Below are 115,343 nucleotides of genomic sequence, written 5' to 3'. Positions count from 1 at the left end.
TTACAACGTGGCCCGTTGGTCAAGCGGTTAAGACACCGCCCTTTCACGGCGGTAACACGGGTTCGAATCCCGTACGGGTCATTTTTAATACATAGCATATAGACTGAGGTCCCGTGGTGTAGCGGTTAACATGCCTGCCTGTCACGCAGGAGATCGCGGGTTCGATTCCCGTCGGGACCGCCATTTTGGCTCGGTAGCTCAGTTGGTAGAGCAAAGGACTGAAAATCCTTGTGTCGGCGGTTCGATTCCGTCCCGAGCCATCAAAAAGCATGACTTTATTTAAAGTCATGCTTTTTTCTTTTATTTACATTTAAAAGAAAACGTTATTTGCTTTGTATCTCTTTTGTGGTAATATATTACTTTTGTATTTAGAGATGGTTGAAAATCATATATCTTCATGTATAGTAGAGGATGAACTTGTGACGTTTCAAGGGTTATCAAGTATAATAAAACTACGGTATTCAAACAGTATGAATACTATCTTTTATATTTTGCTTCAACTAATAAAGGAGAACGATGATCATGGATAAACGTATTTTAGTCGTAGATGACGAAAAGCCGATTGCAGATATTTTAAAGTTTAATTTGCAAAAAGAAGGTTACGAAGTATTTTGTGCTTATGATGGCGTAGAAGCACTTGAAAAAGTGGAAGAAGTACAGCCTGAAATGATTTTATTAGATATTATGCTTCCTCAGAAAGATGGAATGGAAGTTTGCCGAGAAGTGCGCAAAAAATATGATATGCCAATTATCATGTTAACAGCAAAAGACTCTGAAATTGACAAAGTTTTAGGTCTAGAATTAGGTGCAGATGATTATGTAACTAAGCCGTTTAGTACGCGTGAATTATTAGCACGTGTAAAAGCTAATTTACGTAGACATCAGCAGGTAGCTGTTCCAACGGAAGAAAGCGAAACGAATGAAATTACGATTGGAGCACTTGTTATTCACCCAGATGCCTATATCGTGTCTAAGCGCGGAGAAACGATTGAACTGACTCACCGTGAATTTGAGCTGCTGCATTATTTAGCGAAGCACATTGGACAAGTCATGACGCGTGAACACTTGCTTCAAACTGTATGGGGTTATGACTATTTTGGTGATGTGCGTACGGTAGATGTAACAGTTCGAAGATTACGTGAAAAAATTGAAGATAATCCAAGCCATCCAATGTGGATTGTAACAAGACGTGGAGTAGGCTATTATTTACGCAGCCCAGAGCAGGAGTAATTTTAGATGAAGAAAGTAAGGCTCCTGCAATCTATTCACTTAAAGTTTGTATTGATTTATGTGCTGCTCATTTTAATTGCGATGCAAATTATTGGGGTCTATTTTGCACGACAATTAGAAAAAGAATTAGTTAACAACTTTCGAACGTCTCTTCAAGAGCGGACAGACTTGCTAACGTATAACATTGGACAAGAAATGGTGAAAAATCGTGATGATGATTCACCCACTCTTGAGGAAGACTTAAAGACTATTTTACGAGATTTTGCTTCAAGACCCAATTTAGCTTCAAATGATATGAATGACATCTCTGAAGTAAGAGTCATTGACCAAAATAGAAGAATCATTGCTACATCGAACTCAAATCCTCAACAGATCATAGGTAAAAAGACTAATGATTTAGCGATTACAAATGCGTTGTTAGCAGGAACTAACTCTGATAATGTATTTGTTGATCAAAGCGGACAGCGAATCAGAGTTATGATACAGCCTATTCGTTTACAGGATAAAGTAGGTGCCAGTCAATCAAATTCAACCAATAAAAATGGAAAAATTCAGTCTAGCGAAGAAATCTTAGGTGCTATTTACTTAACAGCTTCCATGGAGCCTGTTTACGATCAAATGAGTAATATCAATCAGATCTTTAAGGCAGGTACGGTGATTGCTCTTTTTATTACAGCTATTTTAGGCGTGTTTTTAGCTCAGACGATTACTCGTCCAATGTCTGAAATGAGAAAACAAGCACTTGAGATGGCCAAAGGGAATTTTACGAGAAAAGCTAAGGTATACGGGTATGATGAAATTGGTCAGCTAGCTCTCACATTCAACAACTTAACAAGAAAGCTTCAAGAAGCACAGGCAACTACAGAAGGGGAGCGCCGTAAGCTTAGTTCAGTATTAGCTCATATGACGGACGGCGTTATTGCGACGGATCGAAAGGGAAGAGTAATTTTAATTAATGATCCAGCTGCAGCTATGCTAAATGTTTCACGTGAAACGGTTTTGTCTGATCCAGTTGTTTCCCTATTAGATCTTGAAGAAACGCATACGTTTGAGAGCTTGCTCGCTAATCAAGAGTCATTAATTTTGGACTTTAGTACAAAATCGGATCCCTTTATTTTAAGAGCTACCATTTCCGCTATTCAAAAAGAGACCGGTTTTATTAACGGGATTATCATTGTCTTGCATGATATTACAGAGCAGGAGAAAATTGATCAAGATCGCCGAGAATTTGTAGCGAATGTTTCACATGAATTGCGTACGCCGTTAACAACGATGCGCAGTTATTTAGATGCGCTTGCAGAAGGAGCATGGCAAGATAAGGACTTAGCTCCAACGTTTTTAAATGTAACGCAAACGGAAACAGAACGAATGATTCGTCTCGTTAACGACTTGCTTCAATTATCTAAGTTAGATAGTCAAGACTACCGATTTAGTCGTGACCCAATCAATTTTGTGAAGTTCTATCATTACATCATTGATCGCTTTGAAATGACAATTGAACAAGGTATTTCATTCGTGCGCGACTTGCCAAATGAAGCAATCTATGTTGCTATCGATCAAGATAAAATTACACAAGTATTAGATAACATTATTTCCAATGCAATAAAATATTCACCTGAAGGCGGAATCATTACATTTTCAATTGCTCAGCATACGCATGAAATTGTTGTGAGCATTAAAGACCAAGGTATGGGAATTCCAAAATCAAATTTAGCTAAAATTTTCGAACGCTTCTATCGTGTAGATAAAGCACGAACGCGTAAATTAGGCGGAACAGGATTAGGGCTTGCTATTGCCAAGGAAATTATTGAAGCACATGATGGACGTATTTGGGCAGATAGTCAGGAAGGAAAAGGAACAACGATTTACTTTACTCTTCCAATTGAAAGTGAGAATGATGACGAATGGGAATGAGATATGAACATATCAAAACGGCCATCTTAGTTGTTCTCGTCGCTTCCAGTTTAATTATGACGTATCATATATGGACGTATCAGCCTTCTTATAAGGTCATTTCAAAGAATCAACATTTGCAGGAAGTTGAAGTGAGTTCAAAAAGTAAAATAGAAGATCATATTCTTCCAACAGAAGTTCTCTATCATCGAAACGATAATCACTACATGTCTCACGACGAAGATGATGTAAACAAATGGGTAAATGAAATGAAAAAGTGGAAATTTTCGAATGTGACGGACGTTTCGGATGCTATTTCTCCTGATGGATTTTTAAATTATGTCCATGGAAGTAATTCTATTGAAGTGCTGTATCCAGACGCGCTACCGTTAAAAACATTTCAACAGCTTTTTTCATTTTCTCAAACGTCTTTGCCTAATCAAACATTTGACCGTGTACTCATTAAAATTAAGCGTACACCTTCCTTTTTCGTGAGCGTGTATCTTGTGAATTATGAGCAAAAAAAGATTTATTCAGTTACAGTCAAGAATTTGGCCAAAGATGATATCAAAGAATTAGAAGACAAAATGAAACGTACGTATGCCCCGAGCTTTGTATATAAAGAAAACAAAAATCGGTATATCTTCCTTCCGGAAAACAATATCACGATGAATAGTGAAGTCTACTATACGAGCATGAGGCATTTAGATATTGAAAAATATAAGGAAGCGCTTTTTAACAACCCAGACTACGCGCGGAAAGAAACGTCTACAAACCGAGATGTCTACACCGAAGGTACAAAAGTGATTAATGTTAATACGAAGACAGATGTGATGGAATATGTGAATCTTGTAAATTCCACGACCGAAGTAATGGAAGATTATAATTTAATAAACCGTAGCTTTAGCTTCGTTAATGACCACGGAGGCTGGACGGAATCTAATTACAGGTTCAACAGCTGGAATCGTATTACAAAAGAAATTAGCTATCGTTATTATAAAGATAACTATCCAGTTTACAGCAATCAGGGCATGACTGAAATATATCAGAGATGGGGAAATGCGGAGATTTTAAATTACCGTCGTCCTCTTTATCGTTTTGTAAGAGTACAGGATTCCAGTGTAGAAAAGCTGCAGTCATCTCAAAAGGTGATTCAATTAATTGAAAAACACCAAAACTTTGACCCGAATCTGTTAAAAGATATTTCAATAGGCTATCAGCTAGAAGAAGTTTCACAGCAGCCGAAAACCGGTGAAAAGACGGTTGAGTTTAATTCTAATTCTGTCAAACTCGTTCCTTCTTGGTTCTATTATTATAATAGCAAGTGGTATCGAATTGCACCGCCGACCGAAGGAGGCGATAACGATGGATTGGAATAGAACAAAAACCATCTTTATTTTCACTTTCTTGATTCTTAATATTTACTTAGGCTATCAGATTTTTAAAACTCATCAAGAAGATCAGTATTCTCTATTTGTAGAGTCGAGCGTTGAAGAACAATTAACGAGTGAAGGCATTGAATATAAACATTTGCCTACAGATGTGAAAGAAGCTTCGTCGTTAAATGCCAAAAGCAAACTGTTTAAAGATGAAGATTTAAAAAAGCTTAAAGAACAAAAAGCAGCGCTGCTTGAGGAAAAAACAATTCGAAGCGTATTAGACAAACCTTTTTCAGTACCTGAAAAAAGTCCCGAAGCAAAGCTAAGTCAATTTCTAAAACGGTATGTGATCTCAGGTAAGGAATATGAGCTATGGAATGTTAACAAAGAGAAAAAAACAGTTACATTCTTTCAACAATATAAGAAGCATAAAATCTTTGACAATGAAAATGGTATGATCGTTGCTCACTTAAATGACAAAGATGAAATTATTTCGTATGAACAAACGATGCTAGGTTCTGTAAAAACGTTAGATGATGAGCAGGATGTTTTAACGCCTTTAAAAGCATTAGAAAATTTGTTTTTGAAGGATGAATTGAAAAAGAAAGATTCTGTAACAAAAGTAGAGTTTGGGTACTATACGTTTGATCTGCCGTTACTAAATTCTCAAGTTTTAGCACCAACTTGGCACATCGTTGTAAATGGAGATACGAGTTATTTTGTAAATGCCTTTGAAGGACAGATCATTAAAAAAGGAAATAAATAAGTATTTGGAGTGAGATAAATGAGCCTGCATTTCAGCGTGCTAGCGAGTGGGAGCACAGGAAATGCGATTTTAGTAAGTGATGGAGAACATTCCTTACTAGTTGATGCAGGGCTGAGCGGAAAGCAAATGGAAGCTCTCTTTCAACAAGTAAATCGCAATATCCCGGATTTATCAGGAATTTTAGTGACTCACGAACATAGTGACCATATTAAAGGACTAGGTGTTCTGGCACGTAAATATAAGCTCCCTATTTTCGCAAATGAAAAAACGTGGAACGCAATGGATGGCTTGATCGGCAACATTAATACGGAACAGAAGTTTCACTTTGAAATTGGCCAAACGAAATCGTTTGGTCAATTGGAAGTGGAGTCTTTTGGCGTTTCGCATGATGCCGCAGAGCCTATGTTTTATGTCTTTCATCAAGGGTCTAAAAAATTAACCCTTATTACGGATACCGGCTATGTAAGTGACCGCATGAAAGGTACGATTAAAAATAGCGATATGTACGTATTTGAAAGCAATCATGATGTTGAAATGCTGAGAATGGGGCGCTACCCTTGGAGCATTAAAAGACGAATTCTAAGCGACGTGGGACATGTATCAAATGAAGATGCGGCGCTTGCAATGGCAGATGTGATTGGAGATCAAACCAAACGCATTTATTTGGCGCATTTAAGTCAAGACAATAACATGAAGGAAATTGCCCGCATGTCGGTTGCACAAGTGTTACAACAAAAAGACATCAATGTAGAGGACAATATTCTCCTATGTGATACTGATCCAAAAAGACCAACTGATATTGTTTATGTATAGTCTCTAGAAAGGAAGCGAAAAATAACTTCATTTAATACGTGAATGCAGACATTCACGATGATAAATGAAGGGTTCGGTGATAGTGTGGAACATTATGATGAAGGCCAAGAGCCAAATAGTCGGCCGCCTAAACGCCGCAGAGGATATTTCGCTTCTGCTCTGGTTGGAGCAATTATAGGTGCACTTATTGTACTGCTTCTTATGCCAGCCTTGGTGAGGAATGGGATTTTGCCATACGGATGGATGACGGATGAAAATAGAGATGAACAAACAGGTTCTACCATTCAAAAGTCAGTATCTCTTGACGTCACTACGGCCGTCACAAAAGCTGTTTCTGAAGTCAATGCAGCAGTTGTAGGAGTTGTAAACATTCAGAACTCTGAAAGCTTTTGGAATGACGAACGAACTGATGCCGGGACAGGCTCAGGTGTTATTTACAAAAAGCAAGGCAACAAAGCTTATATTGTGACAAACTATCATGTCATTAAAGGCGCTAACGAAATTGAAGTGAGCTTCAGTAACGGTACAAGGGTATCGGCTAAAATTCTTGGCAGCGATGATTTAATGGACTTAGCAGTTCTTGAAATTGACGCAGGCCACGTGACAAAAGTGGCTACCTTCGGAAATTCTGATAAGCTGAAAGCTGGTGAACCAGTGATTGCTATCGGAAACCCGCTAGGCCTTCAATTTTCTGGCTCCGTTACACAAGGAGTTGTCTCAGGGATTAATCGTGTCATTCCTCAAGATTTGAATGGCGATGGAAATCCCGATTGGCAATCAGAAGTTATTCAAACAGATGCCGCCATTAACCCTGGTAATAGCGGGGGTGCTCTTGTTAATATTGATGGTGAATTGATCGGTATTAATTCCATGAAAATTGCTCAAGAAGCAGTAGAAGGCATTGGTCTTGCGATTCCAATTAACATGGCTAGGCCCATTATTAATGACTTAGAACGATATGGTGAAGTCAGACGTCCATATCTTGGAGTTAGTACACTATCATTAAGTGAGGTATCAGGGTATCATTTAAAAGAAACCCTTAAGTTACCGCATGATGTAGTAAACGGAGTCGCTGTTCTAAAAGTCGAGCCCGGTTCGCCAGCCGCTAAAGCCGGATTAAAGGAATATGATGTGATTGTTGAGTTAGATCACAGCAAAGTAAGGGACATTGCGACACTTCGCAAACACCTCTACATTGAAAAAGAAATTGGCGATAAAATGAACGTAACGTTCTATCGCGATGGCAAAAAGAAATCTACAGAAGTAAAATTAACGCGTCAAATGAAGTGAAAGAAAAGTTATCCACAGGGGATAAACTCCTGTGGTTTTTTAATGAAAAGAATAGAGAAAGGAAGATAAATACATGAAGATATATTGCTGTTTAGAACATACAGAACTAGCGCTGGATGTAATGGTAGATGAGATTGAGCTAGCGCCGGTTTTTGAAAAAATAGAAAATTTCACTGACAAAAAAAGCTGTGAATATTGTGACAATGAAGCTGTATATGTAGTAGGGAACTAATATTCTTATACAAAATGTGGATATAACATGTGGATATGTGGATAATATCTGTGGATAAGAGATAAAGGAGAGGAGAATAGCCTGTGAATATCTCTATTATAACCATTGGAAAGCTAAAAGAAAAATACTTAAAACAAGGTATTCAAGAATATTTAAAGCGCTTATCAAGCTATGCAAAAGTAGAAATTATTGAGCTTGCAGATGAAAAAGCGCCAGAAAACTTAAGTGAATCTGAAATGGAACAGGTAAAACAAAAAGAAGGAGAGCGCATCTTAGCGAAAATCTCAGACGATACTCATGTGATCGCATTAGCTATTAACGGAAAACAAAAATCTTCCGAGGAACTCGCAAAAGAAATTGATTCATTAGCTACCTACGGAAAAAGCAAAATAGCATTTGTCATTGGCGGGTCGCTTGGTTTAAGCAGCGAAGTAATGAAACGCTCAAACGCAGCCCTTTCTTTTTCAAAGATGACGTTTCCTCATCAGCTTATGCGCCTAGTATTAGTAGAACAGATTTACCGAGCTTTTCGTATTATTCGAAATGAACCTTATCATAAATAGAACGTGTGGATATTTTTTCATCAAAAGCTGAGGCAGAAGGAAATGTAGAACCTTCTGCCTCAGCTTTTATCATATGTGGATAAATAGCAAACGTCTATAAAAAGGAACCAGAGGTTCTTCTCTCCGATAAAATGTTAGAACAATCGAGTTTAAGCAAACAAGATTTTATTTAAGAAACAGAAAAACCTTCGTCTTCTTTCACTCCAGCTCTGTCTTTAAACTCATCAAGCAACGCACGCACTTCATCAGTCGTTTCCGTGCTCATGAGCAGATTTCTTAATTCACTTGCACCGCGGAATCCGCGAACGTAAATTTTGAAAAAGCGTCGAAGCGGTTTGAAAGGACGCGGCTCTAATTCTTCAGAATACTTATCGTGAAGGTCTAGCTGCAGGCGAAGAAGTTCTAAGAGCTCTTCGCTTGTGTGCTCTTTCTTTTCTTTTTCAAACGCAAACGGATTATGGAAAATTCCGCGTCCAATCATGATTCCATCAACGCCGTACTTCTCTGCAAGTTCCAGACCTTTCTGGCGGTCAGGAATATCACCGTTAATTGTTAGTAGCGTATGAGGCGCAATTTCGTCACGAAGTTTCTTAATCTCCGGAATTAACTCCCAGTGCGCGTCAACATCGCTCATTTCTTTTTTCGTACGAAGGTGAATAGAAAGGTTCACGATATCCTGTTCTAAAATGTGCTTCAGCCAGTCGTACCACTCATCAACTTGCGTATAGCCAAGACGAGTCTTTACGCTTACTGGAAGCCCTCCAGCTTTGGCTGCCTGGATAATCTCAGCCGCAGTATCTGGACGGCGAATCAGACCAGAACCTTTTCCGTTTCCTGCAACGTTCTGCACAGGACAGCCCATATTAATATCAATGCCGCGAAAGCCCATTTCGGCCATGCCGATACTCATTTGACGGAAGTACTCAGGCTTGTCTCCCCAAATGTGCGCAACGATTGGCTGTTCATCATCTGTAAACGTCAAACGTCCTTTTACGCTATCTTTTCCTTTCGGATGGCAGTAGCTTTCCGTATTCGTAAACTCTGTAAAAAATACGTCAGGTCGTGCTGCTTCAGTCACAACATGGCGAAAAACGACATCCGTCACAGCTTCCATCGGTGCCAAAATAAAAAACGGACGCGGCAACTCATGCCAAAAATTATCTTTCATCTTATATCTAAACCCTTTCTTTTAGAGAAAACATATTCTCAAAATTAAAAAGTGTAATTTCTTTTATCAGGCTGAATGCCAGTATAAACTTCAACCAATATATACTTTAATGGTATGGAACGAAAAGTGCAAGGGAACGAGTGGTTTTGTTTTGCTGGAAATACTTATTGAAACAACTTTTATATCTAGTATTAGTGGAGTGTAAGCAATTAAAAGCGAGCCTGAAGGCATGTAACGGATACCTGCGAATAAATATCCTAGAGCATTTGGTTCGTGTGTAGGTACTTTCTCCAAGGATATTATAAAGTATTCACTATAATTATGATTACGATAAACGATTTTATAAATAACTTCGACTATATAAAAAGCCACGTCTGTCACTGTACAACAGACGTGGCTTCATTACGTATTAATGCTTTTTGTAAGGAGCGCCGTCCTTAGAAGGCAGTCCAGAAATGTATCCGACACCACCTGTTTCTTGAATGCCAATGCTTTCTTTCATTGCATTAGCTAGCTCTTCTTTATCAACAGCGGTAATGTTTTTGTCGCTGATGTCCTCGCCCGGGTGCTGATAGTTGCTTAGTACGTAGCGAGAGTTTTTAATGTTTTCTACTGCACGAAGTCCTGTTGCTTCTGCTCCCACTGGAACTGAAAGAATGCGTGATAGTTTTTTTGTTTTTGCATTATAAGCCCATATGAAGTTGTTTGTGTGAAGTGAGCTGTATTCTCCGATAAAGAGTGTATTTAAGTCATTTGAATATGTAAGGTTATCAGGGTTGGCAACTTTATTTGGATCCGCTTTATTACCGTATGCATCTGCTTTTTCTAGGTCTTGTCCAATCAGTAGCCCTTCCATGCTTGCAGGAACGTAGCAACTGTTAATCTTGCCTTTTGTTTGGTCTTTTTGATGCGATCCTAAGTTCAGCTGGTAGGTCACACCAGACTCTAGTTTTGGAAGCTGAATATCATCTTGTACAGCACCAGATTCTTTTAGCATGGCACTATTTTGGTAAGAAATAGCCATATACGCTTTTTTGTCTTTTTTGTTAACCGTTAGTCCTTCCATCTTGTTGAATTCAGATGTTGCACCTAAAATTGCACCGTATCGGCGTGATTCTAAAAAGGCAGCTGCTTTTTCCATGCCAGGCTTTACTTTTAAATATTCAACTTTTTTACTTGCGGCGGTTTTGACTGCTTTAAATCCTTTTGTAGGCTGGTCAGCTGTTTCAAAAATATCACTAAATTTTGTGCCTTTGTCGATTATTGTTTTCACTTCATTGTCTGTTGCATGGCCAAGCTTCATCCACTGAAGGTCGCCTTTACCTCCATTTTTTGTGCTCGTTTGTTTAAACTTTGCCGCATAAAGAGTTCCTGCTGAGAAGTCTTTTTCTTTATCTGCTACATACATAAACATCATGGTATTAGACCCATCGTCTCCAAAAAGAGCGGTTTTGTTATCTGGAAGTACCTGCATCATTTCGTGTGAAAAACGACCTGTGCTGTAATGTTTTACGACGGACGCATTGCCGCTTTCATCCACTGAAATTTCTGGAATCCAGCCGTAGTAGTAAGGGTTTGCTTTTGACATGTCGCCGAAATAAAGCTTAGCGAAGTTCGTGACGTCTTTATAAGAGCTGGATGAAGGGTCTTCAAAAGCACGTGCATCAGGCTCATATTCTTCTGAACCAAGGTGAGTACTCCAATCCGTTGTAGAGCCATTACACGGCGTCCACAAACCATTTACATTAGAAAAATCAATTTTTTTAGCATGGTTGACGGTTAGTTTTCCTGTTTTATCATCTCGGTCAACTTGTGTAAGCGTCATTGAAGCAGGAAGACCGGAAATCTCTTTTCCAGCATTATTAACAGATTCATATTCATAATGTGAAATAATATAAGACTTATCGTTGATGGTGATAAAGCTGTTTGAATCCGGTGCATCTGATACGTACGGTGATGGCTTATCAGGAACGCTTCGGTCAATAATCGGATCCCCGTTTGCATCGATCGGTGTACCTGCGGCGATTAATTCCCCTTTATTATCGACAATTTTATCTTTTGAAAGAAAGAGCTGGTTATAGTTAAGCGGCGTTTCTTCAACGCTTCCATCTTTATACGTTACTTTTACAGATGCCTCTGTATACGTTTTAATCATATTTTCAATCGTAGTAGGTGCTTTCATTGGCTGAAACTCGACGCTTTTGATTTGTTTTGGATGTTGAACTGGGTGATGTTCTGCTGCAAAAGCAGAAGCGGCGCTAGAAGCTAAAAGAGTGAGAGATAGTCCAAGAGATACTCGTTTTTTCATGGTTGATAACCTCCAAATTGTATTCATACACTTATTAAATCATTTGATTGTTGAGGAAATATAAAGAGAAGCGCTGGATTTGTTGAGCTGTTGTTAAAAATGGTGAACATTTACATGACAAGTTTAACTAGAAGTTATTCAGCTATCTTTCAGAATTTGTTCAGATAGCATTCAGCTGGGCTTCACAGTGAATTCATGTTCCGCTCTTACAATAAACACATAGCTAAAGGCGACAAGACAAAAAGCGCTTTGGCTTGTACAGCAAAAGTGAAAGGTATTTTAGCAGAAAAAACGTTGCTCCAATAGCGCTATTTTGATAAATGACCGCTGCTAAAAACTTTAGCTTGTGCTGTAAATACATTGGAAATTACGCGGAGGTATAATCATGATTGGAAAAGTATTAGCAGGAAAAGCAGTAGTAGCAAAAGCCGTGGGAGGTGCCACAATTGGAACAGCTATCGCTCTTGGTTCAATGACAAGCGCATTTGCTTCAGACGGTCAGCACATTACTTCAACAAAAGCGTCGGCTCATACCGTAGCGGCAACGTATACGCAAGCTCAAGCAAAAGCCGTTGCCTTAAAGAACTGCGGAGGAACGGTTCAAACAGTTTCTTTTGAAAATAACGCCTATACGTTTTTAATTCACGGACAAGATAATCAAGATCATCATGTGAAAGTAAATGCACACAGCGGAAAAGTGGTAAAGGTTGAAAAACTATCTTTTTCTCGAAGTGAGGCACAAGCAGTAGCGTTGAAAAATTGTGGAGGAACGGTTAAGTCGGTAAGCTTCAATGATGGAGTATATACGTTCTTGATTCACGGAAAAGATAGCCGTGATCACCACGTGAAAGTGAATGCACAAAGTGGAAAAGTGATTCAAATTCAAAGCGCTGCACTTACAAAAGCACAGATTCAAACGATTGCACTAAAAAATTGCAGCGGAACGATTCAATCAAGTTCATATGCGAATGATGTATATACATTTTTGATCCACGGAAAAGATAACAAAGATCACCATGTGAAAGTAAACGCTGAAACTGGAAAAGTAATGAAAGTCGAAGTTGTAAAGTTTACACAAGAACAAGCTAAACAAGCTGCTCTTCAACAGCACAAAGGAACAGTTCAATCTGTCTCATTCAGTGAACAAGCATACACGTTTGTCATTAAAGGAACAGACAACGTACAACATACTGTGAAAATCAGTCCTCAAACAGGAGAAGTGTGCTGATTTGACAAAAAAGACGATTGCTGTAAAGCAATCGTCTTTTTTACGTTAAGGGCAACAAAATTTCAAAAGCAGTTCCTACATTCAATTTGCTTTTTACACGTATTTTTCCCCCGTGCAATTCTATAATAGATGCGCTGATAGCCAAACCTAAACCTGCTCCTCCGTATGCCCGAGAGCGTGAAGCATCAGCTTTGTAAAATCGCTCAAATAAATGAGGAAGGTATTCTTGAGGAATACCATGACCGTTATCTTGTATTATTAACGAAAGTTCTTCCTCATTTATTTTTCCTACCACTTGAATAACTCCTGTAGTTGGATTTGTATGCTGTACGGCGTTGGAAAATAAGTTTAAAACAACTTGTTTAAATTGATCTTTGTTAACTTCGGATGGTAAACAGCTTGGGAAGTCGAATAAAACCTTTCTGTTCCCCGCCAACAGGATGAGTTGAGGTTTCATATCTAAAATCAACTCATCTATAAAACAGTACTCTTTTTGAAACGGTGGAAGTTGATCAAGCTGAGCAAGAAGCAGAAGATCCTGAATCAGTTTGCGCAGTCTTTTGGACTCCCCATACATGCTTTTTAATGCGGCGTTTAACTGCTCAGGATTACTGCTAGCCCCTCTTAGTAAAACTTCTAAAAAGCCGTGAATGGATGTAAGCGGCGTTCGCAGTTCATGAGAAGCATCCGCCACAAAGCGCCGCATTTGTTCTTTGGCTTCTGTTTCTGCTTTAAATGCTTTTTCAAGACGTTCAAGCATTTCGTTAATAGAAAGAGAAAGGCGATCCATTTCGATTTGTCCTTGATTAACAGGCAAGCGGTCATGTAAGCTTCCGGCATTAATATGCTCCACTTTTTTAGTAGTAGTAAACAAAGGGACTAACGTCTGTTTTAAAACAGACGAAAAAACAAAAAAAGCAATGGTCATTGCAGTAAGTGAAAGCATTAAAAAGATCATCATTTGTCTGATTAAGAGGTCTCTTAGTGATTCAGTGGGAGTATTGATTTGAATAACTCCCTGTATTTCTCCATCAAAAACAATGGGTTTTAAAACAATGACTTGCTCTTGATGACCATCGATTTTTTTTATGAGGCTCGTCGTGTTGTCTGGCTGTTTGATGTTGTTCATTACTTGTTTGTATGTAGATGCAGAAAGCTTAGGAAAGTAAGAATGATGTGGATCCTTAGCCAGCCGTAAAAATGTGCTTTTTTGATTGATAAAGGTAATATTAACACCTGGGAAATAAACCATCGGTCTTGATCTTTTTACATTCTGGCTTGTTTCAATATCATGCTTCCAGACATCATCGGGAATTAAGTGAATTTGGTCTTCGATGCTTCTAATTTTATTTGTGTAAATAAATTGCTTCATGAATACGTATTGAAAAACGCCTATCAGCATGAGTAAGCTCAAAATAACGAGTAAACTTCTAGATAAAAGCTGAAGGCGAAGAGAGTTCAGATGAAAGAAACGTTTGTATTTCATGAAATATCAATCCGGTATCCTACACCGCGAAGCGTTCGAATAACGGTTCGGCTATGGTCCTGTAATTTTTCTCTCAGTGATCGAATGTATACTTCTACAATGTTTTCTTCTCCTCCAAAATCATATCCCCACACTCGATCTAAAATGGTGGATTTACTTAGTACGAGACCGTGATTAATAACCAAAAACTTTAAAAGTGCGTATTCAGTCGGGGATAAATCAAGTATGTGACTAAGGTATTTAATTTCTTTGCGGCGGTCATCAATTTTAAATGGACCGATTGATACTTCGTCTAATAAGTTGGGAAATTGATTGCGGATTCTAGCTTGAATGCGTGCAAGAAGTTCTTCAAAACTGAAGGGTTTGACCATATAATCATCTGCTCCAATAGTCAGCCCCTTTACTCGGTCATCTACTTGATCTTTTGCTGTTAGCATAATTACAGCTATATTCCCTATTTTCTTCAACAAGCGGCATACTTCAAATCCATCCATTCCTGGAAGCATAACATCTACAATAGCGATGTGGGGCTTGAATTCTTTGGCTACATTAATTCCTTCAATTCCGTCTTGGGCAGCTTTAATATCAAATCCTTCATTCGTTAAACCCAAAGATAAAAACTGTAAAATAGTTGGTTCGTCATCAATAAGCAAGACTTTAATTCCTTTTAGTTGTTCCATCATGGTGAAAACTCCTTTGCTCCTCTACTTTCTATTATGCTTTTTTATCTGAAACAGCCCTGAATAATAGCTGAAAGCAAGCTGAAAATAGTAGCTATTCTTATATCTTCAGCTAACTTTAAGCTTCTATTCGTCTTATTCTCAGAAATCTTTTGCATAATGAACGGCGTACTAGATAAAACCCCATAAATTAGACGGAAAGTCTAATTGTGAAAAAGGAGGAAATTCAAGGATGATTAAATGGGCAAAAGTATTGTCTACATCTGCTTTAGGAACTGCAATCGCATGTAGCTCTATTACAACGAGTCACGCTGCAGAAATGAAGACAGCGAAAGCAGAAACAACTGAACATATGAGTATTTCTCAAGCTCAGGCAAAAGGTATTGCTCTGCAAGATTGCAAAGGGACAGTTACGTCTATGGAATTTAAGCAGGAATCAAGTGTGTATGTAATTACAATTGTAACGAACAGCCTTGAGCAAAGAATCGTAGAAGTAAATGCAAGTACCGGAAAAGTAGTAAAGAAGCAAGAGGTGAAATTATGGACACAAACTCAAGTGAAAGAATCTGTTTCTAAGCAGTATAAAGGCGTTATTCAATCTATTACATTTAACAAAGAAACGCGTGAATATACGTTAACCGTAGTAGATGGCAAAGTAGAATATACGCTAACCGTGGATGGTCTAACCGGAAAAGTCATTCATGAGAATAAAAAAGAGCTGCAGCTAATGTCAAAGCAAAAAATAAAAGAAGCAATTGCCAAACAATATAGTGGTTACTTATATAGTCTAGAGTTTAGTGAATCCGCTAGTGAGTATATTGCAGTGATTCTTAAAGATAGCATTCAATATACAGTAACGTTAGATGCTTTCACAGGAAAAGTAGTCAATATTTCTCAGCAAGCCGTGAAGCTATTAACGAGACAAGATGCAAAAGATCTTGCATTGGCTACATATGCAGGTAAGGTGAGAATGGTAGAATATGATCAAAACGCAGCGATTTTCACAGTAAAAATAATCAAAGATAATACGGAATACACAGTTACAATCGATGCGGTTTCAAGTGAAATCATACATGTAAAACAAGATAAGCTTCAGCCGTTAACGGAAAACGCTGTAAAAGATCTTGCTTTGAAACATCAAGAAGGAAAAGTAGAGCATATTGAGCTTATAACAGAAAACTCAATAACTGTATACGTATTAACCTTAGTGAGCGGAAGCAAGCAGCAGACGCTTAAGTTCAATGCTTATACGGGACAAGAGTGCTCATAATTTTTTATCTTAAAACATACATTTCATTTTTCATTCATATCAAGCAGAGGGTGCTTCAAGGCATCCTCTGCTTTTCTATTTATAACTAGAAACGGGGCTGGTTATCTATGTTAAGATAAATGTAGATTATTGTTGTAAAATGGATAGAACTAGAATGAAATAAATTAAATAGATAGGGTGTACACATGAGAAAAGAAGTACAAGTTATAGCCAAAGAAGCTTTTATTAAAAAAGTGAACAAGGGTTATCCACTCATTGAAAAAGATGCGCTTGTTGATGGTCATAAACTGCAAGAAGAAGGGGTTATTATTAACTTAGTCACTCCGAAGAATCAATTTTTAGCCAAAGGCTATTATGGAAAACAAAACAAAGGCTACGGATGGATTCTTACGAAGAAGAAAAGTGAGCAAATTGACGCGGCGTTTTTTGCTAGAAAAATTCAGCAAGCTATTGCCTCTCGTCATGACTTTTATGCATCTGAAGACACAACTGCTTTTCGCGTATTTAATAGTGAAGGTGACGGAATCGGCGGCTTGATTATTGATTATTATGACGGATATTACGTCATGAGTTGGTATAGTGAAGGAATTTATCAATTTAAAGAATACGTCATTGAAGCCTTAAAGTCTGCGCCTAACTTTAAAGGGCTGTACCAGAAAAAACGTTTTAACGTAAAAGGTCAGTATATTGAAGAAGATGATTTTGTAGCAGGGGACAAAGGTGAATTTCCTTTAATTGTAAAAGAAAATGGTGTTCGTTTTGCCGTTTACTTAAATGACGGAGCAATGGTGGGAGTCTTTTTAGATCAGCGAGACGTCCGTAAAACTATTCGAGATAAATATGCAAAAGGAAAGACCGTCTTAAATATGTTTTCGTATACAGGCGCATTTTCAGTGGCGGCCGCTCTTGGAGGAGCTGCGAAAACAACAAGTGTCGATTTAGCCAATCGCAGCTTGGCAAAAACAATTGAGCAATTTAGTGTAAATGGAATTGATCACGAAGCACAGGACATTATCGTAGAAGATGTTTTTAAGTATTTTAAATATGCGGTTAAGAAGAATATGACGTTCGATCTTGTAGTGCTAGATCCGCCAAGCTTTGCTAAGTCGAAAAAGCATACGTTTAGCGCAGCAAAAGACTACAAAGATTTATTAAAAGAAGCCATTGCGCTTACAAAGCCAAACGGTGTCATTGTAGCATCTACGAATGCAAGCAATTTTGATATGAAAAAATTCCATTCGTTTATTGAAAAAGCTTTTAATGAAAAAGGGGAACGGTACAAAATGATGGAGCAGTTCGCTCTTCCAGCTGATTTTAAAACAATAAAAGAATTTAAGTCAGGTAATTATTTAAAAGTCGTGTTTATTCAAAAAGTAAATCGCTAAATGCAAGGCTGCATGATGAACTCATGCAGTTTATTTATTTTTAATAAAATAACGCTTACAAGCTATTTTGAAGGGAATAAAATGAAGGTAAGAGATAAATATTGTCAATATATATGATAAAATAATAAAGGAATTATGCTCAACATTTCACAATTTTACAATATCATCCTTACTAAACGTATTTTTACAATTATTTTATTTTAAATGGGATAAGTATTGGGTACGAAGTGGAAAGAGCATACTATTACTATTATTTAAAAACATGAAAGGAGAAAGATTATGGCTGAAACAACAAAAAAGCCTGCCGGCGAAGTGAAATTTATTCCTTTATTAATTTGTCTGGCAATCGGACTTATTTTATGGTTTATTACACCTCCGTCTGGACTTGATGTGAAGGCTTGGCACTTATTCGCTATTTTTGTGGCTACTATCGTAGGGCTTATCATTAAACCATTGCCATTAGGCAGTGTAGCTATTTTATCTTTAACCATTATTGTATTAACTAATACATTAACACTTGAACAATCGCTCAGCGGTTTTCAAAATACGACGATTTGGTTAATCGTTATTGCATTCTTTATTTCTAGAGGTTTTATTAAGACTGGTCTAGGAACAAGGGTTGCCTACATCTTTGTTCGTTTGTTCGGTAAAAAGACGTTGGGATTATCGTATTCTCTTATCGTAAGTGACTTGCTTTTATCACCTGCAATGCCGTCTAATACAGCGCGAGCTGGAGGAATTATTCTTCCAATCATTCGTTCTTTATCCGAAACATACGGATCCAGAACTGGAGACGGTACGGAGCGCAGAGTCGGCGCTTTCTTAACAAAAGTATCGTTTCAAGGAGATATGATCACATCCGCTATGTTCGTAACGGCAATGGCGGCCAATCCTCTTGCTGTTAAAATGACGGAACAAATTACAGGCAAGACTATTTCATGGGTTGGCTGGGCAGCGGCTGCAATTGTACCTGGAATTATTAGTTTAATTGTTATTCCGCTTGTTATTTATAAGCTGTATCCGCCAGAATTAAAAGAAACGCCGGAAGCATCTGAAATTGCAGCAAAAAAACTAAATGAAATGGGTCCGTTAAAGAAAGAAGAATGGTACATGATTGGCGTATTTTTACTTCTTCTTGTGCTGTGGATTTTTGGAGCTAATTTAAATATTAATGCAACAACAACTGCTTTTATTGGTCTATGTGCGCTGCTTTTAACGCAAGTGTTAAGCTGGTCGGACATCAAAAAAGAACAGGGAGCATGGGATACATTAGTTTGGTTTGCTGTTTTGGTTATGATGGCAACCTTCTTAAATGATCTAGGCATGATTCCTTGGTTCAGTGATCTGATGAAAGGCACTGTTAGTCATATGTCTTGGATGACGGCGTTGATTGTACTAGCTGTTGCGTATTTTTATTCTCACTACTTTTTTGCGAGTAATACGGCTCACGTCAGCGCTATGTACGCAGCATTTTTATCTGTCATCGTGGCCGCTGGTGCGCCTCCGTTACTGTCAGCATTAATTTTAGCGTTCTTTAGCAATTTATTTGGCTGTTTAACTCACTACGGCAGTGGACCGGCACCGGTGTTCTTCGGTAGTGGATATGTAACGCAGCAAAAATGGTGGTCGCTCGGCTTTTTAATTTCAATTATTCATATTATCATTTGGATTGGAATTGGCGGCTTGTGGTGGAAACTGCTAGGTCTATGGTAAAAAAAAAACAGTGGCGCAAGCCACTGTTTTTTTATGCTTCAGCCCAAACGGATACAGAGCCGCCATTGACAGGGAACTGTCCGTAGCCATCTTCTTCAATCACAACTTGATCTTCTCGGTTGTTTGTGAAGTCAATCCATGTTTGTCCACTTCGGTGTTCGCCGACGAACATTCTCTTTTCGCCATCTTCGCCGTTTGACATCACTACAGCGCATCCAGACTTCTCAAATTCCTCTACACCATGCCTTACCCATCCAATGGTATTCGGGTGATCAAAATAATCGTCTTGCTGGCCGTATGCTTTGTCATAGCGTACATGCAAGAGAGCGGAAATATCTTTTTCTTTTCCCTCAATTGGGTGCTCTCCGCCTATCCCAAAATAGTCTCCGTAAAACACACAAGGATAGCCGTCTTCACGAAGTAAGATTAGAGCGTAAGCACTTTGTTTGAACCAATCTTCTACCCACGATTCTAAAGATTCATTTGGCTGAGAGTCATGGTTATCTACAAATGTGACAACATTCAAAGGGTGAGTCTTGACTAATGTATCATCAAAAATCGTGGTTAAATCAAAATCTCTTCCTTGCTGAGAGGCTTCATGTAGTTTATAGTGCAGAGATACGTCAAACAAATCGATTTGATAATCAATCACGTCTAGGAATTCCTGACAGGCTGTTAACTCTGGATTCCAAAACTCTCCCACAAAATAAAATGGCTTTTCTTGAGAAGAGGACAATTCGTGGGCAAACTCTTTAATAAAATCGTGGTTAATATGTTTAATGGCGTCTAATCGATAACCGTCGCACTGCAGGGTGTCTGCTAACCATTTTCCCCATTTGATCATTTCTTCTCGAACTTCAGGGTGATCGTAATCAATATTCGCAAACATTAAATAATCATAGTTGCCAAACTCTTGATCGACATTTTCGTTCCAGCTTTTGTTTTCTCCGGCAATACGAAAAACGCCTTCTTTTCCATTTTTATCGTCGTAATCAGTGCCGTTAAAATGATTAAAGTTCCATTTGAAAGAAGAATATTGATCGCCGCGCCCTTCAAATGTAAACTTTGTCCACCCTTCAATTTCAAAAGGTTCAGAAATTTCTTCTGTTCGGTTCATGGGGTCCACTTCAATGACGTGGAACGTTTCTTTTTCATCTGCTGCAGCTTTATGGTTCATTACAATATCCACATAGACATTAATTCCATGATTATGACAGGCATCAATCGCTTCATGCAGCTCTTGCTTGGTTCCATACTTTGTACGAACGGTTCCTTTTTGATCAAATTCGCCAAGATCGTATAAGTCGTAAACGCCGTAGCCATTATCCTCTGATGAAACACCTTTTGTAACAGGCGGAATCCACACGGAATCAATTCCTTGTTCTTTTAGTTGAGGAGCGAGCTCTTTGAGGCGTTGCCAATGCTCGCCATCAGCTGGCACATGCCATTCGAAAAATTGCATAATTGTATGATTCCGTTCCAAGTTAAATCATCCTCCTTTTAAATAAAAAGATATAATCGCTCACGGACAGTTCTTTAGAATCAAATGAGGAATTGATTATATTTTTTCTTTTAACGTTCCTGTTATCCCTATTCTTTAAACCTTTTTCAACATATGAAGCTTAAGAAAATCTTAAGATTTACCCTTCCTTTTTCTTAAGAAATGCAGTTTACAATAAAATCCATAGACGAAATGACCCATGATATACTTTTAAAAGGAGTGTGAGAAATCAATGAACGAATATGTGGTTTTAGTCGTAGACGATGAGCAAGAAATCCGTAATGGTATTGCTATTTATTTAAAAAATGAAGGTATTAAAGTCTTTACGGCCAAAGATGGAATCGAAGCCATAGAGATACTAAATAAAGAAAAAGTTCACTTAATTATTCTTGATATTATGATGCCAAGGCAAGATGGCATTTCAACGACGTTTAAAATCCGAGAACAAAAAAATATCCCGATTATTATGCTGAGTGCTAAAAGCGAAGATGCGGATAAAGTGCTCGGTCTGCAGGTAGGAGCAGATGATTATGTGACAAAGCCTTTTAATCCATTAGAACTGATAGCGAGAGTTAAATCACAGTTAAGAAGATATGTGACATTAGGTACATATGAGGAAAAAACGACGATTGATATCCGAGGTCTTGTACTTGATATTGAAGCTAAGTCCGTCACTCTTGACGGGGGATTCATTAAGCTGACTCCCATTGAGTATAAAATTGTAGAGTTATTAATGAAAAATGCAGGGAGAGTTTTTTCCATACATGATATTTATGAACGCGTATGGAATGAACCAGGCTACAACGCAGAAAACACAGTAGCGGTACACATTAGAAAAATAAGAGAAAAAATTGAGATTGAACCAAAAAATCCGAGGTATGTAAAGGTTGTGTGGGGACTTGGATACAAAATGGAAAAGTAGCGTCATTTCAGCTGTAGGGATTATCTTGTTTTTATTTGGTTTAGGATCAACTATTTCTTCAATTAGTAACGTGCATAATCTATTAAAAACAAACTATTTACAAAAAAGCAGCTATATAAAATCAGAAGACTTCAAAAAGCAAATAAGTCGTTTTACAAATGATCTCTACCTTTTAGAATTGACACAAAAAGATAAGAATACCGTTAATGCAAATAAGATAACAGAAGAAGAGATTGAGTCGTATCGATATACGGAAGGAACATTAACAGAACAAATAAAAAACGTGCACGATAAATATGAAGAAAAAATAGAAGACGCTAAGCAGGCAAAGAGCAAAAACGTTGAAGCTGCCTATGTAAAGCAGCAGGATCTAGAAGTTAAAAACATTCAAAAAAAGTTTCAAGATGATCAATTCGTTCGAGAAGAAATAGCGAAAAACAAAAAACTCGAAATAAAGAAGCTATATGATGAAGCTTTTGATCGACAAAAAACATTATCTCAATATAAAAAAGACATCATGTATTATTTAAAAGATAGGAACACAAATAAAATATACACGAACATCCAAAACGCAGGCAAAGAAGATGTTAATCAATTAGTAAAACAGAAAAATATATTGTATAAACATACTTATTCAGCTCAATCACCGCTGGTGTTTCAAGCAGATGAATATAAAAATTCATCGTTAAGCAGTGAGGCAAACTCAGAGATCCCGACCCGGTATTTAAAGCAGAAGTTTACGGGTATAATTGCTGTTCCTGAAAAAGAAACCTTCATTAGTCCTTTATTTGATGAGTATAACTATTATCATCATCAAAATGTAGCGTTTCTCGTGTATACATTGTCAGGGATACTAGCTCTGTTAATAGGTTGCTTTATTTATAAAAAAACAATAACTGGATATTTTAAAAAAATAACAAGACAAACTGCAGTACAGAGGGTTTATAAAAAAATATCTTTAGATATTTGTATAATTGTTTTTCTTTTATACTCATTTTTTACATTAAGTCTAGTTCTGAACGGCTATCCTGCTTCTTTATTAGAATCATATAAGCATGTTGCTACGTTCTTCTTTTATATGATAGCAATATCCATAGCTATTTCCCTATGGGCACTTCAAGTATTTCTACTGTTTCAGCGTATACGCACAATAGATGATATAAAAGAAGAATATAAAAGAGCGTGTGTTTATCAAGTAATTTATTTTCTTCAATCTATTTTTATTATCAGACATATTGGCATGCATATAATGGTTGTAGTGCTGCTTTTAGTGTTTGCCGTGTTTGCTGTTGCAGCTCTATTGACTAGTGGATCTATGTTTGCAGAACAAGTATCCATACTGTACTTAGCTGTTGGAAGTGTTGTAGGAGTGGTTACTTTGATACTGCTTATGCTACGAGTTAATTATTTAAATAAAATTATTATCTCAATTGATCAAATCGCCACAGCCGAGTGGAAAGAGCCGTTACCTATCAAAGGGAAATCAGCTTTGACTCAAGCAGCACTAAATATAAATCATATCCAGCAGCAGATTCAAACATCTCAGCATGTTCAAGTTAAAAGTGAACGCTTGAAAACAGAGTTAATTACCAACGTCAGTCACGATTTAAGAACACCATTGACTTCTATTATGACATATACAGCGTTGCTAAAGTCACAAGATCTTACTTCGGACGAACAACATGCTTACGTTGAAATTATTGACCGTAAATCAAAACGTTTACAGACACTTATTGATGATTTATTTGAAGTGTCAAAAATGGCAAGTGGAAATGTAGAATTGCATAAAGACAAAATTGATATTAACCAGCTTCTTCATCAGGCTTTAGCTGAATATAATGAAGCAATTGAAGATTCAACTCTGCAATTTCGTATTCAATCTCTCGAAAAGCCACTATTTGCTACTGTAGATGGTCAAAAATTATGGAGAGTATTTGACAATTTGATAGAGAATATATTGAAATATTCACTTGAACAAACGCGTGTCTATATTTCTGTTCAAGAAATAAACGAACAAGTGAAACTAACCTTTAAAAATGTAAGTAAATATGAATTAAATGAGCAGGCAGATGAGTTGTTTGAACGATTTAAAAGAGGGGATACTTCAAGACAAACCGATGGCTCCGGACTTGGGTTAGCTATTGCTAAGTCAATTATTGATTTGCACGGAGGAGAACTGAATATTGAAATTGACGGAGATTTATTTAAAGTAACGATTACTCTTTAATGTGAGTGAATATAACCAGCATATCTAGTAAAAAAGAGAAGCAACCTCATTATGCTGGTTGCTTCTCTTTTTTTAGCGTTCGTAATTTTATTCCGCAACCGCAAAGCGTACTGTGCTTTAGTACTTTTATTTCTTTATCACACTGATTACATCTTATTTCTTGTCCAATCATTTCTTCATCCCTTCCTCTTTTTACAAGAATTTAAATAAGTATCCATAAAATATGGATACTTATTTAGTGATAAAATGTTAAACTAATTGAGAATAAACGAGAATCTACAATGAGAAAAATAACCTTATTTTCTCATTTGTAAAACTGATATCTTTATTTTATTTGCTGCGGAACAGATAATTCTAAACCATCTGCAACGCGTGTTCCATACTCTGGATCCGCTTTGTAGAAGTGCTGAATTTGACGCAGTTTAATCTCTTCTTTTTCTACAGGCTTCATAGCTTCAACGATGTTTGCAACTAGTCGTGTACGCTCGTCTTTGCTTAGAAGGCGGTATAAGTCACCTGCTTGCGTGTAATGGTCGTTATGATCATATGCAACACTATCGGCAACGCCTGAAACAGGGTATGCTGCTTGTTTGTTTTCCTGTGATTCTGTTGGGCCGCCAAAGCTGTTTGGCTCATAATAAACAGAACGGCCGCCGTTATCGTCAAAGCGCATTTGGCCGTCACGCTGATAGTTATTTACTTCGCTGCGCGGACGGTTAATCGGTAGCGCTTGATGGTTAGCACCCACGCGGTAGCGATGTGCATCGCTGTATGCGAATAGTCGACCTTGCAGCATTTTATCAGGTGATACGTCAATTCCCGGCACAAGCGTTCCAGGTGAGAATGTAGCTTGCTCCACTTCGGCAAAATAATTTTCTGGATTGCGGTCCAAGACCATGCGACCTACTTCAATTAGAGGGTAGTCTTTTTGTGACCAAACCTTTGTTACATCAAACGGATCAAAGCGATACGTATCAGCGTCTTCTAATGGCATAATCTGAACGTACAGTTTCCATGAAGGGAAATCGCCTTTTTCAATGGCATTAAATAAATCTTCAGTATGATAATCTGGATTTTCACCAGCTAGCTTTGCAGCTACGTCTGGAGACAGATTTTTTACACCTTGCTCTGTTTTAAAGTGATATTTTACCCAAACGCCATCTCCTTCGGCATTAACCCATTTAAATGTGTGGCTGCCAAATCCATGCATATGGCGTAAAGTTGCGGGAATACCGCGGTCAGACATTAAAATAGAAACTTGATGCAAAGATTCAGGAGATAAAGACCAGAAATCCCAAACGGCCGTCGGGTTTTTTAAATGTGTGCGTGGATCGCGTTTTTGTGTATGAATAAAGTCAGGAAATTTAATCGCATCTCGGATGAAAAATACAGGTGTATTATTTCCGACTAAGTCGTAGTTTCCTTCTTCTGTATAAAATTTAACAGCAAATCCGCGAGGGTCGCGAACGGTATCTGCTGAGCCATTTTCACCAGCTACTGTTGAAAAGCGAGCAAATAGAGATGTTCGTTTTCCTACTTTAGAAAGGAAAGCTGCTTTTGTATAGGATGAAACATCATTTGTCACTTCAAAATAGCCGTGGGCACCGGCGCCTTTTGCGTGTACGACACGTTCAGGAACTCGCTCTCGGTTAAAATGGGCTAATTTCTCTAAAAGGTGAACATCTTGAATTAAAGTAGGTCCGCGTGAACCAGCGGTCATTGAATTTTGATTATCTCCAACCGGAGCTCCCCAACTAGTCGTTAGGTTATTCTTGTTTGTTGTCATCTTAGAACCACCTCTTATTTGAATTTTATTATGTTAGAAACAATAATAACATTTTTAAATAAAAAATCAATACTAAATTATAATTATTATAATTTAAAGTGTTAATTTTGAGATGTAGTCAATGGGGTATATAACATGTGAAGTGTACGAACTATTTAAAAAATTTTCTGTATAGTATATTTAGTTTAATAATAAAAATGCCTGGTGTGCAATTATTTTGACCGGCTATTACCATATCAAAAACACGCTTGCTTATATAAGCAAGCGTGTTTGTATTATATATTTTGTGATAAGTTTGCTTTCGCTGCCAGTTCAGCCTGAGGCGTGCGCCAAAGCTGCGTCCATTTTTGAATCGCAGCAATCATAATAATGAGACCGAGTATAAGCATGATGATTGAAAGAGTCGCATTTAATATGCTGTAACCTGCCGCAGCTTCATTTAAATAGACATTCTTAACCATCCAATAACCTGCGTAGTTAACCGTTACGTAAAGGTAGGCTAGTGGAATAAGGCAAGTAAGCATATAGGAGCGTTTATCTGCAATTCTAAGAATAACGGTTGCTCCAATAATTAAACCAATAGAGGCCATTAACTGATTCGATACGCCGAACAGCGCCCAAACTGAGCCAATATCTCCTGAGAACAATAAGTACCCCCACATAAAACAGGCTAGGGCGCTTGCAAAAATGGACCCCGGAAGCCAGTCTACTCGCTTCAATGGCTTATAAAATTCACCGAAAAAGTCTTGAATTAAATAGCGGGAAACGCGTGTACCCGCGTCGATAGCAGTTAAAATAAACACTGCTTCAAACATAATGACGAATTGGAAAAAGTAAGAAGACAGGTGGCTGAACCAAGGAATTTCCGTGAAGATATATGTCATTCCTACGGCCAGTGTAACAGCGCCGCCTGTACGGCCTTCTAAGTTTAGACCAATCTCTTGGCTAAGCTGAGGAAGAGCTGTCACGTTCATGCCGAGCGTTTTGAACACTTCAGGTGTAGAATTGATTGCAAAATAGTCTCCAGGATGTAAAGCTGTTGCGGCAATTAATGCCATAATTCCTACCAAGCATTCGACTAACATCGCCCCGAAGCCTACAACTTTAATGTCACTCCAACGGTCGAGCATCTTAGGGGTTGTCCCTGAACCAACAAATGCATGGAAGCCGGAAATAGCACCGCAGGCGATCGTAATGGAAATGAACGGCCACACAGGTCCTGCTAAAATAGGGCCGCCTCCGTGAATAAATTCAGTAACTGCAGGAAATGGAATTGCTGGATTTACGAAAAACACGCCTACAATCAGCGCGATAAAGACACCAATTTTCATAAAGCTGCTTAAATAATCTCGAGGTGCTAAAAGCAGCCAAACGGGTAAGGCCGCTGCGAAAAATGCATAAACGGGAAGAATAATTGAAAGTGTTTTAATATCTAGCGTTAAAAAATCTCCTAAAGCTGTTCCTTGAATATAAGGACCGCTAAATACGGCGATTAAAATTAAAATGAAGCCGACAGTAGAAGCCGCTTTTAAATTACCGGTTTTTTTGTGGTAAATACCTACCCCCATTGCGATCGGAATCGTAATTCCAACAGCGAATGTACCCCAAGGATTTTTCTCAAGTGCGTGTAGCACGACCATAGATAAACCGGCCATTGTGATGGTAATGATAAAAAGCATAGCTAAACCTGTACAAAAACCAGCGACAGGTCCTAGCTCTTTTTTAGCCACTTCGGAAAGCGACTGGCCTTTTTGGCGCATAGATGCAAATAACACAACCGCATCGTGAACGGCTCCTCCGATTACAGCTCCTATTAAAAGCCAGAGCAGTCCGGGCAAATAGCCAAACTGAGCTGCTAAAATAGGTCCAACAAGCGGACCTGCAGCTGCAATAGCTGCAAAGTGATGACCAAATGTTACCCATCGGTTGGTTGGCACATAATCTTTCCCATCTTCAAGTTCATGTGCTGGCGTTTTTTGCGAATCGTTTAGTTTCAAGACCTTAACAGCCATGAATGTTCCGTATAGCCGATACGCAATCATTAAAATACAGATAGATCCAATAACAATCGTAACCGCATTCATTAAAAATCCCCCTATCCCTTAGTTGTCTGATGTTTGTACTACTACACAACGTTATGTAATTGTGTGTTCCCCTTACAACTTTCATTATAAAAGAAGAAAGCGCTTTTATCACCAGTTTTTCCCTTAATTATTTAAAAAATTAGAAAGTTCAAATTCCCTTTAAAAAACTATAAGACTTTTCGCATAATCTCTGCTATAATTTTTAAAAAAATTAGTACGCATTTAGGTGTTTTAGTTAGGGAGATGAAAAGAGTGAACCATCGTCAAGAGTTACAAAACAGCAAGCGTGTTGTAGTCAAAGTAGGGACATCTACGTTGACCTATGATAATGGAGATATTAACTTAGCACGCATTGAAAAACTAGCGCGTGTTTTATCTGATTTAATGAATGCAGGAAAAGAAGTTGTGCTTGTTACATCAGGTGCCGTTCAAGTGGGAGTAAAAAAACTAAAGTTAAAGGAAAAGCCAACTTCTATTCGAGAAAAACAAGCAGCGGCCTCTGTCGGGCAATGTGAGCTTATGCATATCTATAGTAAATTCTTTGGTGAGTACAGCCACATCGTTGGTCAAGTACTGTTAACGAAGGATGTAATCGAAGATGAACATGTGCGCAATAACGTTGTGAACACGTTTGAAAAATTAATTGAAGACAAAGTAATTCCTATTGTGAATGAAAACGATACGGTTGCAATCGATGAAATTGAAAACATCGTGCGTTTTGGAGATAACGATAATTTATCTGCCATTGTTTCAGTTTTGATTCACGCAGATTTACTTGTTATTTTATCTGATATTGACGGTTTCTTTGATTCAGATCCCACAAAAAACCCTAACTCTAAATTAATGAAAGTAATAGATGCCATCACACCGGAGCTTGAGAATTTTGCTGGAGATAGCGGAACGGATGTTGGAACAGGCGGAATGGTCACAAAGCTTACCGCTGCTAAAACAGCTACAAGTGCAGGCGTGAGCTTAATCTTAGCAAATGGTAAAGAACCAAGTATTTTGCGAGATATTATTGAAGGCCAAGAAATTGGAACGTTATTCTTAAAACAAGCTGAAGGAGTAATGAAATGAGTGAATTGCAGCTTAAAGGAAAGCAGGCAAAAGAAGCCTCTTATTTCTTAGGAAATGTAACGAGCGAACAAAAACAGCAAGCACTTTATAAAATGGCGGCTGCTCTATTGGATCAACAAGAGGCGATTTTAAAAGCAAATAAATTAGACGTAGAAAAAGCCGTTCAAAAAGGCACGTCAAAAGCGATGTTGGATCGTCTATCTTTAAATGAAGAGCGGATTCACGGAATGGCAGACGGCCTGCGCCAAGTAGCTGCGCTTGCAGATCCGGTAGGAGAAGTGCTGTCTATGGCGAAGCGACCAAATGGCTTACAAATTGGACAGCAGCGTGTACCTATTGGTGTCATAGGAATTATTTATGAAGCGCGTCCAAACGTTACGTGTGATGCAACAGGCTTATGCTTAAAAGCAGGAAATGCAGTTATTTTGCGCGGAGGCAGCGAGGCGTTTTATTCGAATCAAGCGATTGTTTCTGTATTATCTCAAGCTGCGGCAAGTGCAGGGTTGCCTGAACATAGCGTACAGCTTATTGAAAATACGTCGAGAGAAACAGCACTGGAGTTAATGAAATTAAATGAATATATCGATGTATTAATTCCTCGAGGCGGTGCGGGTTTAATTGAAGCGGTGGTAAAAAATGCAACGGTTCCCGTTATTGAGACAGGAACTGGGAACTGCCACATTTATGTTGATGAAGAATATGACGGTGGCATGGCGGCCAATATTGTCATTAACGCAAAAACATCTCGTCCAGCGGTGTGTAACTCAGCCGAAAAGCTGATTATCCATAAACGAGCGGCTCATGAATTTTTGCCGATTATTGTTCAAGCGCTACGAGAGAAAGATGTAGAAGTACGCGGTGATGAACGTGCGGTAACAATCGTTCCAGATCTTGTTCCCGCAGGGGATGAGGATTGGAAGAAAGAATACTTGGATTTCATCATGGCGGTTAAAATCGTAGATGATATCGATGAAGCGATTTCCCATATTAATGTTCATAGTTCACATCATTCTGAAGCGATTGTCACAACAAATTATGCCCATGCTCAGCGTTTTTTACAGCGCGTTAATTCAGCCGCTGTTTATGTGAATGCTTCAACGAGGTTTACAGACGGAGAAGAGTTTGGTTTCGGGGCAGAAATCGGAATTAGTACACAAAAGCTTCATGCGCGTGGACCGATGGGATTAAAAGAATTAACAACGCTAAAATATATTATTTACGGAGATGGACAAATTCGATAAAAAAGAAGAGGCTGGGACGAAAATATTTTAGACAAAGTAAAAACGAACCATTGATCAAAATTTTTGATTAGTGGTTCGTTTTTTTGTTAGGATGAACATAGTTTTCATTTGTTTAGATTCTTCTAGTAGTTGATTGGAGAGCGAGACGAAGGATCCTGCGGGAAAAGCGGAACAGATGAGACCCCGCAGGAGCGCAAGCGACAAGGAGGCTCAGCGGCCGCCCGCGGAAAGCGAAGTCTTGCACGGAAATCAACTACGGTGTCATAAGCCGTTTAGCTCATGTATCCCATTTGTTCGTCTTTAGATTGGATTCATTTGGTTATATCCCAACCTCTTCTTTTACTTCCACATATGTTCAATTTCTTCAAGTGACTTTCCTTTTGTTTCCGGAACCCACTTCCATATAAACAAAAATGAAGCGAGACACATAACCATAAAGAATAAAAATGTAAAAGATCCTCCAGCTTTGTTCCAAAGGATAGGGAAAAACTGAGATACAAACCAATTAGCTACCCACAAGAAAAACGTAGAAATAGACATTGCATAGCCTCTCGCATGATTAGGAAAAATTTCAGAAATCACAACCCATACAACCGGTCCCATAGAAATATTAAAAAGAAATAAATAAAAAACAATAAGTAAACTAGTAGTCAACCCTTCAGTACCTTGAAAATGAAACCCAAAGGAAACGAGAAGCTGCGTAACGGCCATACCAGCTGTGCCAATAAGCAATAAAGCTTTGCGGCCAATCCGGTCGATAAGCCAAATGGAACAAAGAACGCCTAAAAAGGCAGCCACACCAATCATAGACGTAACAAGGAGCGATAAATCTCCTCTAGCTCCAGATGCTTCAAAAACTTGCGGGGCGTAATAAATAATGGCATTAATTCCGACAAGCTGTTGAAAGGCTGCAAGTAGAATACCAATAAGCAGCGCTTTTCGAAGACAGGCCTCTTTAAAAAGCGAAAGAGAAGCTGGTTGATTTTCTTTTAACGATTGCTCAATATGATACAGCTCTTGGCGTGCAATGTGTGTACCATTGATTTTAATTAAAATGTCCATAGCTTCTAAAGTGCGGTTTGCTTTTACCAGCCACCTCGGACTTTCAGGAACAGGAGAAAGAATAAGAAGAAATAAAAGAGCTGGAATACCAGAAGCACCGATAATGTAGCGCCATCCCGTGGAATTCTGCCAAGCGTCTTCCCCAATAGATAAAATGTAGTCATTTACAAAATAGACAGAAACAATCCCAACGGCAACAGCAAATTGGTATAGAGAGCCTAAGCGGCCACGCATGTGCGGAGGGGCTATTTCAGAAATATAGGTAATAGAAAGAACAGAAGCCATACCAATGCCTAGTCCTCCAATAATTCGAGAAATAATCACAAAAGAGATGGATGAAGATAGCGCTTGCATAATTGCGGATACGACAAATAAAGAAGCTGCTAAAAGTAAGATGCTTTTTCTACCGAATCGATCACTCAGTTTCCCCGAAGCAAGTACCCCAACGGCACCACCGAGCAGCAGACTAGATACAACAAAACCTACCATCGTTGGACTAAGATTAAAATGTACTTTCATCAACCCAATAGCTCCTGAAATGACGGCTGTGTCATAGCCGTAAAGCAACCCTCCAAAAGCAGCTGCACATGAAATGAAAATCACGAAAAATAGATTTCCTTTTTGCTCCTTATACTCGTCAGAAGTTACTTTTACTATCCCCATATAAATTCCTCCTTTGAATCACCGTCACTATTTCAATTAAAAAAACGTTATACGTAAAACGTTTTCATAAAAGATGTTTTTATGTTAAACTAAAAATTGTAAATAATCAAACTATTTTTCAACTTTTATATGAATTATGTACGTTTTGTTATCAACCAATAGGGAAGAAAAAATAGGGGGAAGAGAAATATGGCGTTTATGCAATGTGATTTTTTTTCAGAAGTATTGCAAATAAGTACTTCAATGAACGTTATGATACCGCAGCAAACAAAATCTCAAATTGGTTTACAAACCAATACAAGAAGTGAGAAACACCCTACGCTCTATTTATTACACGGCCTTTCTGATGATCATACGATATGGATGAGAAGAACTTCGATTGAACGCTACGCATCAGAATTAGGACTTGCAGTTGTAATGCCAAATGTAGATCGCAGCTTTTATAGAGATATGGCTTATGGAAAGAAGTATTGGACGTTTGTAACAGAAGAACTTCCTCACTTGGCTAGATCATTCTTTCCGTTATCGGAAAAAAGAGAAGATAATTTTGTGGCTGGCCTTTCTATGGGAGGGTACGGCGCCTTAAAATGGGCGTTTCGCAAACCACATCAATTTTCTGCAGCTGCCAGTTTATCAGGAGTGATGGACGTTGAAGGGCTTGGAGGGCGAGGAGAAGTTCAGTTCTTAGATTATCCTTTGATTTTTGGCATGCCCCCTGTTATTAGACCTGAGGATGATCTTTTCTGGCTGCTTGAAAATCGCCGGCGCTATGGAGAAGTGACTCCGCGTATTTATCAATGCTGTGGAACGGAAGATTTTTTATATCAGGAAAATAAACGTTTTTCCGAGCGTTGTAAGCAAGAGCCTATTTGTTTTACATATGAAGAAGGAAAAGGAAGTCACGACTGGGCATATTGGGATCAAAAAATTCAAGATGTGTTAAAGTGGCTGTTTAGCGAAAAGTAGGGAAGGTAGTTTTCAGTGGTGCCGGCTTCTAGTAGTATAATAAAGAAAAATGTTTACTTGGTCGATAGACTAAAAGGAAATGGGAGTCGGTACGAATGGGGAGAAAAAAAGTCACGATCACAGAAGTAGCAAAAGAAGCGGGTGTTTCATTAGCTACGGTATCAAGAATCTTCAATAATAAAGAAGGTAAAATTAAAATTAGTGAAACAACTAAACAAAAAGTGCTAAAAGCAGCAGCTCATTTGGGGTATCAGACGAATCCATTTGCGGCAGCTCTTCGGGCCCAAAAAACAGGGATTATCGGGATATTAATTAGAGATTTAAAAGATCCGTTTCTAATTGAACTATTAAAAAAGGTACAGCAACAAGTCCAAAGTCGAGGGATGGACGTTCTTATTGGACACACGGATTACGAAGAAACAACGGCTGAGCGTCAATTAAATGTTATGATGAACCATTGGTTTGATGGGGTCATTTTATTAGACTATGTAGCTGCTCAGCATCCGTTTGTAGATGTATTAAAACAATATCAAACGCCTTACGTTTCTCTTACAGGAGACGCCTCTTCTGCACTTTGGCCGATTGTACATGTAGATGATGCGGTGGGAATGCAATTAGCTGTTGCTCACTTAACGGACCTTGGTCATAAGAATATAGGGTTCGTTGGAAAAGCTGTAAGCGGAGTCGAGCACCGTCTGTCTCTTTTTTATCAGTATGTACCGTCAGCAAACGCAAAGTTTGTGAAAGAAGATATGAATAACTCAGATGAACTATATCAGTTTATAAATGAGCTAGCTCATCATCCAGAGCCTCCAACTGCGCTTATTTGTGCTACGGATTACATCGCTCTGAAAGTGATACACTGTGCGTGGCAAAATGGGCTTCACGTTCCATCAGATTTGTCTGTTATAGGGTTTGATGATATTACTGAAGCTAGTGAAGCGCATCCTCCACTAACAACTATCCGTCAACCGATGGAAAAAATGGCTGAAAAAGCAGTAAACCTCTTACTTCAGCAAATTCAGGATCAGCAAGAAATAGATCAGATCCAGTATAAAATGGCACCTATATTAGTAGAGCGCGAGACCACAAAACGTATGAATTGATAAGGAATGTATATACTATTCTTGAAAGTGTGAGACAAAAAGTCCACACTTTTTTACATTAACCATTGCGTCCACTTCCCTCTTTCTTATACACTGTATGCTGTAGGGGAAAAAACCAAGCTTTAATATGTTTGGAGCGATTTGATGACACAACAAAAATTAGATAAATATGAAATTATGGACGTTAGCTTACTAGCAGGTAAAATTATGTTAGAAAGCGGGGCAGAAACGTATCGAGTAGAAGACACAATGATGCGGATTGCAGCGTCTTACGGTATAAAAAAATCCCACAGCTATGTGACGCCAACAGGGATTATGTTTTCACTTGAAACGAAAGAACCGACGAAAACGAAGTTAATTCGTATTTCCGAACGAACGACAGATTTAAAAAAAGTAACCATGGTAAATAGCGTCTCAAGAACAATCAGTCAAGGAAACATCTCCTTGGAGGAAGCGTATGAAATGCTACAAGAAATTGAAGCAACAAACGTAGCTTTTCCACTATGGGTTCAACTTGCAGCTGCATCCATTTCTAGCGGATGCTTTTTAATCATGTTTCAAGGTTTATGGACGGACTTTATTCCAGCTATGTTTTCAGGAGGTCTCGGATTTTTAACCGTGGTGTATTTCCACCGTCTTATTCCGATTCGCTTTTTTGCTGAGTTTACCGCTTCGTTAGTTATTGGACTTTTATCAGCTCTTTTAGTCGCTTCAGGAGTAGGCACGCAAATTGATAAAATTATTATTGGGTCCGTTATGCCACTCGTTCCTGGCTTATCCATTACCAATGCAGTGCGAGATTTAATGGCGGGACATTTACTGTCTGGATTATCAAAAGGAGCAGAAGCGTTTCTGACGGCATTCGCTATCGGTGCAGGTATTGCCATTGTATTTACACTTCTATAGAAGGGAGGCATCATATGCATATCGTAGAGCAAATAATTACAAGTTTTATTGCTTCAGCAGCATTTGGGATCATCTTTAATGTTCCACGTGAATCATTATTAAAAAGTGGCTTTGTCGGAATGATTGGCTGGCTCATTTACTATTTGCTAACGTTCTATGGCGTAGATGAAATTCCAAGCACAGTTGCATCGGCCTTCTTTATTGCTATTATTAGTCAAATTTACGCGAAAATTTATCGAACGCCGATCATTATTTTCACCGTAGCAGGTATTATTCCGCTAGTTCCGGGAGGAACAGCATACGATGCCATGCGTAACTTTGTAGAAAATAACTATAATGAAGCGATTAGTCTTGCAGCAAAAGCCTTTATGATCTCAGGTTCAATTGCCATTGGTATTGTGTTTTCTGAAGTCATCAACCAAATCATTCGTCAGTCTAAATTAAATGCCAAAGCAAAATATCGACCATAGAGAAGCAAGCTCAAATCAGAGCGTGCTTTTTTTATGAAAAAAAATAAAGAGATCCTTCACTTTTTTGTCACAAGAAAGTCACGTTTTAGTCTAAAAACGTTCAAAAAATGCACGTGCACAGCTAAAAAAATAGACTATACTATGTAAATAGAAAGAGAGATATTACATATGTATGTGAAACATTGAGCATATCTCTCGAATTATTATGCTCAATGTTTCACAATGTAAGTAAAAGATGCTCAGAAATGAGCAAAGTATCTATGGAAATGATGAATGTTCTTATATATGAAAGGAGAAAGAAGATGGATACAGTTATACTATCACGTATTCAATTTGCATCAACGACGCTGTTTCATTTTATCTTTGTACCGCTATCTATCGGTCTTGTCTTTTTAGTAGCGATCATGGAAACGATGTACGTAGTAAAAAAAGATGAACAGTATAAAAAAATGGCAAAGTTTTGGGGGCACTTATTCCTGATTAACTTTGCTGTCGGAGTCGTAACAGGTATTTTACAAGAATTTCAGTTTGGCATGAACTGGTCAGAGTACTCAAGGTTTGTAGGAGATGTATTCGGTGCGCCGCTTGCTATTGAAGCACTGCTCGCGTTTTTTATGGAGTCCACTTTCCTTGGACTGTGGATTTTCGGGTGGGATCGTTTACCTAAATGGCTGCACTGTCTATGTATTTGGCTTGTTAGTCTAGGTACTATTTTTTCGGCGTTCTTTATTTTAACGGCTAATTCTTTTATGCAGCATCCGGTTGGAATGGAGCTGAATAATGGCCGTTTAGAAATGAATGACTTCTTTAAATTGCTAACAAACGGCCAGCTGTGGGTTGAATTCCCTCATACCATTTTAGGTTCGTTTGCAACAGGCGCCTTTTTTATCACGGGTGTCAGTGCCATTATGCTCTTGAAGAAAAAACATTTGGCTTTTGCCAAAAAATCATTTCAAGTTGCCATTATTGTAGGGTTAGTTTCAGGTGTAGGAATTGCATTATCTGGTCATGAACAGGCTGGATACTTAGTTAAAACACAGCCGATGAAAATGGCCGCAAGTGAAGGATTATGGGAAAACAGCGGAAGTCCAGGCGCTTGGACGGTGACAGCAAATATTCACCCCGATGAAAAGAAAAATACGGGGGAAATCAAAATACCTTATTTATTAAGCTTCTTATCATACGGGAAATTTTCAGGTTCCGTTCCTGGGATGAACGAGCTGCAGGAGCGGTATACGGCGAAATATGGAGCAGGAAATTATATTCCACCCGTTCGAACAACATTTTGGAGTTTCCGCATTATGGCTGGTCTAGGTGGCGTATTATGTGCATTAGGCATTTGGGGCACGTACTTGCTTTCTCGTAAAAAACTTCAAGAAAGCAAACTATTTTTACGTATTATGACGATTGCCATTGCCTTTCCGTTCCTGGGAAGCTCAGCAGGTTGGATTATGACAGAGATTGGCCGTCAGCCTTGGGTTGTATTTGGCTATATGAAAACGGAAGATGCCGTGTCTCCTGGTGTAACAGCAGGTGAATTGCTGTTTTCTATTATCTCGTTTTCGTTCTTTTATTTAATTTTAGCTGTGATTATGGTGTTCTTGTTCGTTAAAGAAATTAAAAAAGGTCCAGATCATGATCACGAAGCACATACAAAAGTAGTATCAACTGATCCATTTACAAAGGAGGGATACAATGTTTTCTCTTAATGAATTCTGGTATTTACTAGTATCCATTCTTTTTGTTGGTTTTATCTTTTTAGAAGGCTTTGATTTTGGGATTGGAATGGTGTCTCGTTTTTTAGGAAGAAACGACTTAGAGCGACGAGCTTTTATTAATACAATCGGTCCTTTTTGGGATGCAAATGAAGTTTGGCTAATTTCAGCAATCGGTGCTATGTTTGCCGCTTTTCCAAACTGGTATGCAACGCTATTAAGCGGGTCATATGTTCTTTTTGTTCTTCTTTTGCTTTCCCTTATCGGACGCGGTGTAGCATTTGAATTTCGAGGGAAAGTTGAAAAACAAGCGTGGAAAAATGCATGGGATTGGGTTATCTTCTTTGGAAGTCTTTTTCCACCGCTCATTTTTGGTATCTTATTTTCAGCGCTAATGAAAGGACTGCCTGTTGAGCGCAACATGCAAATGAATGCCGGCTTTTTGGATATTGTTAATCTATATACCATCACAGGCGGCGTTACGTTAACAATGCTTTGCTTATGGCACGGACTTATTTTTGCCACGATCCGGACGATGGACGATATTAGAGATCGTTCACGGAAGGTCGCTATGAAGCTTTTGCCTATAAATGCTTTATTACTTCTTATCTTTTCAGGCATGACGTTTTTTGAAACGGATTTATTCAGTAATCATAGCCGCTTGATGCTATATACATTTTTCATCGGTATTTTCGTGTATTTACTAGCAGGATTTTTCCTTACACGTAAAAAAGACGGATGGGCATTTGCTATGTCTGGCTTAATTTTAATTTTATCAATCTCCTCTATATTTGCAGGATTGTTTCCAACCGTTTTGGTTAGTTCAATCAATCAAAGCTATAGTTTAACGATTCATAATGCAGCATCAGGGAATTATTCCTTAAAAATTATGTCTTACGCTGCTATTGCATTACTGCCTTTTGTGTTAGGTTATCAAATTTGGAGCTACTACGTTTTCAGAAAACGTGTAGATCATAAGGAGCATATGGAGTATTAATGGGTAGAAATTTAATGGTTTACAACGGAATAAAAATGGTTCTTGCCATGTTAATAGGGCTTATTACTATTCAAAGTGTAGCCATTATTTTTCAAGCTAAGTGGCTCGCCGAAGTAGTTACCGCTCTTTTTCATGGTGAAAGTTTAACTTCGCAGACAAAAGCAATCGGATTGTTTTTGTCTGCCTTTATGATTCGTCAGATCGTAGGTTTTATAGTAAAAAAAACAGCATATCAATTTGGAGTCAAAACGACTCAGGAACTTCGTTTGATAGTCATGCAAAGCATTTTTTCATTAGGACCGCGTTTTACCAAAGATGAAGGAACAGGAAACTTGGTGACGCTCATCACCACAGGCCTACAGAAGCTTCGTGCTTATCTCGAGCTGTTTTTGCCTAAACTGGCTGCCATTAGCGTAACACCTTGGCTGGTGCTTGCTTTCGTTTGGTACCATGATCGGCTTTCAGGCATTATTTTACTTGTGACCATGCCAATTTTAATTTTATTTATGATTTTGCTCGGACTAGCTGCACAAAAAAAAATAGATAGCCAATGGGAGACATATCACGTGTTGTCCAACCACTTTGTAGATTCGCTTCGAGGGTTAGAAACTTTAACATTTCTCGGGAAAAGTAAGGAGCATGCTGAAACGATTGAAAGAGTCAGTGACCGTTATCGAAAAGCGACAATGGGAACGCTCCGAATTGCTTTTTTATCTACGTTTGCTTTAGATTTCTTTACGATGTTATCTGTAGCCATCGTGGCTGTTATGCTTGGTTTGCGGCTCGTAAACGGGTCTATGACATTAGAGCCTGCACTTATGATTTTATTGCTGGCGCCTGAATATTTCCTGCCGATACGAGAAGTCGGAAATGATTACCATGCAACATTAGACGGAAAAGAATCCGGAGATGCATTACTTAAGATTGTGAAGCAGGCTGAAAAATCGCCGGCTAAAAAAGAAGATGTTCCTAGTTGGACTGAAAACAGTGAACTTCAATTAAGGCATATCACTGTAAAATATGACGAAGAGCATCCACCTTCTCTTGAAGATGTGTCACTGCATGTTAAAGGAATGAAGAAAATTGGAATCATCGGAAAAAGCGGAGCTGGAAAATCGACGCTTATTGATATACTAAGCGGCTTTGTACAATCTACAGAAGGCTCTGCTGAAGTAAACGGCGTACCAATTGATTTACGCTCAGATGCTTGGCAAAAGCAGATTACGTATATCCCACAGCACCCATTTATTTTTAATGGAACAGTAAAAGAAAATATTGAATTTTATCAAGACAGAGGCGGCTCATATGATTATGAAGATGCTTTAACGAAAGCAGGACTTTTATCAACGGTTCAACAGATGCCTAAGAAGGAAAATGAAATGATAGGGGATGGGGGACGACAGCTTAGCGGCGGTCAAGCTCAAAGGATTGCTCTAGCAAGGGCATTTCTAAGCGACCGTCCTATTATTATGCTTGATGAACCAACGGCACAAGTTGATATTGAAACGGAATATGAATTAAAGCAAGATATTTTAACGATGTTCCAGGATAAGTTATTTATTTTAGCTACGCACCGTCTGCATTGGATGAAAGAAATGGATCTCATTGTTGTAATAGAGGACGGAAAGGTTGCAGAAATCGGTAATCATCAAGAATTAATTCAAAAAAAAGGAGCTTACTATCAATTTTTACATGAAGAGGAGGAGATATGATGAAATATAAAAGTTGGATATGGCCCTACTTTAAAACATATAAATATCGTATCTTTTCTATCTTATTACTAAGCTTGTTAACGATTGGTTCTGCTTGCGCGCTAATGTTCACGTCAGGTTATTTGATTTCAGCTTCTTCCTTACGGCCAGAAACGAATTTATTGGTTTATGTTCCAATTGTACTTGTGCGTACATTTGGTTTAAGCCGAGCCGCTTTCCGTTATGCGGAGCGTCTTGTCAGTCACGATTTTATTCTTCGCATTTTAGCTAAAATGCGTACGCGTCTTTATCATTTGATTGAACCGTTAATTGATACATCTCGCTATCAAACAGGAGATGTTTTAGGAGTTCTCGCGGAAGATATTGAAAGTTTACAAGACTTGTTCTTGCGTACCATTCTTCCAACAATTTCAGCTGTTATTTTATACGTTATTTCGATTGTAGCTTTAGGATTCTTTAGCCTGAAGTTTGCATGTTTGATTGCCCTCTATTTATTTTTATTAGTAGTAGTAATGCCGCTTTTTTCCCTTTGGCATATGAAGGCAGCCAATCAGCGATATAAATCAAGCAAAGCACAGTTATATGCCAAGGTCACAGACGGCTTTTTAGGAGTTGCTGATTGGGTGTTAAGCGGTCAGCAGCAGTCATTTTTTCATTCGTATGACAAAACAGAAAATGAGTTAGACGGCATGGATCGTAAGCTTAAACTATGGACGTATTACCGAGAATTGTTTGGACAACTTATTGTAGCAGGTTTAATTGTCACAATGATTTGGTTTGGAGCTTCTCTTTTTGCAGATAAAGAGCTTGCAGGTGTGTTTATTGCTGCTTTTATTTTAGTAGTATTTCCTTTATCTGAAGCGTTGCTGCCAGTATCCAATGCAGTAGAAAAGATTCCTCAGTTTGAAGAATCATTAAATAGAGTACAGGAAATGGAAAAGAACTGGGAATATGTGAACGGAAAGAAAAAACATACTCTTTCTTTACCTTATAAAGGTTCATGGAATTCGGTTAGATTAAAAGTTGAGCATGTAAGCTTTCGCTATAGTAATGAGGAGGAGTCAGTCATTCATGATCTTTCATTTCAAGTCGAGCAAGGGAAAAAAATTGCGATTCTTGGCAAGAGTGGAGGTGGAAAATCGACTCTATTAAAGTTGCTGCAAGGCTCCTTAGCACCTACAGAAGGCACAGTTCAACTAAACGGTCAGTCTGTTGCTGAATTTCGTGAAGATGTACCAAAACTCATCTCTGTATTAAATCAAAATCCTTATTTATTTAATACAAGCGTAGCCAACAATTTATTACTAGCTAATGAAGAGGCCACAAAAGAAGAAGTAATTGAGTCCATGAAGCAAGTGAATATGCACTCCCTTGTGGAAGGTTTGCACCAAGGATATCAAACGCCGATGCTCGAAACAGGTCAGCGCTTCTCGGGAGGAGAACGTCAGCGGATTGCGTTAGCACGTGTTCTGCTTCAGCATACGCCAATTGTTATGCTAGATGAGCCAACTGCAGGGTTGGATGCTATGACTGAAAAGCGTTTGTTATCCACTATCTTTGAAACTCTTCAAGATAAAACGTTAATTTGGGTTACGCACAATTTAGTTGGGATGGAAAAAATGGATGAAATCTTATTTTTGCAAGATGGTAAGATAGCCATTCGAGGAACGCATGATGAATTACTTGCGACGAACAGTCACTATCAAAAGCTATATGAATTGGATCATCCGGCAAAAAGCCTTTAGCAGAAGCTAAAGGTTTTTTATTATTTGATAATAAAGTGAAATTCGACAAACACGAGTAAAATATGTGTCGAACGAAAGAAAGCAGCTTGGATTCAAAGAAAAGAGTATGCGTTTAGCATTTTTGAAAAAGTGGTAAAACAAGGTAGTGTTTGTTTCTTCCTGTATAACATCGGTTTATTTTAGGGAAAATATATACACATTATGCGAACGAGAGAAGGAAGATACAATGGAACCTATGCTTATACATATCACGCTCGTAGTGGGACTAGGAGTTCTATCTCAGTGGCTGGCTTGGAGATTTAAGTTACCAGCAATTGTCGTGATGTCAATTATTGGACTATTAACAGGCCCTATTTTAGGTTTAATTGACCCTAAAGCACAATTTGCACAGCTTTTTGATCCTTTTGTATCGATTGCTGTAGCTGTTATATTATTTGAAGGCAGCTTGAACTTAGATATGAGAGAGGTAAGGGGAATCGAAAAGCCTGTGTTTCGCATTGTGACGCTCGGAGCCATGCTAGCTTGGATTTTAGGCTCTTTAGCTGCTCATTATATAGCGGATTTATCATGGGCGGTGGCAATTGTTATCGGAGGGCTTTTTATTGTGACGGGTCCAACCGTGATTTTACCTCTTTTACGACAAGCTAAATTAAAACCAAAACCAGCAGCGATTTTAAAATGGGAAGGTATTATTGTTGATCCATTTGGTGCACTGCTGGCCGTTTTTTCGTTTGAAATTGTTCAATTTTTAGTGCTGAGAGAAGTGAGTGGAAAAACAATTCTCTTTTTCTTTGCAGCCTCTATTCTTGCAGTTTTAATAGGATGGCTTCTTGGCCGCGGAATAGGATGGATGTTTCAAAAGGGGCATATTCCAGAGTATTTAAAATCTCCGGTCGTATTTATTGTGGTTATTGCCTGCTTTACGATAGCTGATGAAATTAAGCATGAAACAGGTCTTCTAGCAGTGACAGCGATGGGGATTACCCTTGCTAATATGCATATTTCATCTATTAGTGATATGCGACATTTTAAAGAGAACATTTCGGTTCTATTGACTTCTACTATTTTTATCATGTTAACGGCTGGACTGACGATGAAGACCATTACTGAAATTTTTCATTGGAATATTATTTTGTTTGTTTTACTTATGCTGTTTATTGTCAGACCTGTCTCCATCTTTTTATCAACGGTAGGGACAGATTTATCTATAAAAGAAAAAATACTGATTGGCTGGATTGCCCCGCGCGGCATTGTGGCGTTAACGGTCTCAAGTTACTTTGCGAAAGTACTAATCGATGAAGGATTTAAAGATGCTTCCATCCTAACAACACTGACATTTGCTTTAGTATTTGCTACGGTTTGTGCACACGGTTTTTCCCTTTCGTGGCTAGCTAAGAAGCTTGATTTATCAATTGGAGAAGAACCTGGTATTTTGCTTGTAGGAAGCAATGATTTTACGGTTGCCTTTGCTTCCAAGTTAAAGCAACTGGGCTATCCAGTGTTAGTTGCTGATTCTTCGTGGGAGCGGTTAAGAGTTGCGCGCAGAGCGGAAGTAGATGTGTATCACGGAGAAGTTCTAGCTGAGCAAACGGAATATCATCTAGATTTAACTCCTTATGAATACGTGATTGCTGCAACTGAGTTAGATGCATATAATGCACTTGTTTGTACTGCTTTTCTTCAAGATATGGGACGGAACAATGTTTTTCAATTGAGTATTCGTGACCAAGAAGATTCAAGAGAAGATGTCGATGAAATTATGCACACGGTAAGAGGACGCATGCTTTTTAAGAAAGGAATTACGTGGGAGTTTCTGCATCATAAAATGGAGCACGGATATACGATTTACAATACAAAAATTACGGATGAATATACGTATGAAACATATCTTGAGGAGAAAAGCGATGCTTCTCTTTTACTAGCAGTGAGCAAGCAGGGAAAGGCATTGAGTTTTTTTGCTCATGATCAAGAAATAAACGTTAATGCAGGTGATACGGTGTTAAGCCTTCAGCCATTAAAAAGATAAAAAAACAGGCCTTCAGTGGCCTGTTTTTTTATGCTTGTCTTTGTTTAAAATGAATGACGAACAGATAAGCAGCTGCTGCTGCAAAATAGATAGTAACGGCTGGTGCGGTGAAGACATGCCCAGCTACAAAAGCAATTCCAAGAGCTAATACAATTGCTGTACTATACATCATAAAGCTTTCATCAAGAAGCTGTGACGGGTTTTTAAATAATCGAACCAATACGGTTAAACCAACTACTAGAAGTGGAAGAACCCATAGTAAAAATCCGATGATACCTAAAGAGAAAAATAGGTCATAAAAATCCATTTCAATCATCTTTGGCGGAAGCTGTTTTGTATAGTCACCAGAAAAGCCCATACCTATCATTTTTCTTGCAATAGGTGCTTTTGCATACTCTTCCTTATGATGAGCTAAAAATTGCTCACGGCTGCTTAGAATCAGATTTTGAATATCTTTGTCATCTAAATTTGATTCCTTTTTCTTTTTCTTTTTAGCCGGCTTTTCTTTTTCTTTCTTTTCCGGCTTTTCTTGCTTTGTTTTCTCTTTTTTAGCCTCTAACATATCGATGTGCGTATATGTGTTTTTATAAGCTGGAGAAATCGGAGTGGTTGCTCCGGTTACAATTAAAAGCAGAATTGAGATTACTAAGTTGGCTTTAATTAAGCTGCGTTTATTCGTAAATAATTTTGCAAATAAGACAACTGTCGCTACAACTAAAGAAAGAATAACGGCACCTAAGCCTACTTTCGTTCCAAGCATGATGGACGAAACAGCTAACAAGATAAAAGGAATCCAGTAATAAGCTTTTGAAAACGAACGTACTTTATCTAAAGCTAAAAGCAGTGTGAGAGGAAGCAAAATAGCAATGGTTGCCCCTAGCTCATTCGCTGCATAAAACCAGCCTTTGAATCCGATTTTATTATACTGATAACTCTCTAGTGCTGTACCTGTTAGCATTGTACCGATAAAAACAATACTGATGATGAGTGAAGCAGTCAATAAGTTTTTGCTCAGTATTCTTTTTACATCCAAAGACGATCGATAATGTGAAAACATCACAATCATTCCAAGTAATGTAACGTTCATATAAACAACCTTATTGAAAAATTTAATTTCTTGCCCAATATAATAAGGATCTTTCCATTGATGATTTAAGTAGATATTGAGTCCAAGAAAGAGCGCAAAAACAATAAGGTAGATAATCGAATATCTAGCCCATTTTGATTGTTTGGCAAACACTAAAAGTAGGACACCTGCAAAAATCATATATAGAAAGCGAATAACAACCCCAATTGAGAGACCACTATCCATGTTCAAAACCATGTACGTCGTTAGCATATCAATAATTGGCTGAATTGAAATAAAACCAACGAACAGAAAAAATAACCAGTATGTGTTCTTCATATAGTACTCTCCTGTTTTACGTGAATTAACGTTTTCTTTTAACTAAAAGCATAACACCTTCTACTCTGCATAATAGCGTCGACATTAAGTATACTAAACCACCTGCAAGACAGACAATACCAAATCGTAAGATAACATGTAATGAATTCAAAAATGCGATGTCCTTCAAGAAGAACATGAGGATAGCAACAGGTACGGAAGCTAAAAGAATTTTTCCTGTTTCCTTCACTAGATATCCGTAATGGAAGTGATTGATTTGTTTTGCCAGCATAACGAATACGATGGCCGTATAGAAAAAGGCAACCACTGACATGGAAAGTGCTAATCCTTGGTATCCCATAAATTTAGTGAAAATCATGTTAAAGGTGATGTTTAACACAATGGATAATAAGCCTGCTCTCATAATAAGATAACCTTTTTGAAGAGAATAAAATCCTTTTGCAAGAACAGCTTGCAGCGAATAAAAAAACACCGAACCTAGGTAATAATAAGATACATCCGTTGTTTTTAACGTCGAATTTGCGTCAAATGCACCGCGCTGATAAGCAATCATTACAATGTCTTTCATATAAAAGATCATAATAACAATCGTCGGAATCAGCAGCATCAGCATAAACGTAATCCCTTTTTCAATTCCCGATTTAAAGCGTTCTTCATCTTTTTCAGAAATGGCTCTTGCAATCAGCGGATAAATAATGGTTGCGACCGTAACCCCGAATATTGCCTGGGGAATACTTACAAGTCTGAAGGCGTAATTTAAGTATGAAATAACACCTTCACCAAAGGAGCCGGCAAAGAAGAAGTTTACAGTTAAATTAATTTGACCGACCATAATGGTCACACCAACAGGGATGAATACTTTATAAAAAGCCACCACTTCATCACGGTCAATTTTTTGCTTCCATAACAGCAGATGCTGCGGTTTAAAATAGACAACTTTAATTAAGAAAGAAGCAATTGTTCCTACAAAATAGCCAAGAGCAATTGCATAGCCGCCCATGATTGAATGTAATAGGATTGTACTTAAAATCGTAAAGAGTACAACAACCGTTTGAGAAAACACGGAGAAAGAATATTGACTTCGTGCATCAAATACACCTTCGTATACGGCATTCACTCCAACTAGTGAAAGAGATAAAAAGTACATAACGCCCGTATAAATTCCTAGTTCAATTGCTGCTTTGGAAAAATTAGAATACGAAGCGGGAAAGTAAAAGAAAGCGGCAATTGATCCGAGAACCGAAATAATGAAACAAATAAGAAAGGTTGATTTAACAATATTAGTCAAATGAACCTTTCCTTTATTTTCTTTTTCATAACGTAAATAACTAGGAATAAACGCATCCTTCATCCCCGTTAACATAAATAAAATAAAAGCGTTTGGAATGATCATTGCTGCGTTGTATGAATCGACAATATAACTTGTACCGAAATAGTTAGCAATAACTAAATCACGAATCATACTAGAAAATTTCAAAAATAATGTTGATATGAGCAGTAAAATGCTCGCGAATTTTAAGTTTTTCATGTGAAACTCCTACCTTTTCAAGTTATCTCATCAACTATTAGCAATAAAGAAGCATCCGACAATTAGAAGAATACAGCCGATAACTTGTTTTGTTGTAACTTTTTCTTTAATTAAAAAGTAACCGAATGTTAATGTCCAAATATACGTAATAGACGTGAGCGGAAATACAATAGAATAAGGTAACAGCGTTAAAACATACACATTAAGCAGAGCTGCCGCCCCGTAAAAAAGGCCGCCACCCACAAAGCAAATAAGCGCTAGCTTTATCTTTTTTTCATTTAAATACGTAGAAATATACTTGAAAAAGACAGCTCCAACTGAACCTAAAAGAGTCATAATAAGTAAAAGCGGGATACTATTCATCTTGGCCACCTACTAAAATTACACCTACGATAATAATAAGAGTACCGACCAGCTTCATAGGGCTAATGGTTTCATTTAATAGAAAGAAACCAAGAGCAATGCTGATTACGTATCCTAGGCTTAAAAATGGATGAAGTAAGGAAACTCTTTCAAATTTAAAAGCGGCAATCATAAAAACCGCTCCTAATCCATAAAGAAAAAAACCAATAATTAAATTTAAGTTAAATGAAGCTTCGGACAACTTCCAAAAAAGTTGTCCAACAGCTGTAAACAGGGAAGCCACGATAATGAGTGTGATTCCTAGCTTTTTGTTGTAATTGCTCTCCATCAGGAGGTCACATCCCTTTCTTTCTGATCAAATCGGATAAAAGGAAGACCAATAAAGAAGAAAGACACAAATACGCTTGCTAATAAATATCGAAAATCTTGAGCCGGCAATGCCGCAAGAACAGAAAGCGTGTTAAGAGCCCAAGGAATGACGATAATAAGTGACGTAATTCCTCTTCGAATCACTAGCATTAATGAAAATAATAAAATGACACAGTGATAAAAAGCTGGTTTCCATAAGAATGTAAAAACAGGGTGCTTAAAAATAGCTAAGTAAGCATTGGCAGTATGCGTAATAAACGGCTCGATTACTTTATTTTTAAGACCTAAATCATTGCCGTAATAAATGTTGGTTACATACGTATCTGTATAGCCATCTTTAAAAGGATTGATTTGCCATACTAAAGCCGTTTGTTTGAGAAAGCCTTCCGTTGCTAGATAAGGATTTTTGATGACAATGCTAGCATAATTCTTAAAGTAAAGACCTAGATCATTAAAAATAAACTCGCGGTCGTAGTATTTCCAAGTGAATTTAATAGGATCGCTTTTATATGGATTGTACTTTTCTTTCCACAATTCAATAGGGAGCACTTTATTAAAATATTCGCGCTCTTCTTTGGACATTTCCCCATCATTTGAAATGATGTTTGCAATTTGTTGAGTTGGAATAGACAAAGCTTCATTTGGATCCGAAGGCTGTACATCAAGCCACGTGAACACAGGTCCTGTAACAATCTTTTGTAAAATAAAGACAACTAAGAAAATCGTGACAAGAGGTTTCCAATTTTTTCTGAATAAGACGATCATTAAAAGGAAAGTCAAGACGAATACAGGAAAACCATTATGTCTAAAGAAAGCTACTCCAAATGCGGAAAGTAAAAGTAAGAAAAAGCTTGCTTTGCTTTTAATCCAAGCACCTTTTGACAAATAGATTTTTGCAATATTCACCGTAAAAAACAGCAGAAAAGCACTGTATAAAATATCTTTCCAAATAATAATTGAAAAGATTAAAAAGCTTGGAATAATGACAATGATAGCTGTTAAAAATCCAATCATAACAGGATGTGCTTTGCGTTTAATGAAAAAATCAAACGTATAGGCGTATATGCTTACTACAACAACAATTTGCGTGAACGCTACAATTCCTGGGTTATCCCATATTTTTGTCAGCAGCATAATCAGCCACGTAATCATAATAGGGTGCCAATCGTTAAATTCTCCGTTATGTGCCTGTCTCCACTGTGCTAATGAATCGGGAGTCATGGCCGCTGGGAAAAAGGCGAACCAGTAATATAAGCTAACAGCTAAAATAAGAATCGTAACAATTCCTAGATAACGCTTTGGATGTGCAAATGTATAGTGAAAATCGTTTATCTGTTTGATAGCGCTGAGTACAGCGGCCGTCAGCAGTATTGCCAATAGAGTACGGCTGATGGCATACAAAACGAGTAAGAAAATAGTTGAGCTCGTCATATGTAAGTTATCTAAAAGTGAAAACTGTACGATAAACGAAAAAACAATCAGCAATAGCCATTCTAGCGGTTTAAATGAAGCATAAGCTCTATTTTTATAAATAAAAATAGAGCTTATGATGGTAAATACAAGTGCAGCAAAAAGGGAAAGATAGTGAACACCGTCTGGATTACCAATACTTAAACCGATAAGAATAATTAAAGCTGTTACTGTAAGCAGTAAAATACTTTTTTTATTCTTCATCATTGTTATTCTCCTACTTGTTCAATCTGTTCAATTTTTTTATTTAGTTCTAATTCATATTGCTTGCGATTTAATGAAGCGATTGTATCTAGAATTAATCCACAGACGAAAGATAAAACACCTAACACCATCAATCCAGTTGCTAAGATAGATGACGGTACTTTGGTAATAAAGCCTGTATCAAAAAATTCATAAAGTACTGGAGCACCAACAGCTAATCCTGCGACAATAAACAACACTGTCCAAATGGAGAAGAACTGAAGCGGCTTGTACTCTTTAAATAACGTAAAAATCATTCGTAACACTTTAAACCCATCAGAGAACGTATTAAGTTTCGATTCGCTGCCTTCAGGTCGATCGCGATAATCGATCGCGATTTCTTTTAGGCGGAAGCGTTTATCTAACGCGTGAAGACTCATTTCTGTTTCAATTTCAAATCCCGGGCTCATCACAGGTATTGATTTTACAAATAATTTATCATACGCACGATAACCTGTCATGATATCTTTAATGTTGCTTTTGTACAGGCCATTAATTAAAGAACGTACTAAGTTGTTACCAAAATTATGGAAAGCACGTTTGTTTTCTTCGAGATACGTTCCGTTTGATAAACGATCTCCAATGACCATGTTAGCTTCTCGATTTCTAATAGGCTCAATTAATTGATGAACAAATTCTGCAGGATACGTATCATCTCCATCTACCATGACATAACAATCTGCATCAATTTCTTGAAACATCGAACGTACAACATTTCCTTTTCCTTGCTTGAATTCTTTTTTGACGATCGCCCCGTGTTCAAGTGCAATTTCACTTGTGCGATCTTTTGAATTGTTATCGTACACATAAATATCTGCACTAGGCAGTTCACGTTTGAAATCGTCAATTACTTTTCCAATTGTTACTTCCTCGTTATAACAAGGAATTAAAACTGCGACTTTCATTTTTCCACCTCATCAAAAAAAATTGTTGGGAGTTGTTCAGCAATTACATCTACTGTGTAGCGGTTTGCTGTTTGTAACGCCTGTTGAGACATTTGCTGTTTCACATCTTCAGGAAGATTAATAAAAGCCTGTAGCTGTGAAGCTAATTCGTCTACATTTTTAGGCTCAAAGAATAGACCATTCTTTCCGTCTATAATGTAATCTTTTAGACCACCAATCTGACTCCCAATTACGGGTGCTCCGCAAGCCATAGCTTCGAGGCCGACTAAGCCCAAACTTTCTCCTTTTCTTACGGTCGGAAACACGAATGCTTCAATTGCATTATATACGTAAGCAAGAGAGGACTGAGGAAGGAGAGGGAAATGGATGACTTTTTCCTCTAGACCTAGAGTCTTGATCATTTCCTTAAATGCAGCTTCATCTTTTCCGCTTCCAACGTATAGGTATTTGTAAGAAGTGGGCATTTGTTGTTCAGCTTTTGCAATTGCTTGCAGGTAGTATTCCCATCCTTTACCCACATCAATGCGGCTTACACATCCAAGATAACGGGTAGTAGGGTCCAAGTTTAGTTCTTGATAAGCTTTGCTTTTATCTGCATAAGGGTGAAACAGATCTTTATTCACTCCTCCGCTTGGAAAAATATAGATTGGGTTATGAACCTTATATTTCTCTTCAACGAGCCCTTTATAATAAGGAGAAGGAGTAATAATTTTAGTAGAATGGTGCAATAAATCATTTACTCTAGGCTGATACTTTTCCTGTGAAGGTACTTCAGGTACAACGTCTGAACCATGAACATTTGTCACAATCTTCACATTCTTCTTTAGCGTTTTAAGAATCAGCAGCGGAAGAGCATTATGAGATGCATAATGTACGTAAAGGTAGTCGTAGTTTTTTGTCAAGCCCGTCAAGACGATATTAGCATAATGAGAAGCATAGCTAAAAAGCTTGCTTAATTTGCTTGTCTTTTTTTGCATGACAATTTTATCAACTTGAATACCATGTTGAACTAAAATTTTTTCAGTGTTTTGAACAAATACACCATAGCTCGGGAATTGTTCTGAAGGATACATATTTGAAATCAACAAAATTTTCATGATTGTTTCACACCTATTTTTCTTTATTAGTTTATGATAATGACAACGGGTGTTCATTTAAATAGAGCTTACATGTATCGTCTTACTGTTAAGTTGAGTGATTTCATTGATAAACATGCAAAAATGGGTTGCATATCGCCAACATCACAATATTATAGCACACCTACTTTTTAAAATGCGAAAGTTTATCGGACACTTCTAAAACGATAGATAAAGCAGTGAAGAAGATGATTTTCACATCATCATAATCACACGAAAAAAAGCGAACGCTATCGTTCGCTTTATGTCACTTATTTCACTTCAACGCTTACCCCAAAATGGTCGGAAACAACGGGATAATGTATGCCGTTAAACACCACAGTTGATGACTGAATATCCTGCGCATGACTCGATAGAATTAGATCAAGGCGCAGTGCCCGTTCATTATCATCCCATCCAGCAATGTTACCTTTAACTGTAATACCGCTGTCTTTTTTGTTCGATAGAGTATACGTATCATAGAGGCCTTGGCTCAACAGGTAGTCGTAACCTTCATTTCGTCTATGAGCGTCATTATTAAAGTCTCCGAGTAGGAAAAATGGATTATCTTTGTGTACATGAGCTAGCAGCGTATCAACTTGCTGCTTGAACGGCTCTTCCTCGTCATCCCACCAGCCAAGATGACAAGAATAAAACGTAAGAAGTTCTTTTTCATATTCGATTGTTGCTCCAACAATTCTTCTCGTTTTCCAATAGTCAATATTTGACGTTTGTGAAACAAAAAATGAATGCTCTTCAATAATCGGGTGTTTCGTTAAAATGGCAATTCCTTCTTCATACACTTCATAGCCTATATGAGATAAATCCCATACCAATTGATAGTCTTCACCTTGCTTACCCAGTTCTTTTGCTAAAAGCCAAGCGTAATTATCGCTGCGAATGTAGTCATATACATAAGGTGCGTCTACTTTTTGGCTTACTTCCTGTAAAGCAATGACATCATATTTTTCTTTTTTAATTACTTCAGCTAGACAAGATAACTTGTCTAGCTGATTTTCCTCTTGCCAAGAGTGGCAATTTAACGTTAATAGCTTCATTGTGTTAAGCTCCTAACAAATCTTGAATGTCGGATTTCAAAACATCCGCTTTAGGTCCATAAATAGCTTGTACCCCTTTATCTTTCAAGATTAAACCAAGGGCTCCGTTTTGTTTCCACTCACTTTCTCCTGCAACGGCATGTATATCTTTTACCGTTACACGTAAGCGAGTCATACAAGCATCAACATCTTCAATATTGTTTTCTCCGCCAAGCAGTCCAATAATGACTGGTGCAAGCGAATCATTTTTCACCTGCTTGCTGCTTGTTGCAGTTGTTTCTTCATCAATATAGTTTCCGTTACGTCCCGGCGTTGGGAAGTTAAAACGTTTAATTAAGAAGTTTGCCACTCCAAAATTTAAGCCAAAGAATACAAGGCAGGCGATGATAAAGTTCATTAAGTCAGCCCATAGGCCGGCTTTGATAATCATTGGTGTACGTGTTAATAGCTCAATTACTCCAAATGAGTGTACGCGAACATGAACAATATCAACAATGGCAAAAGCCAGTCCCGTCATAATTGCATATACGACATATAAAAGAGGTGCTGCGAACATGAACATAAATTCGATTGGTTCTGTTACGCCTGTTAAGAAAACAGCTAGTCCAGCTGAAAAGAACATTGAACGATATTTTGAACGTTTGTCAGGATCTACGTTACGATACATTGCTAAAGCGATTCCAATTAGCGACGCACAAGACAAAATCATCTGTCCTACTTTAAAGCGTGCAGGTGTAACGTCATGTAATAACTGCTTGTAGCTTTCCATATCTCCTGCAGCGCGGAAATTATTTAAATCTGCAATCCAAGCAAGCCACAAAGGATCTTGACCGGCAACAGTGGAACCTGCTCCAGAACCTGTTAAAATTTTGTACGTTCCGCCTAGCTCCGTGTAGTTCATAGGAACTGTCAGCATATGATGAAGACCAAATGGAAGAAGCAGGCGCTCTAATGCTCCGAAAATAAATGGTGCTAGAATAGGAGCTGTGTCTCTAGATGTTGCAATCCACTGTCCGAAGCTGTTTAATGAACCTTGGATAAACGGCCATACAATGGATAAAAGCAGTGCCGTTACAACTGAACCACCGATGACCACAAATGGTACGAAGCGCTTGCCGTTAAAAAACGAAAGGGCTTCAGGCAATTTATCATAGTTGTAATATTTATTGAATAAATTCGCACCTAAAAATCCAGCGATAATTCCTACGAACACTCCCATGTTAAGAGCGGGAGATCCTAAAATAGATGTGAAGTAGTCTTTTACAACTAATTCTTGTCCAAACAGTGATTGAACCGTTGCTTTTGAATCTGAGAGCATTTCTGCTTTAACTCCGAAAATGGCTCCTGTAATTCGATTAATAAGAATGAATGCGATGAGTGCAGCAAATGCACCTCCAGCACGTTCTTTTGCCCAAGAGCCCCCGATGGCAACAGCGAACAAAATGTGAAGATTTGTAATGATACCCCAGCCTATGTCTTCCATCACGCGTGCAATTGTTTGTACAGCAGTGATGTCTCCCCCAGTCATTGCAACTAGTTTTCCAAGTGAAATCATAATACCAGCTGCGGGCATAACCGCTACTACTACTAATAAAGCCTTACCAAATTTCTGCCAAAAATCAAATGAAAAGAACTTCTTCATAGTTTTTCCCCTTCCCCTATGTATGGGTTTTCATTTTATTTTTTGATAAACTATATTTCAAAAATAGTGCAACCGTTTGCATAACCTTATTGTAATAAAAGGGCTTTCATAATGCAATACTGTAATTTCTCTTTTTTTGAAAAATTTATTCATGAATCATAAATGATGAAAAAATTTTTATGATAAAGTGAACAATATCAACGGTATTTTAACATGATGGAATGTAATAAAAGCATTCAAATAATGGCATAAAGACAAGTACAGAGGAGGATAATATGAAAAAAGAAGAGCTACAAGCGATTATTTTTGATTTAGACGGTGTTATTGCAGATACGGTACATTTATATTATAAAGCAAATAAAAAAGTAGCAGATCAACTTAACGTTTCATTTTCTGAAGAACTCAATCAGCAGCTGCAGGGGATCAGCCGAGTGAAAACTGTAGAGCTCATTGCTGCCCAAGGCAATGTACATCTGACAGTGGAAAAAAAAGAACAGCTTGCTGATGAAAAGAATAAGCATTATCAAGCATTAATAAAGGAAATGACAAAGGATCATCTACTTCCAGGAATACAATTGTTGTTAGAGGATTGTAAAAAACAAGGTATTAAAATGGCGATTGCTTCTTCTAGTTCAAATGCAAATACTGTAGTGGATGCGTTAGGAATACGTCCTTTTTTTGATTGCATTGTGGATGTGAGAAAAATAAAGAAGGGAAAACCAGACCCAGAAATATTTTTGACAGCTGCCGATCAATTAAAAGTAACACCCTATGCATGTGTGGCCATAGAAGATGGAGAGGCGGGTGTAAAAGCTATTAATCAAATAGATATGGTTTCTATCGGCGTTGGTAAGCATCTGAAGGAAGAGGATATGAATTTTCACGTATATTCAACAGCTGATTTGTGTTTAAAGACGATCAAAGAGGTTTTCGAAAAAGCAAGAAAAGGAACAGATTATAACAGCATGTATACAAAAAATTAGTAAATCTTTTACATGCAAGTAGCAAAGCGCAAAAAAAACATATGTTAGAATAAAATAAGAGAGCAAAGATACATAGGAAGGGGTACATCATGATTAAATGTATTGCGATCGATATGGATGGAACTTTAGTAAATAGTGAACAAGTTGTAAGTAAAGAAAATGCCCAAGCGATTAAGACAGCTCAAAAGGCAGGGGTGGAAGTTGTTGTTGCTACGGGACGTTCTTATGAAGAGGCCCGTTATGTTTTAGAAGAAGCAGGACTTCATACATATTTAATTTGTGCAAACGGAGCAGAGCTTCGGAATCCACAAGGAGAAAAACAATATTCAGTAGGCATGACGATGGAATCTATTCGCGAAGTAGAGGGTGTTTTTAAGAAGTTTCAGTTGTACTTTGAAGTCTATACAAGTGAAGGCACGTATTCAAATGACTATGAAAAAGCTTTGTCGGTATTAATGGATATTTATTTAAGCGCTAGCTTAAAAGATAATTATGAAAAATCGTTAGAAGCGGCAAAAGAGCGTTTCAATAGCGGCAGAGTAAAGCTTATTGAAGAGTATGAAGCGTTATTTCAAGATCCAAACAAGGACATTTATAAGCTGCTTGCTTTCTCTTTTGACGAAGAAAAGTTAGAACAGGCAAAAATAGAACTTGTGAAGCTAGATTCGATTGCAGTCAGTGCATCTGGTAAAGAAAATATTGAAATAAATGATGAAAATGCTCAAAAAGGAATTGCGGTTACATCATTTGTTCAAGAACGCCATATTTCTTTAGAAGAAACGATGGCCATTGGAGACAATTATAACGACGTATCGATGTTTCAGCGAGTTGGACGTGCTGTAGCGATGGGGAATGCCCCTCAAGAAATTAAAGAGTTTGCCCATATCGTAACAGGAACAAATGACGAGCACGGCGTAGCTCAAGCTATTTTAAATGCGCTTGAAACAGTTAAACAATAAGCAAACTAAAAAGCATGCCTTTAGGCATGCTTTTTAGTTTGTTACTTTCTCCTTGTTACGACGGTATGCACCGTGATTTGTCGGTCCAACATATTGATTTAAAGCAAATGAATGACGAATTGCTTCTGTAATAAATTCTTTTGCTGTATAAATAGCTTGTTTGACGCCACTGCCTTTTGCCAATTCAGCAGCAATCGCAGCTGAGTATGTGCATCCAGCACCGTGCGTAAATGTTGTCTCAATACGTTCAGACTCTAAGATCTCAAACGTTTTTCCATCATAAAGCAAATCAATTGCTTTTTCATGTGCCAATTTACTTCCGCCTTTAATCAATACATATTCGGCACCAAGGTCAAAAATCTTGACGGCTGCTTCTTTCATTTTATCGACCGTTTTGATAGGACCAAGTCCGCTTAATTGACTAGCTTCAAATAAATTAGGGGTTACAACTGTTGCTTTTGGAACTAGTACATCACGCAAGCTGACAGTTGTTTCCGGGTGAAGCGCTTCGTCTTCTCCTTTACATACCATCACAGGATCTACTACGACATTTTTTAAACCATATTCTTCAATTGTTTTTGCGGCTAGTTCAATAATTTCCACTGAGCCAAGCATACCTGTTTTTAGAGCTTGTACGCCTACGCCTTTTACAATTGTTTTCAACTGCTGTTCAACAGTTGAAACTTCTTGCGGAAATACGTTATGAGACCAGCTGTTATCGGGATCCATTGTTACAATTGTTGTTAAAGCTGTCATTCCGTAAACACCCAGTTCTTGGAATGTTTTTAAATCCGCTTGAATGCCAGCTCCGCCGCTGCTGTCAGAACCTGCAATGGTTAATGCTTTATTCATTGTCATAAAAAATCCTCCCGTATTTTAAGTTCATAGAGAAAATAGAGTAAAACTTCCACCAGTCGGTTTTTAGCTACCCAATGTGTTTTAGATAAATTTCTTCCATTCACTTTTCACTTTTTCTTTTATTTTATCGCTTTTAATGTAGATATTCAATTTCTAAAAACTGTATGAATCCTAAGTGTAATTTAGAATTATTATGACTGACTGTGAAGCATGAGTTAAATGAAAGTTAACGAATGAAATGTAATGTGGCTTGAACATTTACTTTGCATAAACTTAAGGGTAGCTACCTTCAGAAGTAATCGTATGCTAAAAAACCTCTTATTAAAAGGCTTTTTACCTTATTGTACAAGCACTCTTTTTCTTAATGAATAAAATAAATAGAAACTTAAGAAAGGGTGATTCACATAAAAAAACATTCTAATCATGACAGTTATAAAGACGATTCGTATGCTTTCAATAAATCACAACCTCGCAAAAAAAACCACAAAGATTATTATATGAATTCAAATTTAACAAATGATCACTTCAGAACTGTTAAGGCAGGCACTTTAAATGTTTGTATAATTGTATTACCAGGAGCTAAAGTTGATCGAAACTCTACAGATAATCAGTCTATAGTTCCCAATCGTGTAAAAAGAGACATAGCCGCTGCTAATAAAATATGGAAACAATATGAGAAAAACCGATTAATCCAAGGTGTTACATTTACTATTACACGTTCAGTTGTTTTTTTGGAAAACATCAGTGGCATTGTTAGTAATGCGGAAAATTTTCCAATTGGAGGGGCTAGTCATCTTACAATGGTACAAGCAATGCTTAAAACTGGCCGAAAAGTTTGTCAAAATGCTGATGTGTATGTATTTTACATGAATGGAAATAGATTTGGGCCTGTTAATTTTGATTATTCATCTACTCTCGCTGTAACTTATAATTCTTTTCCGCTTATTATTATGACAAATGCAAGTACAGATGAGTATCTTCTCGCACATGAATTGGGTCATTTTATGTTTATTACGAATCGTTTTAACGAGACGGATGATCCAGAACCTTTTCATGAACTAGATGGAAATCATAATAGAACGCCTAGTAACCTTATGTTTCCTACTCCTGAATTCTGGCCAATAGTACCGGAGATTACCAGTGAACAGATACACAAAGCTTTAAATAGTCGTGTTTTTTATAGCTAATTGTTGTTCATGCAAAATAAAAACGCCCTTAACAGCGGGTTAAGGACGTTTTTCACTATTTATTAGATAGAAGCTAATTCTTTTTCAAGAGCTACGTCTACTGATACATAATCATAACCTAAATCATGTGCAACTGCTTCGTACGTAATGGCTCCGTTTGCAACGTTCACTCCTAATTTTAACGCTTCGTTTTGAGCGATTGCTTTGTGAACACCTTTAGAAGCAATTTGAAGTGCGTAAGGTACGGTTACGTTTGTTAAAGCAATTGTTGATGTGCGAGGAACTGCTCCCGGCATGTTTGCAACTGCATAGTGTACAACGCCGTGCTTTTCATAAGTCGGCTGATCGTGTGTTGTAATGTGGTCGATTGTTTCAACGATACCACCTTGGTCGATTGCTACGTCAACAATAACAGAACCTGGCTTCATTGTTTTCACCATTTCTTCTGTTACTAGTTTTGGAGCTTTTGCACCTGGGATTAATACTGCGCCAATCACTAAATCTGACTCCGCTACTGCATCCGCAATATTATAAGGGTTTGACACTAGCGTATTGATTTGGTTGCCAAAGATATCGTCTAATTGACGTAAGCGTTCAGGACTTAAATCAATAATTGTTACATCAGCACCGAGACCGATTGCGATTTTTGCAGCATTTGTACCAACACCGCCGCCTCCGATAATCGTTACTTTTCCGCGGCTAACTCCAGGAACACCCGCTAGTAAAATTCCTTTTCCACCGTTTGATTTTTGAAGGAATTGTGCACCGATTTGAGCAGCCATACGTCCTGCTACTTCGCTCATAGGCGTTAATAGAGGCAATGTACGATTTACTGCTACTGTTTCATAAGCAATGGCTGTTACGCCGCTATCTTTTAATGCTTTTGCTAGTGCTGGTTCAGCTGCTAAGTGAAGGTATGTGAATAAGATAAGACCTGGTCTAAAATAGCCGTATTCACTTGCTAGTGGTTCTTTTACTTTCATAACCATTTCAGCTTGTGCCCAAACGTCAGCTGCTGTCTCAACAATTTCAGCTCCAGCCTTTACATAATCTTCGTTTGTGAAGTTACTTCCAATACCCGCTTCATTTTCAATTAATACACGATGACCTGTACCAACAAATGATGCTACGCCTGCTGGTGTAATCGCTACTCGGTTTTCGTTGTTTTTGATTTCTTTTGGTACGCCAATAATCATGATTAATTTCCCCCTTGGTCGTTTGTGTATCTTTAGTATAAAGAAAGTTTTATGAAATTTCTTTGTCTAGAAAGAAGAATTGAATAAGTGGTTTTTGTTTAAACACACAAATGTAACCGCTTACTTATCAGAATTTTTAATTTTAGTGTAAGGTAATCTAACATCATAAAGAAATAAAAAGTGAAAAAAAGAGCTGTTCGTTTATTAGAAAATAAATGAATAGCTCAGTGTTAAAAAAAGTCACATCATCTGTTATTTTTTATATTTCATTAACTTAATATCAATATAAAGAGTTATTTTTTGATTAACGTCCTTTAAGTTAATATCACCAATCTCTGAAATTCGCTTTAATCGATAGCTAAGTGTATTCATATGCACATTTAATTCTTTTGCTGCTTCGTTAATGTTATTATCATTATTTAAAAATACTTCGAGAGTCTCCACCAAGTTGCTATTATGACGAAGATCGTAATCAGTTAGCTTCTTTAAAGAATGGTTTTCAAATTGATCGTGCGCGCGCTTCTCTAAAATAACATCAAGAAATTGATAAATACCTAATTCCTGATAGTTAATAATCTCTTTCGTTTCTTCTGGAAACTTGCTTTTCATATCTAATACGTTCAAGGCTTCTTTATAGCTTTTTTCGATATGATCGTGCGATGAATAAATACTGCTGCAGCTGGCTTTAATTTGAGTAACATCAAAGCGTTCATACATATTGCCTCTAAAATAGTCTACAAAATCTCGCTGTTCATCGAGAGGGTTTTCAACCGCATCCAAAGAAAGCAGTAAGATTAAGTCATTGCAATCAATCGTATAAAGAACGATTTTTAAGCGATGCATCGTTTTTAGCATATACGAGATTTGACGTTCAGCTTCAGGCGTAATATCCTCTTGGAAGCGGAAGATAGCAATGGAAAACGTTGATGGAGCTGTAATTTGCGCTTCATAAAACGCTTCTGAAATTTCTTGGCGAGACTTAATGTGACCAGTTAATAGTTTCCAGAAAAATTCCTGTGAACGTTCCTCTCGTTTATACTTTCGAATTTGAAGCTGTAGCAATTTATTTTTTAATACATTCGCAGCTTTTTTTAATAGCTCTACTTCTTCGTCGCCTAAGGCTTTCTCAATTTCAACAGCCCAGATAAATCCTAGAACTTCTTCATTTTTCCAGATGGAAATAGCTATACGATCTCCAAGCCCAATTTCATTTATATTTTTCACACGCACAGGTTCATTTGTCTCAAGCAGTTTAGGAATAATGCCTTCTTTCCATAAGTTGTTGATGACCTTTTCCGGAACTCTTCTTCCAATAATCGTGGCAATACGCGCCTGGTCCGTTCTTTCGTCATGGGTGCTATAAGCTAATAAGCGATGATTAGCATCTTCAATGGTAATAGGACAGTTCAATACTTCGCTAATGCGATCAGCGAATTCTTCAAGCGTATCAAAATTTTCCTTGAACGGATCTTTGATTGGTTTCGTCATATATAAAATCCCTCTTCATAAAACAAAATAAGTACTAGTACAGCTTTTTAGCTACAATAAATATAGTAAAACGGTAACAACCGTGTTGATCATCAATTCATTGAAATGATTAACTGCTTAATATTTTAACAAAAGTAATTGTTTAAGAAAATGTTAAAATGCGTCTAAAGGTAGTTAAGAATGTACGGATGATTAGTAACTGCGTTCATTTCGCTTATTTTATCGAAATTTTCTTCAAAATAATCAATGTTCGGTGAGCATGATTCTTTTCAAATGTGTATAATAAAACGTATGATTATGGTTATATCAAACTTGAATCTGTAACTTTCTTTATGATATGTTCAGTTACGATTAGGTTGACCAATTCATATTACACATGAAGGGAAGAATTTAACATGGCAAAACAACAAATCGGTGTTATCGGTTTAGCGGTTATGGGGAAAAACTTGGCGCTAAACATTGAGAGCAGAGGCTATTCTGTTTCAGTTTATAACCGCTCTCCTGAAAAGACAGAAGAGTTCCTAAAAACAGAAGCAGAAGGTAAAAATTTTGCAGGTACATACAGTGTGGAAGAGTTTATTAATTCTCTTGAAAAACCGCGTAAAATTTTATTAATGGTTAAAGCTGGTGCTGCTACAGATGCAACAATTGATTCGTTAAAACCATACTTAGAAAAAGGCGACATTTTAATCGATGGCGGAAATACATTCTTCCAGGATACAATTCGTCGTAACAAAGAGCTAGAAGAATTAGGTATCCATTTCATCGGTACAGGCGTATCTGGCGGAGAAGAAGGCGCATTAAAAGGACCTTCAATCATGCCTGGCGGACAAAAAGAAGCATATGAACTTGTAAAACCAATCTTAACAGCTATTTCAGCGAAAGTTGAAGGCGATGATTGCTGCACATACATTGGACCAAATGGTGCAGGTCACTACGTAAAAATGGTTCATAACGGCATCGAGTACGGCGATATGCAGTTAATTTGTGAAGCATACTTCATTATGAAAAACGTATTAGGTTTAGAAACAGATGAACTACATGAAGTATTTGCTGAATGGAATAAAGGCGAGCTAGATAGCTACTTAATTGAAATCACAGCTGATATCTTTACGAAAAAAGATGAAGAAACAGGTAAAGCACTTGTAGACGTTATTTTAGACACTGCAGGTCAAAAGGGTACAGGTAAATGGACAAGCCAAAGTGCGCTTGATTTAGGTGTACCACTACCAATCATTACGGAATCTGTATTTGCGCGCTTTATTTCAGCTATGAAAGAAGAACGTGTAAAAGCAAGCAAAGTATTGAGCGGTCCAAATGCAGCTGCATTTGAAGGTGATAAAACCGAATTAGTAGAAGCAATCCGTAAAGCATTGTACATGAGTAAAATTTGTTCATATGCGCAAGGGTTTGCTCAAATGAAAGCAGCTTCTGAAGAATATGACTGGAATTTACAGTACGGGGATATTGCAATGATCTTCCGTGGTGGTTGTATCATCCGTGCACAATTCTTACAAAAAATTAAAGAAGCTTATGATCGCGATGCAGATCTAACAAACTTATTATTAGACCCATACTTCAAGGATATCGTAGAAGGCTATCAGTCCGCTCTTCGTGAAGTTATTTCAATTGCCGTTAAACAAGGTATTCCTGTACCAAGTTTCTCAAGTGCATTAGCTTACTATGACAGCTACCGTACAGAAACGTTACCGGCGAACCTTTTACAAGCGCAACGTGACTACTTCGGAGCTCACACATATCAACGTGTTGATAAAGAGGGCGTATTCCATACTGAGTGGTTAAAATAAAAAACAAGAAAAGCAGCTGTATACTACAGCTGCTTTTTTTATTTACTCTTTAGGTGAGAAGTTGTCTTCTCCGACTGGCCACCAGTGGAAACCGTCTTCAGCAAGCAATGCGTCTGATTCTTTTGGTCCCATGGAACCTGATTCGTAGTTCGGGAAGTTTTGTGCTTTTGTGCTTTCCCATGCTTCTGAAATGGTATCAACAAATTTCCAAGAAAGGGCTACTTCATCCCAATGAGTAAAGTTCGTCGCATCTCCAAGCATGCAATCATAAATAAGGCGCTCATAAGCTTCCGGTGTATTCATTTTATCTCCACAGTTATTGCAATAGTTCAAGTTAATCGGTGTGGATGATGTGGCACCTGGCGTTTTACGCGCGTTTAAGTGAAGCGTAATGCCTTCTTCCGGTTGGATATGAATGACAAGCAAGTTTGGATGAATTTCTTTATCTTTATTGAAGTACAGGTTCATTGGTAAGTCTTTGAACTGTACAACAATTGTCGTTGCTTTTTCTTTCATGCGTTTACCTGTACGGATATAAATCGGTACACCAGCCCATCTGAAGTTATCAATCATAAGCTTACCAGATACAAACGTAGCGGTATTAGACTCAGGATCAACCGAATTTCCTTCGCGGTAGCCGATAACTTCTTCTCCTTCAAGTACACCTTTGCCGTATTGGCCTCGTACAAAATAATCATCTACTTCATCCACTGATAAAGAGCGAAGAGCACGCAGTACTTTTACTTTTTCACTGCGAATTTCTTCCGGTGTTAATTTAATCGGCGGCTCCATTGCAAGCAATGCCACCATTTGAAGCATATGGTTTTGCACCATATCTCGAAGGGCACCTGAAGATTCATAGTAACGGCCACGGTCTTCTACACCAAGCGTCTCGCTAGACGTAATTTGGATGTTTGAAATGTATTGATTGTTCCACATCGGTTCAAATAGAGCATTTGCAAAACGGATAACTTCGATATTTTGCACCATTTCTTTACCGAGGTAGTGGTCGATACGATAAATTTGATCTTCCTTAAATGCATGGCGAATTTGTTCATTTAATTCTTTAGCAGAAGGATAATCATGACCAAACGGCTTTTCAATGACTAGGCGACTCCAGCCTTCTGTTTGTGTTAAACCTTCATTTTTTAAATTCGAAGCAATTGTTCCGAAGAATTCAGGTGCCATTGCTAGATAGAAAATACGATTTCCAGGCACGTTGTATTGCTCATCAAGGCTTTCTGTTAGGCTTTTTAATTCTTGATAAGAAGCGACATCTGTTACGTCAAACGGTTGGTAATAAAAATGTGAAGCAAACTTTTCAATGTCAGCGTCACTGTTTTTGAAACTGCTCACTGATTTTTTTACATTTTCGCGTAATTCGTCATTAGTCCAAGGTCTTCTTGCGACACCAACAACAGCGAAATCTTCCGATAGTTTGTTCGCTTTATATAAGCGGAAAATAGAGGGGAATAACTTACGTTTTGCTAAATCACCTGTAGCGCCAAAAATTACGATAATGGATTTTGGTTGTACATTTGTCATTACTTCTAGGACCTCACTTTGTCGTAGTTACGTTCAATTTTTTTCCGCTTTAACAGACAACACTTAAATGAAATCTGGGGATTCATTGCCCGTTAAACCCGGCCTTTATAAACAAACGAATGATTGCTTGTTTACCTTTTCCTTTATGTATAGAACTACTAATAAATTGTAACTATTTTAAAGGGTTAACGCAAATAGATTAAAACAATTTGTAGTTATTATTCCATGTTTTTAACAAGTTTAAAAGTATTTTGTTTCGAATACGGAGAAAAAGCTACCGTTATTTTAACAGTAGCTTTTCTCATTTATTTATATTGATACAGGGAACCGATAGATTTTTTTGTTGAAAATGGCAGCTCAGGGCTATCGGCAATGATAAAAATAGGACAGTGCATTAAAAGTGGATGTTTTTCGAAAAAAGAAGCATCAGCGTGATAGATGGACGATAGAATGACAGGGAGCTGTTCTAAAAAGTGAAGGTAGCGTGTAATGGTTTCATCTGTTGATGTATGCGCACCGATGTAATAATACACAGTAAGGGAATAAAAACCTTTATCGAAGACGAAGGATGCTAAATATTCGTTCCGCTCTTTTTGCATATGATCGTAGGCAAATTCAATGCCGATTTGAATGGAAGGAACAGAAGTGTGTTGACCTGGGAAAACGGTGTATTTTCTTGGTATCATCGGTTCAACGGGTGTAACACCCAGGCTGTAGGTTACGTCTATTTGGTGGGGATTGCTAATGATCATATGGAATCCCTCCTTTAATATAAAAATACACTCTTTATAAGTGTATACAAAGTTTCATTGAACATGACAATATTAAAATATGCCCAGGCTCTCAGTATATTTAAAGCAGGCAACGTTTGAGCAGGGGGCAGAGTTTACGATAAAATAACAAAAAAGATTATTATGAGGTGATAAGCAATGAGTATTTTAAAAAATGACTGGGCTCCTTTATTAGAAGAAGAATTTCAAAAAGACTATTACATACAGCTTCGAGAATTCTTAGTGGATGAATATAATCACCACACTATTTACCCTGATAAATATGATATTTTTAACGCTTTACACTATACGGATTATAAAAATGTAAAAGTTGTCATATTGGGACAAGATCCTTATCATGGACCAAATCAAGCGCATGGACTGAGCTTCTCTGTTCAACCAGGAGTAAAAACACCGCCTTCTTTAGTGAATATTTACAAAGAGCTGAAAAATGAAATGGATTATCACATTCCGAATAACGGTTATTTAGTCAAATGGGCAGAACAAGGTGTTCTTTTGCTTAACACTGTTTTAACAGTTAGAAAAGGAGAAGCGAATTCTCACAAAGGAAAAGGATGGGAACAGCTGACCGACCGCATTATTGAATTAGTGGCACAAAAAGAGGAGCCCGTCGTGTTTTTGCTTTGGGGCAAGCATGCACAAGCTAAAAAAGAGCTTATTCATCATTCGCACCATTTAATTTTGGAAAGCCCTCACCCTAGCCCATTTTCGGCTAATCGAGGCTTTTTTGGCAATAATCACTTTCAACGAGCAAATGAGTTTTTGCTCCAACACGGACGTCAATCTATTGATTGGCAAATTGATGATGTGTAAAAGTGAGCATTTCATGAAGATTAGCTTCAGACATAGCCTCCTATTTCATCTTTTGATAAAATAGCTGTATAAAGTCATATTGAATGTAAGATGAGGTGTCTACATGGATATAAAAATGACGCAGCTCCTTGACAAAATTAGTGCAGAAGTACAAAAAGCAAAGCACCATTCGAATAGTGCGAACGTTCGAGATCAATTGGTTGCCATAAAAGCACTGTGTGAGCTTGCATTAGATCAAAATGAAGAGGTTCCAGTATCGAAACCTGTCTCGGTTTCAAAACCTGTGGTAATGTCTTCACCGGAAATTATGCAATCGCCTGAGATTATGCAGCAACAGATTATTCAGTCATCCAAACCTAATTTTGAGGGAACGAAATTGAAATCAGATGATGCAAACGGCGATAGTTTGTTTGATTTCTAAAGTGAGGAGAAAAAAATGAAACTATTTTTAATAATCGGTGCAATCAATGCGATGTTAGCGGTTGCTCTTGGTGCTTTTGGAGCACACGGGTTAGAAGGGAAAATCTCAGAGAAGTATTTAGAGGTATGGAAAACAGGAGTGCAGTACCAGATGTTCCATGCAATGGGGCTGTTTGTCATTGCGTTTCTATTAAACAAATTTCCTCAGTCTTCTTTGTTAACAGCTTCGGGCTGGATTATGTTCGCAGGGATTGTGCTGTTTTCAGGCAGTCTTTATGTATTAAGTACGTCTGGCATTAAAGTTCTCGGCGCAATTACTCCGCTAGGTGGAGTAGCGTTTATTGTGGCTTGGATTTTAATTGTTGTTGCAGCTGTAAAATGGCTATAAAAAAACCCCTGAAAAGGGGTTTTTTTAACGCGGAGAATAATTGCTCAACTGCTGGCCTCCACCGCTAAACGGATAATTATATTTGATTGGACCCTCAAAAGTAATGTAATCGAGATAAACCATAAGCAGTAAATAACGGGTGCCAGTTTGCGGATCACTTAAAATGATATGATCGCGTCCGGCTGCTTCAATTTCTCCTCTAAAGACCTTCGCGTTCCACTGCGTATTATTTTCAAACGTCATATATACAGTCGCTATTTTCCCTCGATTTAAACGTAAAATATTTTCAATATATGATTCTTCAATGGGCAGTTGATTTGGGTCTTGGGGTGCACCACTGCCTCCAGAAGAGGTAGGGGGCGGACCTCCTTGGCTTTGCCCTTGAACCTGCTGGCCTCCTGGTTGGGGCTGCTGCGGCTGAGGCATATAATAAGGGTAGTTTGGACTCATATACGGATTTTGCATATATTGCTGTTGCGGTTGATTAGACTTTGGTTTTTTCATAGGAACCTCCTTCAAACAAAAAGAAATTAGTAAACTCCTGGACAATCAGCTTGAGTTGGTGCAAAGAAACAGTGAGATTTAAATCGTCCTGTGTTATTTTGGTTATACCATTGAGCAGGACAGTCGCCGCTGGGCTTGAAAAACTACAGTGAGTTTTCCGCGGGGTTAAAACGTTCTCCTCTTAATACACGTCGTGCAAGTGTAATTTCAGACTGGCGGGCACGCTGGTAAAAGTAGCCTTTTTGAGTTGCTTCAAATCCGCCTGGGTTTTGAAACACCATCTGACGAATGGTTCTTATATTTCTAAAATCCAAACAGGGAGCTTTAGCGCGGTTCACGCCTATATTTCCTACCAGTAACATCCCTTGTTTTCCTTCACTTTCAGCTTCAGCTCGAATGAGTCTGGCTAGGAGCTTAACATCTTCTTCGTTGTGTGCAACGACTGCCATTATCCCACCTCGCTTACTTGTGACACTGTTGTATATATATGGTCCTGTCAGTGCGAATATGCCATGGCTAGAAAATAAAAAACCTGTTTCCACGTGGAAACAGGTTTTTTACAGGTGAAGCTCATTGATGTTCATTGCTCTAGGCGTTACAAAAGAGATGAACGCTTTTCCGGCTTAGTTTAAACGTGTAAAAAGCGTGCAATAGCTTCTTCTTTTAATAAATTTCCGACAAAGAAGCTTCCAAATTCCCCGTAGCGAGCACTTACTTCGTCAAAACGCATTTCGTATACTAATTTTTTAAATTGAAGTACGTCATCTGCAAAAAGAGTAACGCCCCACTCGTAATCATCAAAACCAACAGAACCCGTGATGATTTGCTTTACTTTTCCAGCGTATTGACGTCCAATCATTCCATGACTGCGCATTAAGCTGCGTCGTTCTTCCATAGGAAGCATGTACCAATTGTCATTTCCTTGACGACGTTTATCCATTGGATAAAAGCAAACATGACTAGCTTTTGGTAAAGTTGGATATAGTCTAGCTTGGATTTGAGGATTTTCATAAGGATCCTCACCGGCAGGTAAGTAGTTGCTTAATTCAACTACTGATACATATGAATAAGTAGGAATGGTAAACTCAGCAAGCTTTGTTTTATTAAATTCTGTTTCAATTTCATTTAGTTCTTCCATAGTAGGACGAACAAGCATTAGCATAAAATCTGCTTTTTGACCGACAACAGTATATAAAGCATGACTGCCTTGCTGCTCAGCTTCAGTTCCTTTCCATTTCTCAATCAATCCTAAAAATTCATGGATAGCCGCTTGACGATCATCGCTTGATAACTGCTTCCAAGCGCCCCAATCGATTGAACGGAAATCATGAAGTGCATACCAACCGTCTAATGTTTGTGCTGCTTCTGCCATTTCGTTTCACTCCTATTGTCCGATTATGATAAATTCCAATTCTACTATATCATAGTTTGTCCGAAGATCTGGAATGAAAAACCTGTGATTTTGTGACTAAACTTTAAACAATTGTCACAAAGTAAAAACAGGTTTTATTTTAGGTGATAGCGGAAAATTAAGAATTAAAAGACTTTTTTGTAATCATGGATTCTTGAAGGACATGCCTTTGATTTTTAAAAAAAGTGGAGTATCCTATTATGAGAAAAGTTTTTTACATATCGAGGAGGATTTACTTTGAGTGATTTATTTACAGGTTTAAAACAAAAAGTATCAGCTAGCGATGTATCAATCGTATTCCCAGAGGGATTAGATGAGCGCGTATTAGGTGCTGTTTCTCGTTTAGCTGCCGACAATATCTTAAAGCCTATCGTTGTTGGAAATAAAGACGCTGTAGCATCAAAAGCAGCAGAACTAAACGTAAAATTAGACGGTGTTGAGGTTTTGGATCCTCAAAGCTACTCTGAATTTGATGAAATGGTTGCAGCATTTGTTGAGCGTCGTAAAGGCAAGGCAACAGAAGAAGATGCTCGCAAAATTTTATTAGATGAAAATTATTTTGGCACAATGCTTGTTCACATGAACAAAGCTGACGGTCTTGTAAGCGGAGCTGCTCATTCTACAGCAGACACAGTGCGACCTGCTCTACAAATTATCAAAACAAGACAAGGTGTTAAGAAAACATCTGGCGTATTTATCATGGTTCGCGGCGACCAAAAATACGTATTTGCTGACTGTGCAATCAATATTTCACCTGACAGCCAAGATTTAGCTGAAATTGCTATCGAAAGTGCTCGTACAGCTGAAATGTTCGATATCGATCCTCGTGTTGCTATGCTAAGCTTCTCAACAAAAGGATCAGCAAAATCTCCGGAAACAGAAAAGGTAGCAAACGCAGTAGAAATTGCAAAAGAATTAGCACCAAGTGTAACATTAGACGGCGAATTCCAATTCGATGCAGCATTTGTTCCTTCTGTAGCTGAAAAGAAAGCACCAGGTTCAGTGATCAAAGGAGATGCAAATGTATTTGTATTCCCAAGCCTTGAAGCAGGTAACATTGGTTACAAAATTGCACAGCGCTTAGGAAACTTCGAAGCAGTAGGTCCAATCTTACAAGGTCTAAACAAACCGGTAAACGATCTATCTCGCGGTTGTAACGAAGAAGATGTGTACAAGCTTGCTTTAATCACAGCAGCTCAAGCACTTTAATAAAAAAAACTCCGTCCTAGGGCGGAGTTTTTTTATTCGGCTAATGAACCCAATGCTTTTTCGTTGCGGTCATACATGCGCTGCAGCTGCGTCTCAAACAGCTCTTGTTCGGTAGCATTTAAAGGCATATTTACAAGAGAAGAGCTCATGCTATTTAGTGTTTGCAATAAAAGCAGCATGACATCAGAAACGGTTAAATCAATCTGTAATAGCTCAGATAGAGAAGCCATTGTATGGGGCTGGATATCTGGGTATGAAAATTTAGTTTCCGTGTTTTGGAGACCTTTTTTGTAAAACTCTCGAATGAGAGAAGCGCGTTTAGAGCCGCTTCCGTTAACGCATAAGTAAATTTGTACAGCCACTCCGCCGCGAACGCGTCGCTGTGAAATACCTGCAAACTTTTGATTACGAATGCTTAAATCAAAGCTGCCAGGGCAATAGGAGCCTACGATTTCCTTCGCTTCAATTGCGGTACCGTAAGATGCAAACATGATCTTAATCAAATCAAACATGGCTTCATAGCCACGATCAATATCAATTCCTTTTTCGGCATCTGGAAAAATTAAAGAAATGTTTAGAACATCCTGATCAAGTACGACAGCGAGGCCGCCTGAATTGCGGACGATTGTTTTATACCCTTGTTCATGTAAATAAGCTGCACCTTCAGCTAGGTGAGGGAGCTTTGTATCTTGAATGCCTAATACAATCGTATCGTGATGAACCCATGAGCGCATGACAGCTGGAGATTCACCTTTTCCAACGGTTGTACAAAGCGTGTCATCGATGGCAAAAGAATGACGGGCATCAAAATGAGGACCTAGACTGGATTGATCAATAATACGCCAAGCGGGCTGTGCTAAAAGTTTTAAACTATTCTGCTGCATATCTCAAACCCCTTTATAAACAGTAAACGAACATATTATAGCATAAAGGCGTCATATCATTGTCTGTAAAATAGAAAAAGAAGAAAGAAGAGCCAAGTTTGGCATCTCTCTTTCTTCGTTCGTATAGCTTATTCAGCCATTTTCTCAAGATTTCCGTTACGATCCATTTTAAACGTAGTAGAAGAACGTTCTTCTTCATCAAATAGAGCTAACTTCCGCGCACGGTTCATGATTTGCATTAATGTTTCATAGTCTTCTTGAATAGTAGTAGCATTAGCTTCGAGATGTTTGATTTGTTTTTCCAACTCTGTGTTTTTCTTAGCTAACTCTGCATTTTCTTGCATCAAGCGTTTGTTTTCGCTTTGCAATGCCTGTAAATTGCTCGCTTGATTTGGCATTGTTTGCAAAAAGCGAATAACGTCAGCCATTGAAAGCTCTTCACTGCTGCTTTTTTCTACTTGTGTTTCAGATAAGCTATATGTTGCTGTAGGTGCAGACATCATTTGTTCCACATGCTCTACAGATGCTGGTGGCGTATATAATAATTTCTTTTTGCCTTGCTCTTGTCCAAGTGCACGCATGCGCTGTTTTCGCTGTTTTTTAGCTAGCTGCAGAGCTTTTTCATACTGATGGCGTACCACAGCATTCCATCTGAATCCACATGCTGCTGACGTTCGATTTAATTCATCTCCAACTTCTTCAAACGCATTCAGCTGCGTACTTCCTTCGCGGACATGGCGCAATACTGTTTCAGCTAATAATAAGTCGTTTTCTTCTGTCCAAGCATCTTGTCTATCTTTCACTTTGTTCACTCCTCTATTTTCCATGACTCATAGTAATCATGTTTTGTAGTATCATCATGTACAAAAAATCCATACTTTATACCATTTCTTCTAGGAGTATGATAGATTTTGCTTCTTTCTTTAACTTGCATCGGACTTCAAATAGGGGTAAAATACCCCTTAGACAAAAGGATGAACCAATTTTGAAAGGATTGTGTCAACATGGCAAATGAATTTAGAATTTGTGATGATTGTCAGGCAACAAACGTCAAAACGTTGTTACCTCGACTTAAAAAAATAGATGAACAAGCTGAAGTACAAATCGGCTGCCAGTCTTACTGCGGGCCCGGACGTAAAAAGTCATTTGCATTTGTAAATAACCGTCCTGTAGCAGCGCCAACAGAGGATGAACTAATCGAGAAGATTGAGAAAAAAGTAAAAAAATAGATAGTGAAACAATAAATAGCTGCTTTTCTGCTACTTATTTGTCGAACGAGCTTCTTACAAACAGAATCGCCTTGTTTGTTAGGTAAATCACCTTGGTTGCTTGACAAGGTGATTTTTTATTCTGAATAGGAAAATAGGAAGTGAGTGTCGAAAAATTATAGCAACAACAAAGTGAAGATAGAGAGGTATGTAAATGACATATCCTAATGAAAAACTCAGTGAAGAAAAAGTATTTAAAGATCCTGTTCACCGCTATATCCATGTAAGAGATCGTGTTATTTGGGAGCTAATTGGGACAGCCGAATTTCAAAGGCTGCGTCGTATTAGACAGCTAGGAACGACATACTTAACGTTTCATGGGGCTGAGCACAGCCGTTTTAGTCATTCCTTAGGTGTTTATGAAATTGTGCGCCGTATTATTGATGACGGCTTTCAAGGACGCCCTGAATGGAATGAAGATGAGCGTCTTCTTTGTCTTTGTGCTGCTTTACTGCACGATTTAGGTCACGGTCCGTTTTCACATTCGTTTGAGAAGGTTTTCCACTTAGATCATGAAGAGTTTACCCAAGCCATTATCGTAGGTGACACAGAGGTAAATCAAGTGTTGACGAAAGTAGGAAAGGATTTTCCTAAAAAAGTGGCCGAAGTAATCGCGAAAACATATGAAAATAAGCTTGTCGTTAGTTTAATTTCCAGTCAAATTGATGCAGATCGCATGGATTATTTGCAGCGTGATGCGTATTACACAGGAGTAAGCTACGGTCACTTTGATATGGAACGAATTCTTCGTGTTATGCGTCCTCGGGAAGACCAAGCCGTGATTAAACACAGCGGTATGCATGCGGTTGAAGATTATATTATGAGCCGCTATCAAATGTACTGGCAAGTGTATTTTCATCCTGTTACGAGAAGTGCTGAAGTGATTTTGACAAAAATTTTACATCGTGCAAAAGAGCTCCATCATCATTACTATGAGTTCAAGCAGGAGCCAACTCATTTTTATTCGATTTTTGAAGAAGAAATATCGCTAAAAGAGTATTTGAAATTAGATGAATCTGTTATTTTATTTTATTTTCAAGCGTGGGAAGAAGAAGAGGATGAAATTTTATCTGATCTATGCCGAAGATTTATGAATCGTCAGCTTTTTAAATACATTGAGTTTAATCCGAATTCACAAATGAAGATGTGGATGGAGCTTACAACATTATTTAAAAAAGCGGGTATTAACCCAGATTATTATTTAGTCGTCGATTCTTCGAGCGACTTACCATACGATTTTTATCGACCGGGTGAAGAGGAAGAACGTTTGCCGATTCATCTGTTGATGCCAAATAATGAAGTGCGTGAATTATCACGTCAGTCGGAGATTGTTGAAGCAATTTCAGGGAAAAAGAGAACCGATCATAAATTATATTTTCCACAAGATCTCATTGATCAATTGTCGTCTAAACGAAAAGTTAAAGATCAGATTATAAACTTACTAAAAGGAGATCAGAGTTAAATAGTATAGGAGTTGAAGGGGCTGTGTTAAACGATCACGCAAAGATTGTGAAAGTATTTTCCGCGGCGGGAGAAGTTGTTGGCAGAAAAAAGTTACAAAAGATGATATTTATCGGAAAAAAACTGAAGTTTCCTTTTTATGAAAAGTATAATTTTCACTTTTTTGGACCTTATTCTGAGGAATTAACGCTTCGAATTGAAGAGCTGTGTAACTTAGGCTTTTTAAGTGAAATTAAAGAGAAAAAAGGCGGGTATATGCAGTATCGCTACGTATTAACAGAAGCGGGAGAAGGATTTTTAAGTCACTATGACTTAGAGCTTCCACACTTGCAGGAATGTATGAAGGATATGAACGAACAAAGCTCTAAATTTTTGGAGCTCGTCTCTACGATTTTATATTTTGATAATTTACCTAAAGAAGAAGTAAAAGAAAAAGTGTTTACGTTAAAGCGTAAGCAAAATTATACAGAAGAAGACATTGCAGAAGCATACGAATATATTGAAAAACTTCAGGCAACTCTGTCTGTGCATTAAAAAGATGCCATAGGTCAACTCCTATGGCATCTTTTTTATGTAGGCGTTATTGATCGCTCATGCGCTTGCCCGCTACAGCGTAATGGTTTTTAGACATTTCTTCGATGATAATGGATACTTTTTCAGGTGATGCACCTGTTGTTTCTACAACAGCATCCGTTACTTTTTCAACAAGAGCTCTTTTTTGATCATCTGTACGCCCCTCAAGCATCTTAACAGTTACAACTGGCATAATGTGTACACTCCTTTTTGGTCAGTATATGATTAGTGTACCCGTTTTCTGAATAAAATGACAGTATGAGGTAGTGATGCAGGTCATAATCTGTAGTATACTTTTATCATAACATCGATGCAGAAAACCAGGTGTGGCCAAAGGGAGCCCATGTCTGGTTTTTGAGACCTTTGAGGCCATATTCAAGAAGCCTTGTATCCTTTTTAGCGTAAGCAAACGTTTTATCTAGTAGATATGATGTGTAGAAATTATTTTAAAATAAAGGAGATAAAAAGTGGAACATTTTTTAGCTTTTTCATTGCAAGACCTTCCTTACGTGGTGATGACCCTTATTGTTGCATTCACACTGCATGAGTTTGCACATGCGTATGTAGCTTATTTATTTGGAGACCACACGGCTAAAAAGCAAGGAAGGCTAACGCTTTCTCCGCTGGCTCATTTAGATCCATTTGGAACGCTTTTGTTAATTATCGCAGGTTTTGGGTGGGCGAAGCCGGTTCCTGTTAATCGCTATTTCTTTAAAAAGCCTCGTTTAGCTGGTATTCTAGTATCGATAGCGGGACCGTTTAGCAACTTGGTGTTGGCATTTATCGGCTTGCTTATTTACTATTTGATGAATAATGCCGCAGTGGACAACGATGCGCTTTATCGTTTTGTTACATTATTTATTCAAATAAACCTAACACTAGGTGTATTTAACTTGTTGCCTTTTCCGCCTTTAGACGGCTACCGCGTGATTGAAGACCTCGTTCCGCCGTCTACGCGAGCTAAAATGACGCAGTATGAGTCTTGGGGTATTTTTGTATTTTTGATTCTTGTGATTACACCTCTGGATCGAATTGTGATCTGGCCGCTTCTAAACGGAGCAGCAACGTTTGTTATGAATATCTTTCAGCAGATATTAGCACCACTGATTTAATGAATAGAGGAGGCTTACTATGACTCAGCCAAAAAAGAAAAGTATAGGATTTAATATCATAAAAGACGATTCAACCGACGGCCACGGTGGCTACGGAGTTGGAGCGTTAAGTTTAGAAAACATTTCACCCGTTTTTGTTTGTCCGAGCGACGAAGAAGTATTTGTGGATATCGGTGCGATGCATGCAAGAAGTGTAGTAGAAAAAGGAATTAAGTTCTTACCGAATAAAGACGAGGTGCCAAATGGCAAGTTATATTGGCTTGTATGGGTAACGATTGATCGTAAGCAAGAAGGACCTTACTACGCAGGTATGACAGCATGTGAAATGACCGTTGATCGTGAAATTCGCCGCGGCTATAAATCACTTCCTGAACATGTGAACAAAATGGATAAATCTTTAAAACGACGCATTATGGTAGAAGAGATGGATAACAAGTCTAAGGCTTTGCTTCGCGAGTTTTTGAAGTCTCATAATGAAGAAATTTGGACATTATCTAATGATGACTTAAAAGAAGCGCTTCAAACATCGTAATGCTAAAAAAAGCTTAAGGCCTTGGCCTTAAGCTTTTTTTAATCAAACCATTTTGGTAGCCAATGAAACTTTTTATTCTCTGCTTCATGCTGTTTTTTCTTCGTTTTTGCTGCATGATCGATGTGATCAGTACAATATGTTTTTGGCTGTGTTCCAGTTAAATAATAAGCTTTATATTGAACAGGGCATGATTTGGATGCTAACTTTCCATTTTGAGGATTAATGTTTACGCTCATTAATCCGCTTGGTGCTTTAAACTTTTCTTTTTTCTTCCCTTTTAAGGCCTCTTCCATAAATAATGCCCACATTTTTTTTGCGTATCCTTTTTCAGCTACATCATCCATTGTTCTTCCTTGATCATATCCAACCCAAACGCCTGAAACGAGCTGGGGAGAGTAGCCAATCATCCAGCTGTCCGTAGAGGTTGTGCCGGATTTTCCCGCGTAAGGACGAGATACATATTTAGAAATAGGCTTTCCTGTGACGGTTGTATAGCCATTTAGCTTTTGATTAAACATGCCTGTCATTAAATGGGTAGTAAGAAAAGCATAGCGCTTATCAATGACTTGTTTCTGTTCGGAAGGAGCTTGATAAACAACTTCTCCGTCATGGGTTTCAATTCGTTTAATAAATGTTGGACGAATTTCTTTTCCGCCATTAGCAAAGATGCCGTACGCATTAACCATATCAATAACTTTCACAGGCGAAGTTCCAAGAGCTAAAGATGGAACTTTCTTTAAAGGTGATGATATTCCAAGTGTTTTAGCAGTTTCAATTAAGCGGTTTTCCCCAATAAACAAATGCGTTTTTACGGCATAAATGTTGTCTGAAAGTGCGATGGCTTGAGCCATTGTAATAGGAGCATCCGCATAATAATTGTGATAGTTGCTAGGCGTGTATGTCGAAACGCCATCTTCCAATTTGAACGTCGTTTCTTCACTTTTCATTGGAGTAGATTCAGTAAAACCATCTTTTAACGCCGCATAGTATAAAAATGGCTTCATCGTTGAACCAGGCTGTCTTATTGCTTGAGTCGCGCGATTAAACGGGCTCTTTTCATAATCTCTTCCACCAATAAGAGCTTTCACTTGTCCATTTTTAGGATTCATCGCAACAAATGCACTTTGTACGTCTGAAGAGCTGCTGATAACATCCTTCATTTTTTCTTCAGCTGTTCGCTGCATCTTTTCATCCAGCGTTGTATAAACGCGAAGTCCATTTGTGTAAATCATGGTTTCATCAATGCCTAAATCTTGCTTTAATTCTGCTAGCGCTGCATCCATAAAGTAAGAAGCATCTTCTTTATTAGGATCTTTTTCGGCAGGCTTTGTGAATGCTAGAGGTGTTACAAGCGCTTTTGTTGCTTGCTTGGCTGTGATAATTCCATCCTCTTCCATAAGAGATAAAATGATATTTTGTCGTTTTTTTGCATTTTCTTGATGAATAAGAGGAGAGTAGTAGCTAGGGCCTTTTGGAATACCTGCTAACATACTCGCTTCACTTAATGTCAAATTTTTGGCATGCTTATCAAAATACAGCCTAGCCGCCGCTTCAATTCCATAAGCTCCATGGCCGTAGTAAATCGTATTCATGTAGCCTTCTAGAATTTGGTCTTTACTATAGTTCATTTCTAAACGAATCGTATACAGAGCTTCTTGAAGCTTTCGAGTCCACGTTTTGTCGTGCTCTAAAAACAAGTTTCGTGCATACTGCTGAGTAATGGTACTCGCACCCTGTACTTTCCCCATAGCTTTTATATCAGCTACAACTGCTCCGGCGATTCGATGCATATCAAAGCCGTGATGCTCATAGAAACGCTTATCTTCAACGGCTAAAGTCGCATCTTTTACGTAAGGTGAAATTTGATTAAGTGAAACCCAGTAGCGCTTTTGTCCATTGTGAACTTCATCAAGAACTTTACCGTTTGCTGAGTAGAAAACAGCTGTTTGAGAAACGTTTAGCGGAGGGGGGCCAGCGATTTTAGCGTAGAGAAAGATGCTTATGTAGGCAAACAATAATAAAGCCCCCGCTAATATACCAAGGACGAGAAGAATTCGGAAGATGCGTCTTGCCTTTTTTAAATGTTCGGTTAATACCGTTTCCATTTCTATTCACCACCAATATATGTCACTATGCACCGTACATGTTGTTTTCAACACAACAAAATTCTATTAAAAGAGCGATGCAAGTAGATTCTAAAGCTTGTATCTATCATCAGTATGAAATAGAAAAGGTGGTTTTAAACCTGCATTGCTAAAAATTTTACTTGCTTTTTTGCTGAATTCATCTATACTTTTTTCATGTTTGTATAAATTATGTTAGGGTAATCTATGCATAGGTTAATTCTCAAAATAGAAGGGAAGAGTTTGAAATGGAATTATGGTTCACAGAAAAGCAAACAAAGAACTTTGGTATTACAGCTAAAATTAATCGCACTTTACATACAGAGCAAACGGAGTTTCAAAAATTAGACATGGTTGAAACAGAAGAGTTTGGTAACATGCTCTTACTTGACGGTATGGTTATGACAACGGAAAAAGATGAGTTCGTTTATCATGAAATGGTTGCGCATGTACCGTTATTTACGCATCCAAATCCAGAAAACGTACTAGTTGTAGGTGGAGGAGACGGAGGCGTAATCCGTGAAATCTTAAAACACCCAAGCGTAAAAAAAGCCACGTTAGTTGATATCGATGGAAAAGTTATTGAGTACTCAAAAAAATTCTTACCTTCAATTGCGGGCAAACTAGAAGATCCGCGTGTTGATGTACAAGTAGATGACGGATTTATGCACATTGCTAAAAGCGAGAACGAATACGATGTCATTTTAGTGGATTCAACAGAGCCAGTAGGGCCAGCTGTGAATTTATTTACAAAAGGATTCTATGCAGGTATCTCAAAAGCACTTAAAGAAGATGGTATCTTTGTTGCTCAATCGGACAATCCTTGGTTCACGCCAGAGCTCATCTCAAATGTTCAGCGTGATGTAAGAGAAATCTTCCCGATTACACGTCTATACGTAGCAAATATTCCAACATATCCAAGCGGTTTATGGACATTTACAATGGGTTCAAAGAAACATGATCCATTAGAAGTAAGCGAAGATCGTTTCTTCGATATTGATACAAAGTATTACACAAAAGAATTGCACAAAGCCGCATTTGCTTTACCTAAATTTGTGCAAGATCTTATTAAATAAGTTACCACATACAAGTGAGATGCCAGAGGTTTAAGGCTGGCATCTTTTCTATGAATAATGAAGGAGGAACAAAATATGCGTTTTGATGAAGCTTATTCAGGTAATGTATTTATCGGCAGTCACCCTGTTTTTGAAGAAAGTGAAGCGGTTCTTTACGGAATGCCAATGGACTGGACAGTTAGCTATCGTCCAGGTTCACGATTTGGCCCAACTCGTATTCGTGAAGTATCAATTGGATTAGAAGAATACAGCCCGTATTTAGATCGAGAGCTAGAGGAAGTAAAATATTTTGATGCAGGAGATATTCCACTTCCATTTGGGAATCCTCAGCGCAGCTTAAATATGATTGAAGAGTATATCGACCAGCTTTTAGCAGCAGACAAGTTCCCATTAGGCATGGGCGGAGAGCATTTGGTTTCTTGGCCTGTTATGAAAGCTATGTCTAAAAAATATCCGGATTTGGCCATTATCCATATGGATGCTCATACAGACCTTCGTGAAGAGTATGAAGGAGAACCACTTTCTCATTCCACTCCGATTCGTAAAGTTGCAGAACTAATCGGACCGGAGAATGTTTATTCATTTGGTATTCGCTCAGGAATGAAAGAAGAATTTCAATGGGCAAAAGAAAACGGCATGCATATTTCAAAATTTGAAGTTCTAGAGCCGTTAAAAGAGATTCTACCAACACTTGCAGGTCGTCCTGTTTATGTAACAATTGATATCGATGTATTAGATCCAGCGCACGCTCCTGGTACAGGAACAGTAGATGCGGGCGGTATCACATCAAAAGAGCTTTTAGCTTCTATTCACGCAATTGCTAAATCAGATCTTCGCATTGTCGGAGGAGATTTAGTAGAAGTAGCTCCAATTTATGATCCGTCTGAACAAACAGCTAATACAGCAAGCAAGCTTATTCGCGAAATGATCTTAGGCTGGGTACAAAAGAAATAAATAAAGTAAAAGGCGGCCGCTGTGGCTGCCTTTTTTATTTGGAATATGTGAATGCGTCACGTACTGTAAAAAGGTGAATTCTCGGCGTATCTATCATATTTCCTTTGAAGTATTATTGAATTCTTTCTTTAGAATGTTTATACTATTTAAGTTATAACGTATTCATTTTAATAAGGAAGTGTCTTTTGTGAGTAACGCTTCAGAAGTCAAGAAACCCATTGAAGTTAAAATTGTGACGGATATCCGCGATGGTCACCGAAAAGAGACAACATCGGTAAATGCAAAAGGTATGTATTATGAAAAAGGATCGAAAATTTATCTTACATACACAGAGCGCCAAGAGGAAATCGGAGATATTAGAACAATGGTGAAAATTAGCGAAGATGAAGTATCAATTAATCGAACCGGTGCTGTTCAAATGAAGCAATCGTTTCGTAAAAAGGTACAGATCGAAGGAACTTATATAAGCCCTTATGGACGTATGGATTTACTGACATTCGCTCATAACATTGAATATAAACAAATGACTCAAAAGGGTCGATTATTTTTAACGTATGATCTAGAAGTACAGGGTCAGCCTACCGGGAAATATGCGTTAACCATTACATTCAAGGAGGAGAAAAAATGAACATCGTCGAACAAGTGCAGCAAAAATTAAAAGCTGAAATTCAAGATGCTGTGGTCAAAGCAGGACTTGCTGAAAAAGCAGAACTTCCAGAAGTTCTATTAGAAACCCCAAAAGATAAAACACATGGTGATTATTCTACCAATATGGCTATGCAGCTAGCTCGTATTGCCAAAAAAGCACCGCGTGTTATCGCTGAAGAGCTTGTAGCAAACTTCGATAAATCAAAAGCATCTATCGAGAAAATTGACATTGCAGGCCCTGGATTCATCAACTTTTATATGAATAACTCTTATTTAACAGAGCTTATCCCAACGATTGTAAAAGCTGGTGAAGCGTACGGTCAAACAAACGTAGGGAACGGACAAAAAATACAAGTTGAGTTTGTTTCAGCTAATCCGACAGGGGATTTACATTTAGGACATGCCCGCGGTGCTGCAGTTGGAGACTCATTATGTAATGTTCTTGAAAAAGCAGGTTACGATGTGTCACGTGAATACTATATTAATGATGCTGGTAATCAAATTAATAACCTGGCTTATTCAGTAGAAGCACGCTACATGCAGGCTCTTGGTTTAGAGAAAGAAATGCCTGCAGACGGCTATCATGGTGCTGACATTATAAACATCGGAAAAGAGCTAGCAAAAGAGCACGGAGACAAGTATGTAAATGCCTCTGAAGAAGAGCGATTTGAATTCTTCCGTCAATACGGGTTAGATTATGAGTTAGCTAAATTAAAGCGTGATCTTGAACAGTTCCGTGTGAAATTTGACGTATGGTATTCTGAAACCTCTCTTTATAAAAATGATAAAATATCAGTTGCACTTGAAACCCTGAAAAAACAAGGTCATGTATATGAAGAAGAAGGTGCTACGTGGTTCCGTTCTACGACATTTGGTGATGATAAAGACCGTGTGTTAATTAAAAATGACGGTTCATTTACGTACTTAACACCAGATATTGCGTATCACCAAGACAAAATTCAACGCGGATTTGATAAGCTAATTAACATTTGGGGAGCCGACCACCATGGATATATTCCTCGTATGAAAGCGGCGATTCAAGCGCTTGGTTATGAAAAAGATACGCTTGAAGTAGAAATCATTCAAATGGTTCAACTGTATCAAAATGGCGAAAAAATGAAGATGAGCAAACGTACAGGTAAAGCAGTAACAATGCGTGATCTAGTAGAAGAGGTAGGCCTTGATGCAACTCGCTACTTCTTTGCGATGAGAAGTGCGGATACACATTTAGACTTTGATTTAGATTTAGCTGTTTCTCAATCTAATGAAAACCCTGTATACTACGCGCAGTATGCTCATGCCCGTATTTGCAGTATTCTTCGTCAAGGTGAAGAGATGGGGATTCAATCAACATCTGGCGCTGACCTTTCATTAATTAGTGCAGAAAAAGAAACGGAACTGCTGAAGAAAATCGGAGAGTTCCCTCAGGCCGTAGCGGAAGCAGCAACAAAACGTATTCCGCACCGCATTACAAACTATGTATTTGATCTTGCTTCTACGTTCCATAGCTTCTATAATGCAGAAAAAGTATTAGACAGCGATAATGTAGAAACAAGTAAAGCGCGTATTGAACTAGTGAAAGCTGTTCAAGTAACGCTTCAAAACTCCTTAAAACTAATTGGTGTTTCAGCACCCGAAAAAATGTAACAAAAAAAGAGCCTCTTGGCTCTTTTTTAATTTAAAAAACAAGCGTGGCACCTCCCGTACGCTTTACTCCTCTCATTGATGCTAAATCTTCCACTAATTTTAGCAGCGCTTTATCTTTTAACTTTGCTTCAATCATTACGTCAAAATCTTTTCCAATATCTTTAGCTATTTGCAAAAAAGGTGCGATAAAATCAGTTGAGACATAATCAGAGTGACTTCTGAATTCTTTTTCAGATTTAGGAGAAGAGATATGTATTTTTGGTTTTAACCCGATATGTTTCCACGTGTCAAAGATACGAGGGAGCAATAATGCAAGAGGTTCTTCTCCTTCATTTGCTTTGTGGTGGTGATAATCAAAGAGGAGAGGGACTTTCTCTTTTTCGCATACAGCTAACGTTTCTTCAGTTGTGTATGTTTTATCATCATTTTCAAGAGTCATGCGCTTTTTAATGACAGGTGGCAGCGTTTGAATGTTTTCATGAAATCGACCGATCGCCTTTTCTTTATTGCCATAGGCTCCTCCTACATGAATATTAATAAGAGCTTGATCGGCTACTCCCATCGCTTCAAGCATTCTATAGTGATAATCCATATCTTTTACCGCATTTTCTGTAATATGTTTTTTGTCGCTTGTAAATAATGTGAACTGATTGGGGTGAAAACTCACGCGCAGCTGATGATTCCGAATCAATTCTCCTATCTCTGACCAATCGTCTTGGAACGCATCAATGTAATTCCAATCTACTTCAGGATGAGTAGCTAAAGGAACAAGAGAAGATGATAATCGATACAGCATAATTTCATGGGCAATATTAAAATGTAAAGCGCGCTTAGTATGATTCAAATTTTGTTTTGTGACGTAATGAAGCTTATCCAGCCTCTCATCTTTTTTCATTTTTCCCCATCTAGTAAACGTGAGAGTCTTCGCAGGTGAGCAGTCCCAAAGCGACAGGGCATGTGATACATAGCCAAATCTAATTTTCATTATAAATTTTCCTCTTTTCGTTCATTAAAGTAACGGAGAAATAAAGGTTGCAAATCCTTGCTTTAGTTTTTCACTCCATTTTCGGTTTTTGACGTCTTCTAAAGACAAAACTGGGCATTCCCCCATACAAGCTTTAAAGCTGTTCTTTACCTCTTCAATGTATGTGGCATCGTAGATTAAACAGTTAATTTCAGCGTTTAAGAACAAGCTTCTTTTATCAAAATTAGCCGTTCCTACATCGCAGATAACATTGTCTGCAATTAATACTTTTGCGTGGTAAAAACCGTAATAATATTGATAAATCATGCAGCCTGCTTGAAGTAATGTAGGAAGATAGGCAAATGCAGCCTGATGAACAAGCGGTTGATCTGCACGCATTGGAATCAATATATGAACTTGTACTCCCCGTGCTCGAGCTTGCAATAAAGCATTCATCAAAGGTTCACTTGGAATAAAATAAGGAGTACCTATGTACAATTCCCTATTGGCTTGGTTGATAATCGATAAAAAGCTTTCTTCAAGTGAAAAACCTTCAGTTGACTGTAGCTGAATAACATAGTCTCCTTCAGAGGTTGGTGGAAAGTATCTTTCCACTTTACGCAGGTCTATGCCGGTAGCAGCATACCAGTCGCTCAACAGCTGTATTTGAAGATCTTGGATACCTTCACCTTCCATACGCAGGTGGTAATCTTTCCACACTCCAAGCTTGGCGTCGAGTCCTAAATATTCTCTTCCGATATTAAAACCGCCAATGTAGCCAACTTTCCCATCAATAACGGCCATTTTACGGTGATTGCGTGCGTTGAGTGTATAAAACAAATAAGGCCACCGTAGCGTTCGACTGTAAGCAAAATGAACACCTTGTTTCTTTAAGAATGCAATTTTGTTTTTCTTGATTTTATAGCTTCCCACACGGTCTACCAATAACCGGACTTCAATATTTTGCTGTGCTTTTTGGACTAGTAAATCTAAAAAATCTTGACTAATTTCATCATTTTGTACGATGTAAAACGATAAATGGATAAACGAAGAGGCATTTTCTATTTCGTGAAATAGATCTTTATACAAGACATTCCCGTCTGCGAACAAAAAAAGAGAAGCACGGCGCTTTGGAAATGTATTTTCAGCCTGAGAAAATACTTTCTTTCCAACGCCAAGGTCAATTGCAAGCCAAGCAATAAAAATAATAAAAAGTAAAATTACAACCATGCCGCTCATCATGTCACCTCTTTTCCCGATGTAAATACATTTTATGTTGTTCTTAGTGTCACCTTGTTTAAATAGAATATGAACAAAAGAACGAAAAGATATTGACTGAATGCTCATTCATTATATACAATGAAAACAGATATATTATCAGAAAATTTAGTCGTCAGGAGGAAAGAAAGGTAACAAACTATTCAAGGAGGGGACGAGATGACAGGGTTGCTGTGGGTGAATTTTCTCTTTTTTATTATTGTAACCGCTTACGCTGCTTCTTTGTTTGTATATTTAATTCGCACACGCATTGAGTATATTCAATTAGGGAAAAAAGTTGAATTTGATCAGCGGTTAAAAGAAAGACTGCAAAAAATTTGGGTGAACGTGTTTGGACAAAAGAAGCTGTTAAAAGATAAAAAAAGTGGAATTATGCACGTCATGTTTTTTTATGGGTTTATTTTGGTTCAGTTCGGCGCGTTAGACTTCATTATAAAAGGTTTGCTTCCAGGTAAACATTTGCCGCTTGGACCTTTATATCCCGGTTTTACATTTTTTCAAGAAATTGTGACGTTTTTGATTTTAGTAGCAGTTGTCTGGGCTTTTCACCGTCGCTACGTAGAAAAGCTTGTGCGTTTAAAAAGAGGGTTTAAATCTGGTTTAGTACTGATTTTTATTGGAGCACTTATGCTGTCAGTGCTTGTCGGAAACGGTATGTCAATCATCTGGCATAATCATGAACCGTCATGGACAGAACCGATTGCGTCATCGATTGCGATCTTGTTTAAGGGAATCAATGATATTGCCGCTATCTCCATTTTTTATGTTTCATGGTGGATTCACTTAGCCGTGTTATTGACGTTTTTAGTATATGTTCCTCAATCAAAACATGCTCATTTATTGGCTGGACCGGCTAATGTATTTTTTAACCGTGTTTCTAAGCCAGGTAAGCTTGAAAAGATTGATTTTGAAGACGAGACCCAGGAGACGTTTGGGGTTGGAAAGATTGAAGAATTCACGCAGCATCAGCTTATTGATTTATATGCCTGTGTGGAATGCGGTCGATGTACGAATATGTGTCCGGCAACGGGTACAGGGAAAATTTTATCTCCAATGGATTTAATTTTAAAGATGCGCGATCACTTAACAGAAAAAGGAGCGGTTGTGACATCCAAGGCACCTTGGGTTCCTACGTATGCATTCTCCAAAACAAAAGGAAATCAGCTGGCGATGATGGCGGCCGGCCAAGGCGGAGCAGAGGCTGCAGCAACAGCGGAATATAATCCCGCTTTAATCGGAGATGTCATTACGGAAGAAGAAATTTGGGCATGTACAACGTGCCGAAACTGTGAAGATCAATGTCCCGTAATGAACGAGCATGTAGATAAAATCATAGATTTACGACGTTTTTTAGTATTAACTGAAGGAAAGATGGACGCGGATGCTCAGCGTGCCATGACGAATATTGAACGTCAAGGAAACCCTTGGGGATTAAACCGAAAAGAGCGTGAAGAATGGCGACATGTAAGAGAGGATGTTCACATTCCGACTGTTAAAGAAGTAAGTAAAGCTGGTGAAACGTTTGAGTATTTGTTCTGGGTAGGTTCGATGGGATCTTATGATAACCGCAGCCAAAAAATCGCTCTATCGTTTGCTAAGCTTCTCAATGAAGCTGGTGTTTCATTTGCGATTTTAGGAAATAAAGAAAAAAATTCTGGTGATACGCCCCGCAGGTTGGGCAATGAATTTTTATTCCAAGAGTTAGCTTCTAAAAATATCGCTGAATTTGAAAAAAATGAAATCAAAAAAATTGTTACGATTGATCCACATGCTTACAATATCTTCAAAAATGAATATCCAGATTTCGGTTTTGAAGGAGAAGTGTATCATCACACAGAATTATTAGCTGTGTTGGTGAAAGAAGGTAAGCTGACACCAAAACATGCGGTTAATGAAAAAATTACCTTCCATGATTCCTGTTATTTAGGAAGATATAACGAAGTATACAGTCCACCAAGAGAAATTTTGAAAGCGATTCCAGGTGTTAGTTTGATTGAAATGGATCGCAACCGTGAAAATGGTATGTGCTGTGGAGCAGGAGGAGGGTTAATGTGGACGGAAGAAACGACCGGCCAGCGCATTAACGTAGCGCGCACGGAACAAGCCTTGGCCGTTAACCCAAGCATTATCAGTTCAGGTTGTCCGTACTGCTTAACGATGCTAAGTGACGGAACAAAAGCAAAAGAAGTAGAAGAAAAGGTTCATACGTATGACGTAGCAGAACTGCTTGAAAAGTCAATTTATGGTGACGTGCAAGAACAGGTTTCATAAAGGAGAAGTAGAGATGGTATTCATCTCTACTTTTTACAGAAAGGAAATTGAGCAAGCGTTCAATCGGCAAGGACAAAGATTAGGAAAAAGGGGAGGAAACAATAGTGAGGAAAACAGTTATTGTGAGTGCAGTTCGAACACCTTTTGGAAAATTAGGTGGCAGTGTAAGCGGACTAAAAGCGGCAGAACTAGGCGGGAAAGCGATTCAAGCAGCATCAAAGGGACGTACAGAAATTGATTCCGTTATTATGGGGTGCGTGCTGCAAGGGGGCCAAGGACAGCTACCTTCTAGGCAAGCCATGCATTATGCAGGTTTACCGTGGCAAGTAGAGACGGAAACCATTAATAAAGTTTGTGCATCAGGTATGCGCAGTATTACAACTGCTGATCAGCTGATTCGATTAGGAGAAGCAAAAACAATCATTGCAGGTGGAATGGAATCGATGAGTAATGCACCGTATCTCCTTCCAAAAGCAAGGTGGGGGTTCCGTATGGGAGATAGCGTTGTGACGGATTTGATGGTTCATGACGGTTTGACATGCAGCTTTACAGGGGTTCAAATGGGTACGTATGGAAATGAAATCGCTTCTGAAATGGATATTTCCCGAGAAAAGCAGGATGAATGGGCGCTTCGCAGTCATCAATTAGCAGTAGAGTCAGAAGAAAAAGGGAGATGGGATGCAGAAAGAATTTCAGTAGATATTCCGTCTAAAAAAGGAACGATAACGGTTCAAAAAGATGAAGGACCAAGAAAAGATACGTCGTTAGAAAAACTCTCGTCTCTTCGGCCTGTATTTGGCCACAGTGGAACCATTACAGCAGGAAATGCACCTAGCGTGAATGACGGAGCAGCTGCGCTCATGCTAATGGATGAAGATGTGGCGAAAGCAAATGGCTATGAGCCGTTGGCTACGATTATAAACCATACTTCTCTTGCGATGGAGCCAAGGGAGTTTCCGAAAACGCCTGGGTTTGCTATTAACAAGCTATTGCAAAAAACAAATAAGACAGTAGACGATATTGCGCTGTTTGAAATCAATGAAGCTTTTTCAGCAGTAGCGTTGATGAGTATGGAAATTGCAGGGCTTCCGGCTGAAAAAGTAAATGTGAACGGCGGGGCTGTAGCACTTGGACATCCGATTGGAGCAAGCGGCGCCCGTATTGTTGTAACGCTCATTCATGAATTAAGACGACGAGGCGGCGGACTAGGCATTGCTTCTATTTGCAGCGGCGGCGGCCAAGGTGATGCCATCATGGTAGAAGTATAAAAGGGGGATACCAACTTGAATATTGAAACAGTTATGGTTATTGGAGCAGGTCAGATGGGAGCAGGCATTGCGCAAGTATTTGCTGCGAGCGGATATCAAGTTTCTTTGTATGACGTTGATCAAAAAAATACACAAAAAGGAATAGAAGGTATTGATAAACGTCTGAAAAAGCAGGTGGGAAAAGGTTCTCTCTCAGCTAAGGAATATGAAGAAATTATGGAGCGCCTTCACCTGGCAAACGAAATAACAGCAGCACAAAAAGCAGATTTAATTGTCGAAGCGGTTGTGGAAAAGATGGAAGTCAAGCAAGCCATTTTTGCGGAGTTGGATTCGTTAGCCCCGAATCATACTGTTTTAGCAACCAACACGTCTTCGCTTCCTATTACTGAAATTGCAGCTGTGACCACTCGACCTGAAAAAGTAATTGGCATGCACTTTATGAATCCTGTTCCGGTGATGAAACTCGTTGAAATTATTAGAGGGCTGGCTACTACCGATGAAGTGTATCAAGCAGTCTATGAAACAACGAAAAAATTAAATAAAACCCCGGTGGAAGTTCATGATTTTCCAGGGTTTGTTTCAAATCGAATTTTAATGCCAATGATTAACGAAGCAGTGTTTACGCTCTATGAAGGTGTAGCAAACGAAGAGGATATTGATCAAGTGATGAAACTAGGAATGAACCATCCAATGGGACCTTTGACATTAGCAGATTTCATCGGCCTCGATACATGTTTGTTTATTATGGAAACGCTTCATAAAGGATTTGGTGATGACAAATATCGGCCTTGTCCATTGCTTAGGAAATATGTAAAGGCAGGGTGGCTTGGTCGAAAAACAGGAAAAGGATTTTTTACGTACGAAACATAAAGGAGTGGCGAAATGATCTTTTTTACGTCTGAACAACACATGATTAAAAAGATGGTAGCTGATTTTAGTGAAAAAGAAGTCGCTGCGGCTGTGCCAAACATGGAAAAGGGTGAATTTCCTCGAGGTTTATTAAAGCAGATGGCTGATCTGGGTCTGATGGGCATTCCCGTTCCTCAAGTATACGGAGGGGGCGGACTGGACTTTGTGTCGTACATGATTGCCATCCACGAAATATCAAAAGTAAGTCCAGCCCTCGGCGTCATTTTGTCTGTTCATACTTCTGTAGGTACGAATCCTATTGTCGTATTTGGGACGGAAGATCAAAAACAAAAATATGTAAAAAAACTGGCGACAGGTAAATATTTAGGTGCTTTTTGTTTAACAGAACCTAGTGCAGGGTCTGATGCTGCAAGCTTAAAAACAAAGGCAGAACGAAAAGGAGACCACTATCTTTTAAATGGCTCAAAGCTTTTCATTACAAACGGTGGAGAAGCGGATACGTATATTGTATTTGCTAAAACGAACCCCGAACGCGGGTCGAGAGGGATGAGCGCTTTTATCGTTGAAAAGACGATGGAGGGATTTTCAGTAGGAAAAGATGAACATAAGATGGGTCTTCACGGTTCTCGAACGGTTCAACTCCACTTTGAAAATATGCAGGTGCCTGTAGAAAATCGTCTCGGAGAAGAAGGTGAAGGCTTTCGAATTGCGATGGCTAATTTAAATGCCGGAAGAATTGGTATTGCTGCTCAGGCGGTAGGAATTGCTGAAGGTGCGTTAACGGCAGCTAAAAACTATGCAAATGAACGATATCAATTCGGAAAACCGATTTTATCTCAGCAGGGTATTGCCTTTAAACTGGCTGATATGGAAACGGCTGTTGAATCAGCGAAGCTTTTAATGTATAGAGCGGCTTTTTTATATGATCAAAAACTTCCTTGTAAAAAAGAAGCCTCAATGGCGAAATTGTTTGCTTCCCAAACAGCGATGAATGTAGCAATCGATGCGATTCAAGTTTTGGGAGGCTATGGTTATATGAAAGATTATCCAGTAGAGAGTTATTTTCGCGATGCCAAAGTATGCGAAATCTACGAAGGTACAAGCGAAATTCAGCGCATCGTCATTAGCAGTCAATTATAGGGGGGAATAATCATGTTTTTTAAACTTTCAGAAGAACACGAAATGATTCGAAAAATGGTGCGGGACTTTGCCAAAAACGAAGTGGCTCCGACAGCTGCACAACGAGATGAAGAAGAACGTTTTGACAGAGGAATCTTTACGCAAATGGCTGATCTAGGATTAACAGGTATTCCATGGCCGGAGCAATACGGAGGAATTGGCAGTGACTATCTAGCATATTGCATTGCCGTTGAGGAACTGTCTAGAGTATGTGCATCGACAGGCGTTACGTTGTCGGCTCATACTTCTCTAGCCGGCTGGCCAATCTATACATTCGGAACAGAAGAACAAAAACAAAAATACCTGAAACCTATGGCAACGGGTGAGAAAATAGGTGCTTATGGATTAACCGAACCGAGTGCTGGATCAGACGCAGGAGGAATGAGAACGCTCGCTGTAAAGGACGGAGAAGATTATATTTTAAATGGTTCTAAAATCTTTATTACAAACGGCGGCGAAGCGGATATTTACGTCGTATTTGCTCGCATCGACCCCAATGAAAAACGCACGAGCGCTTTTATTATTGAAAAAGATATGCCGGGATTTTCAGTTGGTAAAAAAGAAAAGAAACTGGGTATTCGCTCTTCACCTACCACAGAAATTATTTTCGAGGACTGCCGTGTTCCAAAAGAAAATTTGCTGGGAAATGAAGGAGAAGGATTTAAAGTTGCGATGATGACACTAGATGGCGGCCGAAATGGCATTGCAGCGCAGGCTGTAGGAATTGCTCAAGGGGCATTAGATGCGGCCGTAGCTTATGCTAAGGAACGTCAGCAATTTGGTAAGCCAATTATTTCTCAGCAAGGAATTGCTTTTAAGCTAGCTGACATGGCCACGAGTATAGAAGCTGCCAGACTGTTAACCTATCAAGCTGCTTGGCTGGAGTCTCAAGGGCTGCCATATGGCAAAGAATCAGCCATGTCAAAATTATATGCCGGGGATACAGCAATGAAAGTAACGACAGAAGCTGTTCAAGTATTTGGAGGATACGGTTATACAAAAGATTATCCAGTAGAACGTTTTATGAGAGATGCAAAAATCACGCAAATTTATGAAGGCACACAAGAAATTCAGCGTCTTGTCATTTCTAGGTATCTTGCTAAATAAAACACTTGTTGTAGGAGAGGTGAAAAAATGAAAAAGAGAGAAGTTCTCACATCCATTAAAGATGAAAAGCTGATTGTAGAGCGTCGTAATCAAATGATTAAAGGGGCCGTCACGCTATTTAAGGAAAAAGGTTTTCACCGAACAACAACAAGGGAGATTGCCAAAGCCGCTGGGTTTAGCATTGGTACGCTTTACGAATATATTCAGTCTAAAGAAGATGTTTTATATCTTGTATGTGACAATATTTATGATGAAGTGAGAGAGAGATTAGAAGAGATGGTAGTGGATCGTTATACAATCTCTGAGCTTCAACAAGCGATTCAGCACTATTTTAAAGTTGTGGATGAGCTTCAAGATGAAGTATTAGTCATGTACCAAGAAGCGAAATCGCTGTCTAAAGATGCGCTTCCATATGTATTAAAAAAAGAGCTGGATATGGTTGAAATGTTTAAGGTTATTATCGAAGGCTGCGTAGAAAACAATCAATTTGCACTTACGGATAAAGAAATTTCGCTGTTCGCTCATCATTTATTTGTTCAAGGTCAGATGTGGGCATTTCGCAGATGGTGGCTGCAAAAGCATTATTCATTAGAAGAATATACAAATATGCAGTTAGATTTTTTACTTAAAAATTTTTCATTTCAACAACTGTGTGAGGGGGAGACAGTTTGAATACAAGCAAAAGACCGCTTCGTTTTTTAACCGCTTCTAGCCTGTTTGACGGCCACGACGCGTCCATTAATATTATGAGAAGAATTCTTCAAGCCAAGGGAGTAGAAGTCATTCACCTGGGGCATAACCGATCTGTTGAAGAAATTGTTAACGCTTCCATACAAGAGGATGTTCAGGGGATTGCTATTTCTTCTTATCAAGGCGGCCACGTAGAATATTTTAAGTATATGTATGATTTACTCCAAGAACAACAGGCTTCTCATATTAAAATTTATGGAGGAGGAGGAGGGGTCATTATTCCGAGTGAGATTCAAGAGCTTCATGATTACGGCATTTCTAAAATCTTTTCTCCGGAAGATGGACGAAAAATGGGGTTAGAAGGCATGATTCAATTCATGATCGATGATTGTTATTACACAAATCCCCCTGCACTGCCGAAGGATCGAACCTTAACGCCGGCTAATAACCGTTTAATTGCCCAGCTTATTACATGCGCTGAAAATGAAGCCTATGAATACACAAAAGAGCATGCAGCCGCTCTTGAAGAAATCCGAGGAAGTGTAATCGAAAGCGAGACGGATCAAAAAATACCGGTTATTGGAATCACAGGAACGGGAGGAGCGGGGAAAAGTTCACTTACGGATGAATTAGTAAGAAGGTTTATTGAACATATTCCAGATATTCATGTAGCTGTCTTATCCGTCGATCCAACTAAACAAAAAACCGGAGGAGCGCTTCTTGGGGATCGAATTCGCATGAACATCGCAGCGTCTCCTCGTGTGTATATGAGAAGTTTGGCCACGCGCTCATCTGGACATGAGCTATCGGCGGCCATTCGAGATGGAATTGCCGTCGTGAAAAAAGCGGGTTTCGACATTATCATTGTCGAAACAAGCGGCATCGGGCAAGCTGATGCTCAAGTCAAAGATATTGCGAACGTCTCTCTGTATGTAATGACAAGCGAATTTGGCGCGCCGTCGCAGTTAGAAAAGATTGAAATGATTGATTACGCAGACTTTATTGTAATCAATAAATTTGAAAAAAAAGGTTCCGAAGACGCAAAAAAACAAGTGCAGCGTCAATATCAGCGTAATCATCAGCTGTTTGAAAATAATCTCTCTACGATGCCAATTTACGGAACAATTGCGAGTCAGTTCAACGACGGGGGAACAAATATTTTATTTGAAGATCTTGTAAATCATCTGCATCAAACATGCCGTACGTCTTGGCACGTAGAAAAATCATCAGAGCGCGTAAGTGAAAAGAAATATACCATCATTCCTAATGATCAACAGCAATATTTACAGGAGATTGTAAACAGCGTTCGCTCTTATCACCGCAATACGGATGTTCAAGTGCAAACAGCACGTAAATTTTATCAGCTAGAGGGTGCTTTGGAAGAAGTGGAAACAGAAACGGCCAAGCAAGAGCTCACTCAGCTAAAGGAGAAATATCAAAAACGGCTAACGGCTGAATCGATTGAAAAGCTGGAAAACTGGCCTAAATTAAAAAGTCAGTATCGGCAAGAAGAACTTATTACAAAGATAAGAAATAAAGAAATTAAAACCTCTCTGCAAGTTGATACCCTATCGGGACTGCGTATTCCGCGCGTGGCCCTTCCAAAAGTTGAAGAATACGGGGAAGTTCTTCGTTTTCTTTATAAAGAAAATGTGCCAGGTGCGTTTCCTTATACAGCAGGTGTTTTTCCGTTTAAACGAAAAGGAGAAGATCCTAAGCGCCAATTCGCAGGCGAAGGAACACCAGAACGAACGAATCGCCGCTTTCACTATTTGTCAAAAGATGATGACGCTAAGCGTTTAAGTACAGCGTTTGATTCTGTAACGCTTTATGGAGAAAATCCGGATCCAAGGCCGGATATCTTCGGGAAAATTGGCGAAAGCGGCGTAAATGTCTGTACGCTTGATGATATGAAACTCTTGTATAAGGGATTTGATCTTTGCCATCCGTCGACTTCCGTTTCGATGACGATCAATGGGCCGGCTCCAATATTACTAGCTATGTTTATGAATACAGCTATCTGTCAGCAGGTGGAGAAGAAGGAAGAGGAGATGAAGCGTCCTTTAACAGAAGAGGAATACGAGGACGTAAAATCGGGTACGTTGAAACAAGTGAGAGGAACCGTTCAAGCGGATATTTTAAAAGAAGATCAAGGGCAAAATACGTGTATTTTTTCCACGGAATTTGCATTGAAAATGATGGGAGATATTCAGCAGTACTTTATTGACGAGAAAGTGCGCAACTATTATTCTGTTTCTATTTCAGGCTATCATATAGCTGAAGCAGGGGCTAACCCGATTTCTCAGCTCGCGTTTACATTGGCCAACGGCTTTACGTACGTGGAATATTACTTGAGTCGAGGCATGCACATTGATGATTTTGCTCCTAATTTATCGTTTTTCTTTAGTAATGGACTTGATCCTGAATACACAGTTATTGGACGTGTAGCGAGAAGAATCTGGGCAATTGTGATGCGTGATAAATACGGCGCGAATGAACGCAGTCAAAAGCTTAAGTATCATATTCAAACATCCGGCCGATCCCTTCATGCACAGGAAATTAACTTTAATGATATACGTACGACGCTACAAGCCTTAATGGCCCTTCATGACAACTGCAACTCTCTTCATACCAATGCGTATGATGAAGCAATTACAACACCGACAGAGGAATCTGTACGTAGAGCGATGGCCATTCAACTAATCATTACAAAAGAGCATGGACTAACTAAAAATGAAAATCCATTACAGGGCTCTTTTATTATTGATGAGCTAACAGACTTGGTAGAAGAAGCGGTATTGGCTGAGTTCCAACGCTTAAATGATCGAGGCGGCGTTTTAGGTGCGATGGAAATGCAGTATCAGCGAGGTAAGATTCAAGATGAATCGATGGAATATGAGATGCAAAAACATACGGGAGATTTACCTATTATAGGAGTAAATACGTATATTAATCCAAATGAAGAGGAAAATTCCTCAGTTGATGACATGCAGTTAGCCCGCGCATCAAAAGAAGAAAAAAATCATCAAATTAATCAGCTTCAGAAGTTTCAACAGCAGCATGAAGAAAAAAGAGAAGATGCGCTGAAAAGGTTAAAGAAAGCTGCAACAGAAGGAGAGAACATTTTCAAAGAGTTAATGGAGACCGTTAAAGTAGCCAGCTTAGGAGAAATTACGCGAGCTTTATATGAATGCGGTGGGCAATATCGTCGAAATATGTAATAATGTATCGTTAGTATATAGTGATATATTAAAAGCCGCGATGACCATTTTTGGTTATCGCGGCTTTTATAGACTTAACCCTAACGGACTCAGAATAACTGATGGTGAATTCCTTTTGGTCAAAGGATGCTGTTGGTATATCAAGTAGAATGTATTATAGTAATAAAATGTCTATTTTTTCGTTGTTTTATGCGAAATTCTCGAGAATTTTAGAAACGAGGCTAGCATAAATGTATTGAATTTGTTTATAATGAATGGTATGTATTTATTCGTTTCCATCATTTACACATATGATGAATTGATTTAATAGATTTTCGATATACATAGCCATAGAAAGGATGTGCCAGATTTGAGTTTAGCACAGTACTCAAAAACGGATTTAAAAGAAATGTCGATGATTGAGATTGCTTACGCGCTTCTAGAAGAAAAAACAGATCGTCAAGCAATGTCATTCCAAGAAATTATTGCTGAAATTAAAGCAGCAGCGGAAATGTCAGATCAAGAATTAAAAACGAGATTAGCTCAGTTTTATACAGATATTAATATTGATGGTCGCTTTTTAACAGTAGGGGACAACCACTGGGGTCTTCGTGGATGGTATCCTTTTGACCAGGCTGAAGAAGAAGTTATTCCGGTTGCAAAACCTAAAAAGAAAAAAGCGAAAAAAGCTGTTGTTGAAGAAGTTGAAGACTTTGATGATCTAGAAGAAGATTTAGATTATGAAGATGTTGACGATCTAGACGAAGAAGAAGATTTTGAAGACATCGACGAGCTAGAAGAAGATGAAGATGATCTTGCAGAAGACGATTTTGACGATTTAGAAGATGATCTAGACGATGATGAGGAAGATGAAGAAGACGATTATGAGGACGAAAAAGAAAAATAATCCTTCTTGACTTTTTCAAGCGAAGTAGGTAGAATCTTTTTTGGGCTCTTTAAACAAGCATTTAAAAAGTTTTTATTTAAAATAGACTATTGCTCCCAATCCAGTTTTGGTATTGGGAGCAATTTTTTTATTTTATGTATCAATGTTTTACACCCCGATATGTTCTTATAAATCCTTGATAGAAACTTTCTTTTGGTTCTTGAACGTTTCACATTCATAAGGTTTCTTATAATTTCGCATGCACAATGAATGAATTGTGATTGTTTATGTGAAAACTTTTAATATTGTACAGTTCAAATTATTTAGAGGGGGAAGTATAGATGACAAAGTATATTTTCGTAACAGGCGGTGTTGTATCATCTCTAGGAAAAGGGATTACAGCAGCTTCTTTAGGCCGTTTATTAAAAAACCGTGGGTTGAACGTAACGATTCAAAAGTTTGATCCATATATTAACGTAGACCCAGGAACAATGAGTCCATACCAACACGGTGAGGTATTCGTAACGGATGACGGCGCGGAAACAGACTTAGACTTAGGTCACTATGAGCGTTTTATCGATATCAACTTAAATCGCTACAGCAACGTAACAACAGGTAAAGTATATTCAACAGTATTGAAAAAAGAGCGTCGCGGTGATTATTTAGGCGGAACAGTTCAGGTTATTCCGCACATCACAAATGAAATTAAAGAACGCGTTTTCCGTGCAGGTAAAGAAACAAATGCGGACGTTGTTATTACTGAAATCGGCGGAACGGTAGGAGATATTGAATCACTTCCTTTCCTAGAAGCTATTCGTCAAATCAAAAGTGATATTGGCCGTGACAATGTTATGTATATCCACTGTACACTTGTGCCATATTTAAAAGCTGCTGGTGAAATGAAAACAAAACCAACACAGCATAGTGTAAAAGAATTACGTAGCTTAGGTATTCAGCCAAACGTAATCGTTGTTCGTACAGAAATGCCAATTTCTGAAGATATGAAAGATAAGCTAGCTTTATTCTGCGACATTGATCCAAAAGCAGTTATTGAGTGTGCAGACGCTGAAACATTATATGAAATTCCACTATCTCTACAAGAGCAGCACTTAGATCAAATCACATGCGATCACTTGAAATTAGATTGCAAAGAAGCAGAAATGACTGAGTGGAAAGCATTGGTTGAGAAAGTAAAAGGACTTTCAAATACGACAAAAATCGCATTGGTTGGTAAGTATGTAGAGCTTCAAGATGCTTATATTTCTGTCGTGGAAGCAATGAAACATGCTGGATATGCATTCGATGCAGATGTAAACATCAAGTGGGTAAATTCTGAATTTGTAACAAAAGAAAATGTTCAAGATTTACTTGGTGATGTAGATGGTATCTTAGTTCCAGGTGGATTTGGTGATCGTGGAATTGAAGGTAAAATTGTAGCAACACAATATGCACGTGAGCAAAAGGTTCCATTCTTAGGTATTTGCTTAGGTATGCAGCTGGCATCAGTTGAGTTTGCGCGTAATGTATTAGGCTTAGAAGGCGCACATTCAGCGGAAATTGCACCTGGAACAAATTATCCAATTATTGACTTATTACCAGAACAAAAAGACGTAGAGGACCTAGGCGGTACATTGCGTTTAGGACTATACCCTTGTAAATTGTCTGAAGATACGCTTGCATATGAAGCATATCAAGATGAAGTGGTATATGAGCGTCATCGTCACCGTTATGAATTTAATAACGAATACCGTCAACAAATGGAAGAGAAAGGCTTTATCTTCTCTGGTACAAGCCCAGACGGCCGTTTAATTGAAATTGTAGAGCTAAAAGACCACCCATGGTTCTTGGCTTCACAATTCCACCCAGAGTTTACTTCTCGTCCAACAAGACCGCAACCATTGTTCAGAGAATTTATTCGCGCATCAATGGAGTCAGGCCAAAACAAATAAGTGAAATAAAAAACACGCTGTCTTTAGACAGCGTGTTTTTTATTCATATTCTTCTACGATTTCTTTTAGTGTGAAAGTTAAACCGTAGTACGCGTATAAAGCGACCATCATTGCTGGAAAACCAAATCTTGAGCCGTCTTCTCCAGGAATAAGCGGCTTTAACAATTTTGTATCAATATGAGCATCTGCGAGTGCTGCTAAAGAAGGTTCGGCTATCTCTTTAGGAACAGCCGCAATGCTAACAAATGGAATATCCCGTTTCTTTAAACGTTCAGCTATTTCCATTGCTTTATTATCTGTTGAAAATCGAGAGACAAGCAGTACGCGATCAACGCTAGTCAGCTGATCTAATTCATGTAAAGGCAAAGCTTTTGCCTGACTTAAAGGTTCTGCACTGCTTAGTGCTTCAAGCGTAATGGCGTGCATTTCTTCTACACCATAAATATAGATAAATCCTTCTCCGACAGAGGCCTGTGCTAAAATACGCGCTGCATCTTCAAATTGGAATTCTTCTTGTTCTTCAATTCGTTTAAAAAAACCTGAAAGTTGAGTTGTGAAAATTTTAAGCATAGAATCTCCCTTCGATTTAAGCGGCTAAAGCCGTCTATCTACACATTATAACGAAAAAAGCTATCTGTATTCTATCTTGAAATGAGCTACAATGAAAGTAAAGTGCAATGAAGTTGGATGGATGACAAAAAAAGCTATGTTTTGTAACAATTTCTCTAATAAGCAGGGATTTTTGTTTTAAAGGCGAAATACATATGTTAGTTTTGTCTGTAGAAGAGGAATATAAAAGGTGGGATTATATTGGCAGAGAAAATTTTAATTGTTGATGATCAGTATGGTATACGTATTTTATTAACGGAAGTGCTGCAAAAAGAAGGCTATACGACATTTCAAGCGGCGAACGGCTTCCAGGCGATTGATATTACAAAAGAGCAAGCACCGGATCTTGTCTTATTAGATATGAAAATTCCAGGAATGGATGGAATTGAAATTTTAAAAAGGTTAAAGCAGCACGATGAAGCAATTAAAGTCATTATTATGACCGCTTATGGTGAATTGGATATGATTCAAGAAGCAAAAGATTTAGGAGCATTAACACACTTTGCAAAACCGTTTGATATTGATGAAATCCGAAAAGTTGTTAGGGAATATATACCAGTAAAGTCGAATTAAGGTTTTGGTAGGGTTTTCATCCTAACAAATTTTGAATATCAGCCTAAAAATGTTGCTGTTTTCATTGTTAGTTGGTATCCTAATTACTGTATTCATAATTCGACAATCTATTATGTAAAGATGCGCGTTGTTTCTACATGAAACACTCAATTCAAGAGCATACTATTTGAGTGTGCCTTTTGGTTAGCATCTAATCTAAGGTTGATTTTAAGGAGGATTTCAATATGCCTTTAGTATCAATGAAAGAAATGCTTATTACAGCAAAAGAACAAGGCTATGCAGTAGGTCAATTTAACTTAAATAACTTAGAGTTTACTCAAGCTATTCTTCAAGCAGCAAAAGAAGAAAACTCTCCAGTTATTCTTGGTGTATCTGAAGGTGCAGCACGCTACATGGGCGGTTTCAAAACTGTTGTAGCAATGGTTGAAGCTCTAATCGAAGATTATGACGTTCAAGTACCAGTTGCAATTCACTTAGACCACGGTTCAAGCTTTGAATCATGTGCAAAAGCAATCCATGCTGGATTCACTTCTGTAATGATCGATGCTTCTCACCATCCATTTGAAGAAAACATTGCAATTACTTCTAAAGTAGTTGAACTAGCTCACTTCCACGGAGTATCAGTAGAAGCAGAACTAGGAACTGTTGGTGGACAAGAAGACGACGTTATTGCTGAAGGCGTTATCTATGCAGATGCTAACGAGTGTGAAGAACTTGTTAACCGTACAGGTATCGATTGCTTAGCTCCAGCATTAGGATCAGTTCACGGACCATACAAAGGTGAACCAAACCTAGGTTTTGCTGAAATGAAAGAAATCGGAGATCGTACAGGCTTACCATTAGTTTTACACGGTGGAACTGGTATTCCAACAAAAGATATCCAAAAATCAGTTTCTTTAGGTACTGCTAAAATCAACGTAAACACTGAAAACCAAATTGCTTCAGCTAAAGCTGTTCGTGAAGTATTAGCTGCGCAACCTGAACAATATGATCCACGTAAATACTTAGGACCTGCTCGCGAAGCAATCAAAGAAACGGTTCAAGGTAAAATGCGTGAATTCGGTTCTTCTAACAAAGCATAATTTGAAATCTTCGGATTGCCTGTTTGCAGTTAGTTGATTCTGAAAAATAAAACCGTCTTATTTTTATTGTAAGGCGGTTTTATTTTTACTATAATTTTCTTATCATTCTGAATACATAACACAGGGGGATGGCATTCATGAAGTTTTTTATTGATACGGCTAATTTAGACGAAATTAAGGAAGCGCATTCATTGGGTTTGTTAGCGGGGGTTACAACAAATCCTAGTTTAGTAGCTAAAGAGAACATCACGTTTGAAGATCGTCTTCGTGAAATTACAGAGTTCGTTGAAGGGTCTGTAAGTGCAGAAGTGATTGCGCTTGATGCAGAAGGCATGATTCGCGAAGGAAAAGAGCTTGCTGCGATTGCGCCGAATATCACAATCAAGGTACCGATGACTCCAGATGGCTTAAAAGCAGTAAAAGAATTTACTAGTTTAGGTATTAAGACAAACGTTACGCTTATTTTCTCAGCTAACCAAGCGTTAATGGCAGCAAGAGCAGGTGCTACTTACGTATCGCCTTTCTTAGGAAGATTAGACGATATTGGTTTTAATGGTCTCGATTTAATCTCAGATATCGCAGATATTTTTGCGATTCATGACATTCCATCAGAAATTATTGCAGCATCTATTCGTCATCCGATGCACGTAACAGAAGCTGCAAAAAATGGAGCACATATTGCGACAATTCCTTACAAAGTTTTAATGCAATTGTTCAAACATCCGTTAACAAACGCAGGAATTGACCAATTTTTGGCAGATTGGGAAAAACGAAATGTCTAAACATGTATAAATTTGTGTGGCGTTTACCATCCTGACAGGTGAATGCCATATTTTTCTTTTATCTTGTCGAAACTATACATGATTTTTTCATTTTCGTGTACACTAGTAGGTAATAGGAAAAATAACCATTCTTTTAGGTATTCTTTGTACCAAAATTTTCCTCAATTACTAGGTGAGAAACTTTCTTTCACTAGAAGGGAGCTATAAATGGAAAAGTTAAAAATACAAGGTGGCTTTACCTTAAGTGGATCCGTCCGCGTCAGTGGTGCTAAAAATAGTGCCGTTGCGCTTATTCCAGCAACAATTTTAGCCGAGTCACCTGTTACAATTGAAGGTCTGCCCGATATTTCAGACGTGCAGTTATTAGGGGATTTAGTTGAAGAAATTGGTGGGAAAGTAACCATTGATAACGACGAATTAACAGTAGATCCATCCGGAATGGTTGCAATGCCTTTACCGAACGGAAAAGTAAAAAAATTACGCGCTTCTTATTATTTAATGGGGGCGATGTTGGGACGCTTTAAAAAAGCGGTAGTTGGGCTTCCAGGAGGCTGTTACCTTGGTCCTAGACCAATCGATCAGCACATTAAAGGCTTCGAAGCTCTTGGCGCTAAAGTAACAAATGAGCAAGGAGCCATTTACATTCGAGCTGAGGAACTGATTGGTGCTCGAATTTATTTAGACGTTGTTAGCGTAGGAGCAACAATCAATATTATGCTCGCTGCTGTAAGAGCAAAAGGGCGTACCGTTATTGAGAATGCTGCTAAAGAGCCTGAAATTATTGATGTAGCTACGTTGCTGACAAGTATGGGTGCCCGTATTAAAGGTGCAGGTACGGATGTTATTCGAATTGATGGAGTAGATCAATTAAAAGGATGCCGTCATTCCATCATTCCAGACCGAATTGAAGCAGGCACGTATATGATCATGGGAGCGAGTATGGGAAAAGAAGTTGTTGTGGACAACGTTATCCCTCAGCATTTGGAGTCATTAACGGCTAAAATGCGTGAAATGGGTATTCATATCGAAACAAGCTCAGATCAAATTCTTGTAGCGACTCGTCAGCTATTGAAGCCCGTAGATATTAAGACGCTAGTATATCCAGGTTTTCCAACTGATTTACAGCAGCCATTTACGACGCTTCTAACAAGAGCGTCTGGTACAAGCGTTGTGACAGATACAATTTACGGTGCAAGGTTTAAGCATATTGATGAGCTGAGACGAATGAATGCATCTGTTAAGGTAGAAGGACGTTCTGCTATTATTAATGGTCCCATTCACTTACAAGGTGCACGTGTGAAAGCGTCGGACTTACGAGCAGGAGCAGCTCTCGTAACGGCTGGCTTAATGGCCAAAGGGATTACAGAGGTAACGGGTTTAGAGCACATTGACCGAGGTTACAGCCATTTAGTAGACAAGCTATCGGATTTAGGGGCAATGATTTGGCGTGAAGAGATGACTCAAGAGGAAATTGAGCAATTTCAAAATTCATAAAGGCAAATCGGTGCCACAGTCATGAAAGCAAAGTTTAGAAATGAGCTTTTTAATAAGCTACACAGGCGTAGGAGCGTTCTTCTATCTCTGTGTAGCTTATATATTTATGAATAGGGTAAATAGATAAAAAGGGAAGCTAAAAGGTAAATTTCACTTCTTATTTTAACGTCCAGTTTATTTCCTTTAATGTGAAATTATGAAAAGGTTTTCCTCGCTTCTCGTAAGCTATTAAATTTCCTTTTTTTTATTCATCTTCTAAAGTAAAAAAAGATTGATTAAAAAGATAGAAAAAGGTTAGAATATAAATTGCTACGTTAAATTTATCAAGATAATATAAATGGTTTTATGTCGGAATTATTCTTCTAAAAGTGTATAGTTAATCAATTGATTCTACTTATTATACTTCAAAGGTTATATTCTCCATTTTCACAGATTTATTCCATCCATATCATCTCTCAATTTTATATTTGAATTTAATATGGGAGGAACGGTTAAAAATTATTCATTATAAAGCGTGGTGTCCTAATGAACTTAACATTATCCAGTTTAGAAAATATGAAATTAAAAGAGCTGTATGAACATGCTCGTGAGTATAAAGTTTCGTACTATAGTAAATTAACGAAAAAAGAACTTGTCTTTGCTATTTTAAAGGCTCAAGCTGAACAAGATGGGCTTTTATTTATGGAAGGCGTTCTTGAAATTATTCAGTCAGAAGGATTCGGTTTCCTACGACCAATTAACTATTCACCGAGTTCAGAAGATATTTATATCTCAGCTTCACAAATTCGTCGCTTCGATCTGCGTAATGGAGACAAGGTATCGGGGAAAGTTCGTCCTCCAAAAGAAAATGAGCGTTACTACGGATTATTACATGTAGAAGCGGTAAACGGAGAAGATCCGGAAACGTCAAAAGATCGCGTGCATTTTCCAGCGCTAACGCCTATTTATCCAAATGAACAAATGCTGCTAGAAACTCAGCCAAGAAGTTTCTCTACGCGTATTATTGACTTGATTTCACCAATTGGATTTGGGCAAAGGGGACTAATTGTTGCGCCGCCAAAAGCAGGTAAAACGATGCTGTTAAAAGAAATTGCCAATAGCATTACAACGAATCATCCTGATGCAGAATTGATTGTTCTTCTTATTGATGAGCGTCCTGAGGAAGTGACGGACATTGAGCGTTCGGTTGACGGTGATGTTGTCAGTTCTACATTTGACGAAGTGCCAGAAAACCACATTAAAGTAGCGGAACTTGTACTTGAACGTGCGATGAGATTAGTCGAACACAAAAAAGATGTTGTCATTTTGATGGATAGCATCACAAGACTTGCTCGTGCTTATAACTTAGTTATTCCACCGAGCGGTCGTACACTATCAGGGGGTATTGACCCGGCTGCTTTTCACCGTCCAAAACGATTCTTTGGAGCTGCTCGTAACATTGAAGATGGAGGCAGCTTAACCATTCTAGCAACAGCCTTAATTGATACAGGCTCTCGTATGGATGATGTTATTTATGAAGAATTTAAAGGTACAGGTAACATGGAACTGCATCTAGATCGTTCACTAGCTGAAAAACGTATCTTCCCTGCGATTGACATTCGTCGCTCAGGCACACGTAAAGAAGAGCTGCTAATTCCAAAAGAGCATTTAGACCACTTATGGGCAATTCGTAAATCAATGGCAGATGCTCCTGATTTTGCAGAAAAATTCTTAAAACGTTTACGTCAAACAAAGACAAATGAAGAATTCTTCTCGATGTTAACGGAAGAGAAAAAAACGCTTCTAGCAAATAAACGATAAGTTATAAAACATGTGGTTGCAAAAGCATACAACCCTTGTTATAATTTCATCATGTGTGTTGATAAAGTACACAGTGAAATAGTTATTATTTCATCACTATCTTTATCAATAAACTCTGTTTCAGAATGATTCAGGGCGGAAGGAGATGAAACGAATGAAAACAGGAATTCATCCAAACTATAAAACAGTTATGGTTAAATGTACTTGCGGAAACGAATTTGAAAGTGGTTCTGTAAAAGAAGAGATCCGCGTTGAGACTTGTTCTGAATGTCACCCATTCTACACTGGTCGTCAAAAATTCGCTGAAGCTGGTGGCCGTGTTGATCGCTTCAACAAAAAATACGGTCTTAAATAATCACATTGTCGAAACAAACAGGCAAGTAGCTTAACTTCTTGCCTGTTTTTTTGCTTATAAAAGTAGAAAAACAGTGTCTGCTTGATAAAAAAGTGGGTACTTTATCATAGGAATAAGATCTACATAGAAGACGTAGATTAAGTTAGTAGCGGTTCGCTCAGAAACGGAACGAGAAGAAGGGAGAGTCCCGCAGTGGTGTACGTAATGAAACAAAGCGGTTGGATAGAAGTAATTTGTGGCAGTATGTTTTCAGGGAAATCAGAAGAGTTAATTCGACGTGTGCGCCGCACGCAGTTTGCTAAACAAAAAGCACAAGTGTTCAAGCCTGCAATCGATAATCGATATAGCGAAGAAGCGGTTGTTTCACATAACGGTACATCTGTTATGGCTTATTCAATCTCGGCATCGCGCGATATTTTAAAGCGAGTAGATGAAGAGACAGACGTAGTAGCGATAGATGAAGTACAGTTTTTTGACACAGATATTTTAGAAATTGTTCAATCTTTAGCGGATCAAGGCTTTCGTGTGATTGTAGCGGGGTTAGATCAAGACTTCAAAGGTGAACCTTTTGGACAAATGCCGCAGTTAATGGCTATTGCAGAGTCGGTAACAAAGCTACAGGCTGTGTGCGCTTCATGTGGCTCTCCTGCGAGCCGTACGCAGCGTTTGATTAACGGTGAGCCTGCTTCTTATGACGACCCTATTATTTTAGTCGGTGCGTCTGAATCGTACGAACCAAGATGTCGTCATTGCCACGTTGTGCAAAAGTCTAAAGGACAAGCGGTGTCTGTGGACTCAAGCGAAATGGTCGAAAAATAAAGCAAGAATTTTATGATGATAAAAACAGAACGCGCAGTTCTGTTTTTTTGTTCATATACGTGTATTAACAAGGTTTTGACTCTATTTTAAAGCTATACTATAATTACAATGTTATGGATAAAGAATGAGGTGAATGACGTGTTTGATCGTTTAGAAGCGGTAGAGGCGCGCTATGAGAAGTTAAACGAACTTCTGAGTGACCCTGAGATCGTAAACAACCCCTCTAAGTTGAGAGAATATTCGAAGGAACAATCAGATATACAACAAACGGTAGCGGCTTATCAGGAATACAAAGATGTAAAAGAGCAGTTATCAGAAGCGAAAACGATGCTTGAAGATAAGCTTGATGCGGATATGCGTGACATGGTAAAAGAAGAAATTGCCGAGTTAGAAACGCAGCAAGAAGAGCTAGTTGAAAAGCTACGTATTTTATTAATTCCAAAAGATCCAAACGATGATAAAAACGTAATCATGGAGGTTCGTGGAGCGGCTGGTGGAGATGAAGCAGCATTATTCGCAGCTAATTTGTACCGCATGTATTCGCGCTTTGCTGAATCCCAAGGCTGGAAAACAGAAGTAATGGAAGCAACGACTACTGGAGTAGGCGGTTATAAAGAAATTATCTTTATGATTAACGGTAAAGGTGCGTACTCAAAGATGAAATTTGAAAACGGTGCACACCGTGTTCAACGAGTTCCTGAAACAGAATCAGGCGGTCGTATTCATACATCTACAGCGACGGTAGCATGTCTTCCTGAAGCGGAAGAAGTCGAAGTGGACATTCATGAAAAAGACATCCGTGTAGATACATTTGCTTCAAGTGGACCTGGTGGCCAAAGTGTTAATACGACGATGTCAGCCGTTCGTTTAACGCATTTACCAACAAATACAGTGGTATCATGTCAAGATGAAAAGTCTCAAATTAAAAATAAAGAAAAAGCAATGAAAGTATTGCGTGCTCGCGTGTACGATAAGTTCCAGCGAGAAGCACAAGCAGAGTACGATGCAACGCGCAAACAAGCAGTTGGATCTGGAGATCGCTCCGAGCGTATCCGTACGTATAACTTCCCGCAAAATCGCGTAACGGACCACCGTATTGGTCTGACGATTCAAAAGCTAGATCAAATCTTAGAAGGCAAGCTTGATGAAATTATCGATGCATTAGTCATGGAAGACCAAGCGCGCCGAATGGAAGATTCGAACTAATGAAAGTATTTGAAGCCCTTAAGTGGGCTTCTTCTTTTTTGAAAGAGGCAAAGCGAGATGAAAACGCGGGAGAACTCTTGCTTCGCCATCACTTGCAGATGACGAGAACTCATTTGCTAGGTGCTCTGCAGGAAGAACTAGAAGAAGAAATTCTAAAAAGATTTGAACAAGATGTCCATGCTCATAAAGCAGGTATGCCTGTACAATATCTAATCGGGACAGAAGAATTTTACGGGCGTTCATTTATTGTAAACGAACATGTATTAATTCCAAGACCCGAAACGGAAGAGCTGGTATACGGAATGATTTCTCGAATAAAAAAAGAATTTCAACACCAGCCTATTGAGCTTTTAGATATTGGAACGGGAAGTGGGGCAATTGCTATCACTTTAGCTTTGGAGCTTGACAGAGTGGAAGTTACAGCAACAGATATAGCTATAGAATCTTTAAGCGTAGCTAAAGAAAATGCTCAAAACCTGGACGCTGCTGTCATATTTATACAGGGAGATCTATTACAACCATTTTTATTATCGAATCAGAAATTTGATGTAATTGTGTCTAATCCGCCTTATATTCCAGCAGATGATGAGTTGTCCACAGTGGTAAAAGATCATGAGCCAAACCGAGCTCTTTTTGGTGGAAAAGATGGCCTGGATTTTTATCGACGTTTCATGGAAGAGCTGCCATATGTGACGAAGTCAAATAGTATTATTGGATTTGAAGTCGGGGCCGGACAGACAAAAGATGTAGCTGAGATGCTGCAAAAAACGTTTCCGACAGCTTTTGTAGAATGTGTATATGATATTAATGGAAAAGATCGAATGGTTTTTGCACAACTTCGCGAGAACTAAAAAAATCAGAGGGAATGATTTTCCCTTTGATTTTTGAAAATCATGCATTTTTTTACTAAATTACTAGTTTAAGATATCTTACTTTCGGCCATACTGTTCCTATGAAAGGGCGGTGGCCGAAATGAAGAAATATGCTATCATTTATTTTATTTTATTAATTATTGGAGCAAATGCTCAACTTATATATACACATAACCAAGTGCAGGCAGATCAGCCTGCAGTCATTCCAGACGAGGCAATTCGACTGCGCATTTTAGCAAACAGCGACGGTGAAAAAGACCAGTACGTAAAACGTCTGATTCGTGACCGCGTGAACGAACAAATCACAGAATGGGTAAAAAATTTAACATCTGTAACTGTAGCTCGAAAAACAATTAAAGAAAATTTGCCGGCGCTTGAAACAATTGCGAAAGAAGTGCTAAAAGAAGAAGGCGTAAATGAATCTGTTCATGTTAAATTCGGAAAAGTAGAGTTTCCTACTAAGTTGTACGGTCAGTTCTTGTATCCAGCAGGTGAGTATGAAGCCGTGCTTATTACTCTTGGCAAAGGAGAGGGAGCAAACTGGTGGTGCGTACTATTTCCTCCTTTATGCTTCTTAGATTTCTCAAACGGGGAAGCGGTAAAAGCGCCGGAGCCATCTGAAGAAGAGCCAAAGGAAGAAAAAGAGAAACCAGCAGCTTCTGAATCAAAATCTGCAGACAAAACAGATGACAAATCGGCTGAAAGTAAAGAACCCGCAGTGAAAACAGAAATTCAATCTGCAACTATTACATCGGATTCTATTGAGCAGAAAGCTGAGGAACCTTCTCAACCAACAGTATCTTCTACAGAAGTAATTGCAAAAGATACAAGCAGCACAGTAAAAAAAGAAACAAGTGCTAAGGCTGAAAAAAAGGAAAGTAAAGAAGCTGAAAAATCTGTTTCATCTAAGAAAAAAGCTGATTCTAAATCAAAAGAAGATTCCGTAGAAGTTAAGTTTTTTGTAGTAGAATGGGTATCGTCAGTATTTAATTAATAGAATCATTAAAAATAAAATTCAGTTCTACTTTTTTTAATCATCTCATAGATTTGTTACTAGAAAACAAGTTGAGGTGATTAAAATGAGAGAACAATTAAAAATTGCTAGTGAAAATGATTATATTCGAATTGAGCAGTTCTTACAAAAAGCGGGCATCAGCACAGCTGGCGTGGAAGAGCATATTCATCAATTTGTCATAATGGAAAATGAAGAAGGCGAGCTGCTAGCAACAGTTGGGTTTGAAAAAGAAGGTATGGATGGAATTCTCCGCTCCCTTGTCGTGTCTCCTTCTTTAATGCAATCTGATATTCTGCTGCTATTTAAAAGCATCGTCCAGCTGGCTCAAAAGCATGGCGTGAAGCAACTATATTTACTAACAAATAAGGCATCTTCTCTACATTTTTTTCAAATGATGAATTTTCAGCAAACATCTTACAGTGCACTGCCTGAGTTGTTAAAAGAACATTCTTATTTAAAAAAGTTACCAAACCCTCGGGATGTCTATGTGATGTGTTATGCAGCTAGTTAAAAGAAAATGTGGATAAATCATTTTGATTGGGTATCCACAATGTTATTCACAAAAACATAAGCTTTATCCACATTTTGTGGATAAAGCTTGTTTGTTGATATAATGAATGCAGGTATTTTACTATCTTTGATACATATTGTACTTTAAAGTAAAAAAAACCTAGATATAGAAAGAAAAAGGAGTTGAAGAAGATGGAAACTAAGTTATGGGTTGTGGATAATTTTACGAACGAAAAAGATATTTATCCACAGATAGAAGAAGCAGCAGATTTGCTGCGCAATCACGAAGTGGTTGCTTTTCCTACAGAGACGGTGTATGGACTAGGAGGAGATGCAACATCGGATAAAGCTGTGGATAAAATTTTTGCAGCGAAAGGACGTCCTAGTGATAACCCTCTTATTGTTCATATTGGAGATAAAGAGCAGCTTCATACATTTGTAGAGTCGATTCCTTCAAAAGCAGAGAAAGTGATTGATGCTTTTTGGCCGGGTCCCCTTACAGTAATATTGCCCAAAAAAGATCGAGTTTCAGATAAGGTTACGGCTGGTTTAAACAGCATTGCAGTGAGAATGCCATCACATCCGGTAGCCCTCGCATTATTAAAAAAAGTGGCTTTGCCTATCGCAGCTCCTAGTGCAAACCTTTCCGGTAAGCCAAGTCCCACTCTAGCTCATCATGTGATGAATGATTTAGAAGGGCGTATTAGCGGAGTTGTAGATGGAGGAGCAACAGGGGTAGGAGTAGAGTCGACTGTCCTTGATTGTACTGAAGAGATTCCTATTATTTTACGTCCGGGCGGCATTACTCAGAAAGAGTTGGAAAATGTCATTGGTCCCGTAAAAGTAGATCGAGCGTTACTAAGTGATAAAGAAGCGCCAAAATCTCCAGGTATGAAATACACGCATTACGCACCTGATGCACCGCTTGTCATTGTTGACGGCAGTTCAGATTTTTTCCAATCTATTATCGATCGCTATAAAGATCAGGGTAAGCGAGTGGGGGTATTAACGACATCTGAACATGAAGATGCGTATAAAGCGGATGCGGTTATCACATGTGGATCTCGTTCAAATTTAGAGACGGTTGCTAGCCACTTATACGAGTCGCTTCGTTCATTTAATGAGTGTGACGTAGATGTTATCGTTAGTGAAAGTTTTTCTGAAGAAGGAGTCGGTCATGCCGTTATGAACCGATTAATGAAAGCTGCAGGACATCACGTGATTAAGCAATAAAATTCATCTTCTAAACCTTTTCGAATGTGCATATTTTGAAATAGGAGCACGTCCGAGGAGGGTAAAGATGAATGTATCTCAGTTAATTAGTGAAATGATCACATTAGTCATTATGGCGTTTGCCTTAGGAATGGATGCTTTCTCAGTTGGTTTGGGAATGGGATTAATTCGTTTACGCTTTCGCCAAATTTTCTACATTGGTGTTGTTATCGGTGTATTTCATATTTGGATGCCGCTGTTAGGCATGTTTATTGGACGACTTTTGTCTGATAAACTTGGAATGTTTGCTACCTATGGCGGTGGAATTTTATTGTTGATTCTTGGGGCTCAGATGATTTATTCATCCTTTAAGCATGACGATACGCCGTTTATCAAACCAGTTGGCTTTGGACTGTTATTTTTTGCGCTCAGCGTGAGTCTAGATAGTTTTTCTGTTGGACTTAGCTTAGGTATTTTTGGGGCAAGAACGTTTTTGACCATTATTGTTTTTGGCGTAGTGAGTATGCTATTAACTTGGTTAGGATTGCTGCTAGGCAGAAGAGTACAAGGTTGGATTGGTTCATATAGTGAGGCACTGGGCGGGAGCATTTTATTAGCTTTTGGAATCAAATTGTTATTACCTTTTTAACTATATATAAATAGGTAAAGGATCATGACCATGCAGGTTATGGTCTTTTTTTGCTTCTTTTGGATTGTAGTGATAAAAGAAGGAAAGCGAAGTCGTTTTTTCGAGATGCATGAAGCGATAATCGATAAAAAAATACCTGAAAAAGCTAACTGGATTTATGCAGGCAATAGAGATACAATAGGGTGGAATATCAACATAGTCGAACATAGTGAAAGCAAGGGAGGATGTATCTTGAAAAACATCTTATTTGTATGTACAGGAAACACGTGCCGCAGCCCTATGGCAGAAGCGTTGCTCAAAGCTAAAGAGATAGATGGAATAAACGTGAAGTCTGCAGGCGTATTCGCTTCAAATGGAAGTGAAGCTTCTGTTCATGCACAAGTTGCCCTTCACCAGAAAGGCATAGCTTGTTCTCATGCTTCGGCAGCATTAACGGAAGAACAATTGATGTGGGCTACTTATATTTTTACGATGACGGAGCAGCATAAAATGCTGATTTTGAACCAAGCTCCATACGTAAGTGATAAATTATTTACGCTAAAAGAATTTGCCGACGAGCAAGGTGAAGTATCTGATCCGTTTGGCGGATCATTACAGACGTACGAACAGACTTTAGAAGAGTTAGAGCGTATGATTAACAAAATAGTCGACAAATTATAAAAGGTCCCATAAATTTTTGCTGACTTAAAATGAACAGAAATTTAATATAAGACGAAGGTACGTATGAGGAGGAAACAAAGATGAAAGTAGCTATTGCATCTGACCACGGCGGTATAAATTTGCGACAGGAAATTATCTCTTTAATGGAAGAATTAAATATTGAATATGTGGATTTAGGGTGTGAATGCACAGCGTCCGTAGACTATCCGGATTATGCACTGCCCGTTGCTCAAAAAGTGGCGAGCCAAGAAGTAAGTCGAGGCATTCTTATTTGTGGAACAGGCATCGGTATGAGTATAGCAGCTAATAAAGTAAAAGGAATTCGCTGTGCTCTAGTGCATGATACGTTTAGTGCAAAAGCGACAAGAGAACATAATGATAGCAACATTTTGGCAATGGGTGAACGTGTCATTGGGCCGGGACTTGCACGTGAAATTGCGAAAATTTGGTTAATGACAGAATTTGAAGGCGGCCGACATGAAAATCGCGTGAATAAAATTAAACAGTATGAGCAGCAAAGTGATGCAACATTAACTGTATAATGTGAACGTATTCAATGAAAGAAAGGAAGAAAAACGTGTCTGAACTTACGAAATGGAAAGAGCAGTTGGAAACAGTTCTATCTGATTTTTTAGCACAAGTGCAGTTGTCTTCAGAACATACACTTGTCATTGGATGCAGTACAAGCGAGGTAATTGGTGAAAAAATAGGAACCGCAGGCGTAATGGAAGTCGCAGAAATGATTTTTGATACACTATCAGATTTTCGAAAAAAGACGGGTGTTCACTTAGCATTTCAATGCTGTGAACATCTCAATCGAGCACTGGTAGTAGAAAGAGAATTAGCTCGCAAAGAGCGTTTAGAAATGGTTAGTGTTGTGCCTATTCATAAAGCAGGCGGAGCGATGGCTACACAGGCCTATGGCCAGCTTAAAGATCCTGTTTTGGTAGAGTTTATTAAAGCTGATGCCGGTATTGATATTGGAGATACATTCATTGGTATGCATTTAAAGCATGTCGCAGTACCCGTTCGTTGTACGTTAAACGCAGTTGGACACGCTCATGTTACTTTAGCAAAGACGCGTCCAAAACTAATTGGTGGAATGAGAGCGTTTTACGAACTTTCGTAATTAAATATATTAAAATAATACACATTTTTTCTTTTTTATTCTAAATAAATCATGTTACAATGTAGTTGAATCAACAAATAACGAACATTGCGAATACGAAATGAGGAGAGGATTTTGATGGAGAAACAACTAATGCAACAAGATCCAGCAGTTTATAATGCGATCAAGGATGAATTACAAAGACAACGTACTAAGATTGAGCTAATTGCTTCAGAAAACTTTGTAACAACAGCGGTAATGGAAGCACAAGGTTCAGTTTTAACAAATAAATATGCTGAAGGCTATCCAGCTAAACGTTACTACGGTGGTTGTGAACACGTAGACGTAGTAGAAGACTTAGCTCGTGATCGTGCAAAAGAAATTTTCGGAGCAGAGCACGTGAATGTTCAACCTCACTCAGGTGCACAAGCAAACATGGCTGTATATTTCACAGTTTTAGAGGCTGGAGACACAGTACTTGGTATGAATTTATCGCACGGCGGTCACTTAACGCACGGAAGTCCTGTTAACTTTAGTGGTGTTCAGTATAATTTCATTGAATATGGCGTAGATCGTGAAACACATCGCATTAACTACGATGATGTATTAGAAAAAGCTCGTACACATAAACCAAAATTAATTGTGGCTGGTGCAAGCGCATATCCGCGCGCAATCGACTTCAAGCGTTTCCGTGAAATCGCTGATGAAGTAGGAGCTTATTTAATGGTAGACATGGCTCACATTGCTGGTCTAGTAGCTGCAGGACTTCATCAAAATCCTGTGCCACATGCTCATTTCGTTACAACTACAACACATAAAACACTGCGCGGACCACGCGGCGGTATGATTTTATGTAAAGAAGAATTTGCGAAAAAGATTGATAAGTCAATCTTCCCTGGTATTCAAGGTGGTCCATTGATGCATGTTATCGCTGCAAAAGCAGTAGCATTTGGTGAAGCATTACAAGATGAATTTAAGCACTATGCTCAAAATATCATCGATAATGCTAATCGTTTAGCAGAAGGATTAAAGAAAGAAGGATTTGCTCTTGTATCTGAAGGAACAGACAATCACCTTGTGTTAATCGACGTAAGCTCAATGAATTTGACAGGCAAAGTGGCTGAAAAAGCGCTTGATGATGTAGGTATTACAACAAACAAAAATACAATTCCTTATGATGAGCAAAGCCCATTTGTAACAAGCGGTATCCGTATTGGTACAGCTGCGGTTACAACTCGCGGATTTGGCTTAGAAGAGATGGATGAAATTGCTTCTATCATCGGATTAACGCTTAAAAATATTGAAGATGAAGAAAAGCTAGCTGAAGCTAAAACACGCGTTGAAGCTTTAACAAGCAAGTTTGAAATGTATAAATCACTGTAAAAGAGACAGGCCTTTGTGCCTGTTTTTTTATGGAGAAAGTGGTAGCAATTCAATCATTTTTTGAATAATGCTTGAACTCAAAAACTTTTTTCTGTAAAATGAATGCAATGTATAAATTTAATTAGCAAGAGATATGTTTTTACTAGTACGTACCATTCAATTCGTTGAATGGTATTTTAATGTGTACATCTTTATATATAAGGAGAGATATCAATGGGCAAAGTATACGTATTTGATCACCCGCTTATTCAACACAAATTAACTTACATACGCGATGTAAAAACGGGAACGAAAGAGTTTCGTGAATTAGTTGATGAAGTGGCAAGCTTAATGGCTTTTGAAGCGACACGTGATTTACCGCTAGAAGACGTTGAAATTGAAACACCGGTTTGCAAAACAAAGTCAAAAGTTATTGCAGGGAAAAAGCTTGGTATCGTTCCAATTCTTCGTGCTGGTATCGGCATGGTAGATGGATTTTTAAAACTAATGCCAGCTGCTAAAGTTGGACACGTTGGCTTATATCGTGATCCAGAAACATTACAGCCTGTTGAATATTATGTAAAGCTGCCTAATGATGTAGAAGAGCGTGACTTTATTGTAGTAGATCCTATGCTTGCAACAGGAGGGTCAGCTGTAGAAGCAATCAACTCTCTTAAAAAAAGAGGCGCTAAAAACATTAAATTTATGTGTTTAATTGCTGCTCCTGAAGGCGTGGAAATCGTAAAAGAAGCACACCCTGACGTAGATATTTACATTGCGGCATTAGATGAAAAATTAAATGACCATGGATATATTGTTCCAGGTTTAGGTGATGCAGGGGATCGTTTATTCGGTACAAAATAATTTGTAGATTCGGGTGATGAACATGAAGCAGCCAATTAAAGTAATGACGATATTCGGGACAAGACCAGAAGCAATTAAAATGGCCCCTCTAGTGCTAGAGCTTAAAAAGCGACCGGAGGAGTTCGAAGCGATTGTTACGGTAACGGCTCAGCACCGTGAAATGTTAGACCAAGTATTGAGCATTTTTGACATTCAGCCTGACTATGACCTTAACATTATGAAAGATCGCCAAACTCTTATGGACGTAACGACCAGAGGATTAGAAGGTTTGGACGACGTAATGAAAAAAGTAAAGCCGGACATCGTACTTGTACACGGCGATACAACTACGACGTTTATTGCCGGACTAGCAGCTTTTTATAATCAAATTCAGGTAGGACATGTTGAAGCAGGTTTGCGCACATGGAATAAATATTCTCCATATCCGGAAGAAATGAACCGTCAGCTTACAGGCGTTCTCGCTGATTTGCACTTTGCTCCGACAGATAAGTCTGCAGCTAATTTGCAAGCAGAGAATAAAAAAGAAGAGCGAATCTTTGTGACTGGAAACACAGCTATCGATGCGTTAAAAACGACAGTAAAAGAGACATATGAGCATGAAGTGTTAACGAAATTGGGAGATGATCGTCTTATTTTATTAACGGCGCATCGACGCGAAAATTTAGGCGAACCAATGAAAAACATGTTCCGTGCTGTTAAACGTATTGTGGATGAACATGAAGATGTGCAAGTTGTGTATCCTGTTCATTTGAATCCGGTAGTTAGAGAAACAGCAAACGATATCTTAGGAAATGATCCACGCATTCATTTAATTGAACCGTTAGATGTAATTGACTTTCATAACTTCGCTGAGCGCGCTCATATTATTTTGACAGATTCGGGCGGTGTTCAAGAAGAAGCTCCTTCATTAGGCGTACCTGTATTGGTACTTCGTGATACAACAGAGCGACCGGAAGGAATTGAAGCAGGAACGCTCAAACTAGCAGGAACGGAAGAAGAAACAATTTATACGCTAGCAAAAGAGCTGTTAATAGATGAAGACGTATATAAGCAAATGTCACAAGCATCGAATCCTTATGGAGATGGCTTAGCTTCTAAACGTATTTGTGATGCTATTAGCTACTATTTCAACCGCCGTGAAAACAGACCGGAAGCTTTTAATC

General features: G+C 38.4%; 103 protein-coding genes, 3 tRNA genes and 1 pseudogene (1 of these 107 only partly in view). 74 read left to right on the top strand and 33 right to left on the bottom strand.

Going from position 1 to position 115,343, the window contains the following annotated elements; all coding sequences use genetic code 11:
* The first annotated feature begins 9 nt into the window (after nt 1–9).
* The 11 genes from AC0C45_RS23795 to rlmH all read left to right on the top strand — a co-directional run bounded on the left by AC0C45_RS23795 (nt 10) and on the right by rlmH (nt 8,166).
* Nucleotides 10–81: transfer RNA gene (locus AC0C45_RS23795), tRNA-Glu, on the top strand.
* A gap of 26 nt (nt 82–107) precedes the next feature.
* Nucleotides 108–183, top strand: a tRNA-Asp gene (locus AC0C45_RS23790).
* 4 nt (nt 184–187) lie between these two features.
* Nucleotides 188–260: transfer RNA gene (locus AC0C45_RS23785), tRNA-Phe, on the top strand.
* 262 nt (nt 261–522) lie between these two features.
* Nucleotides 523–1,230: a response regulator YycF gene (gene yycF / locus AC0C45_RS23780; protein WP_013085552.1), complete on the top strand. Its 708-nt coding sequence runs from the start codon at nt 523–525 to the stop codon at nt 1,228–1,230.
* Between the two features lie 6 nt (nt 1,231–1,236).
* Entirely contained in the window at nt 1,237–3,144 is a 1,908-nt protein-coding gene (walK, locus tag AC0C45_RS23775) for a cell wall metabolism sensor histidine kinase WalK (protein ID WP_013085551.1), read from the top strand.
* Nucleotides 3,135–4,502, top strand: coding sequence for a YycH family regulatory protein (locus tag AC0C45_RS23770; protein ID WP_028409756.1), 1,368 nt, complete (start codon nt 3,135–3,137; stop codon nt 4,500–4,502). Before walK ends, AC0C45_RS23770 begins: the two co-directional genes overlap by 10 nt.
* On the top strand, nt 4,489–5,268 hold the full coding sequence (locus AC0C45_RS23765; RefSeq protein WP_016765985.1) for a two-component system regulatory protein YycI: 780 nt from the start codon (nt 4,489–4,491) through the stop codon (nt 5,266–5,268). Before AC0C45_RS23770 ends, AC0C45_RS23765 begins: the two co-directional genes overlap by 14 nt.
* A gap of 18 nt (nt 5,269–5,286) precedes the next feature.
* A complete protein-coding gene (locus AC0C45_RS23760) occupies nt 5,287–6,081 on the top strand; it encodes an MBL fold metallo-hydrolase (protein ID WP_013059903.1) in 795 nt (264 codons plus the stop codon).
* 57 nt (nt 6,082–6,138) lie between these two features.
* Nucleotides 6,139–7,371, top strand: coding sequence for a S1C family serine protease (locus AC0C45_RS23755; protein WP_034654942.1), 1,233 nt, complete (start codon nt 6,139–6,141; stop codon nt 7,369–7,371).
* 73 nt (nt 7,372–7,444) lie between these two features.
* Complete coding sequence (locus tag AC0C45_RS23750) at nt 7,445–7,603, top strand: CxxH/CxxC protein (RefSeq protein WP_080967540.1); 159 nt, start codon at nt 7,445–7,447, stop codon at nt 7,601–7,603.
* Nucleotides 7,604–7,686: 83 nt separating this feature from the next.
* A complete protein-coding gene (rlmH, locus tag AC0C45_RS23745) occupies nt 7,687–8,166 on the top strand; it encodes a 23S rRNA (pseudouridine(1915)-N(3))-methyltransferase RlmH (RefSeq protein ID WP_013085547.1) in 480 nt (159 codons plus the stop codon).
* Nucleotides 8,167–8,335: 169 nt separating this feature from the next.
* On the opposite strand, the gene AC0C45_RS23740 is transcribed toward rlmH, so the two are convergent.
* Complete coding sequence (locus AC0C45_RS23740; RefSeq protein ID WP_014457691.1) at nt 8,336–9,334, bottom strand: tRNA dihydrouridine synthase; 999 nt, start codon at nt 9,332–9,334, stop codon at nt 8,336–8,338.
* A 409-nt stretch (nt 9,335–9,743) separates the two neighbouring features.
* On the bottom strand, nt 9,744–11,642 hold the full coding sequence (locus AC0C45_RS23735) for a PhoX family protein (RefSeq protein WP_472928891.1): 1,899 nt from the start codon (nt 11,640–11,642) through the stop codon (nt 9,744–9,746).
* Nucleotides 11,643–12,027: 385 nt separating this feature from the next.
* Between AC0C45_RS23735 and AC0C45_RS23730 the strand changes: the two genes are divergently transcribed.
* Entirely contained in the window at nt 12,028–12,870 is an 843-nt protein-coding gene (locus tag AC0C45_RS23730) for a PepSY domain-containing protein (RefSeq protein ID WP_472928890.1), read from the top strand.
* Nucleotides 12,871–12,910: 40 nt separating this feature from the next.
* Here AC0C45_RS23730 and AC0C45_RS23725 read toward each other — a convergent pair whose 3' ends face one another.
* Both AC0C45_RS23725 and AC0C45_RS23720 read right to left on the bottom strand, forming a co-directional pair.
* Nucleotides 12,911–14,356 carry a sensor histidine kinase gene (locus AC0C45_RS23725; protein WP_472928888.1) on the bottom strand — a complete coding sequence of 482 codons (1,446 nt, stop codon included), beginning with the start codon at nt 14,354–14,356 and terminating at the stop codon, nt 12,911–12,913.
* Nucleotides 14,353–15,036, bottom strand: coding sequence for a response regulator transcription factor (locus tag AC0C45_RS23720; RefSeq protein ID WP_047931294.1), 684 nt, complete (start codon nt 15,034–15,036; stop codon nt 14,353–14,355). The genes AC0C45_RS23725 and AC0C45_RS23720 overlap by 4 nt, the downstream gene beginning before the upstream one ends.
* Nucleotides 15,037–15,268: 232 nt before the next feature.
* Between AC0C45_RS23720 and AC0C45_RS23715 the strand changes: the two genes are divergently transcribed.
* From AC0C45_RS23715 to AC0C45_RS23705, 3 genes are all read left to right on the top strand, one after another.
* Nucleotides 15,269–16,306: a PepSY domain-containing protein gene (locus AC0C45_RS23715; RefSeq protein ID WP_047931287.1), complete on the top strand. Its 1,038-nt coding sequence runs from the start codon at nt 15,269–15,271 to the stop codon at nt 16,304–16,306.
* A gap of 185 nt (nt 16,307–16,491) precedes the next feature.
* A complete protein-coding gene (locus AC0C45_RS23710) occupies nt 16,492–17,691 on the top strand; it encodes a class I SAM-dependent rRNA methyltransferase (protein WP_128821437.1) in 1,200 nt (399 codons plus the stop codon).
* A gap of 279 nt (nt 17,692–17,970) precedes the next feature.
* A complete protein-coding gene (locus AC0C45_RS23705; protein WP_013085539.1) occupies nt 17,971–19,404 on the top strand; it encodes an anion permease in 1,434 nt (477 codons plus the stop codon).
* Between the two features lie 31 nt (nt 19,405–19,435).
* Here the strand turns inward: AC0C45_RS23705 and AC0C45_RS23700 are convergent, their stop codons facing one another.
* On the bottom strand, nt 19,436–20,887 hold the full coding sequence (locus AC0C45_RS23700) for an alpha-amylase (protein ID WP_014457695.1): 1,452 nt from the start codon (nt 20,885–20,887) through the stop codon (nt 19,436–19,438).
* A 250-nt stretch (nt 20,888–21,137) separates the two neighbouring features.
* Here AC0C45_RS23700 and AC0C45_RS23695 point away from each other — a divergent pair, with 250 nt between their 5' ends.
* Together AC0C45_RS23695 and AC0C45_RS23690 are read left to right on the top strand one after the other, a co-directional pair.
* Complete coding sequence (locus tag AC0C45_RS23695) at nt 21,138–21,827, top strand: response regulator transcription factor (protein ID WP_047931285.1); 690 nt, start codon at nt 21,138–21,140, stop codon at nt 21,825–21,827.
* Nucleotides 21,805–24,054 carry a sensor histidine kinase gene (locus AC0C45_RS23690; RefSeq protein ID WP_047931284.1) on the top strand — a complete coding sequence of 750 codons (2,250 nt, stop codon included), beginning with the start codon at nt 21,805–21,807 and terminating at the stop codon, nt 24,052–24,054. Before AC0C45_RS23695 ends, AC0C45_RS23690 begins: the two co-directional genes overlap by 23 nt.
* Nucleotides 24,055–24,103: 49 nt before the next feature.
* On the opposite strand, the gene AC0C45_RS23685 is transcribed toward AC0C45_RS23690, so the two are convergent.
* From AC0C45_RS23685 to cstA, 3 genes are all read right to left on the bottom strand, one after another.
* Nucleotides 24,104–24,226 carry a hypothetical protein gene (locus AC0C45_RS23685; RefSeq protein WP_267922008.1) on the bottom strand — a complete coding sequence of 41 codons (123 nt, stop codon included), beginning with the start codon at nt 24,224–24,226 and terminating at the stop codon, nt 24,104–24,106.
* A gap of 153 nt (nt 24,227–24,379) precedes the next feature.
* Nucleotides 24,380–25,840 (bottom strand): catalase KatA, encoded by a 1,461-nt coding sequence (gene katA, locus AC0C45_RS23680; protein ID WP_472928887.1) that lies wholly within the window; start codon nt 25,838–25,840, stop codon nt 24,380–24,382.
* Nucleotides 25,841–26,115: 275 nt separating this feature from the next.
* Nucleotides 26,116–27,924: a carbon starvation protein CstA gene (gene cstA, locus AC0C45_RS23675; RefSeq protein WP_013085534.1), complete on the bottom strand. Its 1,809-nt coding sequence runs from the start codon at nt 27,922–27,924 to the stop codon at nt 26,116–26,118.
* 243 nt (nt 27,925–28,167) lie between these two features.
* On the opposite strand from cstA, the gene proB reads away from it, so the two are divergent.
* The 3 genes from proB (at nt 28,168) to AC0C45_RS23660 (ending at nt 30,509) form a co-directional block, all read left to right on the top strand.
* On the top strand, nt 28,168–29,001 hold the full coding sequence (gene proB / locus AC0C45_RS23670; protein ID WP_047931282.1) for a glutamate 5-kinase: 834 nt from the start codon (nt 28,168–28,170) through the stop codon (nt 28,999–29,001).
* Nucleotides 28,998–30,242, top strand: a complete 1,245-nt coding sequence (locus AC0C45_RS23665; RefSeq protein ID WP_047931281.1) for a glutamate-5-semialdehyde dehydrogenase — start codon at nt 28,998–29,000, stop codon at nt 30,240–30,242. Before proB ends, AC0C45_RS23665 begins: the two co-directional genes overlap by 4 nt.
* Before the next feature lie 129 nt (nt 30,243–30,371).
* Nucleotides 30,372–30,509: a hypothetical protein gene (locus tag AC0C45_RS23660; protein ID WP_162837675.1), complete on the top strand. Its 138-nt coding sequence runs from the start codon at nt 30,372–30,374 to the stop codon at nt 30,507–30,509.
* A gap of 72 nt (nt 30,510–30,581) precedes the next feature.
* Here AC0C45_RS23660 and AC0C45_RS23655 read toward each other — a convergent pair whose 3' ends face one another.
* Nucleotides 30,582–31,967 carry a sugar porter family MFS transporter gene (locus tag AC0C45_RS23655; RefSeq protein WP_047931280.1) on the bottom strand — a complete coding sequence of 462 codons (1,386 nt, stop codon included), beginning with the start codon at nt 31,965–31,967 and terminating at the stop codon, nt 30,582–30,584.
* Between the two features lie 189 nt (nt 31,968–32,156).
* On the opposite strand from AC0C45_RS23655, the gene AC0C45_RS23650 reads away from it, so the two are divergent.
* The 9 genes from AC0C45_RS23650 to AC0C45_RS23610 all read left to right on the top strand — a co-directional run bounded on the left by AC0C45_RS23650 (nt 32,157) and on the right by AC0C45_RS23610 (nt 43,610).
* A complete protein-coding gene (locus AC0C45_RS23650) occupies nt 32,157–32,933 on the top strand; it encodes an alpha/beta hydrolase (RefSeq protein WP_047931279.1) in 777 nt (258 codons plus the stop codon).
* Between the two features lie 95 nt (nt 32,934–33,028).
* Nucleotides 33,029–34,039 (top strand): LacI family DNA-binding transcriptional regulator, encoded by a 1,011-nt coding sequence (locus tag AC0C45_RS23645; protein ID WP_034648203.1) that lies wholly within the window; start codon nt 33,029–33,031, stop codon nt 34,037–34,039.
* A 144-nt stretch (nt 34,040–34,183) separates the two neighbouring features.
* Nucleotides 34,184–34,945 (top strand): threonine/serine exporter family protein, encoded by a 762-nt coding sequence (locus tag AC0C45_RS23640; protein ID WP_016765969.1) that lies wholly within the window; start codon nt 34,184–34,186, stop codon nt 34,943–34,945.
* A 14-nt stretch (nt 34,946–34,959) separates the two neighbouring features.
* On the top strand, nt 34,960–35,415 hold the full coding sequence (locus AC0C45_RS23635) for a threonine/serine exporter family protein (RefSeq protein ID WP_013059882.1): 456 nt from the start codon (nt 34,960–34,962) through the stop codon (nt 35,413–35,415).
* A 302-nt stretch (nt 35,416–35,717) separates the two neighbouring features.
* Nucleotides 35,718–37,124 (top strand): cytochrome ubiquinol oxidase subunit I, encoded by a 1,407-nt coding sequence (locus tag AC0C45_RS23630; RefSeq protein ID WP_034648205.1) that lies wholly within the window; start codon nt 35,718–35,720, stop codon nt 37,122–37,124.
* Nucleotides 37,111–38,127 carry a cytochrome d ubiquinol oxidase subunit II gene (cydB, locus tag AC0C45_RS23625; RefSeq protein ID WP_047931278.1) on the top strand — a complete coding sequence of 339 codons (1,017 nt, stop codon included), beginning with the start codon at nt 37,111–37,113 and terminating at the stop codon, nt 38,125–38,127. Before AC0C45_RS23630 ends, cydB begins: the two co-directional genes overlap by 14 nt.
* The gene (cydD, locus tag AC0C45_RS23620) at nt 38,127–39,839 is read left to right on the top strand and encodes a thiol reductant ABC exporter subunit CydD (RefSeq protein ID WP_047931277.1); all 1,713 of its coding nucleotides are present in this window, start codon (nt 38,127–38,129) and stop codon (nt 39,837–39,839) included. The genes cydB and cydD overlap by 1 nt, the downstream gene beginning before the upstream one ends.
* Nucleotides 39,836–41,584 carry a thiol reductant ABC exporter subunit CydC gene (cydC, locus tag AC0C45_RS23615; RefSeq protein WP_472928886.1) on the top strand — a complete coding sequence of 583 codons (1,749 nt, stop codon included), beginning with the start codon at nt 39,836–39,838 and terminating at the stop codon, nt 41,582–41,584. Before cydD ends, cydC begins: the two co-directional genes overlap by 4 nt.
* Nucleotides 41,585–41,810: 226 nt before the next feature.
* The gene (locus AC0C45_RS23610; protein ID WP_034648212.1) at nt 41,811–43,610 is read left to right on the top strand and encodes a cation:proton antiporter; all 1,800 of its coding nucleotides are present in this window, start codon (nt 41,811–41,813) and stop codon (nt 43,608–43,610) included.
* A gap of 28 nt (nt 43,611–43,638) precedes the next feature.
* Here the strand turns inward: AC0C45_RS23610 and AC0C45_RS23605 are convergent, their stop codons facing one another.
* The 9 genes from AC0C45_RS23605 to AC0C45_RS23565 form a co-directional block, all read right to left on the bottom strand.
* On the bottom strand, nt 43,639–45,015 hold the full coding sequence (locus AC0C45_RS23605) for an O-antigen ligase family protein (RefSeq protein WP_230184050.1): 1,377 nt from the start codon (nt 45,013–45,015) through the stop codon (nt 43,639–43,641).
* 25 nt (nt 45,016–45,040) lie between these two features.
* A complete protein-coding gene (murJ, locus tag AC0C45_RS23600) occupies nt 45,041–46,543 on the bottom strand; it encodes a murein biosynthesis integral membrane protein MurJ (RefSeq protein WP_472928885.1) in 1,503 nt (500 codons plus the stop codon).
* Nucleotides 46,544–46,573: 30 nt separating this feature from the next.
* Nucleotides 46,574–46,906 carry an EamA family transporter gene (locus AC0C45_RS23595; RefSeq protein WP_016765961.1) on the bottom strand — a complete coding sequence of 111 codons (333 nt, stop codon included), beginning with the start codon at nt 46,904–46,906 and terminating at the stop codon, nt 46,574–46,576.
* On the bottom strand, nt 46,899–47,234 hold the full coding sequence (locus AC0C45_RS23590) for an EamA family transporter (protein ID WP_013059873.1): 336 nt from the start codon (nt 47,232–47,234) through the stop codon (nt 46,899–46,901). The genes AC0C45_RS23595 and AC0C45_RS23590 overlap by 8 nt, the downstream gene beginning before the upstream one ends.
* Complete coding sequence (locus AC0C45_RS23585) at nt 47,234–48,952, bottom strand: DUF6020 family protein (RefSeq protein ID WP_047931274.1); 1,719 nt, start codon at nt 48,950–48,952, stop codon at nt 47,234–47,236. The genes AC0C45_RS23590 and AC0C45_RS23585 overlap by 1 nt, the downstream gene beginning before the upstream one ends.
* A gap of 2 nt (nt 48,953–48,954) precedes the next feature.
* The gene (locus AC0C45_RS23580; RefSeq protein ID WP_013059871.1) at nt 48,955–49,893 is read right to left on the bottom strand and encodes a glycosyltransferase family 2 protein; all 939 of its coding nucleotides are present in this window, start codon (nt 49,891–49,893) and stop codon (nt 48,955–48,957) included.
* Entirely contained in the window at nt 49,890–50,990 is a 1,101-nt protein-coding gene (locus AC0C45_RS23575; RefSeq protein ID WP_047931273.1) for a glycosyltransferase family 4 protein, read from the bottom strand. Before AC0C45_RS23575 ends, AC0C45_RS23580 begins: the two co-directional genes overlap by 4 nt.
* 290 nt (nt 50,991–51,280) lie before the next feature.
* Nucleotides 51,281–52,066, bottom strand: a complete 786-nt coding sequence (locus tag AC0C45_RS23570; protein ID WP_013059869.1) for an endonuclease/exonuclease/phosphatase family protein — start codon at nt 52,064–52,066, stop codon at nt 51,281–51,283.
* Nucleotides 52,067–52,070: 4 nt separating this feature from the next.
* Nucleotides 52,071–53,708 (bottom strand): PTS transporter subunit IIBC, encoded by a 1,638-nt coding sequence (locus tag AC0C45_RS23565; RefSeq protein WP_013085516.1) that lies wholly within the window; start codon nt 53,706–53,708, stop codon nt 52,071–52,073.
* A 275-nt stretch (nt 53,709–53,983) separates the two neighbouring features.
* On the opposite strand from AC0C45_RS23565, the gene pgmB reads away from it, so the two are divergent.
* Together pgmB and AC0C45_RS23555 are read left to right on the top strand one after the other, a co-directional pair.
* The gene (pgmB, locus tag AC0C45_RS23560; protein ID WP_047931272.1) at nt 53,984–54,691 is read left to right on the top strand and encodes a beta-phosphoglucomutase; all 708 of its coding nucleotides are present in this window, start codon (nt 53,984–53,986) and stop codon (nt 54,689–54,691) included.
* Between the two features lie 89 nt (nt 54,692–54,780).
* Nucleotides 54,781–55,650 carry a Cof-type HAD-IIB family hydrolase gene (locus tag AC0C45_RS23555; protein ID WP_016765955.1) on the top strand — a complete coding sequence of 290 codons (870 nt, stop codon included), beginning with the start codon at nt 54,781–54,783 and terminating at the stop codon, nt 55,648–55,650.
* A gap of 33 nt (nt 55,651–55,683) precedes the next feature.
* On the opposite strand, the gene pdxK is transcribed toward AC0C45_RS23555, so the two are convergent.
* Nucleotides 55,684–56,508: a pyridoxine/pyridoxal/pyridoxamine kinase gene (gene pdxK / locus AC0C45_RS23550; RefSeq protein ID WP_047931271.1), complete on the bottom strand. Its 825-nt coding sequence runs from the start codon at nt 56,506–56,508 to the stop codon at nt 55,684–55,686.
* A 497-nt stretch (nt 56,509–57,005) separates the two neighbouring features.
* On the opposite strand from pdxK, the gene AC0C45_RS23545 reads away from it, so the two are divergent.
* On the top strand, nt 57,006–57,695 hold the full coding sequence (locus AC0C45_RS23545; RefSeq protein WP_230586499.1) for a hypothetical protein: 690 nt from the start codon (nt 57,006–57,008) through the stop codon (nt 57,693–57,695).
* Nucleotides 57,696–57,757: 62 nt separating this feature from the next.
* On the opposite strand, the gene ald is transcribed toward AC0C45_RS23545, so the two are convergent.
* Both ald and AC0C45_RS23535 read right to left on the bottom strand, forming a co-directional pair.
* Complete coding sequence (gene ald / locus AC0C45_RS23540; protein WP_013059863.1) at nt 57,758–58,891, bottom strand: alanine dehydrogenase; 1,134 nt, start codon at nt 58,889–58,891, stop codon at nt 57,758–57,760.
* Nucleotides 58,892–59,143: 252 nt separating this feature from the next.
* Entirely contained in the window at nt 59,144–60,379 is a 1,236-nt protein-coding gene (locus AC0C45_RS23535) for a PucR family transcriptional regulator (protein ID WP_034648233.1), read from the bottom strand.
* A 395-nt stretch (nt 60,380–60,774) separates the two neighbouring features.
* Between AC0C45_RS23535 and gndA the strand changes: the two genes are divergently transcribed.
* Nucleotides 60,775–62,187, top strand: coding sequence for an NADP-dependent phosphogluconate dehydrogenase (gene gndA / locus AC0C45_RS23530; protein WP_013059861.1), 1,413 nt, complete (start codon nt 60,775–60,777; stop codon nt 62,185–62,187).
* A gap of 42 nt (nt 62,188–62,229) precedes the next feature.
* Here the strand turns inward: gndA and zwf are convergent, their stop codons facing one another.
* Together zwf and AC0C45_RS23520 are read right to left on the bottom strand one after the other, a co-directional pair.
* A complete protein-coding gene (gene zwf / locus AC0C45_RS23525) occupies nt 62,230–63,732 on the bottom strand; it encodes a glucose-6-phosphate dehydrogenase (RefSeq protein ID WP_013085508.1) in 1,503 nt (500 codons plus the stop codon).
* A 305-nt stretch (nt 63,733–64,037) separates the two neighbouring features.
* Entirely contained in the window at nt 64,038–64,484 is a 447-nt protein-coding gene (locus tag AC0C45_RS23520; RefSeq protein ID WP_013085507.1) for a staygreen family protein, read from the bottom strand.
* A 177-nt stretch (nt 64,485–64,661) separates the two neighbouring features.
* Here AC0C45_RS23520 and AC0C45_RS23515 point away from each other — a divergent pair, with 177 nt between their 5' ends.
* From AC0C45_RS23515 to AC0C45_RS23505, 3 genes are all read left to right on the top strand, one after another.
* Nucleotides 64,662–65,336 carry a uracil-DNA glycosylase gene (locus tag AC0C45_RS23515; RefSeq protein ID WP_013085506.1) on the top strand — a complete coding sequence of 225 codons (675 nt, stop codon included), beginning with the start codon at nt 64,662–64,664 and terminating at the stop codon, nt 65,334–65,336.
* 115 nt (nt 65,337–65,451) lie between these two features.
* Nucleotides 65,452–65,757: a YwdI family protein gene (locus AC0C45_RS23510; RefSeq protein WP_230586500.1), complete on the top strand. Its 306-nt coding sequence runs from the start codon at nt 65,452–65,454 to the stop codon at nt 65,755–65,757.
* 15 nt (nt 65,758–65,772) lie between these two features.
* Nucleotides 65,773–66,144: a DUF423 domain-containing protein gene (locus tag AC0C45_RS23505; RefSeq protein WP_013085504.1), complete on the top strand. Its 372-nt coding sequence runs from the start codon at nt 65,773–65,775 to the stop codon at nt 66,142–66,144.
* 24 nt (nt 66,145–66,168) lie between these two features.
* On the opposite strand, the gene gerQ is transcribed toward AC0C45_RS23505, so the two are convergent.
* The 3 genes and pseudogenes from gerQ to hemQ all read right to left on the bottom strand — a co-directional run bounded on the left by gerQ (nt 66,169) and on the right by hemQ (nt 68,020).
* The gene (gerQ, locus tag AC0C45_RS23500; protein WP_013059855.1) at nt 66,169–66,648 is read right to left on the bottom strand and encodes a spore coat protein GerQ; all 480 of its coding nucleotides are present in this window, start codon (nt 66,646–66,648) and stop codon (nt 66,169–66,171) included.
* 26 nt (nt 66,649–66,674) lie between these two features.
* Nucleotides 66,675–67,097: pseudogene (locus AC0C45_RS23495) on the bottom strand (cell wall hydrolase).
* 179 nt (nt 67,098–67,276) lie between these two features.
* Entirely contained in the window at nt 67,277–68,020 is a 744-nt protein-coding gene (gene hemQ, locus AC0C45_RS23490; RefSeq protein ID WP_013085502.1) for a hydrogen peroxide-dependent heme synthase, read from the bottom strand.
* 276 nt (nt 68,021–68,296) lie between these two features.
* Between hemQ and pta the strand changes: the two genes are divergently transcribed.
* Nucleotides 68,297–69,268 (top strand): phosphate acetyltransferase, encoded by a 972-nt coding sequence (gene pta, locus AC0C45_RS23485; protein WP_013059853.1) that lies wholly within the window; start codon nt 68,297–68,299, stop codon nt 69,266–69,268.
* Between the two features lie 32 nt (nt 69,269–69,300).
* On the opposite strand, the gene lipL is transcribed toward pta, so the two are convergent.
* Together lipL and AC0C45_RS23475 are read right to left on the bottom strand one after the other, a co-directional pair.
* Nucleotides 69,301–70,152, bottom strand: a complete 852-nt coding sequence (gene lipL, locus AC0C45_RS23480) for an octanoyl-[GcvH]:protein N-octanoyltransferase (protein ID WP_034648239.1) — start codon at nt 70,150–70,152, stop codon at nt 69,301–69,303.
* A 128-nt stretch (nt 70,153–70,280) separates the two neighbouring features.
* Complete coding sequence (locus AC0C45_RS23475) at nt 70,281–70,955, bottom strand: RsfA family transcriptional regulator (RefSeq protein WP_013085499.1); 675 nt, start codon at nt 70,953–70,955, stop codon at nt 70,281–70,283.
* Between the two features lie 201 nt (nt 70,956–71,156).
* Between AC0C45_RS23475 and AC0C45_RS23470 the strand changes: the two genes are divergently transcribed.
* The 3 genes from AC0C45_RS23470 to AC0C45_RS23460 all read left to right on the top strand — a co-directional run bounded on the left by AC0C45_RS23470 (nt 71,157) and on the right by AC0C45_RS23460 (nt 73,415).
* Complete coding sequence (locus tag AC0C45_RS23470) at nt 71,157–71,381, top strand: YuzB family protein (protein WP_013059850.1); 225 nt, start codon at nt 71,157–71,159, stop codon at nt 71,379–71,381.
* Nucleotides 71,382–71,574: 193 nt separating this feature from the next.
* Nucleotides 71,575–72,882 (top strand): HD domain-containing protein, encoded by a 1,308-nt coding sequence (locus AC0C45_RS23465; RefSeq protein ID WP_013059849.1) that lies wholly within the window; start codon nt 71,575–71,577, stop codon nt 72,880–72,882.
* A 23-nt stretch (nt 72,883–72,905) separates the two neighbouring features.
* The gene (locus tag AC0C45_RS23460) at nt 72,906–73,415 is read left to right on the top strand and encodes a YwgA family protein (protein WP_013085498.1); all 510 of its coding nucleotides are present in this window, start codon (nt 72,906–72,908) and stop codon (nt 73,413–73,415) included.
* 46 nt (nt 73,416–73,461) lie between these two features.
* Here the strand turns inward: AC0C45_RS23460 and AC0C45_RS23455 are convergent, their stop codons facing one another.
* A complete protein-coding gene (locus tag AC0C45_RS23455; protein WP_013085497.1) occupies nt 73,462–73,647 on the bottom strand; it encodes a 2-hydroxymuconate tautomerase in 186 nt (61 codons plus the stop codon).
* A 274-nt stretch (nt 73,648–73,921) separates the two neighbouring features.
* Between AC0C45_RS23455 and AC0C45_RS23450 the strand changes: the two genes are divergently transcribed.
* Both AC0C45_RS23450 and AC0C45_RS23445 read left to right on the top strand, forming a co-directional pair.
* Nucleotides 73,922–74,566, top strand: a complete 645-nt coding sequence (locus AC0C45_RS23450; RefSeq protein WP_016765944.1) for a site-2 protease family protein — start codon at nt 73,922–73,924, stop codon at nt 74,564–74,566.
* Between the two features lie 19 nt (nt 74,567–74,585).
* A complete protein-coding gene (locus tag AC0C45_RS23445) occupies nt 74,586–75,098 on the top strand; it encodes a YwhD family protein (RefSeq protein WP_013085495.1) in 513 nt (170 codons plus the stop codon).
* Nucleotides 75,099–75,136: 38 nt separating this feature from the next.
* Here AC0C45_RS23445 and AC0C45_RS23440 read toward each other — a convergent pair whose 3' ends face one another.
* Nucleotides 75,137–77,203, bottom strand: coding sequence for a transglycosylase domain-containing protein (locus AC0C45_RS23440; protein ID WP_280168765.1), 2,067 nt, complete (start codon nt 77,201–77,203; stop codon nt 75,137–75,139).
* Between the two features lie 266 nt (nt 77,204–77,469).
* Between AC0C45_RS23440 and speE the strand changes: the two genes are divergently transcribed.
* The 4 genes from speE (at nt 77,470) to argS (ending at nt 81,546) form a co-directional block, all read left to right on the top strand.
* Nucleotides 77,470–78,297 carry a spermidine synthase gene (gene speE / locus AC0C45_RS23435; RefSeq protein ID WP_013059843.1) on the top strand — a complete coding sequence of 276 codons (828 nt, stop codon included), beginning with the start codon at nt 77,470–77,472 and terminating at the stop codon, nt 78,295–78,297.
* A gap of 75 nt (nt 78,298–78,372) precedes the next feature.
* The gene (speB, locus tag AC0C45_RS23430; protein WP_034648244.1) at nt 78,373–79,251 is read left to right on the top strand and encodes an agmatinase; all 879 of its coding nucleotides are present in this window, start codon (nt 78,373–78,375) and stop codon (nt 79,249–79,251) included.
* 187 nt (nt 79,252–79,438) lie between these two features.
* Nucleotides 79,439–79,879 (top strand): YwiB family protein, encoded by a 441-nt coding sequence (locus AC0C45_RS23425; RefSeq protein ID WP_014457736.1) that lies wholly within the window; start codon nt 79,439–79,441, stop codon nt 79,877–79,879.
* Nucleotides 79,876–81,546: an arginine--tRNA ligase gene (argS, locus tag AC0C45_RS23420; protein WP_047931265.1), complete on the top strand. Its 1,671-nt coding sequence runs from the start codon at nt 79,876–79,878 to the stop codon at nt 81,544–81,546. Before AC0C45_RS23425 ends, argS begins: the two co-directional genes overlap by 4 nt.
* A gap of 31 nt (nt 81,547–81,577) precedes the next feature.
* Here the strand turns inward: argS and uvsE are convergent, their stop codons facing one another.
* Nucleotides 81,578–82,531, bottom strand: a complete 954-nt coding sequence (gene uvsE / locus AC0C45_RS23415) for a UV DNA damage repair endonuclease UvsE (RefSeq protein WP_047931264.1) — start codon at nt 82,529–82,531, stop codon at nt 81,578–81,580.
* A gap of 24 nt (nt 82,532–82,555) precedes the next feature.
* Nucleotides 82,556–83,752, bottom strand: coding sequence for a cardiolipin synthase (gene cls, locus AC0C45_RS23410; RefSeq protein ID WP_257064025.1), 1,197 nt, complete (start codon nt 83,750–83,752; stop codon nt 82,556–82,558).
* 195 nt (nt 83,753–83,947) lie between these two features.
* Between cls and AC0C45_RS23405 the strand changes: the two genes are divergently transcribed.
* The 9 genes from AC0C45_RS23405 to AC0C45_RS23365 all read left to right on the top strand — a co-directional run bounded on the left by AC0C45_RS23405 (nt 83,948) and on the right by AC0C45_RS23365 (nt 97,208).
* Nucleotides 83,948–86,059: a (Fe-S)-binding protein gene (locus AC0C45_RS23405; RefSeq protein WP_016765939.1), complete on the top strand. Its 2,112-nt coding sequence runs from the start codon at nt 83,948–83,950 to the stop codon at nt 86,057–86,059.
* A 104-nt stretch (nt 86,060–86,163) separates the two neighbouring features.
* Nucleotides 86,164–87,327, top strand: a complete 1,164-nt coding sequence (locus AC0C45_RS23400; protein WP_472928884.1) for an acetyl-CoA C-acetyltransferase — start codon at nt 86,164–86,166, stop codon at nt 87,325–87,327.
* Nucleotides 87,328–87,342: 15 nt separating this feature from the next.
* Complete coding sequence (locus tag AC0C45_RS23395) at nt 87,343–88,197, top strand: 3-hydroxybutyryl-CoA dehydrogenase (RefSeq protein ID WP_016765937.1); 855 nt, start codon at nt 87,343–87,345, stop codon at nt 88,195–88,197.
* A 12-nt stretch (nt 88,198–88,209) separates the two neighbouring features.
* Complete coding sequence (locus AC0C45_RS23390) at nt 88,210–89,337, top strand: acyl-CoA dehydrogenase (protein WP_472928883.1); 1,128 nt, start codon at nt 88,210–88,212, stop codon at nt 89,335–89,337.
* 12 nt (nt 89,338–89,349) lie between these two features.
* Nucleotides 89,350–90,483, top strand: a complete 1,134-nt coding sequence (locus AC0C45_RS23385) for an acyl-CoA dehydrogenase (protein ID WP_013059833.1) — start codon at nt 89,350–89,352, stop codon at nt 90,481–90,483.
* Between the two features lie 27 nt (nt 90,484–90,510).
* Nucleotides 90,511–91,155: a TetR/AcrR family transcriptional regulator gene (locus AC0C45_RS23380; RefSeq protein ID WP_013085484.1), complete on the top strand. Its 645-nt coding sequence runs from the start codon at nt 90,511–90,513 to the stop codon at nt 91,153–91,155.
* A complete protein-coding gene (icmF, locus tag AC0C45_RS23375) occupies nt 91,152–94,394 on the top strand; it encodes a fused isobutyryl-CoA mutase/GTPase IcmF (RefSeq protein ID WP_047931263.1) in 3,243 nt (1,080 codons plus the stop codon). Before AC0C45_RS23380 ends, icmF begins: the two co-directional genes overlap by 4 nt.
* A 349-nt stretch (nt 94,395–94,743) precedes the next feature.
* Nucleotides 94,744–95,280: a DNA-directed RNA polymerase subunit delta gene (gene rpoE / locus AC0C45_RS23370; RefSeq protein WP_033580392.1), complete on the top strand. Its 537-nt coding sequence runs from the start codon at nt 94,744–94,746 to the stop codon at nt 95,278–95,280.
* Between the two features lie 320 nt (nt 95,281–95,600).
* Complete coding sequence (locus tag AC0C45_RS23365) at nt 95,601–97,208, top strand: CTP synthase (protein ID WP_034648257.1); 1,608 nt, start codon at nt 95,601–95,603, stop codon at nt 97,206–97,208.
* Between the two features lie 39 nt (nt 97,209–97,247).
* Here AC0C45_RS23365 and AC0C45_RS23360 read toward each other — a convergent pair whose 3' ends face one another.
* Nucleotides 97,248–97,778, bottom strand: a complete 531-nt coding sequence (locus AC0C45_RS23360; RefSeq protein ID WP_257064011.1) for a DUF2529 domain-containing protein — start codon at nt 97,776–97,778, stop codon at nt 97,248–97,250.
* A gap of 237 nt (nt 97,779–98,015) precedes the next feature.
* Here AC0C45_RS23360 and AC0C45_RS23355 point away from each other — a divergent pair, with 237 nt between their 5' ends.
* From AC0C45_RS23355 to wecB, 19 genes are all read left to right on the top strand, one after another.
* Nucleotides 98,016–98,390: a response regulator gene (locus tag AC0C45_RS23355; RefSeq protein ID WP_095380192.1), complete on the top strand. Its 375-nt coding sequence runs from the start codon at nt 98,016–98,018 to the stop codon at nt 98,388–98,390.
* 224 nt (nt 98,391–98,614) lie between these two features.
* A complete protein-coding gene (locus AC0C45_RS23350) occupies nt 98,615–99,472 on the top strand; it encodes a class II fructose-bisphosphate aldolase (protein WP_013059826.1) in 858 nt (285 codons plus the stop codon).
* A 137-nt stretch (nt 99,473–99,609) separates the two neighbouring features.
* Nucleotides 99,610–100,254, top strand: coding sequence for a fructose-6-phosphate aldolase (fsa, locus tag AC0C45_RS23345; RefSeq protein ID WP_013059825.1), 645 nt, complete (start codon nt 99,610–99,612; stop codon nt 100,252–100,254).
* Nucleotides 100,255–100,461: 207 nt separating this feature from the next.
* Entirely contained in the window at nt 100,462–101,748 is a 1,287-nt protein-coding gene (locus tag AC0C45_RS23340) for a UDP-N-acetylglucosamine 1-carboxyvinyltransferase (protein ID WP_013059824.1), read from the top strand.
* Between the two features lie 525 nt (nt 101,749–102,273).
* Nucleotides 102,274–103,548 carry a transcription termination factor Rho gene (rho, locus tag AC0C45_RS23335; protein WP_013059823.1) on the top strand — a complete coding sequence of 425 codons (1,275 nt, stop codon included), beginning with the start codon at nt 102,274–102,276 and terminating at the stop codon, nt 103,546–103,548.
* Nucleotides 103,549–103,702: 154 nt separating this feature from the next.
* Entirely contained in the window at nt 103,703–103,903 is a 201-nt protein-coding gene (rpmE, locus tag AC0C45_RS23330; protein ID WP_013085477.1) for a 50S ribosomal protein L31, read from the top strand.
* A gap of 204 nt (nt 103,904–104,107) precedes the next feature.
* The gene (locus AC0C45_RS23325) at nt 104,108–104,722 is read left to right on the top strand and encodes a thymidine kinase (RefSeq protein WP_226897604.1); all 615 of its coding nucleotides are present in this window, start codon (nt 104,108–104,110) and stop codon (nt 104,720–104,722) included.
* A gap of 138 nt (nt 104,723–104,860) precedes the next feature.
* On the top strand, nt 104,861–105,928 hold the full coding sequence (gene prfA / locus AC0C45_RS23320) for a peptide chain release factor 1 (RefSeq protein WP_013059820.1): 1,068 nt from the start codon (nt 104,861–104,863) through the stop codon (nt 105,926–105,928).
* Nucleotides 105,928–106,779, top strand: coding sequence for a peptide chain release factor N(5)-glutamine methyltransferase (gene prmC / locus AC0C45_RS23315; RefSeq protein ID WP_095380194.1), 852 nt, complete (start codon nt 105,928–105,930; stop codon nt 106,777–106,779). The genes prfA and prmC overlap by 1 nt, the downstream gene beginning before the upstream one ends.
* Before the next feature lie 121 nt (nt 106,780–106,900).
* Entirely contained in the window at nt 106,901–107,794 is an 894-nt protein-coding gene (gene spoIIR / locus AC0C45_RS23310) for a stage II sporulation protein R (RefSeq protein ID WP_257064009.1), read from the top strand.
* Between the two features lie 85 nt (nt 107,795–107,879).
* The gene (locus AC0C45_RS23305; RefSeq protein WP_472928880.1) at nt 107,880–108,326 is read left to right on the top strand and encodes a GNAT family N-acetyltransferase; all 447 of its coding nucleotides are present in this window, start codon (nt 107,880–107,882) and stop codon (nt 108,324–108,326) included.
* Nucleotides 108,327–108,517: 191 nt separating this feature from the next.
* Entirely contained in the window at nt 108,518–109,558 is a 1,041-nt protein-coding gene (locus AC0C45_RS23300; RefSeq protein ID WP_016765926.1) for an L-threonylcarbamoyladenylate synthase, read from the top strand.
* A gap of 67 nt (nt 109,559–109,625) precedes the next feature.
* Entirely contained in the window at nt 109,626–110,186 is a 561-nt protein-coding gene (locus AC0C45_RS23295; RefSeq protein WP_013085470.1) for a manganese efflux pump MntP, read from the top strand.
* 231 nt (nt 110,187–110,417) lie between these two features.
* Nucleotides 110,418–110,846 carry a low molecular weight protein arginine phosphatase gene (locus tag AC0C45_RS23290; protein WP_025752493.1) on the top strand — a complete coding sequence of 143 codons (429 nt, stop codon included), beginning with the start codon at nt 110,418–110,420 and terminating at the stop codon, nt 110,844–110,846.
* An 80-nt stretch (nt 110,847–110,926) separates the two neighbouring features.
* Entirely contained in the window at nt 110,927–111,388 is a 462-nt protein-coding gene (gene rpiB / locus AC0C45_RS23285; RefSeq protein WP_013085468.1) for a ribose 5-phosphate isomerase B, read from the top strand.
* 35 nt (nt 111,389–111,423) lie between these two features.
* Nucleotides 111,424–111,975, top strand: a complete 552-nt coding sequence (locus tag AC0C45_RS23280; protein ID WP_472928878.1) for a TIGR01440 family protein — start codon at nt 111,424–111,426, stop codon at nt 111,973–111,975.
* Between the two features lie 117 nt (nt 111,976–112,092).
* Nucleotides 112,093–113,337: a serine hydroxymethyltransferase gene (locus AC0C45_RS23275; protein WP_013059811.1), complete on the top strand. Its 1,245-nt coding sequence runs from the start codon at nt 112,093–112,095 to the stop codon at nt 113,335–113,337.
* A gap of 213 nt (nt 113,338–113,550) precedes the next feature.
* Nucleotides 113,551–114,180, top strand: coding sequence for a uracil phosphoribosyltransferase (gene upp, locus AC0C45_RS23270; protein WP_013059810.1), 630 nt, complete (start codon nt 113,551–113,553; stop codon nt 114,178–114,180).
* A gap of 22 nt (nt 114,181–114,202) precedes the next feature.
* Nucleotides 114,203–115,343, top strand: partial view of a non-hydrolyzing UDP-N-acetylglucosamine 2-epimerase gene (wecB, locus tag AC0C45_RS23265; RefSeq protein WP_016765923.1) — the 5' portion only. It continues 11 nt past the right edge of the window; the window shows 1,141 of its 1,152 coding nt (coding positions 1–1,141); its start codon is at nt 114,203–114,205; the stop codon falls past the right edge of the window.

The organism is Priestia sp. VA7, assembly GCF_055710015.1.
This window is presented reverse-complemented; position numbering and strand designations above follow the sequence as displayed.

Coding starts and splice junctions, on each gene's coding strand:
- katA (WP_472928887.1), bottom strand. CDS start 25,840: ATGACAACAAACAAGAATAACCTAACGACTAGTTGGGGAGCTCCGGTT.
- cydB (WP_047931278.1), top strand. CDS start 37,111: ATGTTTTCTCTTAATGAATTCTGGTATTTACTAGTATCCATTCTTTTT.
- AC0C45_RS23445 (WP_013085495.1), top strand. CDS start 74,586: ATGACTCAGCCAAAAAAGAAAAGTATAGGATTTAATATCATAAAAGAC.
- cydD (WP_047931277.1), top strand. CDS start 38,127: ATGGGTAGAAATTTAATGGTTTACAACGGAATAAAAATGGTTCTTGCC.
- AC0C45_RS23645 (WP_034648203.1), top strand. CDS start 33,029: ATGGGGAGAAAAAAAGTCACGATCACAGAAGTAGCAAAAGAAGCGGGT.
- AC0C45_RS23365 (WP_034648257.1), top strand. CDS start 95,601: ATGACAAAGTATATTTTCGTAACAGGCGGTGTTGTATCATCTCTAGGA.
- argS (WP_047931265.1), top strand. CDS start 79,876: ATGAACATCGTCGAACAAGTGCAGCAAAAATTAAAAGCTGAAATTCAA.
- yycF (WP_013085552.1), top strand. CDS start 523: ATGGATAAACGTATTTTAGTCGTAGATGACGAAAAGCCGATTGCAGAT.
- AC0C45_RS23570 (WP_013059869.1), bottom strand. CDS start 52,066: ATGAAGCTATTAACGTTAAATTGCCACTCTTGGCAAGAGGAAAATCAG.
- AC0C45_RS23715 (WP_047931287.1), top strand. CDS start 15,269: ATGATTAAATGGGCAAAAGTATTGTCTACATCTGCTTTAGGAACTGCA.
- upp (WP_013059810.1), top strand. CDS start 113,551: ATGGGCAAAGTATACGTATTTGATCACCCGCTTATTCAACACAAATTA.
- AC0C45_RS23340 (WP_013059824.1), top strand. CDS start 100,462: ATGGAAAAGTTAAAAATACAAGGTGGCTTTACCTTAAGTGGATCCGTC.
- AC0C45_RS23740 (WP_014457691.1), bottom strand. CDS start 9,334: ATGAAAGATAATTTTTGGCATGAGTTGCCGCGTCCGTTTTTTATTTTG.
- cls (WP_257064025.1), bottom strand. CDS start 83,752: ATGATGAGCGGCATGGTTGTAATTTTACTTTTTATTATTTTTATTGCT.
- walK (WP_013085551.1), top strand. CDS start 1,237: ATGAAGAAAGTAAGGCTCCTGCAATCTATTCACTTAAAGTTTGTATTG.
- AC0C45_RS23470 (WP_013059850.1), top strand. CDS start 71,157: ATGGCAAATGAATTTAGAATTTGTGATGATTGTCAGGCAACAAACGTC.
- AC0C45_RS23360 (WP_257064011.1), bottom strand. CDS start 97,778: ATGCTTAAAATTTTCACAACTCAACTTTCAGGTTTTTTTAAACGAATT.
- AC0C45_RS23455 (WP_013085497.1), bottom strand. CDS start 73,647: ATGCCAGTTGTAACTGTTAAGATGCTTGAGGGGCGTACAGATGATCAA.
- AC0C45_RS23505 (WP_013085504.1), top strand. CDS start 65,773: ATGAAACTATTTTTAATAATCGGTGCAATCAATGCGATGTTAGCGGTT.
- speB (WP_034648244.1), top strand. CDS start 78,373: ATGCGTTTTGATGAAGCTTATTCAGGTAATGTATTTATCGGCAGTCAC.
- AC0C45_RS23750 (WP_080967540.1), top strand. CDS start 7,445: ATGAAGATATATTGCTGTTTAGAACATACAGAACTAGCGCTGGATGTA.
- proB (WP_047931282.1), top strand. CDS start 28,168: ATGAAAAGAGTGAACCATCGTCAAGAGTTACAAAACAGCAAGCGTGTT.
- AC0C45_RS23325 (WP_226897604.1), top strand. CDS start 104,108: ATGAAACAAAGCGGTTGGATAGAAGTAATTTGTGGCAGTATGTTTTCA.
- AC0C45_RS23585 (WP_047931274.1), bottom strand. CDS start 48,952: ATGATGAAGAATAAAAAAAGTATTTTACTGCTTACAGTAACAGCTTTA.
- rho (WP_013059823.1), top strand. CDS start 102,274: ATGAACTTAACATTATCCAGTTTAGAAAATATGAAATTAAAAGAGCTG.
- AC0C45_RS23575 (WP_047931273.1), bottom strand. CDS start 50,990: ATGAAAATTTTGTTGATTTCAAATATGTATCCTTCAGAACAATTCCCG.
- AC0C45_RS23595 (WP_016765961.1), bottom strand. CDS start 46,906: ATGAATAGTATCCCGCTTTTACTTATTATGACTCTTTTAGGTTCAGTT.
- pdxK (WP_047931271.1), bottom strand. CDS start 56,508: ATGACAATGAATAAAGCATTAACCATTGCAGGTTCTGACAGCAGCGGC.
- AC0C45_RS23640 (WP_016765969.1), top strand. CDS start 34,184: ATGACACAACAAAAATTAGATAAATATGAAATTATGGACGTTAGCTTA.
- AC0C45_RS23710 (WP_128821437.1), top strand. CDS start 16,492: ATGAGAAAAGAAGTACAAGTTATAGCCAAAGAAGCTTTTATTAAAAAA.
- murJ (WP_472928885.1), bottom strand. CDS start 46,543: ATGAAAAACTTAAAATTCGCGAGCATTTTACTGCTCATATCAACATTA.
- fsa (WP_013059825.1), top strand. CDS start 99,610: ATGAAGTTTTTTATTGATACGGCTAATTTAGACGAAATTAAGGAAGCG.
- AC0C45_RS23465 (WP_013059849.1), top strand. CDS start 71,575: ATGACATATCCTAATGAAAAACTCAGTGAAGAAAAAGTATTTAAAGAT.
- AC0C45_RS23655 (WP_047931280.1), bottom strand. CDS start 31,967: ATGGGGATAGTAAAAGTAACTTCTGACGAGTATAAGGAGCAAAAAGGA.
- AC0C45_RS23605 (WP_230184050.1), bottom strand. CDS start 45,015: ATGAAGAACACATACTGGTTATTTTTTCTGTTCGTTGGTTTTATTTCA.
- AC0C45_RS23755 (WP_034654942.1), top strand. CDS start 6,139: ATGATAAATGAAGGGTTCGGTGATAGTGTGGAACATTATGATGAAGGC.
- AC0C45_RS23555 (WP_016765955.1), top strand. CDS start 54,781: ATGATTAAATGTATTGCGATCGATATGGATGGAACTTTAGTAAATAGT.
- AC0C45_RS23610 (WP_034648212.1), top strand. CDS start 41,811: ATGGAACCTATGCTTATACATATCACGCTCGTAGTGGGACTAGGAGTT.
- AC0C45_RS23440 (WP_280168765.1), bottom strand. CDS start 77,203: ATGGAAACGGTATTAACCGAACATTTAAAAAAGGCAAGACGCATCTTC.
- zwf (WP_013085508.1), bottom strand. CDS start 63,732: ATGACAAATGTACAACCAAAATCCATTATCGTAATTTTTGGCGCTACA.
- prmC (WP_095380194.1), top strand. CDS start 105,928: ATGAAAGTATTTGAAGCCCTTAAGTGGGCTTCTTCTTTTTTGAAAGAG.
- uvsE (WP_047931264.1), bottom strand. CDS start 82,531: ATGAAAATTAGATTTGGCTATGTATCACATGCCCTGTCGCTTTGGGAC.
- AC0C45_RS23545 (WP_230586499.1), top strand. CDS start 57,006: ATGAATTCAAATTTAACAAATGATCACTTCAGAACTGTTAAGGCAGGC.
- AC0C45_RS23390 (WP_472928883.1), top strand. CDS start 88,210: ATGATCTTTTTTACGTCTGAACAACACATGATTAAAAAGATGGTAGCT.
- gerQ (WP_013059855.1), bottom strand. CDS start 66,648: ATGAAAAAACCAAAGTCTAATCAACCGCAACAGCAATATATGCAAAAT.
- AC0C45_RS23730 (WP_472928890.1), top strand. CDS start 12,028: ATGATTGGAAAAGTATTAGCAGGAAAAGCAGTAGTAGCAAAAGCCGTG.
- AC0C45_RS23510 (WP_230586500.1), top strand. CDS start 65,452: ATGACGCAGCTCCTTGACAAAATTAGTGCAGAAGTACAAAAAGCAAAG.
- rpmE (WP_013085477.1), top strand. CDS start 103,703: ATGAAAACAGGAATTCATCCAAACTATAAAACAGTTATGGTTAAATGT.
- AC0C45_RS23275 (WP_013059811.1), top strand. CDS start 112,093: ATGGAGAAACAACTAATGCAACAAGATCCAGCAGTTTATAATGCGATC.
- AC0C45_RS23665 (WP_047931281.1), top strand. CDS start 28,998: ATGAGTGAATTGCAGCTTAAAGGAAAGCAGGCAAAAGAAGCCTCTTAT.
- AC0C45_RS23405 (WP_016765939.1), top strand. CDS start 83,948: ATGACAGGGTTGCTGTGGGTGAATTTTCTCTTTTTTATTATTGTAACC.
- AC0C45_RS23295 (WP_013085470.1), top strand. CDS start 109,626: ATGAATGTATCTCAGTTAATTAGTGAAATGATCACATTAGTCATTATG.
- AC0C45_RS23300 (WP_016765926.1), top strand. CDS start 108,518: ATGGAAACTAAGTTATGGGTTGTGGATAATTTTACGAACGAAAAAGAT.
- AC0C45_RS23765 (WP_016765985.1), top strand. CDS start 4,489: ATGGATTGGAATAGAACAAAAACCATCTTTATTTTCACTTTCTTGATT.
- pgmB (WP_047931272.1), top strand. CDS start 53,984: ATGAAAAAAGAAGAGCTACAAGCGATTATTTTTGATTTAGACGGTGTT.
- lipL (WP_034648239.1), bottom strand. CDS start 70,152: ATGCAGCAGAATAGTTTAAAACTTTTAGCACAGCCCGCTTGGCGTATT.
- AC0C45_RS23720 (WP_047931294.1), bottom strand. CDS start 15,036: ATGGAACAACTAAAAGGAATTAAAGTCTTGCTTATTGATGACGAACCA.
- AC0C45_RS23685 (WP_267922008.1), bottom strand. CDS start 24,226: ATGATTGGACAAGAAATAAGATGTAATCAGTGTGATAAAGAAATAAAA.
- AC0C45_RS23385 (WP_013059833.1), top strand. CDS start 89,350: ATGTTTTTTAAACTTTCAGAAGAACACGAAATGATTCGAAAAATGGTG.
- AC0C45_RS23630 (WP_034648205.1), top strand. CDS start 35,718: ATGGATACAGTTATACTATCACGTATTCAATTTGCATCAACGACGCTG.
- AC0C45_RS23580 (WP_013059871.1), bottom strand. CDS start 49,893: ATGAAAGTCGCAGTTTTAATTCCTTGTTATAACGAGGAAGTAACAATT.
- AC0C45_RS23650 (WP_047931279.1), top strand. CDS start 32,157: ATGGCGTTTATGCAATGTGATTTTTTTTCAGAAGTATTGCAAATAAGT.
- AC0C45_RS23725 (WP_472928888.1), bottom strand. CDS start 14,356: ATGAAATACAAACGTTTCTTTCATCTGAACTCTCTTCGCCTTCAGCTT.
- AC0C45_RS23695 (WP_047931285.1), top strand. CDS start 21,138: ATGAACGAATATGTGGTTTTAGTCGTAGACGATGAGCAAGAAATCCGT.
- cstA (WP_013085534.1), bottom strand. CDS start 27,924: ATGAATGCGGTTACGATTGTTATTGGATCTATCTGTATTTTAATGATT.
- AC0C45_RS23590 (WP_013059873.1), bottom strand. CDS start 47,234: ATGGAGAGCAATTACAACAAAAAGCTAGGAATCACACTCATTATCGTG.
- ald (WP_013059863.1), bottom strand. CDS start 58,891: ATGATTATTGGCGTACCAAAAGAAATCAAAAACAACGAAAACCGAGTA.
- AC0C45_RS23760 (WP_013059903.1), top strand. CDS start 5,287: ATGAGCCTGCATTTCAGCGTGCTAGCGAGTGGGAGCACAGGAAATGCG.
- AC0C45_RS23515 (WP_013085506.1), top strand. CDS start 64,662: ATGAGTATTTTAAAAAATGACTGGGCTCCTTTATTAGAAGAAGAATTT.
- AC0C45_RS23520 (WP_013085507.1), bottom strand. CDS start 64,484: ATGATCATTAGCAATCCCCACCAAATAGACGTAACCTACAGCCTGGGT.
- AC0C45_RS23380 (WP_013085484.1), top strand. CDS start 90,511: ATGAAAAAGAGAGAAGTTCTCACATCCATTAAAGATGAAAAGCTGATT.
- speE (WP_013059843.1), top strand. CDS start 77,470: ATGGAATTATGGTTCACAGAAAAGCAAACAAAGAACTTTGGTATTACA.
- AC0C45_RS23350 (WP_013059826.1), top strand. CDS start 98,615: ATGCCTTTAGTATCAATGAAAGAAATGCTTATTACAGCAAAAGAACAA.
- hemQ (WP_013085502.1), bottom strand. CDS start 68,020: ATGGCAGAAGCAGCACAAACATTAGACGGTTGGTATGCACTTCATGAT.
- AC0C45_RS23705 (WP_013085539.1), top strand. CDS start 17,971: ATGGCTGAAACAACAAAAAAGCCTGCCGGCGAAGTGAAATTTATTCCT.
- spoIIR (WP_257064009.1), top strand. CDS start 106,901: ATGAAGAAATATGCTATCATTTATTTTATTTTATTAATTATTGGAGCA.
- AC0C45_RS23305 (WP_472928880.1), top strand. CDS start 107,880: ATGAGAGAACAATTAAAAATTGCTAGTGAAAATGATTATATTCGAATT.
- AC0C45_RS23735 (WP_472928891.1), bottom strand. CDS start 11,642: ATGAAAAAACGAGTATCTCTTGGACTATCTCTCACTCTTTTAGCTTCT.
- AC0C45_RS23565 (WP_013085516.1), bottom strand. CDS start 53,708: ATGAAGAAGTTCTTTTCATTTGATTTTTGGCAGAAATTTGGTAAGGCT.
- cydC (WP_472928886.1), top strand. CDS start 39,836: ATGATGAAATATAAAAGTTGGATATGGCCCTACTTTAAAACATATAAA.
- AC0C45_RS23535 (WP_034648233.1), bottom strand. CDS start 60,379: ATGACGAAACCAATCAAAGATCCGTTCAAGGAAAATTTTGATACGCTT.
- AC0C45_RS23635 (WP_013059882.1), top strand. CDS start 34,960: ATGCATATCGTAGAGCAAATAATTACAAGTTTTATTGCTTCAGCAGCA.
- gndA (WP_013059861.1), top strand. CDS start 60,775: ATGGCAAAACAACAAATCGGTGTTATCGGTTTAGCGGTTATGGGGAAA.
- rpiB (WP_013085468.1), top strand. CDS start 110,927: ATGAAAGTAGCTATTGCATCTGACCACGGCGGTATAAATTTGCGACAG.
- AC0C45_RS23770 (WP_028409756.1), top strand. CDS start 3,135: ATGGGAATGAGATATGAACATATCAAAACGGCCATCTTAGTTGTTCTC.